Source organism: bacterium SCSIO 12643 (genome assembly GCA_024398135.1).
Taxonomy (GTDB): Bacteria; Bacteroidota; Bacteroidia; order Flavobacteriales_G; family Salibacteraceae; genus CAJXZP01.
Window position 1 is genome coordinate 1326443 of sequence record CP073750.1, and the last position, 115343, is coordinate 1441785.

At 36.0% G+C, this 115343-nt stretch carries 111 protein-coding genes (2 of these 111 running past the window's edge); 56 read left to right on the forward strand and 55 right to left on the reverse strand.

The annotated features are described in order from the left end of the window. The 9 genes from KFE94_05780 to rplM form a co-directional block, all read right to left on the reverse strand. Positions 1–1849, reverse strand: the 5' portion of a protein-coding gene (locus KFE94_05780; protein ID UTW67619.1) for an efflux RND transporter permease subunit. 1823 nt of this gene lie to the left of the window's left edge; the window shows 1849 of its 3672 coding nt (coding positions 1–1849); the start codon lies at positions 1847–1849; the stop codon falls past the left edge of the window. Positions 1850–1878: 29 nt separating this feature from the next. Continuing rightward, on the reverse strand, positions 1879–3009 hold the full coding sequence (locus KFE94_05785) for an efflux RND transporter periplasmic adaptor subunit (GenBank protein UTW67620.1): 1131 nt from the start codon (positions 3007–3009) through the stop codon (positions 1879–1881). Positions 3010–3035: 26 nt separating this feature from the next. Continuing rightward, the gene (locus KFE94_05790) at positions 3036–4379 is read right to left on the reverse strand and encodes a TolC family protein (protein UTW67621.1); all 1344 of its coding nucleotides are present in this window, start codon (positions 4377–4379) and stop codon (positions 3036–3038) included. 5 nt (positions 4380–4384) lie between these two features. Then, positions 4385–4987, reverse strand: coding sequence for a TetR/AcrR family transcriptional regulator (locus tag KFE94_05795; protein UTW67622.1), 603 nt, complete (start codon positions 4985–4987; stop codon positions 4385–4387). Between the two features lie 246 nt (positions 4988–5233). Continuing rightward, entirely contained in the window at positions 5234–5938 is a 705-nt protein-coding gene (locus KFE94_05800; protein ID UTW67623.1) for a UMP kinase, read from the reverse strand. A gap of 91 nt (positions 5939–6029) precedes the next feature. Beyond that, the gene (locus KFE94_05805; protein UTW67624.1) at positions 6030–6851 is read right to left on the reverse strand and encodes an elongation factor Ts; all 822 of its coding nucleotides are present in this window, start codon (positions 6849–6851) and stop codon (positions 6030–6032) included. 18 nt (positions 6852–6869) lie between these two features. After that, the gene (gene rpsB, locus KFE94_05810; protein ID UTW67625.1) at positions 6870–7667 is read right to left on the reverse strand and encodes a 30S ribosomal protein S2; all 798 of its coding nucleotides are present in this window, start codon (positions 7665–7667) and stop codon (positions 6870–6872) included. 101 nt (positions 7668–7768) lie between these two features. Continuing rightward, the gene (rpsI, locus tag KFE94_05815; protein ID UTW67626.1) at positions 7769–8155 is read right to left on the reverse strand and encodes a 30S ribosomal protein S9; all 387 of its coding nucleotides are present in this window, start codon (positions 8153–8155) and stop codon (positions 7769–7771) included. Between the two features lies 1 nt (position 8156). Further along, positions 8157–8600 (reverse strand): 50S ribosomal protein L13, encoded by a 444-nt coding sequence (gene rplM, locus KFE94_05820; GenBank protein UTW67627.1) that lies wholly within the window; start codon positions 8598–8600, stop codon positions 8157–8159. Positions 8601–9007: 407 nt separating this feature from the next. Here rplM and trxA point away from each other — a divergent pair, with 407 nt between their 5' ends. Beyond that, on the forward strand, positions 9008–9799 hold the full coding sequence (gene trxA / locus KFE94_05825) for a thioredoxin (GenBank protein ID UTW67628.1): 792 nt from the start codon (positions 9008–9010) through the stop codon (positions 9797–9799). Positions 9800–9881: 82 nt separating this feature from the next. On the opposite strand, the gene hppD is transcribed toward trxA, so the two are convergent. Continuing rightward, positions 9882–11042 carry a 4-hydroxyphenylpyruvate dioxygenase gene (hppD, locus tag KFE94_05830; protein UTW67629.1) on the reverse strand — a complete coding sequence of 387 codons (1161 nt, stop codon included), beginning with the start codon at positions 11040–11042 and terminating at the stop codon, positions 9882–9884. A gap of 28 nt (positions 11043–11070) precedes the next feature. Beyond that, positions 11071–12231 carry a homogentisate 1,2-dioxygenase gene (locus KFE94_05835; GenBank protein ID UTW67630.1) on the reverse strand — a complete coding sequence of 387 codons (1161 nt, stop codon included), beginning with the start codon at positions 12229–12231 and terminating at the stop codon, positions 11071–11073. A 109-nt stretch (positions 12232–12340) separates the two neighbouring features. On the opposite strand from KFE94_05835, the gene KFE94_05840 reads away from it, so the two are divergent. The 6 genes from KFE94_05840 to KFE94_05865 all read left to right on the forward strand — a co-directional run bounded on the left by KFE94_05840 (position 12341) and on the right by KFE94_05865 (position 17241). Beyond that, positions 12341–12880 carry a hypothetical protein gene (locus KFE94_05840; GenBank protein ID UTW67631.1) on the forward strand — a complete coding sequence of 180 codons (540 nt, stop codon included), beginning with the start codon at positions 12341–12343 and terminating at the stop codon, positions 12878–12880. Further along, a complete protein-coding gene (locus KFE94_05845) occupies positions 12877–13218 on the forward strand; it encodes a hypothetical protein (protein UTW67632.1) in 342 nt (113 codons plus the stop codon). The genes KFE94_05840 and KFE94_05845 overlap by 4 nt, the downstream gene beginning before the upstream one ends. A gap of 72 nt (positions 13219–13290) precedes the next feature. Next, positions 13291–14499, forward strand: a complete 1209-nt coding sequence (locus KFE94_05850; protein UTW67633.1) for an S-adenosylmethionine:tRNA ribosyltransferase-isomerase — start codon at positions 13291–13293, stop codon at positions 14497–14499. 29 nt (positions 14500–14528) lie between these two features. Next, positions 14529–15095, forward strand: coding sequence for a phosphoribosylglycinamide formyltransferase (purN, locus tag KFE94_05855; protein UTW67634.1), 567 nt, complete (start codon positions 14529–14531; stop codon positions 15093–15095). A 58-nt stretch (positions 15096–15153) separates the two neighbouring features. Continuing rightward, the gene (locus KFE94_05860; protein ID UTW67635.1) at positions 15154–15732 is read left to right on the forward strand and encodes a MarC family protein; all 579 of its coding nucleotides are present in this window, start codon (positions 15154–15156) and stop codon (positions 15730–15732) included. Positions 15733–15741: 9 nt separating this feature from the next. After that, positions 15742–17241, forward strand: coding sequence for a GH3 auxin-responsive promoter family protein (locus KFE94_05865; protein ID UTW67636.1), 1500 nt, complete (start codon positions 15742–15744; stop codon positions 17239–17241). On the opposite strand, the gene KFE94_05870 is transcribed toward KFE94_05865, so the two are convergent. Then, the gene (locus KFE94_05870) at positions 17238–21491 is read right to left on the reverse strand and encodes a gliding motility-associated C-terminal domain-containing protein (protein UTW67637.1); all 4254 of its coding nucleotides are present in this window, start codon (positions 21489–21491) and stop codon (positions 17238–17240) included. The two genes, KFE94_05865 and KFE94_05870, sit on opposite strands and share 4 nt — an antisense overlap. 205 nt (positions 21492–21696) lie before the next feature. Here KFE94_05870 and KFE94_05875 point away from each other — a divergent pair, with 205 nt between their 5' ends. Both KFE94_05875 and KFE94_05880 read left to right on the forward strand, forming a co-directional pair. Continuing rightward, positions 21697–22218 (forward strand): helix-turn-helix transcriptional regulator, encoded by a 522-nt coding sequence (locus tag KFE94_05875; protein ID UTW67638.1) that lies wholly within the window; start codon positions 21697–21699, stop codon positions 22216–22218. Positions 22219–22302: 84 nt separating this feature from the next. After that, complete coding sequence (locus KFE94_05880) at positions 22303–23415, forward strand: MBL fold metallo-hydrolase (protein ID UTW68222.1); 1113 nt, start codon at positions 22303–22305, stop codon at positions 23413–23415. Here the strand turns inward: KFE94_05880 and KFE94_05885 are convergent. Beyond that, positions 23412–24185 carry a methyltransferase domain-containing protein gene (locus KFE94_05885; protein ID UTW67639.1) on the reverse strand — a complete coding sequence of 258 codons (774 nt, stop codon included), beginning with the start codon at positions 24183–24185 and terminating at the stop codon, positions 23412–23414. The genes KFE94_05880 and KFE94_05885 overlap by 4 nt on opposite strands. A 173-nt stretch (positions 24186–24358) precedes the next feature. On the opposite strand from KFE94_05885, the gene KFE94_05890 reads away from it, so the two are divergent. From KFE94_05890 to KFE94_05945, 12 genes are all read left to right on the forward strand, one after another. Beyond that, complete coding sequence (locus tag KFE94_05890) at positions 24359–24634, forward strand: DUF2089 family protein (protein ID UTW67640.1); 276 nt, start codon at positions 24359–24361, stop codon at positions 24632–24634. 1 nt (position 24635) lies between these two features. Continuing rightward, a complete protein-coding gene (locus tag KFE94_05895) occupies positions 24636–25229 on the forward strand; it encodes a hypothetical protein (protein ID UTW67641.1) in 594 nt (197 codons plus the stop codon). After that, positions 25226–26458: an alpha/beta hydrolase gene (locus KFE94_05900; GenBank protein ID UTW67642.1), complete on the forward strand. Its 1233-nt coding sequence runs from the start codon at positions 25226–25228 to the stop codon at positions 26456–26458. The genes KFE94_05895 and KFE94_05900 overlap by 4 nt, the downstream gene beginning before the upstream one ends. 101 nt (positions 26459–26559) lie before the next feature. Continuing rightward, the gene (locus tag KFE94_05905; GenBank protein ID UTW67643.1) at positions 26560–27354 is read left to right on the forward strand and encodes an alpha/beta hydrolase; all 795 of its coding nucleotides are present in this window, start codon (positions 26560–26562) and stop codon (positions 27352–27354) included. Between the two features lie 81 nt (positions 27355–27435). Then, the gene (locus KFE94_05910) at positions 27436–28062 is read left to right on the forward strand and encodes a hypothetical protein (protein UTW67644.1); all 627 of its coding nucleotides are present in this window, start codon (positions 27436–27438) and stop codon (positions 28060–28062) included. Positions 28063–28083: 21 nt separating this feature from the next. After that, positions 28084–28386: a transcriptional regulator gene (locus KFE94_05915; GenBank protein ID UTW67645.1), complete on the forward strand. Its 303-nt coding sequence runs from the start codon at positions 28084–28086 to the stop codon at positions 28384–28386. A 57-nt stretch (positions 28387–28443) separates the two neighbouring features. Next, entirely contained in the window at positions 28444–29808 is a 1365-nt protein-coding gene (creD, locus tag KFE94_05920) for a cell envelope integrity protein CreD (GenBank protein ID UTW67646.1), read from the forward strand. 170 nt (positions 29809–29978) lie between these two features. Further along, on the forward strand, positions 29979–30461 hold the full coding sequence (gene rplU, locus KFE94_05925; GenBank protein ID UTW67647.1) for a 50S ribosomal protein L21: 483 nt from the start codon (positions 29979–29981) through the stop codon (positions 30459–30461). A 19-nt stretch (positions 30462–30480) separates the two neighbouring features. Then, entirely contained in the window at positions 30481–30744 is a 264-nt protein-coding gene (gene rpmA, locus KFE94_05930; GenBank protein ID UTW67648.1) for a 50S ribosomal protein L27, read from the forward strand. Between the two features lie 177 nt (positions 30745–30921). Beyond that, positions 30922–32193, forward strand: coding sequence for a serine--tRNA ligase (gene serS, locus KFE94_05935; GenBank protein UTW67649.1), 1272 nt, complete (start codon positions 30922–30924; stop codon positions 32191–32193). A gap of 83 nt (positions 32194–32276) precedes the next feature. Next, positions 32277–32831 (forward strand): hypothetical protein, encoded by a 555-nt coding sequence (locus tag KFE94_05940; protein ID UTW67650.1) that lies wholly within the window; start codon positions 32277–32279, stop codon positions 32829–32831. Between the two features lie 302 nt (positions 32832–33133). Then, positions 33134–34963, forward strand: a complete 1830-nt coding sequence (locus KFE94_05945; GenBank protein ID UTW67651.1) for a hypothetical protein — start codon at positions 33134–33136, stop codon at positions 34961–34963. A gap of 16 nt (positions 34964–34979) precedes the next feature. Here KFE94_05945 and KFE94_05950 read toward each other — a convergent pair whose 3' ends face one another. Next, positions 34980–35969, reverse strand: a complete 990-nt coding sequence (locus KFE94_05950; GenBank protein ID UTW67652.1) for an aspartate-semialdehyde dehydrogenase — start codon at positions 35967–35969, stop codon at positions 34980–34982. Positions 35970–36206: 237 nt separating this feature from the next. Here KFE94_05950 and KFE94_05955 point away from each other — a divergent pair, with 237 nt between their 5' ends. The 3 genes from KFE94_05955 (at position 36207) to KFE94_05965 (ending at position 39116) form a co-directional block, all read left to right on the forward strand. Continuing rightward, on the forward strand, positions 36207–37073 hold the full coding sequence (locus KFE94_05955) for an outer membrane beta-barrel protein (GenBank protein UTW67653.1): 867 nt from the start codon (positions 36207–36209) through the stop codon (positions 37071–37073). Between the two features lie 232 nt (positions 37074–37305). Beyond that, complete coding sequence (locus KFE94_05960; GenBank protein UTW67654.1) at positions 37306–38814, forward strand: F0F1 ATP synthase subunit beta; 1509 nt, start codon at positions 37306–37308, stop codon at positions 38812–38814. Between the two features lie 14 nt (positions 38815–38828). Then, positions 38829–39116, forward strand: coding sequence for a F0F1 ATP synthase subunit epsilon (locus tag KFE94_05965; GenBank protein UTW67655.1), 288 nt, complete (start codon positions 38829–38831; stop codon positions 39114–39116). Between the two features lie 69 nt (positions 39117–39185). On the opposite strand, the gene rsmA is transcribed toward KFE94_05965, so the two are convergent. The 4 genes from rsmA to KFE94_05985 all read right to left on the reverse strand — a co-directional run bounded on the left by rsmA (position 39186) and on the right by KFE94_05985 (position 43242). Continuing rightward, on the reverse strand, positions 39186–39968 hold the full coding sequence (rsmA, locus tag KFE94_05970) for a 16S rRNA (adenine(1518)-N(6)/adenine(1519)-N(6))-dimethyltransferase RsmA (protein UTW67656.1): 783 nt from the start codon (positions 39966–39968) through the stop codon (positions 39186–39188). After that, positions 39969–40268: a DUF4286 family protein gene (locus tag KFE94_05975; protein UTW67657.1), complete on the reverse strand. Its 300-nt coding sequence runs from the start codon at positions 40266–40268 to the stop codon at positions 39969–39971. Between the two features lie 63 nt (positions 40269–40331). Then, positions 40332–41210, reverse strand: a complete 879-nt coding sequence (locus tag KFE94_05980) for a hypothetical protein (protein ID UTW67658.1) — start codon at positions 41208–41210, stop codon at positions 40332–40334. Positions 41211–41220: 10 nt separating this feature from the next. Beyond that, positions 41221–43242 (reverse strand): thioredoxin domain-containing protein, encoded by a 2022-nt coding sequence (locus tag KFE94_05985; protein UTW67659.1) that lies wholly within the window; start codon positions 43240–43242, stop codon positions 41221–41223. 168 nt (positions 43243–43410) lie between these two features. Between KFE94_05985 and KFE94_05990 the strand changes: the two genes are divergently transcribed. The 3 genes from KFE94_05990 to KFE94_06000 all read left to right on the forward strand — a co-directional run bounded on the left by KFE94_05990 (position 43411) and on the right by KFE94_06000 (position 46318). After that, positions 43411–43962, forward strand: coding sequence for a hypothetical protein (locus KFE94_05990; protein ID UTW67660.1), 552 nt, complete (start codon positions 43411–43413; stop codon positions 43960–43962). A gap of 99 nt (positions 43963–44061) precedes the next feature. After that, positions 44062–45390 carry a hydroxymethylglutaryl-CoA reductase, degradative gene (locus tag KFE94_05995; protein UTW67661.1) on the forward strand — a complete coding sequence of 443 codons (1329 nt, stop codon included), beginning with the start codon at positions 44062–44064 and terminating at the stop codon, positions 45388–45390. Between the two features lies 1 nt (position 45391). Beyond that, a complete protein-coding gene (locus KFE94_06000) occupies positions 45392–46318 on the forward strand; it encodes a GHMP kinase (GenBank protein UTW67662.1) in 927 nt (308 codons plus the stop codon). Here KFE94_06000 and KFE94_06005 read toward each other — a convergent pair. Continuing rightward, positions 46308–48686 carry a PAS domain S-box protein gene (locus KFE94_06005; GenBank protein ID UTW67663.1) on the reverse strand — a complete coding sequence of 793 codons (2379 nt, stop codon included), beginning with the start codon at positions 48684–48686 and terminating at the stop codon, positions 46308–46310. The genes KFE94_06000 and KFE94_06005 overlap by 11 nt on opposite strands. A 98-nt stretch (positions 48687–48784) precedes the next feature. Between KFE94_06005 and KFE94_06010 the strand changes: the two genes are divergently transcribed. Then, complete coding sequence (locus KFE94_06010; protein ID UTW67664.1) at positions 48785–49540, forward strand: response regulator; 756 nt, start codon at positions 48785–48787, stop codon at positions 49538–49540. On the opposite strand, the gene KFE94_06015 is transcribed toward KFE94_06010, so the two are convergent. Then, complete coding sequence (locus KFE94_06015) at positions 49537–49707, reverse strand: hypothetical protein (GenBank protein ID UTW67665.1); 171 nt, start codon at positions 49705–49707, stop codon at positions 49537–49539. The two genes, KFE94_06010 and KFE94_06015, sit on opposite strands and share 4 nt — an antisense overlap. A 226-nt stretch (positions 49708–49933) precedes the next feature. Here KFE94_06015 and KFE94_06020 point away from each other — a divergent pair, with 226 nt between their 5' ends. Then, positions 49934–51850: a T9SS type A sorting domain-containing protein gene (locus KFE94_06020; protein UTW67666.1), complete on the forward strand. Its 1917-nt coding sequence runs from the start codon at positions 49934–49936 to the stop codon at positions 51848–51850. 1 nt (position 51851) lies between these two features. Here the strand turns inward: KFE94_06020 and KFE94_06025 are convergent, their stop codons facing one another. The 3 genes from KFE94_06025 to trmB form a co-directional block, all read right to left on the reverse strand. Next, positions 51852–52577, reverse strand: a complete 726-nt coding sequence (locus KFE94_06025; protein ID UTW67667.1) for a polyprenol monophosphomannose synthase — start codon at positions 52575–52577, stop codon at positions 51852–51854. 94 nt (positions 52578–52671) lie between these two features. Then, positions 52672–53028 carry an MGMT family protein gene (locus tag KFE94_06030; GenBank protein ID UTW67668.1) on the reverse strand — a complete coding sequence of 119 codons (357 nt, stop codon included), beginning with the start codon at positions 53026–53028 and terminating at the stop codon, positions 52672–52674. Then, positions 53029–53739, reverse strand: a complete 711-nt coding sequence (gene trmB / locus KFE94_06035; protein UTW67669.1) for a tRNA (guanosine(46)-N7)-methyltransferase TrmB — start codon at positions 53737–53739, stop codon at positions 53029–53031. It abuts the gene before it with no gap. Between the two features lie 81 nt (positions 53740–53820). Between trmB and KFE94_06040 the strand changes: the two genes are divergently transcribed. The 5 genes from KFE94_06040 (at position 53821) to KFE94_06060 (ending at position 59344) form a co-directional block, all read left to right on the forward strand. Next, on the forward strand, positions 53821–54903 hold the full coding sequence (locus KFE94_06040; protein ID UTW67670.1) for a glycosyltransferase: 1083 nt from the start codon (positions 53821–53823) through the stop codon (positions 54901–54903). Positions 54904–55040: 137 nt separating this feature from the next. Continuing rightward, positions 55041–56528 carry a transglycosylase SLT domain-containing protein gene (locus tag KFE94_06045; GenBank protein ID UTW67671.1) on the forward strand — a complete coding sequence of 496 codons (1488 nt, stop codon included), beginning with the start codon at positions 55041–55043 and terminating at the stop codon, positions 56526–56528. A gap of 10 nt (positions 56529–56538) precedes the next feature. Continuing rightward, the gene (locus KFE94_06050) at positions 56539–57576 is read left to right on the forward strand and encodes a DUF4837 family protein (protein ID UTW67672.1); all 1038 of its coding nucleotides are present in this window, start codon (positions 56539–56541) and stop codon (positions 57574–57576) included. Positions 57577–57653: 77 nt separating this feature from the next. Beyond that, positions 57654–58235, forward strand: coding sequence for an AhpC/TSA family protein (locus KFE94_06055; GenBank protein ID UTW67673.1), 582 nt, complete (start codon positions 57654–57656; stop codon positions 58233–58235). 128 nt (positions 58236–58363) lie between these two features. Then, positions 58364–59344: a DUF3365 domain-containing protein gene (locus KFE94_06060; protein ID UTW67674.1), complete on the forward strand. Its 981-nt coding sequence runs from the start codon at positions 58364–58366 to the stop codon at positions 59342–59344. Here the strand turns inward: KFE94_06060 and uvrC are convergent. Further along, positions 59334–61133 (reverse strand): excinuclease ABC subunit UvrC, encoded by a 1800-nt coding sequence (uvrC, locus tag KFE94_06065; GenBank protein UTW67675.1) that lies wholly within the window; start codon positions 61131–61133, stop codon positions 59334–59336. The genes KFE94_06060 and uvrC overlap by 11 nt on opposite strands. A gap of 82 nt (positions 61134–61215) precedes the next feature. Beyond that, complete coding sequence (locus tag KFE94_06070; protein UTW68223.1) at positions 61216–61893, reverse strand: OmpA family protein; 678 nt, start codon at positions 61891–61893, stop codon at positions 61216–61218. 634 nt (positions 61894–62527) lie between these two features. On the opposite strand from KFE94_06070, the gene leuS reads away from it, so the two are divergent. Continuing rightward, positions 62528–65290, forward strand: a complete 2763-nt coding sequence (leuS, locus tag KFE94_06075; protein ID UTW67676.1) for a leucine--tRNA ligase — start codon at positions 62528–62530, stop codon at positions 65288–65290. 95 nt (positions 65291–65385) lie between these two features. Continuing rightward, complete coding sequence (locus KFE94_06080; GenBank protein ID UTW67677.1) at positions 65386–65532, forward strand: hypothetical protein; 147 nt, start codon at positions 65386–65388, stop codon at positions 65530–65532. Between the two features lie 51 nt (positions 65533–65583). Here KFE94_06080 and KFE94_06085 read toward each other — a convergent pair whose 3' ends face one another. Then, complete coding sequence (locus tag KFE94_06085) at positions 65584–66228, reverse strand: hypothetical protein (GenBank protein ID UTW67678.1); 645 nt, start codon at positions 66226–66228, stop codon at positions 65584–65586. Positions 66229–66351: 123 nt separating this feature from the next. Between KFE94_06085 and KFE94_06090 the strand changes: the two genes are divergently transcribed. Further along, entirely contained in the window at positions 66352–66711 is a 360-nt protein-coding gene (locus KFE94_06090) for a hypothetical protein (protein UTW67679.1), read from the forward strand. Between the two features lie 53 nt (positions 66712–66764). Continuing rightward, positions 66765–67202, forward strand: coding sequence for a hypothetical protein (locus tag KFE94_06095; GenBank protein UTW67680.1), 438 nt, complete (start codon positions 66765–66767; stop codon positions 67200–67202). Between the two features lie 53 nt (positions 67203–67255). Here KFE94_06095 and KFE94_06100 read toward each other — a convergent pair whose 3' ends face one another. Continuing rightward, positions 67256–68431, reverse strand: coding sequence for an acyl-CoA dehydrogenase family protein (locus tag KFE94_06100; GenBank protein ID UTW67681.1), 1176 nt, complete (start codon positions 68429–68431; stop codon positions 67256–67258). A 127-nt stretch (positions 68432–68558) separates the two neighbouring features. On the opposite strand from KFE94_06100, the gene KFE94_06105 reads away from it, so the two are divergent. Genes KFE94_06105 through KFE94_06125 form a run of 5 tightly spaced genes read left to right on the forward strand, consistent with a single transcriptional unit; the run spans position 68559 to position 73890 of the window. Next, positions 68559–69416 carry a DUF4271 domain-containing protein gene (locus KFE94_06105; GenBank protein UTW67682.1) on the forward strand — a complete coding sequence of 286 codons (858 nt, stop codon included), beginning with the start codon at positions 68559–68561 and terminating at the stop codon, positions 69414–69416. Between the two features lie 47 nt (positions 69417–69463). Next, the gene (locus KFE94_06110) at positions 69464–70210 is read left to right on the forward strand and encodes a uroporphyrinogen-III synthase (protein UTW67683.1); all 747 of its coding nucleotides are present in this window, start codon (positions 69464–69466) and stop codon (positions 70208–70210) included. A 57-nt stretch (positions 70211–70267) separates the two neighbouring features. Continuing rightward, positions 70268–70660, forward strand: coding sequence for a ribonuclease P protein component (rnpA, locus tag KFE94_06115; protein UTW67684.1), 393 nt, complete (start codon positions 70268–70270; stop codon positions 70658–70660). Next, the gene (locus tag KFE94_06120) at positions 70653–72314 is read left to right on the forward strand and encodes a S41 family peptidase (protein UTW67685.1); all 1662 of its coding nucleotides are present in this window, start codon (positions 70653–70655) and stop codon (positions 72312–72314) included. Before rnpA ends, KFE94_06120 begins: the two co-directional genes overlap by 8 nt. A gap of 4 nt (positions 72315–72318) precedes the next feature. Further along, positions 72319–73890: an O-antigen ligase family protein gene (locus KFE94_06125; protein UTW67686.1), complete on the forward strand. Its 1572-nt coding sequence runs from the start codon at positions 72319–72321 to the stop codon at positions 73888–73890. Between the two features lie 2 nt (positions 73891–73892). On the opposite strand, the gene KFE94_06130 is transcribed toward KFE94_06125, so the two are convergent. Genes KFE94_06130 through KFE94_06140 form a run of 3 tightly spaced genes read right to left on the reverse strand, consistent with a single transcriptional unit; the run spans position 73893 to position 77726 of the window. Beyond that, positions 73893–74648 (reverse strand): glycosyltransferase family 2 protein, encoded by a 756-nt coding sequence (locus KFE94_06130; protein UTW67687.1) that lies wholly within the window; start codon positions 74646–74648, stop codon positions 73893–73895. Further along, positions 74645–77119 (reverse strand): bifunctional UDP-N-acetylmuramoyl-tripeptide:D-alanyl-D-alanine ligase/alanine racemase, encoded by a 2475-nt coding sequence (locus KFE94_06135; GenBank protein ID UTW67688.1) that lies wholly within the window; start codon positions 77117–77119, stop codon positions 74645–74647. The genes KFE94_06130 and KFE94_06135 overlap by 4 nt, the downstream gene beginning before the upstream one ends. Continuing rightward, positions 77100–77726 (reverse strand): thymidine kinase, encoded by a 627-nt coding sequence (locus KFE94_06140; GenBank protein ID UTW67689.1) that lies wholly within the window; start codon positions 77724–77726, stop codon positions 77100–77102. Before KFE94_06140 ends, KFE94_06135 begins: the two co-directional genes overlap by 20 nt. Positions 77727–77955: 229 nt before the next feature. Between KFE94_06140 and KFE94_06145 the strand changes: the two genes are divergently transcribed. The 4 genes from KFE94_06145 (at position 77956) to KFE94_06160 (ending at position 80879) form a co-directional block, all read left to right on the forward strand. Beyond that, positions 77956–78882 (forward strand): hypothetical protein, encoded by a 927-nt coding sequence (locus KFE94_06145; GenBank protein UTW67690.1) that lies wholly within the window; start codon positions 77956–77958, stop codon positions 78880–78882. 14 nt (positions 78883–78896) lie between these two features. Next, positions 78897–79298, forward strand: a complete 402-nt coding sequence (locus KFE94_06150; GenBank protein ID UTW67691.1) for a hypothetical protein — start codon at positions 78897–78899, stop codon at positions 79296–79298. Then, positions 79299–79976: a 16S rRNA (cytidine(1402)-2'-O)-methyltransferase gene (rsmI, locus tag KFE94_06155; protein UTW67692.1), complete on the forward strand. Its 678-nt coding sequence runs from the start codon at positions 79299–79301 to the stop codon at positions 79974–79976. A gap of 102 nt (positions 79977–80078) precedes the next feature. Further along, positions 80079–80879, forward strand: coding sequence for a DUF3108 domain-containing protein (locus KFE94_06160; GenBank protein UTW67693.1), 801 nt, complete (start codon positions 80079–80081; stop codon positions 80877–80879). A gap of 2 nt (positions 80880–80881) precedes the next feature. Here KFE94_06160 and radA read toward each other — a convergent pair whose 3' ends face one another. From radA to panC, 5 genes are all read right to left on the reverse strand, one after another. Continuing rightward, positions 80882–82243, reverse strand: coding sequence for a DNA repair protein RadA (gene radA, locus KFE94_06165; GenBank protein ID UTW67694.1), 1362 nt, complete (start codon positions 82241–82243; stop codon positions 80882–80884). Between the two features lie 22 nt (positions 82244–82265). After that, a complete protein-coding gene (locus tag KFE94_06170; protein ID UTW67695.1) occupies positions 82266–82790 on the reverse strand; it encodes an adenylyltransferase/cytidyltransferase family protein in 525 nt (174 codons plus the stop codon). After that, positions 82768–83781: a flippase-like domain-containing protein gene (locus KFE94_06175; GenBank protein UTW67696.1), complete on the reverse strand. Its 1014-nt coding sequence runs from the start codon at positions 83779–83781 to the stop codon at positions 82768–82770. The genes KFE94_06170 and KFE94_06175 overlap by 23 nt, the downstream gene beginning before the upstream one ends. Before the next feature lie 5 nt (positions 83782–83786). Continuing rightward, positions 83787–84137 (reverse strand): aspartate 1-decarboxylase, encoded by a 351-nt coding sequence (locus KFE94_06180; GenBank protein UTW67697.1) that lies wholly within the window; start codon positions 84135–84137, stop codon positions 83787–83789. Between the two features lie 73 nt (positions 84138–84210). Next, positions 84211–85062 carry a pantoate--beta-alanine ligase gene (panC, locus tag KFE94_06185; protein UTW67698.1) on the reverse strand — a complete coding sequence of 284 codons (852 nt, stop codon included), beginning with the start codon at positions 85060–85062 and terminating at the stop codon, positions 84211–84213. Positions 85063–85185: 123 nt separating this feature from the next. Here panC and KFE94_06190 point away from each other — a divergent pair, with 123 nt between their 5' ends. From KFE94_06190 to glmS, 3 genes are read left to right on the forward strand one after another with little or no spacing between them, the layout of a single operon-like run. Then, the gene (locus KFE94_06190; protein UTW67699.1) at positions 85186–86010 is read left to right on the forward strand and encodes a glycogen/starch synthase; all 825 of its coding nucleotides are present in this window, start codon (positions 85186–85188) and stop codon (positions 86008–86010) included. Positions 86011–86056: 46 nt separating this feature from the next. Further along, entirely contained in the window at positions 86057–87379 is a 1323-nt protein-coding gene (locus KFE94_06195; GenBank protein ID UTW67700.1) for a DUF4270 domain-containing protein, read from the forward strand. Positions 87380–87385: 6 nt separating this feature from the next. Continuing rightward, on the forward strand, positions 87386–89230 hold the full coding sequence (gene glmS, locus KFE94_06200) for a glutamine--fructose-6-phosphate transaminase (isomerizing) (GenBank protein UTW67701.1): 1845 nt from the start codon (positions 87386–87388) through the stop codon (positions 89228–89230). A gap of 6 nt (positions 89231–89236) precedes the next feature. Here glmS and KFE94_06205 read toward each other — a convergent pair whose 3' ends face one another. Next, positions 89237–89659 (reverse strand): TM2 domain-containing protein, encoded by a 423-nt coding sequence (locus KFE94_06205; protein ID UTW67702.1) that lies wholly within the window; start codon positions 89657–89659, stop codon positions 89237–89239. Then, complete coding sequence (locus KFE94_06210) at positions 89656–91290, reverse strand: S41 family peptidase (protein UTW67703.1); 1635 nt, start codon at positions 91288–91290, stop codon at positions 89656–89658. The genes KFE94_06205 and KFE94_06210 overlap by 4 nt, the downstream gene beginning before the upstream one ends. Positions 91291–91705: 415 nt before the next feature. Between KFE94_06210 and KFE94_06215 the strand changes: the two genes are divergently transcribed. Beyond that, complete coding sequence (locus tag KFE94_06215) at positions 91706–95071, forward strand: SusC/RagA family TonB-linked outer membrane protein (GenBank protein UTW67704.1); 3366 nt, start codon at positions 91706–91708, stop codon at positions 95069–95071. 17 nt (positions 95072–95088) lie between these two features. After that, complete coding sequence (locus KFE94_06220; GenBank protein UTW67705.1) at positions 95089–96465, forward strand: SusD/RagB family nutrient-binding outer membrane lipoprotein; 1377 nt, start codon at positions 95089–95091, stop codon at positions 96463–96465. Between the two features lie 390 nt (positions 96466–96855). Here KFE94_06220 and bamE read toward each other — a convergent pair whose 3' ends face one another. The 4 genes from bamE to KFE94_06240 form a co-directional block, all read right to left on the reverse strand. Next, positions 96856–97227 carry an outer membrane protein assembly factor BamE gene (gene bamE, locus KFE94_06225; GenBank protein UTW67706.1) on the reverse strand — a complete coding sequence of 124 codons (372 nt, stop codon included), beginning with the start codon at positions 97225–97227 and terminating at the stop codon, positions 96856–96858. 334 nt (positions 97228–97561) lie between these two features. Continuing rightward, a complete protein-coding gene (locus KFE94_06230; protein ID UTW67707.1) occupies positions 97562–98026 on the reverse strand; it encodes a hypothetical protein in 465 nt (154 codons plus the stop codon). 326 nt (positions 98027–98352) lie between these two features. Further along, positions 98353–101502: an N-6 DNA methylase gene (locus KFE94_06235; GenBank protein ID UTW67708.1), complete on the reverse strand. Its 3150-nt coding sequence runs from the start codon at positions 101500–101502 to the stop codon at positions 98353–98355. Positions 101503–101508: 6 nt separating this feature from the next. Further along, entirely contained in the window at positions 101509–101853 is a 345-nt protein-coding gene (locus tag KFE94_06240) for a helix-turn-helix transcriptional regulator (protein ID UTW67709.1), read from the reverse strand. 430 nt (positions 101854–102283) lie between these two features. On the opposite strand from KFE94_06240, the gene KFE94_06245 reads away from it, so the two are divergent. Further along, a complete protein-coding gene (locus KFE94_06245) occupies positions 102284–103546 on the forward strand; it encodes a transposase (protein ID UTW67710.1) in 1263 nt (420 codons plus the stop codon). Further along, positions 103512–103826, forward strand: a complete 315-nt coding sequence (locus KFE94_06250) for a transposase (protein UTW68224.1) — start codon at positions 103512–103514, stop codon at positions 103824–103826. Before KFE94_06245 ends, KFE94_06250 begins: the two co-directional genes overlap by 35 nt. Positions 103827–103985: 159 nt before the next feature. Here KFE94_06250 and KFE94_06255 read toward each other — a convergent pair whose 3' ends face one another. The 14 genes from KFE94_06255 to KFE94_06320 all read right to left on the reverse strand — a co-directional run bounded on the left by KFE94_06255 (position 103986) and on the right by KFE94_06320 (position 114408). Continuing rightward, positions 103986–105074 carry an RES family NAD+ phosphorylase gene (locus KFE94_06255; protein UTW67711.1) on the reverse strand — a complete coding sequence of 363 codons (1089 nt, stop codon included), beginning with the start codon at positions 105072–105074 and terminating at the stop codon, positions 103986–103988. Positions 105075–105248: 174 nt separating this feature from the next. Further along, positions 105249–105629 (reverse strand): VOC family protein, encoded by a 381-nt coding sequence (locus KFE94_06260; GenBank protein ID UTW68225.1) that lies wholly within the window; start codon positions 105627–105629, stop codon positions 105249–105251. A 156-nt stretch (positions 105630–105785) separates the two neighbouring features. After that, on the reverse strand, positions 105786–106607 hold the full coding sequence (locus KFE94_06265) for an AraC family transcriptional regulator (GenBank protein UTW67712.1): 822 nt from the start codon (positions 106605–106607) through the stop codon (positions 105786–105788). 18 nt (positions 106608–106625) lie between these two features. Then, positions 106626–107588, reverse strand: a complete 963-nt coding sequence (locus KFE94_06270; GenBank protein UTW67713.1) for a hypothetical protein — start codon at positions 107586–107588, stop codon at positions 106626–106628. A 1-nt stretch (position 107589) separates the two neighbouring features. After that, positions 107590–108255, reverse strand: coding sequence for a hypothetical protein (locus KFE94_06275; GenBank protein ID UTW67714.1), 666 nt, complete (start codon positions 108253–108255; stop codon positions 107590–107592). Between the two features lie 8 nt (positions 108256–108263). After that, a complete protein-coding gene (locus KFE94_06280) occupies positions 108264–108593 on the reverse strand; it encodes a hypothetical protein (protein UTW67715.1) in 330 nt (109 codons plus the stop codon). 160 nt (positions 108594–108753) lie between these two features. Further along, entirely contained in the window at positions 108754–109164 is a 411-nt protein-coding gene (locus tag KFE94_06285; protein UTW67716.1) for an SRPBCC family protein, read from the reverse strand. A 2-nt stretch (positions 109165–109166) separates the two neighbouring features. Continuing rightward, the gene (locus KFE94_06290; GenBank protein UTW67717.1) at positions 109167–109655 is read right to left on the reverse strand and encodes an SRPBCC domain-containing protein; all 489 of its coding nucleotides are present in this window, start codon (positions 109653–109655) and stop codon (positions 109167–109169) included. Continuing rightward, positions 109648–109980 carry a helix-turn-helix transcriptional regulator gene (locus KFE94_06295; protein ID UTW67718.1) on the reverse strand — a complete coding sequence of 111 codons (333 nt, stop codon included), beginning with the start codon at positions 109978–109980 and terminating at the stop codon, positions 109648–109650. Before KFE94_06295 ends, KFE94_06290 begins: the two co-directional genes overlap by 8 nt. Before the next feature lie 376 nt (positions 109981–110356). Continuing rightward, a complete protein-coding gene (locus KFE94_06300) occupies positions 110357–111151 on the reverse strand; it encodes a cation transporter (protein ID UTW67719.1) in 795 nt (264 codons plus the stop codon). Between the two features lie 217 nt (positions 111152–111368). Then, positions 111369–111962 (reverse strand): mercuric transport protein MerTP, encoded by a 594-nt coding sequence (gene merTP, locus KFE94_06305; GenBank protein ID UTW67720.1) that lies wholly within the window; start codon positions 111960–111962, stop codon positions 111369–111371. Then, the gene (locus KFE94_06310; protein ID UTW67721.1) at positions 111959–112333 is read right to left on the reverse strand and encodes a winged helix-turn-helix transcriptional regulator; all 375 of its coding nucleotides are present in this window, start codon (positions 112331–112333) and stop codon (positions 111959–111961) included. Before KFE94_06310 ends, merTP begins: the two co-directional genes overlap by 4 nt. A 355-nt stretch (positions 112334–112688) precedes the next feature. Continuing rightward, positions 112689–113192 (reverse strand): hypothetical protein, encoded by a 504-nt coding sequence (locus KFE94_06315; GenBank protein UTW67722.1) that lies wholly within the window; start codon positions 113190–113192, stop codon positions 112689–112691. A gap of 67 nt (positions 113193–113259) precedes the next feature. After that, the gene (locus KFE94_06320; GenBank protein UTW67723.1) at positions 113260–114408 is read right to left on the reverse strand and encodes a tyrosine-type recombinase/integrase; all 1149 of its coding nucleotides are present in this window, start codon (positions 114406–114408) and stop codon (positions 113260–113262) included. 549 nt (positions 114409–114957) lie between these two features. Between KFE94_06320 and KFE94_06325 the strand changes: the two genes are divergently transcribed. After that, on the forward strand, positions 114958–115176 hold the full coding sequence (locus tag KFE94_06325; GenBank protein ID UTW67724.1) for a helix-turn-helix domain-containing protein: 219 nt from the start codon (positions 114958–114960) through the stop codon (positions 115174–115176). Beyond that, positions 115176–115343 carry the 5' end (the start) of an ATP-binding protein gene (locus KFE94_06330; GenBank protein ID UTW67725.1) on the forward strand. The gene runs 2298 nt beyond the window's last position, so the window shows 168 of its 2466 coding nt (coding positions 1–168); the start codon lies at positions 115176–115178; its stop codon lies beyond the right edge, outside the window. Before KFE94_06325 ends, KFE94_06330 begins: the two co-directional genes overlap by 1 nt.

Genomic DNA, 115343 nt, shown 5'->3' on the forward strand with positions numbered 1-115343 from the left:
TTGCGGTAATACCAATAAAGTTCGCACTTACCGTTTGACCTGTAAAATGATATACAAGGGAAATTCCCATGAAAATCAAATTAGGTATTAAAATTCGTTTCTTATCTGTATCCACTGATAAGAACATCATACGACTCATAACAAACAATAAGACTCCTGAAACGATCACATATGATAATCCTCGTAAAAAGGAAATTAAACCAACAATATCACCTACTTGAAATTCTACGTTATTTGCAGTCATCCCAGGAAGTAATCCTAATAAGAATGCTACAGCCAACCCAAGGTATGATATCATTAACGCTTTTCTGGAGAATACCACATCTTCTTCATGAATTTTCATAAATAAAGTCGTTAACACAGGATTAATGACCAATGCCACAAACAATGAAGAACTCAGTACAATCATAAGGGTAATCGGTAAGTAACGCATAAACTCACCCATCATTCCCGGCCACAATGCCAATGGAACGAATGCGGCTAAAGTAGTTGCTGTAGATGCAATAATCGGCCACGCCACTTCACTTGCTCCTTCTAATGCCGCTTTGGCTGGTGGTAATCCTTCATCCATCAAACGATAGATATTTTCAACTACCACAATACCGTTATCCACCAACATACCTAATGCCAACACCAGAGAGAACAATACCATAATGTTTAGGGTCACTCCTAAAGAACTTAGAATTAAGAACGACAATAACATCGATAATGGAATCGCTACCCCAACGAATAGAGCATTACGCAGACCTAAGAAGAATAACAATACAGCAATTACCAGTACCATTCCGAATAAGATTGAATTCTCTAACTCATTCAACTGGTCTTTTGTTTGATCTGTTTGATCATTCGTAATGGTAATATTCAATCCTTCAGGAAGGTAGTTTTTCTGTGCTTCTTTAATCACCTCGTTAATTGCTGCAGATGCTTCAATTAAGTTTTCTCCTCCACGCTTCTTCACATCCAAACTCACCACAGATTTCATATACTCACGTGCATAACTTTCTTTCTCTTTCTCACCGAAAGAAACTGTTCCTATATCACGTAGATAAACAATGTTTCCATTTTCTCTTCCTACGATAATATCCTGAATGTCATGCCAATCACTAAATTCGCCTACCACACGGATCGAACGCTTAAACCCATCGATAAGTACATTACCACCAGAAACAGTCATATTTTCAAAGTTGATCGCATCCTCTACATTTTGGAAATTGATCTTGGTTGCTTCCATTTTTAGCAGATCCAACTCTACTTTAACCTCCTTATCATTGATTCCTCGAATATCTACTTCGTTAATCTGTGGGATGTCTTCAATTTTATCCTCCAGATACTCCGCATATTCGTTTAGCATATCTAATGAGAAATCTCCGGATAGATTGATATTCAAAATCGGCATCAACTCCGAGAAGTTCATATCAAACACATTTGGATCCGCAGGTAAATCAGAAGGGAAATCAGGGTCGGCCATAGCCACATCCACTTTATCCTTCACTTTTCGCAACGCTTGCTCAGGAGTTACACTAAAATCGAACTTAATCTTAATTGAAGAAACACCTTGCAATGAAGAAGATGTAATTTCATCTATTCCGGTAATCCCTTTTACTTCTTTCTCAATCGGACGGGTAATTAGTTTCTCAATATCCAATGGACTATTCCCCGGGTAGATTGTACTAATGTATATCTCCGGCATTACAATTTCCGGAAATGCTTCTTTTGGCATAGAGTTATACGCTCCTAACCCTGCCAAAAAGATAATCAGAGTCAATACCATCACCGTTGTACGGTTCTTGATTGACATCGCGGTAATACCGAACGGTTTTACCTGTTTCTTTTCTTCTTGATTACTCATATACAATAATTTGCAATAACCAAAAAGGGTTATTTAGTCACTCTAATTAATTGATTATCACTTACACTTCTCGATCCTTTATCAATAATCATATCCTGATCATGTAATCCGGAAAGTACTTCAGTCACTCCATTATAAGTCATCCCTACTTCAATAGGCTTCAGGATGGAATAAGTCGCATCTCCTTCTGTTTTCACTGTGAAAATATAACTATCTCCCTGTGCATTTTCCTGAATCAAACGTGCAGGAATTACTAAAGCTGAATCTTGTTGGTAATCTTGAATCTCTAACATCCCCAATAGATTCGGATACAATTTATTGTTTTGATTTTCCAGATTAATTCTCGCGGTAAATGTTCTGTTCGCAGGGTTAATAAATCTACCGGTCTCATTAATATTTGTTTTTACCGACTCATTAATAGACGGGAACGTCACGTTTACCGGAGTTCCTCTTCCAATTGTTTTAATATACCCTTCCGGAACGTCTGCTTTCAAGTAAACTTTATCCAAATTTACAATACGCATGGTTGCCACTCCAGGGCTTACCAATTGACCATTTTTAATCATGATTTCATCAATGGTTCCAGAAAATGGTGCTGTAACATTCGTCTTACTAATTTGTGCTTTTAAAGTTTCTTTTTTCGTGTTCAAAGCATCCAAATTGTTTTTGGCTCTCAAGTAATCCATTTCAGAACCAATGTTTTGTTTCCAAAGTTTCTCTTGTTTGTTGTAAACATCTTTAGCCAATTCGATCTGAACCTTTACTTCGTCCATACTCTTTCTTAAGATTTCCGAATCAATAGCATATAAAGTCTGACCTTTACTTACTGGTTGACCTTCTTCTACAAAAACTCTGGTGATCTCGCCTTGAGCTGATGGGTATACCAAAGTGTTGTTATCCGTTTGAATAGATCCGTAAATCTTGAAAAAGTGACGGAATGTAGTTCTATCTGCTTTTCTTGCAGTTACATTCACCACTTTTCTCGTGGTATCCAGAGCCGTGATTTGCGCTTCAATTTTAGCCAATTCTGCTCCTAAAGTTCTATATTCAGCCTTAATACTATCTCGCTTTGTATTCAATTCCGTTAGATAGTCTTCGGTAGTCTTAGACGCACATGATGCGGCTACAAAAGCTAAGGATATATATATTAATTTTTTCATCTGATTATATTGAAATGTTGTTGTTTTTAGTAATTGCTTAAAATTCTATCCATTGCCGAACGTGCATTAATCATTTGCATGATAGACTGTATGTAGGCTCCCTGGATTTGGAAAAATTGTATTTGTGCGTTAGCTAAATTCAATGAGGAGGACATTCCTTCCTGATACTTTATGGTTTCTTTATTTACCACCTTTTGCACCAAATCCAGATTGTCTTTCGAATTTTTATATTGATCAATAGCAAATTGATACTCCGACTTTTTAGTCAAGAACTCTACCATTAAACCTTCTTCAGCTTGTCTGGTATCAATTTGAGATTTTTGCCAGTCCAAATCAGCTTGCTGCATCGCGTACCAGCGTTGACCACTACTAAAGATTGGAATATTCATTTGTAATCCCCATACAGAAGTTGGGAACCAATATTCACTCTTTAATGAAAGATCATTAAACTGGTAGTTTTGTTGATACTGGAAAAAACCATTCAAAGTTGGCAAAAATGCCACTTTGGTATTCTTCAAATTCAACTGTTGTAAGTCCTGATTGTTTAAAGCGATTTTGTAATCGATATGTGCATTTACATCAAACGCCTGATTCACAATTGAAGAATCATTTCCATAATTCACAATCTTATCCAGACTATCGGTTAATACAATAGTAGTTGTTGATGGAATACCCATTTTAAACTTTAAAAGATTGTCAGAAATCTCACGTAAACGGTCAGCTCTGTTGAATTCAATTTCTGCCGTTTGCACTAAAATTCTTAACTGGTCTACATCCTGCTCTTTTGCAAAACCACTTTGATATAAAGCCTGGGTCTCAGTCAATGTTTTTTCAAGATAGTCCTTATTCCCTTTTAAGGTCTCATAGTTTTCTCTTGAAACAATGGCATTACCATATGCAATGGTCACTTCATCCTTGATTTCACGCTCAGATTTTATCACCATTTTCTCGCTCATATCACGATACACCTTCGCAGCCTGTAATCCAACAATATAAGAACCATTAAATAATAACTGGTTCAATTGTAAAGTACCTCCTACATTGTAATCTGTACCAAATTGGATTGGAACCAATTCCCCGCTACTTGGATTAGTAAAATCCGGAGCTAAAGATGTTGGAATTTCCAGGAAGTTTTTAAAATCAGCCGTAGCAGAAATTTGTGGTAAACCAATAGCGGTTGTTTCCTTTAATTTCTTCTCAGCCATGGCCTGATCTAAAACAGCTTTACGCGTGCTATAACTATGCTCTACCGCGTAAGTTCTAGCTTGTTCTAATGAGAATTCAAGCTGTTCAGCTTGTCCGTACACACTACCTATACTCAAAATGGTAAGTAGTGCGACAAACACACTGATTTGTTTAATTTTATTCATGTATGTTAACTTAAATATTGATTGATTAATTTGATTCCTTTTTCATTTGCAATCCCTCTGATGTGATAGTTGAATATCTGGAAATAATATTCAGACATCGCAATACCACTGGATAAGAATTTTGTGTTTTGAAAAATTCCCTGTACCACCGATACATAAATTTCTGCAATAAGATCTATATTCATATCATCTCTATACAGACCTTCATCTATACCTTGTTGGAGATTGCTTTTTGTAACTTCTAGTATGGTTTTATCTTCAAAATTTCTGATAATCGCCCAGGCTTCCGGGTGATATTTTTGAAGGTCGTAAAAAATGGAAGGATGAATCTGTTTCATTTTTTCCCCTGCGATCTTACTGAAGTTAATCACTTCCTCAACCGCATTACTTGAAACATCACAGGCTTCATTTATTTCGCACTCATTGGTTTCAATGTGAAATAGAATACACTTCTTCACCAAATCATTTTTGTCAGACACATAGTTATATAATGTCTTCTTTGATATTCCCAACTTGCTGGCAATATCATTCATCGTTAAACTTTTTATACCAAAACTTAAAAAGATTTGAGATGCTTTAATAATTAATTCTTTCTCTTTTTCACTCATCGGCCGCAAATGTAAATCGCATTTCCGATATAGGAAACGTTTTTCGGGTAAAATGTTTCCTAAGTAACGTTAAAAAACTCAAAAGCCAATTAAATACTTAAATAACAGTGTTTTAAGCATGATTTTGTTTTATCACATTTTTACACTTTTTTGGATGAATGGCAACTTCAAATACTTGAAGAGTGAAAAAAGAGCACAAAAAAAGCCGCTAAAAAGCGGCTTTTCAATAGTATATCTTGTTGAACCTTACTTTACTAAAGTTCCCACATTTTCTCCATTCGCTAATTTGATCAGATTGCCTCCTGAATCCATATCAAATACCATAATTGGCAGACCATTTTCTTTACACAATGCAAATGCAGTCAAATCCATTACACTTAATCCCTTATCAATACATTCCTGATAAGATACAGTATCATATTTGGTCGCATTTGGATCTTTTTCCGGATCTGCAGAATAGATACCATCTACACGTGTTCCTTTTAACATCACCTCTGCACCAATTTCACTTGCTCTTAACGCTGCAGCAGTATCAGTAGTAAAATATGGATTACCTGTACCTGCACCAAAAATCACCACACGACCTTTTTCCAAATGGCGTGTTGCTCTTCTTTTGATAAAAGGCTCCGCAATTTGCTCCATTTTGATTGCGGATAACAAACGAGTTTTCACCCCACATGCTTCTAATGATGATTGTAAAGCCATACTATTAATCATAGTCGCCAACATTCCCATGTAATCACCCTGCACACGATCAATAGCTCCATCTTCTTCCTGAATACCCCTAAAGATATTTCCGCCTCCAATTACAATAGCTACTTCAACTCCAGCATCTACCAATTCTTTAATTTCTTTGGAATAGCCTGACAATCTGTTATGATCAATTCCGAACTGTTTCTCTCCCAATAAAGATTCACCGCTTAATTTCAGTAAAACTCGTTTAAATTTCATTCTTTGTTTTTATAAATGATACGATTTGCGAAAATTAGGACAAAAAAAAGAGAGATTGAAACAATCTCTCTTTTTTAATTCCTCTATCATATTAAGACAATGATACTCTAGAAAACTCAGTAACTGTAAGTCCTTTGCTTACACCATCTAAGTATTTCTGAACAGATGATTTATTGTCTTTAATAAATGCTTGATCTAATAAAGTAGCTTCTTTGAAGAATTTACCTAAACGACCTTGAGCAATTTTATCTGCCATTGCCTCTGGTTTACCTTCTTGAATAGCTAAATCTCTACCAATTTCTAATTCCTTAGCGATAATATCTTCTGGAATAGAATCTTTGTTTAATGCTACAGGATTCATAGCCGCTACTTGCATAGCTACATCTTTACCTGCATCAGCAACATTATCACCAGCCTGGTTCAAACCTACCAAAGTAGCCACCTGGTTTCCCGGGTGATTGTAAGCTACAACTGTATCAGCAGCAATATGGCTTACAGCAGACAAATCTAACTTTTCACCAATTTTACCAATTTGATCAGTAATAGCAGCTTCAACAGTTAATCCATCGAAATCTTGAGTTTTCAACTCATCGATAGATTTTGCTCCTGAATTTAAAGCGATCTCAGCTAATTTTGTTACCAAAGAATTGAAGTTTGCATTCTTTGCAACGAAATCAGTTTCACAGTTCAAACGAACAACAACACCGTTAGTTCCATTTGACATTGAAACAGCTAAACCTTCCTTAGCTTCATTATCACCTCTTTTTGCAGCAACTTTTTGTCCTTTCTTTCTTAGGATTTCAATCGCTTTTTCTGCATCACCCTCAGCTTCTACAAGGGCTTTTTTACAGTCCATCATTCCTGCACCCGTTTGCTTACGTAGTGCATTTACTTCTGCGGCAGTAATTTTCATTGTAAAATTTTATTAGAATTATTTTTCGGCAACAGCTTCGTCAGCTGGAGCACTTTTTTCTTCTGTAGCTTCTTCTTTCTTCTCAGCTTTTGGCGCAGCAGGAGCATCTTTTGCAGCTGCTTTTGCTGAATTACGCTCTTTTAATCCTTCGATTACAGCATCAGCCAATGCACCTACGATTACATCAATTGAAGATGATGCATCATCATTTGCAGGAATTGGAAAATCGATTGTAGAAGGATCTGTATTGGTATCTACCATAGCGAATGTAGGGATACCTAATTTGATTGCTTCAGATGTTGCAATGTTCTCACGGTTAATATCCACGATGAAAATTGCAGCTGGTAAACGTGTCAAATCTTTAATCGGACCTAAGTTACGATTTAATTTTTCACGTTGACGGCTCATCATTAAACGCTCACGTTTCGCAATGTTAGTAGAATTTGGATCAGCCAATAGCTTATCGATGTTATCCATTTTTCTAATCGCTTTACGAATAGTAGAGAAATTGGTTAACATACCCCCTGGCCAACGCTCAGTTACATACGGCATTCCTGCTCTTTCTGCATGCTTAGAAACGATAGCTTTAGCTTGTTTTTTTGTAGCTACAAACATGATCTTACGACCAGATTTAGCCATTTGTCTCATGGCAGCTGCAGCTTCCTCAAGTTTAGCTTGAGTTTTATTTAAATCAATAATATGGATTCCGTTTTTCTTCATGAAGATATACGGAGCCATTTTGGGATTCCACTTACGAGAAAGGTGTCCGAAGTGTACACCTGCTTCCATAAGTTCTTTATATGATACTTTTGACATTTTTTTACTTTTAATTTTGTTCACTTTCTTTTTACCCAGCGGCAACTCTCAAGTATTGCATCAACAGTCTTGAAAGTTTAGATTCTGAACCCAAAAACGGATTAACGTTTTGAGAATTGGAATTTTTTACGCGCTTTTGGTTGTCCGAATTTCTTACGTTCAACCATTCTAGGATCTCTGGTCATCAAGCTTTCAGCTTTCAATAATGGCTTATACTCAGCATCAATTTTCACTAATGCTCTAGAAATTGCCAATCTGATCGCTTCTACTTGACCTGTAGTACCACCACCTTTTACATTAACTTTAACATCGTATTTTTCAACTGTTTCAGTTAATTCGAATGGTCTGAATAACTTAGCTCTTTGTGTAGCTAATGGAAAGAAGTTTTCTGGTGTACGACCGTTGATAGTTACTGCTCCATTTCCTGAAGACAAGTAAACACGAGCAACAGAACTTTTTCTTCTTCCTAATGCGTTGATCATTTCCATATTATAATTCTACTTTTGTCGGTTTTTGTGCTTCATGTGCATGCTCAGTTCCAGCATATACATGCATATTTTTATAGATCGCTCTTCCTAATTTGTTTTTTGGAAGCATTCCTTTTACAGCACTTTCAAAAACTTTTGTAGGCTTTTTATCCATCACCTCATCCGCAGTCAAAGTTCTTTGACCACCTGGGTATCCAGTGTGACGAATGTAAGTTTTAGTTGTAGCCTTTGTTCCTGTTAATCTGATTTTGTCTGCATTTAATACAACAACATAATCACCAGTGTCTGAATGAGGCGTGTAAGCAGGCTTATGCTTACCTCTTAGCAATTTTGCTACCTCAGATGCAGCACGACCTAATACTAGGTTCTCTACATCTACAACCAACCATTTTTTATCGGCTGATTCTTTGTTGACCGATTTGGTCTTGTAACTTAAAGTATCCAATGTGTTACGCTTTAATTCAATTCATTAATCCAATTCCCCGAAAAAATCGGGCTGCAAAGATAGATTTTTAATCTTTTCAAACAAGCAGTTATTAACAATCAATTTAAAACATTTTTAAACCCGCTTAAATTTCGCGCAAAAATATGGCTTTCAGAGAGTTTAATCCCACTTTTCAATGTGATCATTTTGGGTGTGGTCAAAAAATGAGTTCTTGTTCACTGTTTTTTGATGTTTTTGCACAATGGTGAAAACCTGCATTTTATACTAAAACTATAAATTCCTGTTGTTTTTCACAATTTCAGCTTTTCTTATGTTCATTTCGTTCGAATAGAATTCTTTTTCACGGTAACTTGTGTTACGTTACACCTCATTTATAGCCCGTAATTTTGGCCAAATTTATTTTGACAATGAAATCTACATATATATCTGTTTTACTCGCAATTCCTTTTTTATACGTATCATGTTCTGATACTCCTTCTCAACGTCAAAAAGAACGAACTACCAAAAAATCGGTAAAAGTCGCATCGGTCTCACAAAAAGGTGTTTTCAAAAATCTATCCGCTAAAGAATTTCATGACCAAATTTCATCTGGCGAAGGAATTATACTGGATGTCAGAACGCCACAAGAAACTCAAAGAGGAGCGATTCAAAATGCCAGCTTTATCAGTTTAAATGATCCCAAATTCATCCAAAAGATCAACGTGATGCAAAAGGATCAACCTATTTTTATATACTGCGCATCAGGTAGTAGAAGTTATCGTGCCAGTCAAATTATGATTCAAAACGGATTTAAGGTAGTATACAATTTAAATGGTGGAATCATTGCCTGGAATAGTTCCGGTTTTCCTATTGTACGCCCCTCCTCCTCTTCTTCATCAGAAGCCAAACAACTTTCAATAGATGAGTTCAATCACATTATTAATAAAGACCAACCCGTACTGATTGACTTTAATACGGCCTGGTGTGCTCCATGTAAAAAAATGAGTCCCATCATTGATCAACTAAAAAAGGAATATGGTCAAAAAGCGACCATTTCTAAAATAGATGTAGATCAAAATACGGATGTTGCAAAAAAAATGGGCGTTCGTGGTGTTCCTGTTTTTGTATTGTTTAGAAATGGAAAAGAGGTCTGGAGACATTCCGGGGTAATTACCAAATCAGATCTAAAAAAGGTTATCGACAAAGAAATCCAGAATTAAGATTATGCTCTATTTGGTTTATCAAAATAAAAAAGGTCATCAATATTGATGACCTTTTTTATTTTGAATATTTAAGTCCTTATTACAAGGTACCTCTGTTTGCTTGTTCTCTTTCAATCGCTTCAAATAATGCTTTGAAGTTACCTACTCCGAAAGATTGTGCTCCTTTACGTTGGATAATCTCAAAGAACATTGTTGGACGATCTACAACTGGTTTAGTAAACAATTGTAACAAGTATCCTTCATCATCACGATCAATCAAGATTCCATGTTTTTTCAATACTTCTACATCCTCATCAATATCGCCAACACGCTCTAACAAATCATCATAATAAGTTTCTGGAACATATAGGAACTCCACACCACGGTCACGCATTGCAGATACTGTTGCTACAATATCATTAGTCGCTACAGCGATATGCTGAACACCCGGTCCTTTGTAGAAATCAATATATTCCTCAATTTGAGATTTCTTCTTTCCTTCTGCCGGCTCGTTAATAGGGAATTTGATACGTCCGTTACCGTTACTCATCACCTTACTCATCAAAGCAGTATAATCAGTAGAAATGTCGTCATCCGTAAACGAAACGATTTGCGCAAACCCCATCACTTTCGCGTAGAACTCACACCATTCTTTCATTTCACCCCAATCTACATTTCCTACCATGTGGTCAATATATTTTAACCCTACTGGCTCTGGATTGTAATGAGACTCCCATTTCACATAACCTGGTAAGAATACTCCATTGTAATTCTTACGCTCTACAAAAATGTGAACTGTTTCTCCATATGTATGGATACCTGCTCTTACGACTTCACCATGCGCGTCTTTTTCAACGGTTGGTTCCATGAAAGATTTCGCTCCGCGTTTTGTAGTTTCTTCCCAGGCTGAACGTGCATCTTCTACCCAAAGCGCTACCACTTTTACTCCGTCACCATGTTTATCGATGTGCGCATTAATTGCACCTCCTGGCTCCAATGGAGTAGTTAATACCAAACGAATTTTATCTTGTTTTAATACGTAAGAAACACGATCTTTCACTCCAGTTTCCATTCCACAAAATGCTTCGGACTGGAATCCAAATGCGGTTTTATAAAAGTGTGCAGATTGTTTTGCATTCCCAACATACAACTCTACATAGTCCGTACCTAGTAATGGCAAAAAGTCTTCTGCTTCCTCAAATAACTTTTCTAACCCGTACTCCGTATTCTGGAGGTTTTTTAAATTTTTAATCTCTGCCATATCGATCTTATTTGTCTAAATTGATTGTTTAGTGATTATTCCATGATTTATAATAGTCCGGATCTGATATTTCCACACCTACTTTTGTAATCATTAAAGGTGCAAATGTATCTACCATTACTGCTAATTCTTCTGTTTCTGTTTTACCAATACTTCTTTCAGCAGCACCTGGATGTGGACCGTGAACTAATCCAGCTGGGTGCAAAGATATATGACCTGCTTCAATATCGTTACGACTCATGAAATCTCCATCCACATAATACAACAATTCATCAGAATCAATATTGCTATGGTTATATGGAGCAGGAATTGCTTCCGGATGATAATCGTATAAACGTGGCACAAAAGAACAAATCACAAATGAAGCTGCTTCAAATGTTTGGTGAATTGGAGGTGGCAAGTGAATTCTACCTGTGATTGGTTCAAAATCATGGATAGAAAACTTGTAAGGGAAATTATACCCATCCCATCCTACAACATCAAATGGATGGCTTGCATATACCACTTCATGAATTACATCTTGCTTACGGATTTTCACCATAAACTCGCCAAGTTCATCATGTGTTTCTAATTCTGAAGGGCCATGAATATCTCTTTCACAGAATGGAGAATGTTCCAAAAGTTGTCCGAAGTTATTACGGTATCTTTTTGGTGTAAAAACAGGATCGGTACTTTCTACAATAAACAATCTGTTTTCTTCTGTATCAAATTGAATTTGGTATACCATTCCTCTTGGCACTACCAAGTAATCACCATATTCAAAAGAAATATTTCCCATTAAGGTCTTTAAAGTACCGGTACCTTTATGAATAAATATCACTTCATCAGAATCTGCATTTTTAAAGAAATATTCTGTCATTGACTTTTGCGGTGCTGCTAATGTGATATTAACAGTTGCGTTAGTCAGCACTGTTTTTCTACTCTCCAAATAATCTGCTTCAGGTTTAATTTGAAACCCTTTCATACGGGTCATTTTCAAATTACGTTCCACAGCTATTTCAGGAGCCACAGAATACTCTTTCCCATATCTCGACACAATTGTTGGTGGATGCATATGGTATAAGTTTGATGTCATTCCTGCAAACCCTGCAGTACCAAATACCTGCTCACTGATCAACTCTCCATTCTCTTTTCTATTGACAGTGTGCCTCTTAGCCGGTACTTTTCCTAATTTCTGATAAAATGGCATATTCTATTATTTTTTACGTTCACGGCAAATATGGTGTTAATGTTTTCAAAAAAACATGATTTCTATCAGTCCGTCATTTATATCTAATTGTGATTTATATCTTTACAAAATGTTTCAACTCGAACGCACAAAACAGCTGGTATCACTGACCTTTTTATGGGTTCTATTCTTATGTGCTGCACCTGCTTTTGGTCAATATTCGCTTGGGTTAGACAAAAAAGGGAAAGTTAAACGCATCCATTTTTATGCAGGTGATCATATTAAAATCAAATTGTTAACCAAAGAAAAAGTCGTTGGCCGAATTGATGCTATTTATGATTCTTCTTTTGTGATCGAAGGGCGTAAAATTAACCTCACAGATGTCGATCGGGTATATAGTGTGAGAAAGGGCTTAAGATTTTTAGGAGGCGCCCTGGTGGTATCTGGTTCTTTTTTCTTCACGTTAGATGCCATTAATAATATTTTAAATTATAGTGCACGTGGATATGTGATCAGTAATTCAGTTTGGCTCCCTTCGGCTATAGCAGTAGGCACGGGAGCAATTATTTACTTTTTTAGCACCCGAAGGACCAAGGTAGCCGGAAAAGGAAATTTCAGAGTATTCAACACTTCTCCAATCCCTATCACCGATCAAAACACAGAGCCATGAAATATCTTATCATTTTCGCATTTTTGATTTCCACTTCATGTGCCAATCAAAAGATCATTGAATCTCAACCCGATCCTGTTCCTACGCAAACACAAAAATGTGATGACGGTGTTTCAGCCACACTCAAAAAAATACAATTAGATGGTTGTAATTGGGTGATTGAGTTAGATCAAGAGGAAAAACTAGAACCTCAAAACATTAGAGACTTCCTTTCAGAATCTGACTTTAGCTCATCAAAAGAGTTTAAGGTTAAAATCCAGTATTACGAGACGAAATCTGCCAGCATTTGTATGGTGGGGAAAACTATCGCGATTACTTGTTTGGAAATTGTGCCTTAATTGTGTCATAATCTGATCGAATTCTAATGCTTTTAACTCTTTAACATTTCCGCATGATATACTTTTGCGGTCATGAAAAATCAGGTTCAAAATCTTTCCATTGGTGATTTCACTTATGAATTACCAGCTGATAGAATTGCAAAGAAACCAGCAGAGAATAGATCTGGATCAAAATTATTGATTTACGAGAATCAACATATTTCGGAGTCTACATTTGATCAGCTTCCACAAGTTTTAGATCCAAATTCTCATTTAGTATTTAACAATACAAAAGTTGTTCAGGCGCGGATCATTTTCCAGAACCGAAATGGTCGTGATATTGAAATTTTCTGTCTGGAACCCGCTGGAGAAAATATCGACTTGAGTATTGCCATGTCCACTCAAAAAAGCACACAATGGATTTGCTTAGTGGGAGGAGCTAAAAAATGGAAGGAGCCTTTTTTAGCTATTTCCGATCAAAATGGTTTTGAACTCAAAGCAGAGCTTACTGAAAGATTGGATGGTGAATTTCTCATTACATTTAACTGGACACCTGAACAATTGACTTTTTCTGAGGTTTTGGAAAATGTAGGTAAGATTCCCTTACCGCCATATATCAAAAGGGATGTCACGGATTCTGATAAAGACCGATATCAAACGGTCTTTGCCAAAGAAGAAGGTTCAGTTGCAGCTCCAACTGCGGGGCTACATTTCACAAAGAATATTCTCCACCAACTCCAAAGTCAACAAATTTCATCCTCACAAATTACATTACATGTGGGAGCCGGAACCTTCAAACCGGTATCTTCAGATACCATGAAAGATCATCCCATGCACGCAGAATGGATAGAAGTAGATCTTTCTACTATTCAGGAATTGGCTACTACCGACAAAAGGATCACACCGGTTGGAACGACATCTATGCGTACCTTAGAAAGTTTATATTGGTTTGGTGTAAAAATATTGACTCATCCAGAAACTAATCTCTCCGAACTAGGACAATGGGACGCTTATGAACTTCCTCAAGATTATTCTAAAACAGAAGCTCTAAATGCACTTGCTGGTTATCTTGAAGCAAATAAAGTCACGCATTTTATGGCAAAGTCCAGATTAATCATTGCTCCAGGATATACGCCAAGAATTTGTGGTGCTTTGATCACCAACTTCCACCAACCGGGTAGTACTCTTTTACTATTGGTTTCAGCATTGGTTGGTGAAAATTGGAAAGACATCTACCAATACGCACTTCAAAATGATTTCCGTTTCTTAAGTTACGGGGATTCGAATTATTTAAAGTTTTAAAACGGAATACAATTTAACATAAAACGACTATGAAAAACATTGCCATATTTGCTTCCGGTTCGGGCACCAATGCTCAAAAAATCATGGAACATTTTGAAAATGAGTCAGATGTTCAGATAAGCTTGATTTTGGTAAACAATCCCAACGCTGGAGTGATTCAAAGAGCTAAAAAGTTCAATGTACCGGTAGTTAAATTCAACCGACAACAATTCAGTTATAGTGATGAAATTGTCAACGTTTTATTATCTCATCAAATTGATTTAGTTGTACTCGCTGGTTTTTTATGGTTGGTTCCTCAAAACATGGTAGCCGCTTTTCCAGACCAGATCATTAATATCCATCCTGCATTACTTCCAAAATACGGAGGAAAAGGGATGTATGGTCATCATGTTCATGAAGCTGTTATTGCAGCTAAAGAAAAAGAAAGTGGAATTACAATTCACTATGTGAACGAAAAATATGATGATGGAAATATTATCGCACAATATAAATGTGAAGTCTCTCCTACTGACACACCAGATTCGTTAGCCCATAACATTCACAAGTTGGAACACCAGTATTTTCCTAAAGTCATTGAAAACATATTAAATAGTTAATAAAGAACTAACTTTGGTATGAAATCGATGTACTCCATTTGCATTTAAAACAAACATCATGAATCTTGATTTAAACCAAATTTTACCAGCTACGATGATTTTATTTGCGGTAGTTGATATCATTGGCTCTATTCCAATGATCATTGACTTAAGGCAAAAAGTCGGACATATTCAATCAGAAAAAGCAAGTATTGTTTCGGCCGTTATTATGATCGCTTTTGTCTTCATTGGCGAAAGTATCTTAAAGATCATTGGCATTGATGTTTACTCTTTTGCGGTAGCGGGTGCATTTGTACTTTTAGCTTTAGCACTTGAAATGGTTCTTGGGATTACGATCTTTAAAGATGATGTTCCTGCATCAGCTGCGGTATTTCCATTGGCATTCCCGTTAATTGCAGGAGCTGGTTCTTTAACCACCATTTTAGCACTTAAATCCGAATTTGACACCAGTAATATTATTGTAGCAATTATCCTTAATATTGTTGTGGTTTATGGTGTTCTTAAATCTTCAGCGAAAATTGAACAAATCATTGGTGTCAATGGAATTAAAATCATCCGTAAAGTATTTGGGGTTATTCTTTTGGCTATTTCGGTTAAGCTTTTTGCCAACAACATCCCATTATTACTTAATCAATAATCGAAACTTATGAGTATAAAATCATTTGCCGGAAAGCTTTATGCTCAAATTATGGTCAACAAATTGCGGAAAGTATCCGCAAAACCAATTGACCATCAACAAAAAATATTTCATCAGTTAATTCAGGAAGCTTCTAATACTACTTTTGGAAAGGATCATCAGTTTGAGGACATCAACAATTATGAGGATTTTAAAAAACTGGTTCCGGTTAGAGATTACGAAGCTTTAAAAGAATACATTCAAAAATCGGTAGACGGCCAAGCTGATATTTTGTGGCCAGGACGTCCTGCGTATTTTTGTAAAACTTCTGGAACCACTTCAGGTGCCAAGTACATCCCCATTTCGAAAGACTCTATTGCCCATCATGTAGATGCAGCCAAAATGGCGCTACTGTGTTATGTAAAAGAATCCGGTAAAGCAGATTTCTTAGATGGCAAAATGATTTTCTTACAAGGGAGTCCGGAGCTCAGTGATTTGAACGGAACTCCATTAGGTAGATTATCTGGGATTACTGCGCACTGGGTACCGTCATATCTTCAAAAAAACAGACTTCCCAGTTGGGAAACTAATATGATCGATGATTGGGAAACGAAGGTAGATGCTATTGTTGAAGAGACTATTCCGGAAGATCTTCGATTGATCAGTGGTATTCCTTCCTGGGTTCAAATGTATTTTGAAAAACTCGTTGAAACATCTGGAAAGTCGACAGTAGCAGAAGTGTTTCCAAATTTCTCTTTGTTTGTACATGGTGGGGTGAATTACAAACCTTATCAAGCCATTTTTGAGAAACTGATAGGCAAAAAGATTCCATCTATAGAAACCTATCCCGCTTCCGAGGGATTCATCGCTTTTCAGGACACCCAAAATGAGCAAGGTTTACTATTAAATGTAGATGCAGGGATTTTCTTTGAGTTTATTCCTGTGGATGAATTCTTTGATGAACAGCCAACCAGAGTCAGTCTTCAAGATGTTAAATTGGATGTCAACTACGCCATCATATTAAACACTAACGCAGGTTTATGGGGATACAATATCGGTGATACGGTGAAATTTGTTTCACTTAGACCATATAGAATTGTAGTAACCGGTCGGATCAAACATTTCACTTCAGCCTTTGGTGAGCATGTCATTGCAGAGGAGGTAGAACAATCTATGAACGAGGTTATTCCTCAATTTGATATTCGGGTACGTGAATTTCATTTAGCACCTCAAATTGCACCTACCGATGGACTACCTTATCATGAATGGTTTATTGAATTTGATCAGGAACCTGCCAATATTGATGCACTACGTTTGAAATTAGATCAAACTCTACAAAACAAAAACCCGTATTATAAAGATCTGATTACCGGTAAAGTTTTAACGCCTCTTAAAATCACGAAGATTGAAAAAGACGGATTCTTAAATATGATGAAATCCAGAGGTAAGTTAGGCGGGCAAAATAAAATTCCTAGATTATCGAATGATCGGGTTGTCGCTGATTTATTATCAGAATATAAACTTTCCTAATTCTTACGATTCAGGGTGATATAACCTGTTTTATTGACATTCTCGCCATCATATCTACAGTAGCTTAGAATGTAATAATACACTCCATCAGAAACTTCTTGTCCAGTTTTTTCCATAGTTCCATCCCAACTTTCTTCCTGACTTTCCAGTTCTGCAACTAAGATGCCCCAACGGTTATAAATTTCTACTTTAAAACATGTTGCTCCCAATATTTTTATGGAGAAATAATCATTTATTCCATCACCATTTGGCGTGAATACATTAGTAATTTCAATGTCATCACAATCTTCCGTAGAAATCGTAACCGAAGCATACTCACTATAACATGGTGGTTTCTCTGTACGCACATAGAATGTGGTGGTAGAAGTCAAATTTTGCAATAACGAATCTCCTGAATGAATAGGTGGGGAACCTAAAGGGCTGTACCAAACGATTGAATCTGCTCCTGCTGACGCATACATCGTTACATCTGTTCCTGCACAAATCAGAGTATCATCCGATATTGTTGGAATAGTTAAATGATTCGAATCCATCTGCACATTAAAAGTATCGGAATATGCCTCACACCCAAATGAATCAGTGGTCATCAATGCATAGGTACCACTTTCGTATACGGTTAAAGTTGGTGTTTGCTCATTCCCGGGATACCATGTATACTGGTTCATTCCCGTTACTTGTGCTTTTAGCACTACTGAGTCACCTTCACAAAAATGTTGTGCGCCAATGGCAGTTATCGGTGCAAACGTATCAGGAATAATCACTTTAATTGGGTCCGCAATTCCTGGGCAGCCCACACTATCCGTAACAGTTAAACCGTATGTTCCGGCCTGATAAATTGTGATTTGTTGCGTGGTGTCTTGGTTTGGACTCCATTGATATTGATCCATTCCCGGTGTTCCGGTTAATGTCAGCGAATCTCCTGAACAAAATCCCAGGGCAGATGAAGAAATCCCAGCTGTAACCACCACTTGCGTAACCGTAACGGTATCAGATGCCACACACCCTGTAGAATCTACTACAGATAAAGTATAGGTTCCTCCACTGTTGACCGAAATACTTTGGGTTGTTTGATTTCCTGGCGTCCACGCGTAACTTGCCATTCCCGGCAATCCTGAGAGTATTGTAGTGGAATCCTCACAAATCAAATCCTTTCCACTTATTTGGGCAAGGACCGCACTGGAATGAATGGTAATACTCGCATATGTTGAAATCCCACAAGACGTAATTTTACAAGTATATGTCCCGGCAGAATCAATCACCTGGGTCATACCACTTCCTGCCAAAGGTGCTTGCCACTCTATAATACTATTGCTAGTGGCCTGAACCGATATTAATGTAGAGTCTCCCGGACAAATAAAAGTATCTCCGGTTGGAATCAACATTGGTGTGGTATACTGTTCCAGAATAATCGTGTTCGAAACCAATCCACAACTATCAGAATCATTGACTACCGTATAATATTGTCCAGGGTCGGTAACGAAAATGAATGATCCGCCCGGAATAGGGCCATTGGGACCTTCCCAGAAATTCCCATTGAGCTGATCACAACTCAGGACGACCGAATCATTTGGGCATATAATTGTATTCCCAGCCGTTATCGTGGGCTGGGGCTTTTCCTGGATCGTTATGCTCTCCATGACCGTCATCTGGGCCGTACAACCATAAATATTGGTATCATACACTGAAGACGTCACCATATATACGCCAGACTGCCATACATAAATAGAACTATCGGTCAATCCATTAACTCCAGGGCCAGTCCAGGTATAATTCGGGCCGCCCATTGCCGTAATCATAACAGAATCACCAGGACAATAAAACGGACCTCCTACAATGGTATCTGTGAATGGAGTAATTACCGGGGATGGATTCACCATAACATAAATAGTTTTCGAAACAATAAAGGTATCCTTCATACAAAAGTTTTCTCGAATCAACATCGCTGATATCGTATAAGTTCCTGTAGTCGAAGGGTTGAAAAACGCATATGTTCCACAAGAGGTGGTAAATGGCACTACTGGATTTACGGTCCAATAGGTCAAAATACTATATGCCGGATCACCCAGACATAATGGAGCTCCTGATGGATTTAGCACACTATCATATAACTGTACAGAAAAGGCTTCCGCGTCACAAACCGATACGGTATCATCCGCTTTTATCTCCAAATCAAATGGAGGCAAGGAAGTGTAAATACTCACATTTACCTGATTGTAAATCTCACATCCATTTGGCCCTTGAATATGAAACTGATATACACCTGTTGCTGTTGCAGTAATCACAGAATCATATACCCCGCCAGCCGGTAATCCTGGCCCAGTCCACCAATACAAATTTGAAGGATCAAAACCGCTTCCTGTAATCACAACAGAATCCGGATGGCATAATTCTATTTGTTGCGTAACCAGCGCATTGACATTCACCTGTTCATCATCACTAATTAAAGGTGTATTAGGCGAAGACTCGATAACGACCTCCACAGAATCTATGGTTGAAAAACAACCATCTCCTGAGGTTTGGGTCACAAAATAGGTTCCGGACGTATTCACCAAAACATTGGGTGTTCCGGCTATAGGTGCTCCTCCCGACCAGTTAAAAATAGGAACAGGTCCTGCTGATGCGCAAAAAGATGATATCGGATGTAATACTGCGGTGTTACAGTTCGTAATCGTATCCGGGCACAGCGAATCAATGCACACACTTACCGGATCTCGCTGACATCCACTTCCTGTTCTGATATAGTAATCATACGGTTCTCTGTTTGAATCAAATCCATTTAAAATAAAAACATCACTATTTCCTCCTGACCCCATTTGATAAAACTTCCCATAGTCAGGATCACCACAATAAGGTGAGTTTCCATTACAACTTATATCACTCCATAAAGCAAGATTGGTTGAACTAAAATTGGAAGAAACAGGAATATTTATAGAACCATGAAAACTTCCTGCCGCATGAATCTGTCCAAAAGCATTGGCCGCAACGCCAAAACATTTATCCTCTGCTTGACCTCCGGCATGACGGCTATATTGCCAGGTTCCAGAAGAATTATACTTGGTTACATAAATATCAAATCCTCCAACAGAGTTAAAAATTGCAGATCCATATGCATCTGAATACTCATCCAGTTTACACTTAAAGTGTCCTCCTATATATACATTCCCACCATTATCTACTGCAATATTTTTGGAAGTGAGATCACTATCTGAGCCATCAGATTCCGCCCACTGGAATGTACCTCCACTATTGTATTTTGCTATAAAAACCCTTTCGGAATAGGTATTCGTTAAAATATTATTTGGCGGGCCGAAAAATGTGAGGCCTCCGGTAAAATCTCCTGTTAAATGACTATTCCCATTGCTGGATACCGCAATTCCATTCACTATATTTGAAGCAGCCGCTCCAATAGTTCTAAACCATTGTTCAGCTCCTGTAGAATTGAATTTGATCAGGAAAATCGCATTTAGCATTTGATTATTATGCTGTACATCGAATGTAATGGTATCACTAAAATGTCCGGTTACATAGACATTACCATTATTATCACATCCCAGATCCACTCCTCGATTATTATAGTTTCCCTTCCCGGATTTAGCCCATTGAAAAGCTCCGGTCGAATTCAATTTAGTTACAAAAACATTTGACGTGGTATTTGGACTTGTAAGTGTTGTGGTTCCAAATGTAGCAGAACCTTTATATGACCCGGTAACAAATACTCCTCCGGTATTATTAAATGATATTCCTGATCCCTGATCAGCACCAGTTCCACCAGCTTGTTTTACCCATTGCAACACACCCGCATTATCATACATTGCAATAAATATATCTTGTAAACCTGAAGAAGTAATAGTTGTCGTTCCAAATGTGGCTGAACCATTAAAATAACCGGTCACATATGTATTTCCTAAAAAATCTGCTGCAATGGCTAATCCTCTATCAGATCCTGTTCCTCCTGCTTTCTGCGCCCAAACAAAATTCCCCTGATTATCTGTTTTTACCACGAAAATATCTGTAGATCCTGAAGAGGTTAAAGAAGTCGTCCCAAATGTGGCAGTTCCGGTAAAATAACCTGTGGTATATGTATTTCCTTGTCCATCGACTGCTATATCATAAGCCTCATCAATGGTTATACCTCCTCCTCTTTGCATCCAATAGGGTGTTTGTGCCTGTGTGACGGATCCCAAAAAGATCGACAATACACACATCCACATGAGATTGGCAAAGTCTCGGTAAGTATAATTTTTAATCAAAAAAGGTCTTTTTAAAGATGAATAATTTTATCCTTTGATCTTTGACGACAAAGTATATAAGTAGGTTGTCTCTTTCCCGAGCAATATACGAAGAGCCAATGAGTTATTCAAATCTACTTTTTATCCCTACTTAGATTATTTTAACAATTAATAAAAGTCAGATATGGAGAAAAATTTACTTTTGTAAGTAATTACTCACAACACTGTGACTAAAAAGCAAGAAAAAATATTAGATGTGGCTTTGCAGCTTTTTGCTGCAAAGGGGTATGATGCAACTTCTACCAGCAAAATTGCGAAAGTTGCCGAAGTATCAGAAGGGCTTATCTTCCGGCACTTTGGAAACAAAGAAGGTCTTTTGAATGCCATTATGGATCAGGCCATGGAAAAGGCAGAAAAAATGTATGAAGAAGTGTTGATTCATGATGATCCGAAAAAGGTCATAAAAAGTATCATCTTGTTTCCTTTTCAAATCGAATCTAAAGAGTTTTCCTATTGGAAACTGATGTATGCTTTAAAATGGCAAGCAGAGGTATATGATCATTCCGGCTCAAAACCTGTCAGAAACATTCTCATTCAGGCATTTAAAGATTTAGGTTATCCAAATCCTACAGCAGAGGCTGATCTCATCCTAATATTATTGGATGGTGTAGCCACAAATATTTTACTTAAAAAGAATACAAATCTACTAGATGTACAAACAGCACTTTTAAATAAATACGACCTGTAATTATTTTTTTTATCACTAAAAAAGTAATTACTCACTTATATAAAAAATCAAAAAATGAAATCAATCATAATTAAATCTATAAAAATGATCGGCATTGTACTTTTATCCATTATTGGTCTCATCGTCATTATCGGTGCTCTATTTGTAAACATAAGTCCAGAATTTGGAGGCAAGTATTCTAAAGCAAAACAGAACGCTTATGAACAAACCGGTCACTACGAAAAAGGGAAATTCCTAAATCAAATTGAAACCAATCTTGATTTAAAGGTTGGAGATATGTTGGGAACCATGAAGGATTTTATTCTGGGGACTCCTAACCGCGAACCTGACTTTAATATTCCAGTAGAACACGTAGATTCATTAAGTTTAGAAAAAGACAAAAATGAACCTCGATTGATTTGGTTTGGACACTCGGCTTTCTTACTACAAATCGATAATAAAAACATCTTATTGGATCCAATGTTTGGAGATGTTCCTGCACCACATCCTATGTTGGGAAACAAAAGATATAGCACGTCATTACCTATTGAGATTGAAAAACTTCCACATATAGATGCCATCGTTATTTCACATGATCATTACGACCATCTGGATTATGGGTCTATAGAAAAGCTTAAATCAAAAACTCAAAAGTTCTGTGTTCCTCTTGGGGTAGGTGCTCACTTTCAGGCATGGGGGATTGCACCGGAGAATATCATTGAATTAGACTGGTGGGAAAACGCCCATATAGATTCTCTCGAATTTGTTTTTACTCCTTCGCGTCATTTTTCAGGTAGAGGATTAACAGATCGCAATAGAACTCTATGGGGCTCCTGGATTATTAATGGCTCGAATCATAAAATTTATTTTAGTGGGGATAGTGGTTATGGTCCTCATTTTAAAGAAATCGGAGAGAAATATGGGCCTTTTGATTTGGCTATGGTTGAATGCGGACAATACAACGAAAAATGGAGTCAAATTCACATGATGCCTGAAGAATCTGCACAAGCTGGTAAGGATCTTCAAGCAAAAAAAGTGATGCCAATCCATTGGGGTGCATTTTCACTGGCGCTGCATTCCTGGACCGATCCAGTGGAACGTATTCTGAAAAAGTCTAATGAACTAGGTTTAAATATTATCACACCAAGGATCGGAGAATTTATACAGGTGGACGCGCAGAATTCTGCATATCACACACAGTGGTGGTTAAATCCTTAAGTGGGTTTTAATTTACAAACAGCAAAACATGAAAGTCCGGGAATATGTATCCTCAACTTTCTAAACAACTCTCCTATTTTATAGTCAGTTAATAAAATTGTCTGAATGGTTTTTGTAAGCCATTCGGACTTTTCCCAATTACCCAAATGTTGAAGTTCTTCCTCGGATTTAGGACTCAGCTTTTCCTTGATTACCTGTAACAGCCTTGGAGGGATCAGAGACATAAAAAAGTAACCTCCATAAATGATTTCCAAACCACATTTATCCGTGGTATTTCGCAGCAACTTCATATCGTACCGTCTATAGTGCTTTAACAAAGCATCATGATGGCTAAATAAACTCTGATATGCCGGAACAGTAATCAATACATAAGTCTCTTTTCCAACCAATCCACTGGAAATAATTTCATTTATCAAAGCAGCATCATCTGGTACGTGTTCTATCACATCTAACAAAGTGACAACATCCATCTCTTTCTTAGGAGACACCTGACTTAATGCTTCATATAAACTCAAATCGGGATTATTATATAACGCGCCAATTTTCTGCATCGAATCAGATGTATAACCAATATCCAGACATTTACATTCCGCATTTAATGCTCTGGTAAATCCGTCTGCAACGTACGCATCACCACTTCCCACATCCAGAATTTGTTTCTTCCGATCTGATTTCACAAACCTTTGAATAAGTTCTGTAACAATTGATGAACGTGATAATTCCCAGGGGTGGCGTTGGGTAATGTTAAAATTCGATTCTACTAAATCCATTCAATTACATTTTTAGAATTGATCTACTGGATATCATCAGGTTAACCCGATTCCTCACAAATATAATAATGTAAAACTACTTACCGCTGTTGTTTATAAAAACGAATAAAAAATCAATTTTATTAAACTTAAAATAAATTTTATTTAGTTTTGAGTAAAATTAATTCAACAAAATGAAAAAACTTCCGGTTCAATGCCCGAGTTGTAGTGGCACTTTAGATGTGAGTGAATTGACCTGTGGTCAGTGTGAAACCAAGATCATGGGGAGTTACTCATTACCTATTCTCCTACAGTTAACTCCAGAGGAACTCACATTTGTTACTGAATTCATTCTAAATAGCGGCAGTCTGAAAAAAATGGCAGTAAAAATGGAGAAAAGTTACCCTACGGTAAGAAACAAACTAGATGACATTATAGAAAAGTTAAACCAACTTCAAAACGATCAATAACATGCTTAAGATTCTTATAAATCCATTTGAAAAACTACAGGAAAATCAACTGCTAAGTATTGGAGTATTTGCCATGCTTATTGGTTCTTTTATTGGTGGAACTTTAAATGCACGTTTCGATGGCTTTTTAGATTTACACTTTACCCATCACACCAATTTCGCAGCGGTCATCCTGGATAATCTAATCAACACGACTACATCTATCATTATTCTATTTGGACTCGGGAAGTACATCAATTCGAAAACACGCTTAATTGATATTATTACGACCATCCTGATCGCAAGAATACCTTTTTACCTTTTACCTATCTTTAATATATCTGGTGATATTATTCAGGCTTCAGATCTTGTTATCGCATTATCTCAAAACCAAATTTCCATAGAGGACATCCCGCAATTTAAATTCGTTTTCTTTATCGTATTTGCGATTTTTACATTGATGGCCATAGTATGGGTAATTACATTATTATATAATGGCTTCAAAACCGCATGTAATACTAAAACAACTACGCATATTATCATGTTTGCTGCTGGTGTCTTACTATCCGAGGTCATCTCTAAAACTTTAATCATCCTTTTTAATGTCTCCATATGAAACCTTTTCTTACACTTTTAGCTATTATTGGATGCTTTCAGATTTCCATTTCTCAGGAAACTAATATTACATTCCCAAGTGATAATTTCACCATAGAAGGGACTCTATCTATGCCGTCAGGAACAGGGCCTTTTCCGACCATAATTTTAGTCCATGGTTCCGGAGCTAATGATAGAAATCAAACGCTCACCTTAACCGGAGCAAATGCGGTATGTCTTTACCCGAATTTAGTAAATGCTACAATCGAAAACTTCAAAGATCTGGCTCAAGAACTTTCTGCCAATGGCTATGCTGTACTACGATATGACAAACGAACTTATACCTATGGTGCGCAAATCGATCTCAAAAGCATCACATTAGACGATTTTATTACGGACATTCACTCTGCAGTAGATTTTGTTAAAACACAACCAAAAATTGACACCAATTGTATTTCGTTATTAGGGCATAGCCAAGGTTCAAATCTCATCCCTATTGTAGCTTTAAATCGCACAGATATACAGTCATTAATCAGTTTGGGAGGCTCTTCTTCTAGAATTGATAGTCTGGTAGCCATGCAAATTCGCAACATTTATTATACCTGTAATCATGATACTGCAACGGGTGATCAAAATTATACTCAGATTTTAAACGCGTTTAATCTTATTGCGAACAATTCATGGAATCCCAACACCCCTTTGATGGGAGGATATCCTGATTTTTGGAAAGGCTGGCTTCAAATTTCACAAATGGCAATTTCCAACTATCAAACTGTAACCGTACCCAAACTATTCATTCATGGTATGGACGATTTAAATGTTCCAATCAGTGATGCGCAAAAAATGGAAAATGCTTTGACAGGTACGAATACAGATGTTGTGTATTTACCCGGAATTAATCATTACATGACGAGTTCAACACATCCTAATGTTGATTCTACAGTCATCAACTCGATACTGAATTGGAAAAATCAAAATAGCTGTATCTCCACAGATATTAAATCCGAACCGGTAATTCTCCCCCAAATAAGCTGGTGGCAAAACGACTCTCAAATCACCATTCAACTTGCGAATCCTTTAACATCGTATAGTTTTACACTATATGATATCTCAGGAAAAAAGATATTGCAACGAACTACAAGCGCTCATCATTCTATACAAATAGACAAAACCACTCTTTCATCTGGGGTTTACATCATTTCTGCGGAAACTTCAACCTCTCAAATTCGGGAAAAAATAGTGATCTGGTAAATTCACATATTGTTTACAAATGGTGAATAACAAACACCTTCGGGATATTCTCTAAGAAAAATCACGTTCTAATTTTGAAACCTCAATTTTGAAATTGGAACGTGACAAAGTTTGCTGAGTTTAAAGGAGGTAAAATCAGATATACGGACACTGGAAAAGGTCGTACCGTAGTATTCTTACATGGTTTTCTAGAGTCATCGGATATGTGGAAGTATTATCGAACCCATCTTCCCAAACATATTCGTTCCATTTGTATTGATCTTCCCGGACATGGTAAATCTGATAATTTCGGTTACAATCATTCCATGGAAATGATGGCCGAAAGTATTTATGCGGTTTTAAAAAAAGAAGGTATTCGAAAAATCGTGTTGGTAGGTCATTCTATGGGAGGATATGCTGCTTTGGCTTTTGCAGAATTGTATCCGGATATCATTAAAGGACTCATCATGTATTTTTCTTCTGCCGCTTCTGATTCTGACGAAAAAAAGATCAATCGAAATCGTGCGATTAAATTGGTTGAACGTAACAAAGAATCCTTTGTTCGAAATTCCATCCCTTTATTATTTACTGAGAAAAACAGAGTCAAATATCAAAAGAGTATTTCCACCCTAATCAAAAGAGCAAATACGATGGGGATTCAAAGTATCATCGCTTCTTTAGGCGGAATGAGAGATCGATCAGACAGAGAAATCATTTTACGTTTTGCCCCCTTCCCAGTAAAATTTATTGTGGGCGATCAAGACCCTGTACTTCCTGTAGAACAACTCATACAACAAGCCCAACTTCCTGAAAAATCATATTTAACGGTATTAAAAAATACCGGACATATGGGGTTTATTGAAAATAAAAAAGCCACATTTCTAGCCGTAAAGGATTTTTTGGATCTGGTGTATTAACGTTTTTTTAGATTAATCTCCCCTGCTTTTATAATAATTCGAATATTTCTATGTTACTTTGTAATTCAAAGCACTCTGAAAATGGAAAAAGAAAAATACATCCAAGACCTGGCCGACATCAAAGACATGATGGAAAAATCATCTCGTTTTATTTCTCTAAGTGGATTGTCAGGGGTCCTGGCTGGTACTTTTGCATTAATTGGAGCGTATTTGGCCTGGGGCGTTCTTTATAATTTTGACGCCTATTTTTCAAGAGCGTTTGTCACTTACTTACCTAAAATAGTTCTTTTCAAACTCATCATGATTGGTGCTGGTGTTCTATTCCTAAGTATAGCTGCCGGAATGTTCTTTACTCAAAAAATGGCTAGAAAACATGGACGACAAATTTGGGATGAAACAACTAAGAGATTACTACTCCATTTATTTATTCCGCTCGCAACGGGTGGAATATTTCTAAGTATTTTACTTTTCAAAGGCTTTGTGGCTATTGTGGCTCCCGGCACTTTGGTTTTCTATGGTCTGGCTTTGATCAATGCGAGTAAATACACCCTTCGAGACATTCAATATTTAGGAATATCTGAAATCATTATAGGTCTTATTGCCACTTACTTTATTGGGTATGGGCTTTTCTTTTGGGCTTTCGGTTTTGGAGTATTACATATTATTTATGGGATCGTAATGTATCTCAAATACGAAAAAGGACAATAAATTTGCGCCTCAATTTTTGCCATGAACAATCCGATTCAAAAATTAGACAAAGCATTCAACAACAAGATCCGTTTGGGGATCATGTCGGCACTTGCTGTGAACGATTTTTTGGATTTTAAGGCACTTAAAAATCTATTGGAAGTGACAGATGGTAACTTAGCCAGTCATACCAGCGCGCTTGAAAAACTGGACTACATCCAAATCTCAAAATCATTTATTGGCAAAAAACCAAATACCAAATACGTCATTACTTCTAAGGGGAAAAAGGCATTTAATAGTCACCTGGAAGGTTTAGAAGAAATTATTAAAGCCACCTCAAGCTAAATTTTTTTTACTCATATACTTTGAAAAACAAAGTACTTTAATTTTAAATATAACACTATGGAAAACGAACAAAACGGATTTGTAGACAAAGCGCGCCACTGGGCCAAAACCTCCATCATGCTCAAAATGATCACCATCGGTTTTTTAATCGTCATTCTATTGATTCCAGAATCGATGATTCAATCTCTTATTCGTGAGCGCTCATATGCCAGAGATGGTGCAGTAAACGAAGTCAGCAATAAATGGGGTCAAAGTCAAACCATCACCGGACCCATTCTAACTATTCCATATGAAAGCGAAGTTTTCAAAGATGGAAAGCTTCGAAAAGTGAAACAATTTGCACACTTTCTTCCTTCTAAAGTGCTTATTGACGGAGCAGTGAATCCACATCAAAAACACCGTGGAATTTATGACATCATACTCTATGATACCGATCTAAAAGTTTCCGGTCAATTCGATAAACTTGACCTATCCAGCCTTAATCTGGAAGATGAAGATATGATCTGGGAAGAAGCTAAAATTGCGATTGGTATTAGTGATCTCCGTGGACTAACAGACGTAATTCAACTCAACTGGGATGGAGATAAAATCCCTATGAACCCAGGTGTAGAAAATGCCCAGATGATTAATTCAGGCGTACATACCATTATTAATATTCCTGAAAAAAGAAATCAAAATGAAGATGGCACATTCACGATATCCAGAGCATTCGAAAACATCTCTTTTTCATATAGCCTTCAAGTAAACGGAAGCAGTAATTTACGGTTCACACCTATTGGTAAACAAACCACTGTTGATCTCAACTCAAACTGGCCTTCACCAAAATTTGATGGAGCCTTTTTACCACAAAGTCATGACGTCAATGATTCCGGATTTGTATGTCAATGGAAGGTAATCAACTTAAACAGAAACTACCCACAACAATGGGTGAATAGCAATTACCATATCAATAATTCTGATTTTGGTGTAGATCTGATCTTACCCGTAGACGAATATCAAAAATCATTAAGATCCGCCAAATACGCAAGTTTGATCATACTACTCACTTTTCTGGCATTTTTCTTTATCGAAATTGCTAACAACAAACGTATTCACCCACTTCAATACATATTGGTGGGTGCAGCATTGGTCTTATTCTATTCCCTCTTACTCTCCATTTCTGAACATTTTGGGTTTAACATCGCCTATAGCATTTCAACAGTAATGATTGCCGGATTAATTGGCATGTACTCATCATTCATTTTTAAAAGTGGTAAAATGGCATCATTTCTAACCGCAGGCCTGGGAGGTATTTATTGCTTTATGTTCTTTGTTCTTAATTCTGAAGATTACGCGCTGCTTATGGGAAGTATCGGTTTATTCGTCATTCTTTCTATAGTGATGTATGCCACCCGAAATATTAATTTTTACAAATCAGCTTAACCCTAAATTTACGATTAAAAGCACTTCCCAACTTATTAACCCTTTCGGGAAGGCTTTTAATCATTTTAATATCAAACATTTATTAATCACATTTAAACTATTGCCCAAATCAATTCTTTAATTAATTTTGCATCCCCATATTTGGGAATACTAATTTAAACAACAGAATAATGTACGCAATCGTAGAGATGGCAGGGCAACAATTCAAAGTTGAAAAAGATCAACAAGTATTTGTTCACCGTTTAGATAGTAAAGAAGGATCAAAAGTTACTTTTGATAACGTTTTACTAATCGATAACGGAGGAAAAGTAAATGTTGGCGCCCCAGCTATAAAAGGTGCTACAGTAGTAGCTACCGTTCTTGAGCACGTAAAAGGCGATAAAGTAATCGTTTTCAAGAAAAAAAGAAGAAAAGGGTATAAAGTACGTAACGGTCACCGTCAGTATTTAACCTCAGTAAAAATCGAGGCGATTAACGAGAAAGGCGCTAAAGCTGCTCCTAAAGCTGCTGCTAAAAAAGAAACAGCTCCGAAGAAAGAAGCTGCACCTAAAAAAGCTGCACCAAAGGCCGCTGCTAAGAAAGAAGCCGCTCCTAAAGCTGAGACCAAAAAAGCTGCTGCTAAAAAGCCAGCTGCTAAGAAAGAAGACAAATAATATTTAAAACTATTAAGACATGGCTCATAAGAAAGGTGTAGGTAGTTCTAATAACGGACGTGAATCAGCAAGTAAACGTTTAGGCGTGAAAATTTTTGGTGGACAAGCTGCCATTGCTGGAAATATTATTGTACGTCAAAGAGGTACAAAACATCACCCTGGAGATAACGTAGGTATCGGTAAAGATGATACTTTATACTCTCTAATTGATGGAACTGTAAAGTTTACTAAGAAAGCAAACAATAGATCATACGTTTCGGTTATTCCAACTGAGAAGAACTAGTCGTTGATTTATTTCATAAAATAAGATCCTCGGCTTCGGTCGGGGATTTTTTTTTGCATTAAACAAGAATATTTAATCTCACTTTCCTGTATGACGGGTTAAAACAGATATTTAATTTTACCCTTTTTTTGATGACGCATCAAACTTTGTCATACCGTTTTACAAATTCGATCAAAAATGCTTCAAGTACCATATATCAGAGAAAATAAAGATCTCATCATCCAGAGACTAAAACTAAGAAATCTGGATGCCGCTGAGATTATTGATAAAATCATTGACACGGATAAAAACCGTAGAGAAACCCAAAAAAAATTAGACGAGACATTAGCTTCTTCGAATGCTAAGGCTAAAGAAATAGGTATGCTTTTCAAGCAAGGAAAGGGTGCAGAAGCCAATGCATTAAAAGAAGAAACTTCAAAACTGAAGGAAGAATCTAAACAGCTTCAAGAAACATTCAATAATTATTCAACAGAACTTACGCAATTACTATATCAGGTTCCTAATGTCCCAAATGAAATTGTACCTGAAGGTAATTCTGATGAAGATAATGTAGAAATTTTCACTGCGGGCACCGTTCCAACTCTTCATGATGAAGCACAGCCACATTGGGAATTGACTAAAAAATATAGTCTGATTGATTTTGAATTAGGTGTTAAAATTTCAGGCGCAGGTTTTCCGGTATATACAGGAAAAGGCGCAAGAATTCAGCGTGCATTGGTCAACTTCTTTTTGGATAATTCTACAGAAATGGGCTACCGCGAGGTTCAACCACCTTTATTGATTAATGAAACTAGTGGATACGGAACTGGCCAATTACCAGATAAAGAAGGTCAAATGTATCACGTAGGTGCCGATGATTTATATCTCATCCCTACGGCAGAAGTTCCAGTGACCAATATTTACCGTGATGTTATTCTGGATGCAGATCAATTACCGATTAAAAACACCGCATATTCTCAGTGTTTTAGACGTGAGGCAGGATCTTATGGTTCTGATGTAAGAGGTTTAAACAGATTACATCAATTTGATAAAGTAGAAATTGTGCAACTGGTTCACCCTTCTAAATCTTATGAAGCTTTAGAAGAAATGGTCGAATATGTAAAAACACTACTTGAAAAATTAGAATTACCATATAGAATTGTAAGATTATGTGGAGGTGATTTAGGCTTTACTTCTGCTCTGACTTATGACTTTGAGGTATATTCTGCCGCACAGGATAAATGGTTAGAAGTAAGTTCTGTTTCTAACTTTGAGACTTTCCAGGCGAATCGTTTGAAGTGTCGTTACAGAGATGAAAACGGGAAACCTCAATTGGTACATACGCTAAATGGTTCTGCGTTAGCATTCCCTAGAATCTTAGCTGCGCTACTAGAAAACAATCAAACTCCTGATGGAATCAAAATTCCAAAAGCATTAGCTAAATATACAGGATTTGACATGATATCATAATGAATGTTGGTATGCGTTTAGGCGCATACCAACTTCTTATTTTGATCCATCGTGATCAATAGAAATTGCAATACTTTTGTTTTATGCGACTTATTTCTTCAAAATTCATTTTAGTTCTCTTCTTTTCGAGCGCCATCATTTCATGCGTAAGTGAAAAAACGCAACAAAAAACATTGGCTATTGGGAAGCTACAAACCCAGGTAGACTCCTGTAATAAAGAATTCAAAACACTGGATTTAGAAAAAATCAAGGCCTATAAAACCAACGCTAAAACTCAGCTTGATTTTTTAGAGCAAAATTTCCACGACACCAATTTCCAAAGTGCACGATTTATTGATGTGTATTACAGGAACTATAAACTGATGACCAAAATCATCAAAGGCGCAGATCGTCTAAAATCGGAAATCACCTATTCTCAAAGTCAATTGGAAAAATTGCATAATGATGTGGAAAATGGCTTTTTCACGGATTCCCTTTATCAAGAATATTTTGATGGGGAACAAAAAGCAGTAGAAAAAATTAAAAATACTACTAAAGTATTATCCGACTGGGAGACTAAATCCATCAACAGATATGATGGCATGACCACATCTATCGATTCTGTAATTACTGAATTACAAAATCAAGGCTACCGTTAAGAGGATATGAAAATATCCAGAGTCAGTTTCATAATCACCCTAATATTCCTTTCTCTAGAACTCCTTGTTCTTGGGTATTTCAACCAAAACTGGATTCATTGTGTGCCATGTACCGATTCTTCCGATTGCCCTCCATGCATAAGTACTGAGCAATACTATGCTATTATCACAGGAATCATTCTGCTCCTGATTTATCTGAGTTACATCGTCTACCTAAGCGTTAAAAAGAGATAATGAATCCTGTTCACTAGAAGATGATTCTCATGGAGTTCATTATTTTTGTGACATAGACCAAATAGCACATGCGATATTTACAAATAATCATTTTCTCAGCACTTTTCCTGATTTCTTCATGGACATCAAACCTTGTGGCTCAAACTGGAAATGATTACCAGATCGCAGAGCAATATTTTAAGCAAAATAGTTTTGACAAGGCTGCTGAATATTATTTAAAAGCTTACAAAAAATCAAAATCCATCAGTCATTTCGATAAGTACATTGTTGCTTTAGTTAATGCGAAAGATTATAAATCTGCAGAAAAAGCTTTAAAGAAAGAGATTAAACGCAGACCTAATCGTTTTGCGTTGAGAGTAACTCTTGGAGATGTATACTGGCAAGCTAAAGACGAAACATCCGCCAAAGCCACATGGGAAACGGTCATTCGGGATTTACCCGGGCGACAAAATGAGATCATTCCGGTGGCTTACTTGTTTACACAATTGAATCAACCGGAATATGCCATCAAAGCCTACGAAGTGGGTAAAAAATATATCTCCGGTTTTTATTCATACTACCCGCAAATGGCTGACTTATATGGAATTATTGGGGATTATGAGAATATGATTGATCTGTATTTGGAGCTCATAGAATTTAATCCGGGTTACCTACAAACAGTACAGAATTTATTAAATCGAAATTTTGATTTTACAGAAACGAACAACAATACCACACTACTCAAGCAAAAGCTTTTGCAAAAAACAAATCAACATCCCGACAATACTTTATATGCCGAAATGCTGATTTGGTTGAATTTGCAACAATCCAACTTTTCTGGAGCTTATATTCAGGTTAAAAGTCTGGATAAAAGATTTAAAGAAAATGGAAGCCGTTTGATCAATTTTGCAAGATTAGCCAACAACAATGCGCACTATAATGTCGCGCAAAAGGCTTATCAAACAGTAATTGATAAAGGTGACCATTTACCTTATTATGAAACAGCCAAAGTGGAGATTTTATCTACACAGAAAAACGTACTGGATCAAAACCTAAGTACAGAAAGAGAAACATATGAAACGCTTTCAGAAGAATACCTCGCTACATTAGATGTTTTAGGTATTGCAGATTATACCGCGTCATCTGTTCGGGAACTTGCAGAGATTTATTCACAACAACTACATCAAAACTTACAAGCTATCCAATGGTTAGAAAAAGTAGTGGAAACCCGGGGTATAAGCAAAAGAGAAATTGCGCTTACTAAAATTGATTTGGGAGATTATCTATTGGCTGAAAATCAAATCTGGGATGCCGTTCTTTATTATATGCAGGCAGAAAAAGCTTTTAAATATGATGAACTTGGAGATCTTGCCAAATTAAAAGCTGCTAAAGTATATTATTACAATGGAGATTTTGCCTGGGCAGCAGCCAAGCTTGATGTATTAAAAGGATCGACATCTAAACTGATTAGTAATGACGCATTGTATTTATCCAATCTAATTACAGACAATACAACTATTGATACTAATTTACATCCAATGCAACTATATGCAAAGGCTGATTTATTGATGGTTCAGAAAAATTACGATGAAGCCCTATTAGTTTTAGATACACTCGAATCTTTTTATCCAGGACATATGTTGTCTGACGAAACATTGATGCAGAAGTATCACATCTATTACGCTCAGAAAAACTACAAACAAGCTGCTAAAGAACTAGAGACACTTTATGGCGGTTATGCTTTCGATATTTTAGGAGATGATGCAATATTTCTACTGGGTCAATTATATGAAATGCATCTTGATGATTCGCAAAAAGCAATGGAGTATTATTTACTTCTAATGACCGATTATCCGGATTCTGTATTTATTACTGAAGCGCGAAAACGTTATAGAAAATTAAGAGGAGATTCTGTTTGATCCCCTCTTATGATTTTTAAACTAATTCTTCCGTAATTAAGTGTTCAGCGATTTGAATCGCATTCGTAGCCGCACCTTTACGTAAGTTATCTGCAACGACCCACATATTTAAAGTTTTCGGTTGACTTTCATCTCTTCGTAGACGTCCTACAAAAACTTCATCCTTATGATGCGCATATTTAGGCATCGGATAGGTATTTGTTGCTGGATTGTCTTGCAAAACCAATCCGGGAGTTTCGTGAATCATTTTTCTTACATCAGAAATGTCAAACTCCTGGTGAAACTCTACATTAAGAGATTCCGAATGCCCCCCCTCTAACGGGACTCTTACTGCAGTAGCAGTAATGGCTATTTGATCGTCATCCAAAATTTTACGTGGTTCGTTCACCAACTTCATTTCTTCTTTGGTATAATCGTTATCCATGAATACATCACAATGCGGTAAACAATTCTTATCTATGGTGTATGGATAAACCATCTCTCCATTCACTCCATTACGCTCATTCTCCATTTGCGCAACCGCAGCTTTCCCGGTTCCGGAAATAGATTGATATGTAGATACGATCACTCTTTTTAACCCATATTTCACTTTTAGAGGAGCCAGTGCCATCACCATCTGAATGGTTGAACAATTTGGATTAGCAATGATTTTGTCTTCTGAAGTTAAAATCTCCGCATTGATTTCCGGTACAATTAACTTGTGATCCGGATGCATTCTCCAGGCTGAGGAATTATCAATAACGGTTGTACCTGCTTCCGCAAATTTTGGTGCCCATTCCAAAGAGGTATCCCCACCGGCAGAAAACAATGCGATTTCAGGTTTTGCAGCAACAGCATCTTCCATAGATACAATCTTCACCTGTTTACCCTTAAAGGTAATTTCCTTACCCACAGACTTCTTTGAAGCTACAGGTAATAAGGTATCTACGTTCACATTACGCTCCTCAAGCAATTGGAGCATCACTCTGCCCACCATTCCGGTGGCGCCTACTACTGCAATTTTCATATTATAAATTTTCGTGCAATATTAAATTTTATTTTTACTTCTTAAAACTTTAAAAACACCTTCTAAACATTTGTAAACATTGACATTACGCTGACAAATCATTTTCGCAAAAACGACCGCATTAAAAAAATATTATGCGTAGTGCAACACTAAAAAAATTGCACAAGTCTATTAACTAACAAAGTCAAAATCTAAAACGTACAAAGACAATTGTAATACACTATTAAAACTATAATCATGAAGCATATTTTTACAACGTTTATTTGCTTAGCTCTGCTATATCCTGCTTTTGGGCAAAATGAAACCAATACCGTACCTGAAATTCCAGAACCAGTAACCTATAAAAAAGATACTTCTGAAGTAAGAATGAATGGTAAAAAAATTATCATTATAAAAGACCAGGAAATTGAATCAGGCACAGAAAAACACACCAGTTCTTCTACTACCATTAGTATGTGGTCTTCTCGTAGAAACAGAGTTTGGCAAGGGTTCGAAATTGGTTTTACCGGAGTAAGTTATACTGAAGAATTTAATACTGATATTCCACCTGGACTTGAGTTTTTTGATCCAATAGTATCTAACTCTATTAACTGGGCGATCAACCCATTTGAAGTAGATATGAGAATTGTTGGTGAATACGTGAAATTCTCAACTGGCTTAGGATATATGGCCAAAAACTTTTCACTGGCCAACAACTACCGACTGACGAAAGATAGTGATGGGATAACTACCGGTTTTCAGGATCATAGAGTAACAATGGTCAGAAACAGATTTCGTACAGGATATATTACTGCACCTGCAATGATTCATTTCAATACCAATAAAAACCCATCGCATGCATTTAGAATTGGAGCCGGAGTGGTTGGCGGTGTTAAAATTTTCGAAGCGTATCGTGTTAAACACTACTACGATGGGCATAAAACAAGAGAAAAATATAATGGTGGTTATAATGCCAATCCTTTCCTGCTGGACTTAAGAGCTGTTGTTGGATATGGAGGTGTAAACCTTTATGCAACTTACTCTACGCAAGGGTTATTTAAAGATAATCGTGGGCCGGAGGTCTATCCATTCACAGTTGGCATCTCTTTTGTTAATAGCTACTAGAACATTTTTTTAGCATAGATTATTGAAGCCTGGTTTTTGTGAAAAAGCCAGGCTTTTTTTTACCTCTAAAACCAGCAAAAACAAGCCTTGTTTTTTTTCTATAAAACACTCATTCCTAAGAGAATTGTCATTTTAATAAAAAAAGTGATTTTTGATTATTATCAGCGTAGAAATTTACATACTTTTGCCGCCTTAAATTGAAACTGAGTTTTAAACAAAACGCATACTAGATATGTCTGAATCAATAGGAAAAATTTCCCAAGTAATTGGAGCGGTAATCGATGTTACCTTTGAAGGCGACCAGGAATTACCAAAATTATACGATGCACTTTCTGTAAAAAAAGCAGATGGTACTGAGATTGTTCTTGAAGTACAACAACACATCGGTGAAGACACTGTTAGAACCATTGCAATGGATGCATCAGATGGTTTTAGACGTGGGATGGAAGTAACTCCGAAAGGAAGTGCTATTTCTATGCCAATTGGAGAAGCTGTTAACGGTCGTTTGTTCAACGTAATCGGTGATAGTATTGATGGAATGCCGAACCTTGAAAGAACTAATGAACTTCCAATCCACAGGGATGCACCTAGATTTGAAGATCTTTCAACTTCATCTGAGGTTTTATTCACAGGTATTAAAGTAATTGACTTGATTGAGCCATACGTAAAAGGTGGTAAAATTGGTCTTTTCGGTGGTGCTGGTGTTGGTAAAACTGTATTGATTCAGGAATTGATTAACAATATTGCGAAAGGTCACGATGGTCTTTCTGTATTTGCCGGTGTAGGTGAGCGTACTCGTGAAGGTAATGACCTTCTTAGAGAGATGCTTGAATCTGGCATTATCAATTATGGTGAAGCTTTCATGGAATCTATGGAGAAAGGAAAGTGGGATATCAGCTTAATTGATACTGAAAAATTAAAAACTTCAAAAGCGGCTTTCGTATTCGGTCAGATGAATGAGCCTCCAGGTGCACGTGCACGTGTGGCACTTTCTGGATTGACTTTAGCTGAGTATTACCGTGATGGTGATGCAGACAGCTCTGAAGGTGGTAAAGATATCTTATTCTTTATCGACAACATTTTCCGTTTTACACAAGCAGGTTCTGAGGTATCAGCACTTCTTGGACGTATGCCATCAGCAGTAGGTTACCAACCAACATTGGCAACTGAGATGGGTGCGATGCAGGAAAGAATTACTTCTACTAAAAACGGTTCGATTACATCTGTACAAGCTGTATATGTACCAGCGGATGACTTGACTGACCCGGCTCCGGCAACAACTTTCGCTCACTTGGATGCGAAAACAGTATTGTCTCGTAAGATTGCTGAGTTAGGTATTTATCCAGCGGTGGATCCTCTTGATTCAACTTCTCGTATTTTGACTCCGGAGATTGTTGGTGATGCGCACTATGACACTGCACAAAAAGTTGTTGAGATTTTACAACGTTATAAAGAGTTACAAGATATTATCGCAATTCTTGGTATGGATGAGCTTTCTGAAGAGGATAAAGCAGTTGTTCACCGTGCAAGACGTGTTCAACGTTTCTTATCTCAACCATTCCACGTAGCAGAGCAATTTACTGGTCTTGCTGGTGTATTGGTGCCAATCGAAGATACTATTAAAGGCTTCAACATGATCATGGATGGTCAATTAGACCAATATCCTGAATCAGCATTCAACCTTAAAGGAAATATTGAAGAGGTGATCGCTGACGGAGAGAAATTGTTAGCTAACGCATAATAAAACCAAAGAATATGCAATTAGATATTCTAACACCAGAAAGAAAGCTTTATAGCGGTGAAGTTACTTACGTAGAAATGCCTGGTATTGATGGGTATTTCGGAGTATTAGATGATCACGCTGCTATGATATCGGCTTTAGGTGCGGGTAAAATTACTGTGGATCAGGTAAAGGCAATGACTCCAGATGAGGATGCTATTGATACCTTTTTAGAAGATGCACAAAACAAACGTTTTACTTTAGACGTTAAAGGTGGCGTTGCTGAAGTATTTCGTAATAAAGTAATTGTCTTATTAGACTAATATTTAAAATAATATAAATAAAAAAGGGAACCAATTGGTTCCCTTTTTTATTGCTTGTATATTTCTCAATTACTTGTTCTTTGCCTCAAATAGCAACCCTGTAATTTCTAAAAACTCATCGACAGAAAGTTGCTCCGGACGTAATTTTTCAAACTTTTCCGGCAATGCCACGTTACATTCGTTTAGGACTGATTTTAGCGAATTTCGAAGTGTTTTTCTTCTTTGGCCAAAAGCCGTCTTCACCACACGCTTATAGAATTTTTCCGGGAAATCAAGTTCTTTACGTTCATTACGAACCATACTGATCACTCCCGATTGCACTTTTGGAGGTGGATCAAAATGCTCAGGTCCTACTGAAAACAAATACTCTATATCGTACCAGGTTTGAAGTAAAACACTGGTTAATCCATATTGTTTATTTCCAGGAGGAGAAGCCAAACGTGCAGCCACTTCCTTCTGAAACATTCCTGAACATTCAACTATTTGATCTTTATTTTCCAATACCTTAAACATAATCTGCGTTGATATGTTATAAGGATAATTCCCAATCAAACCAATTTTTGCCTCCGTGATATCAGATAATTTCATTTCTAAAAAATCACCTTCAACGATCCGATCACCTAACTCCGAAAAGTATTTTTTTAAATACACGATAGACTCCGAATCAATATCTACGACAGATAATTTCTCTTTGTAAATTGGAATCAGTTCTTTAGTCAAGACTCCTTTTCCCGGACCAATTTCAATCACCTCATCAAAACCATTACCTTTCAGCGTATGCGCAATGTTATAAGCAATCTGATCATTGGTCAGGAAATGTTGTCCCAAATGCTTTTTTGCCTTAACGTCCATTTACTGAATCTCTAACAAAGTTCTGAATGCGACAAAATGATCTTTATAACGTTCCGTATGCTCTATTTGCAATTTCTCAGCATGTTCATCCTGATACTTTTGAAGAGTTTCCAGATCTTCGCAATAATACTGGATCGAATAATTGGTTCCTTCTTCATCCTCCACAAGGACTTTAGAAAATACATTCTTATCAAACAATCCCGTAGCCATCACATCAGGAATATGCACAGTTTTCATCCAATTCACCCAATCATCGTGCTTTTCATGGGATATCTTCACAGTTACATTGTATATAATCATTGAACCCTATTTGTTGCAAAAATGTACAATATCTAATAAACAACTTGTTAGAAGACGCAACAATTATCGATAAAACGTATATGAATATTTCGTAATTTGAATCTGATGACTCTTAATCTCCTTACGCAACACTACCGAAACCAACCCTTCCTCGTATAGGTATTCAAAACGATGTACCAACGCCCCATCATGATACTCCTTCATGACTTGCAACATTCCCGATTCATCATACTCCAATTCAAATTTCACTTCTCTACGGGTATTCAGCTTACTATTTTTAGCATATGAAATTAACTTACCCGATTCATAGTGGTAATACACTGACTCTTTGCTTGCACCTCTAATATATCTGGTAGTTTCATTAACGATTATACCATCTTCCAAATTTACAATGGTGTATTTGAAAGTCAAACCTTCGTTGTTGAGCCAAAACTTCTTGTATTGTGTATCCGAATAGTATTCATAAGAAAACCTCTCAGGATCAAACTTTTCTTGCTGACTTTCATCAATGCGTTCAATTTCAATCACATTCCCATGAGAATCGTATACATACGACTTCAAAATATTTCGTTTTGACGTACGAATATGTTCAGAAACTAATTTCCCATCCTTAGATAAATAATAGTTTACTCTTTTCTCATTACCAGACCTATTGATACTAATCCACTGCTCCACATCTCCGTTCCCGCTAAAACTGTAACGCATACTCTCCGCAGAAAAACTAATCTTCTGCATCGGGTACTTATACATCACCTCCGTTTTAATGGTTTTAATCCTCTTTTGTCGTATAAAATCAGAATTAAAAAAGGGATATGTTTTTGCTTGTGCAGGTAAAGACCTGGCATACTGCTGGGCATTAAGATTAAAATCTACTCCCCAACTCATTAAGACAACCAGAAAAAAAACAACCCACTCCCGTTGTTTCACTGTATTTATTCTCATCTACTATTTCCTACTTTATTTGCTTTAAAGCTGCTCCTAAATCGGATGTTGGTAATTGACACGCTTTGTTTACACATACATAATACAACGTTTCCTCATCTACGTATTTCCCATCTAGTAACGCCAATTTACTGGGTTTTGTACTTCCTAAAACAATTTTATTTGGAATATAATATTGTTCTATTTGCGCTCGCTTGGTTTGTGCAATTTCTCCTACCACTGCAATTTCATATAACGGATAAATTTCCTTCAACATTAAGATTCCCCAATTGGAATACCCCGAACCATATTCAGTCATTTGAAGTTTCACATTATTCAGCATCACTTTACTTCTATCCAGATAATCCTGATTATCCAATATCGTTCCTAAAAGAAACAAAGCATTTGCCATACTTGAATTTGAAGCCGGGATGACATTATCATTCAACTCCATTTTTCTTGCGACCAGGCTAGGATCTAGGTCAGACGTAAAATAAAACATCCCACTTTCTTCATCATAGAAATGAGCAACAGTATATTGCATCAATTCATTTGCCTCATCTAACCAACTTTCATCAAAAGTGGCTTCATACATTCTGATCAACGCTTCTATAGAAAAACTATAATCCTCTAAGTACCCATTAATATTTGATGTCCCATTTTTATAATTATGATGTAATCCTCCATCCTTTTTACGTTGAGTCTTTACAATGAATAGAGCCGTTTGCTTTGCAATTTCTAAATAACGTTCATCGTTAAAAGCAATATAAGCATCAGCCAAACCTTTCAACATTAGGGCATTCCAGGAGGTCAAACTTTTATCATCTAAACCAGGTGTGATTCGTTGTTCTCTTACCTCTAACAGTTTCTTATTAATGCGATTTATTCTGATGTCAAATTCCTCTTTAGAAATGTCAAATTCATCCAAAATCTCCGCATCTGCTCTATTTCTCAACAGGATGTTATTCCCATGCTCCCAATCCGCCTTTTGACCAATGTTATAATACGCAATTGCTAAACTGGAATCATCACCCAGAGTTTGTTTCAATTCGTCTTCTTTCCACACATAATATTTCCCTTCTTCACCCTCACTGTCCGCATCTAAAGCAGAATAAAAAATCCCATCTCCCTTGTATAATTCTCTTAAACAAAAATCTATACTTTGATCCACCACATCTTTGTATAAATCTTTTCGATACCTGGTATACGCCTCAGAATACAAAGAGATCAATTGCGCATTATCATAAAGCATCTTTTCAAAATGTGGCACTTTCCATAGTTTATCTGTAGAGTAACGGGCAAATCCACCTCCAATCTGATCGTAAATTCCCCCAAATGCCATTTTATCCAATGTAAGTTTCACTTGCTCATCCACATATTCGTGATGACCTAATGCGGCATACCTCATCAAAAAAGCATAATTATTTGGCAATGGAAATTTAGGTGCACGATTCCCACCTCCCTCCAACTTATCAAAGCTATTTTTCCATCGAACTACCATCTCATCCAAAGTCTCTATTTGGAATTCTTTAGGTTCATTATTCTTGATAATCACATCGCTTTGAATCACTCCTTCTGTCAAACGGTTCGCATATTCTTCTACTTTTTCAGGTCTTTCTCTGTACTCAATAGCAAGCTTTTCCAAAATATCCATCCAACGAGTCTTTGGGAAATACGTTCCCCCATAAAACGGACGTCCATCAGGTAGGGCAAAACAATTTAATGGCCACCCCCCACTACCGGTCATAAGTTGCACCGCAGTCATGTAAATTTGATCAATATCCGGACGCTCTTCACGATCTACTTTTATGCATACAAAATGTGTATTCATGAGTTCCGCAACTTCCTTATCTTCAAAGCTCTCATGCTCCATCACATGACACCAATGACAAGCAGAATACCCAACACTTACCAATATTATTTTGTTTTCATCTTTCGCTTTTTGTAAAGCTTCTTCACCCCATGGATACCAGTTTACGGGATTATGTGCATGTTGTAATAAATATGGACTTGTTTGATCTATCAAATGGTTCGTATATTTATGCTGTTCCATCTTTGGTTTATTTTGAGTCTGACTGATACATGATTCAAACAACATGGACGACATGAATAATATGCTAACTAAATAAACGTTGATATTTTTGATCTTGAATCTCTTCATTTGAATCATTAAAATGAAAGGTCGAAATTACGACAACCAAGATTCAAACCTATGGTTTTTATGTCTCAAATTACGATATCTAAAGACAAATCATCTGCTTTTCGTTCTCCACAACAGAAAAAAGATATTCCATCATGGGTGGCTCCTTCGATTGCCGGATTTTGGTTTGTTGGTTTATTTCTCATTTGGAACGCCTATTTTCAAACAGAAATCACATGGGTAGAAACATCCAAATGGTATCTCTTTTTCGCCTTAACCGGCACTTTAATTCCATACAAGTTTATCATCAAATACGTTTGGTTAGAATACACCTATTGGATTACAGCACATATTGTAGGGATCGGCCCGATATTAACCGGTTTCTTTCTTTTGCTTAATCTAACATTTACCGGACAACCATCCAGCGAGACTTATCAAATCACAGAGGTTCATGTCCCGGAATCTCAAGAATACACCATTATCACGGTTGAACTTGAAGATAATGCGCTTGAACATCACCCTAAATTCAGGACCTTTGACTACTACCAAATCCGGTATCATAAATCTATTACATATGTTTTCACCGAAGGTATTTGGGGCTATCGGGTTGTGGAAAAAACCGAAATGAATTAAATCGTATTTATCCTTTTGCGTGTCCGTTAAAATTTGTCAAAACCCTACTTTTGTATACTATTGATTTTCACAAATCGTTTTTCATCGAAAAAAAATTCAATGACAAAAGCAATAAAAGGTTTTTCGAAACTTACCAAAGAAGCTAAAATTGATTGGGTACTTGATCAATATTTTTCTGATAAAGAATCTGCAAAAGAAGTTCTAAAACAATATTGGAATGCGGACTCTAAACTTCAACAAGTTCATGATGAATTTATTGAAAATACACTTACCAATTACTATCTGCCATTTGGCGTAGCACCAAACTTCCTAATCAACGGGGAAACGTACGTTATCCCTATGGCCATTGAAGAAAGTTCGGTTGTTGCTGCGGCTGCAAAAGCTGCAAGTTTTTGGATGAAACGTGGCGGTTTTAAAGCTGAAGTCATTTCAACTAAGAAAATTGGACATGTACACTTCGTGTATTATGGTGACTATGACAAACTTTTAAAGTTTTTCAATTCTATAAAAGATAAGTTTTATCAAGATACAGAAGGTATTACGGCCAATATGAGAAAACGTGGTGGTGGCATTACTGACATCATGTTGATCAACAAAAACTATGAAGAGCCAAATTACTATCAAATCAAAGCAAACTTTGAAACCATTGACTCCATGGGAGCCAATTTCATCAATACTTGTTTGGAACAATTTGCACAGACTTTAAAATCTGAAATCGAAGCTTCTGACCTTTTCACGGAAGAAGAAAAAAAGATTCAGATTATCATGTGTATTTTATCTAATTATACACCTGAATGTTTGGTAAGAGCAGAAGTAAGTTGTCCGGTGGAAGAACTTGCAACTGAAGGTATGTCTGGAGAAGAGTTTGCTTTAAAATTTGAACGAGCTATTCATGTGGCACGAATTGAACCATACAGAGCGACTACACATAATAAAGGAATCATGAATGGTATTGACGCTGTTGTTATCGCTACAGGTAATGATTTCAGAGCTATTGAAGCTGCTGCGCATACTTATGCCTCCAGATCAGGTCAATATCGTTCTTTAACCGATTGTGAAGTCAAAGATGGAATATTTAAATTTTGGTTGGATATCCCAATGGCTTTAGGAACCGTGGGGGGGTTAACTACATTACACCCAATGGTAAAATTTGCTTATCAACTTCTTGGTAACCCAGGTGCAAAAGAATTGATGATGATCATTGCAGCATCCGGATTGGCGCAAAATTTTGGTGCGCTTAAAGCTTTAACAACCACAGGAATTCAAAAAGGGCATATGAAAATGCACCTATTGAATGTTTTAAATAATCTTGGGGCCACAGATGAAGAAAAAGATTTCTTTAAAATTTACTTTAAGGATAAAGTACCAAGACACAACGACATCGTGAACAAATTCAACGAGATTAGAGCTACCAAATCTGCTCAATAAAATGAATACGGAACAACAATATTACGCCCATGGTAAATTGCTTATCACGGGCGAATATTCCGTTTTAGATGGTGCCACTGCATTTGCTATTCCATGTCGGTCTGGGCAGTCACTAACAGTTACAAAAGATCATTCAATTGATGGAATAATCTGGACAAGCTGGGATGTAAATCAAAAAAGTTGGTTAAAAGTCTCTTTCGACAAACAATTAAATATTGGGAATTCGAATGACACCAGGCTTTCTGAAAAGCTACAATCCATTCTAAAATCAGCCACTCAAATTCAGCCTGATTTCCTCGAAAAACTTGAAAATTGCAAAGTGGATACCCATTTGGGATTTGATAGAAATTGGGGTTTAGGTTCCAGTTCCACATTAATTTCTCTCATTTCTCAATGGGCCCAGATCAATCCATATAAATTGTTAGATCAGACATTTGGTGGATCAGGTTACGATATCGCTTGTGCGACAACAAATAGTCCAATTCTATTTCAAATAGATGATCGTAAACATTTAACCACTTCAATTGACTTCAACCCATCATGGATCAAACATGCTCATTTTGTTTACCTGGGTCAAAAACAGGTGAGTAGTAAAGAGGTTAAAAAATATAGTCATCTGGATTTTGACAAGAATAAACTGGCATCTGAAATCTCGGATATCACACAACAACTTGTTATTTGTACTGATTTATTTCAGGCGCAGAAGTTATTGCAGTTACATGAGTCTAAATTATCTGTAGCTCTAGGTTATCCTTCGGTCAAATCATTGCATTTTTCACAGATCAATGGAACGTTTAAATCTCTTGGTGCCTGGGGAGGAGACTTTGTGCTGTTTCTGGGAGATTCTTCTGAAATTGAAAAAATCAAAGCACTAGGGTTCCCAATAATAATTCCCTGGAAAGAAATGATCTTCAACCCTATAGATTAGGAATATGCATTAGAACTTTCGTTCCCACATTTTCCTCACTTTCTATTTTAATTTCTCCATGGTGAATGTCTACGATTCTTTTAGCAATCACCAATCCCAAACCATTCCCGGGGATATTTAAGTTTACAATATTCTTAGCTCTAAAAAATGAAGTGAATAAATGCGACATTTCATCTTCCGGAATACCAATTCCTTCATCCGAAACGATTACAGAAAAACCATCTTCCTCAAACGATAATTCACATTCCACATCCTTATCTTCGGAATATAGCAATGCATTTTTAAGCACATTACAGATCAGATTATCAAATAGGCTTGGATCAAATACCAAAACACGTGGAGTACCTGAAATTTTCAAGTTCACCTTTCTATCTGGGAAAGCTTTTACAATCTGCTCATTGATGATACTTTGCGTAAACTCCACTAGATTTTGATTTACCGGATTAAACGGCATCTCCATCGACTCAATCTTGCCTAATGTATCTATATTTTTCAGGAGATTATTAATTCTACTTACCTGAGTCGTAATCTTACCAAAATGCTTTTCAAATGGCTTGATAAAACGATCTCCCAAATCTTCCGCATACATTTCCAGCAGTTCCACACTTGATTTTATTGAAGACAATGGGGTTCTGAACTCATGAGATGTCATCGTAATGAATCTGGATTTTAACTCATTTAGCTCTTTCTCCTTTTGGAGCGCCATTTTCATCTCCTCTTCCACTTTTCTTCTTGCAGAAATATCACGTGTAGCTGCGATAAACGTTCGCTTACCGGAGGCTGAAATCAACGGTTGTAATACTGACTCTATCCAGATATAACCTCCTTCTGCCATTCGCACACGAAACTGTTCTACCACACGTTTAGCTCCATTCAATAACTGGTCAAACAGATTCGCTTTAATTCTTTTATGATCTTCCGGGTGAATATCTAAAATCGCATTCCTACCAATGAATTCATCCGGGTTCTTTCCGACCATCCCACGAACCGCATTTGAAATAAACAGATAATTTCCATTCTCATCTATTTCAGCAATCAAATCGGAAATATTCTCAGAGATTCGAGCCAGTTTATTTTCACTTGCTTTATTCTCAATCTCAACGCGCTTGCGTTCTTCAATGTTAATCAAGGTTCCTTTGACTCCTTGAAGCTCATGACTTTCATTAAAAATCACAGAAGCATGAACTTCCATCCAAACGGACTTTCCATTTGCTGCAATAAATTTCAACTCTTCGGTTTTGTGGATCACATCTTCACCTTCATACTTGAGTTGAAATATTTGACTTCCAGTAGCTCTATCATCCGGATGAATATATTTTGAGGCTTCAGTCCCAACAGTCTTATCTACTTTAAGCAACAAATGACGCTCCCAGGCATCATTTAGAAAGGTTATTACCCCTTTGTTGTCAATTTCAAAAATAATCTCATGAATCGAGCTAATGAGTCTTTTATAGTTGGCTTCACTTTGTGCTAACTTCCTTTTATATTCAATTCGCGATGTGATATCCGTATTGGTTGCGACAAACTGGAGTGGGATACCATTCTCGGAAAAATTAACATTTGCACGCGTCAACACCCACAAATACTTACCTTCTTTGTTCCTAATCCGGTACTCACATTCATAAGTCCCCACACCAATTTTCATATATGGGTCTAGCACTTGAAGAACTATTTCTTTATCGCTCGGATGCAACAGACTTTCAAAAGTTTCGAACGAATCTTCAATTTCATCTTCATCAAAACCCAGCATTCTTTTCCATTGACGCGAAAAATGCATTTGATTTTGTGTCAAATCAATGTGCCAATAGCCATCGTTAGAACTTTCAATGGCTTTTTGAAGTACATCTTCTTTGGTAAAAAGCTCTCGTTCTAAAGTTGCTGTATGAAAATATTGAGAAAATATGACTGATAGAGAATTCAATTCTTTTTTATCCTCCTTTGTCCATAATCGCTCTGTATCATTTTCCAATAAGGCTAAATAACCAATTGTTTTTTGCTGCGCTCGAAGTGGAAATATTAAAAAGGAAATGACTCTGTTCTTTTCAAAGTCAGCTCTTAACGAAACATTGGTTAACTCATTCGTCAATCCCCAAAAAACATTTTTTTCAGGATCCTCTATTTTTTTAATCGCTGCGATTAGATCATCCTCTAACGGAATCTCTTCTGTTTCGCTCCCATACACACATTTTTGCGATTTAAAATGAGTCTGCATTTTGGGCGGAACATGAGCCACAAATACCATTTGATAAGGATAATAAGTATCCGACAACCACTTTAAAAAGATATTTACTTTATTCTCAAATAAATTTTCACCGATGAATAATTGAAGCGACTTATCAAGCAGTGAGGATTTGTTATTAGATATCAATTGAGCACTATTTGCAGAGAAATCATACATAATCTATTGCCAAAAATAACGCCAATATGTTACATTTGTGACAATATCGAATCAAAACGTTTAAATCCATGTCCAATATACTTGTAATTGAAGACGATGCCACAGTAAGAGAAAACCTTGAAGAACTCTTAAAATTTAAAGGCTATACAGTATTTAGTTCTTCCGATGGGAAGGAAGGTTTAGATATGGCGTTTAAGAAGGAACCGGATTTAATTATCTCGGATATTATGATGCCGGAGATGGATGGATATGAATTATTAAAAAACGTTAGAGAAACTCCAGCATTAACCAATACCCCGGTGATACTGCTTACAGCCAAAACCATGACAGAATCCAAAATCATGGGATTAGAATATGGCGCAGATGATTATATCACCAAACCATTTAATGCAAAAGAGCTTATTGCCAGGATTGCGAATTTGATTGAGATTAGAAGAAAGTTAAAAGCAAAAGCGTATTTAGAAACCAATAAAACTGAAGTGGAATCTACTGAAGACATCTTCATGCGTGAACTTATTGTGCTATTTGCTGACAATTTAGATAAATCACAATTTGCGATCGAAGATGTTGTGGTTGAAATGGGGTTAAGCAAATCTACTGTTCAAAGAAGAGTAAAAGCCATTACGAACAAAACTTTCAATCAATTCCTAAGAGAATTTAGACTAGAGCAAGCAAAACAAATTATTGAACAACGCGGTGGAAACATTTCGGAAGTGGCTTACGCTACTGGGTTCAATAGCGTAAGTTACTTCTCATTTTCTTTTAAGAACTACTTTGGATTCCCTCCAACTGAAATCGTTCCTAAGGATGCCGGTTTTATTTAAAAACTAAGGCTCTCCATTCGTCTTCTTAAAACCGTATTACTTACGGTTAATTTGTACTTGGTACTCAAGTACTCTCTGATTTCTTCGAGACTGGTGTATCCTTTCTCCTTGAATTCCAATAAGGTTTTCTCAAGAAGTCCCAATCTCCCTTTTCTTAAACTTTCCATAAATCCCCAAATTTTATGTTACACCTAAACTAACGATCTAAATATAGTAATTGTTTTACAACAATCTAAACTTTAACATAATTTAAACATTGATAATCATGCACTTCCCTCATCTAGCAAGACTTTAGAAGCGCCAATTTATTATCAACAAATCATTAACATAATTTTCAACCATATCCCGACATTCAATTTAGAGCTCGCACTAAAAATCACTATTTTCGCTTAAATGACGCGGTTTATCATGTTCTTATGTCTGCAATTCCTTTTTGGTATTACCATTCAAGGACAACACAACCATGCTCAAGACTTTGAAGAAATCGTTAAATACGAAAAATCTGGATTTCAAAACAAAAGGGCCTTCACCGAGTCCCAAAACACCCAGAATTATGACGTTTCTTATTATCAACTGCAACTTAATGTAAGTCCAGATTCTCATTTTATTCAAGGTAGTGTTACCATTCACTTTACACCAAAGAATAATATTTCGCAAATCGTTTTTGATTTGAATTCTGTATTACAAGTTGATTCTATATCTAGAAATAATCTAACGCTATCATTTGAACATCTCAACAATCAGATCTTTGTTCAACATGCTTTTCAGCATTCTCAAAAAGATTCGGTTACCATTTATTATCATGGAACGCCTCCAAATTCTGCTTCATTTAGAACCGACTACCACAATAACACACCAATTCTTTGGACACTTTCAGAACCTTATGGTGCATTAGACTGGTGGCCATGTAAACAGAGCTTATTGGATAAAGCCGATTCCGTGGATACTTATATCACTGTACCCAATGGAAATAAAGTAGCTGGGGTTGGGAACTTAATTTCTGAAATACCGCATCCGAATTCCACAACCACAGTTCACTGGAAAAGCACCTATCCAATTGCCACCTATTTAGTGGCGATAGCCGTTACACCTTATGCTGAAATTAACTTTCAATCTACTTTGACCAACGGAAATTTATTGGTACAAAATTATGTTTACAAAGAAGATAGCGCTGATGTCATCGATCAATTGATGGCCACAGATACCTTGCTACGATTTTACGATTCTCTTATCGGTCCCTACCCTTTTATGTCAGAAAAATACGGACATGCGCAATTTGGACGAGGTGGCGGGATGGAACATCAGACCATGAGTTTCATGTATCATTTTGGATTCGGTTTAACTGCACACGAATTGGCCCATCAGTGGTTCGGAAATAAAATCACTTGTGGTAGTTGGAGCGACATCTGGCTGAATGAAGGGTTTGCGACCTACTTTGCCGGAATTCCTTTTGAATTTTTGTATCAGGATTCTTCATGGTATCAATGGAAAAAAACATTTCTTGAACGCGCCACCGAATTATCAGATGGAAGTATCTATGTATATGATACCAGTAGTGTCTCTCGAATCTTTGATCCAAATCTTTCATATGCGAAAGCTGGTTATATGCTTCACATGCTCCGTAAGCAGATTGGAGATGATCATTTTTTTAATGCCATAAGAGCATATGTAACAAATCAACAATTAACATATGGTTTTGCCTATACGGACGACTTTTTTTCGCATATCGAAATGGAAACAGGTCATAATATATCTACATTTAAAAATCAGTGGGTGTATGGTCAGGGTTACCCCAGTTTTAATTTAGAGTGGAAACAAAATGGTTCTGACTTAGAACTCAATCTATCCCAAACCACATCTCATGCCTCAGTTTCGTTTTTCTATCTTAATGTCCCTCTCCTTATAGAAAGCGATAATGGGGATAGCTTATGGTACTATATGTATCATCAAACCAACAAGCAAATTGAGCAAACCTCAGTGCCTTTTGTGGTAAACAAGATCACCATTGACCCCAATCTGGATTTAATATCAAAAGCAAACTTTAGTATCAATACGACTTCGCTGGACGGGTTAAATGTTTACCCCAATCCAGCGCAAAATCATATTATCATATCACCAGGTGGAGAAATGAAATATGTTTCAGAATACCAAATCATTAGTTCGGTTGGGAAACTCATGCGACATGAATCCATGCCTACATTTTCATTTCCAAAAGAGATAGATGTTTCTTATTTAAGTCAGGGGGAATATATTTTGATCTTACGACATAAAGAGAAGTCTACATCACACAAACTTGTGATTTCAAAATAGATTAGATCTTTCCAAAAATGCTTTTAAGCTTCAATGTGATCACACCAAAGAAAGCTTCTTTGAAAATACCACCAGACATCTTAGAAGTTCCTTCTTGACGATCTGTGAAGATGATTGGGGTTTCCATCACTTTAAATCCTTTTCTCCAGGTTCTGAATTTCATTTCAATCTGAAATGCGTAACCTTTAAACTGTATCTCATCAATTCCAATAGATTCCAGTACCTTTCTTCGGTAGCACTTAAACCCAGCTGTAGTGTCACGAATAGGCATTCCTGTAACTATTCTTACGTACATAGATGCATAATAGGACATCAAGATTCTACCCATTGGCCAGTTCACTACATTTACACCCTTGATATATCTGGACCCAATCACCAAATCCGCATTATTATTTTGCGCCTCGTTGTACAAAACAATCAAGTCATCAGGATTATGTGAAAAATCACAATCCATTTCAAATATAAAATCGTAATGTCTATCGATACTCCAATGAAATCCATGTATATAGGCTGTTCCCAATCCCAATTTACCTTGACGTTCTTCAATAAACAACCTATCCGGGAACTCGGATTGCAGTTCTTTTACCACAGCAGCCGTACCATCCGGAGAACCATCATCAATAATCAATACATCGAAAGCTTTCTCTAACGAAAACACTTTTCGAATCATTTTCTCAATGTTCTCAATCTCATTATAAGTTGGTATGATAACGATGCTGTCGTTCACTATAGCAAATTTTGATGGCGAAGATAATATTTGGACGTTATTAGTTTACAAACTGACCGCTGAAGAGCGAAAAAAATTATTAAAATCTGTGAATTTATAATTTCAATTCTTCATTTGGGTCCCAAAAAACCTCTTTAAAATTGACAATTTGATCATTCTCCACTTTTATTCCTTCAGCTTCTAATAATTCCTGCATTCTCGAAGGAGGGACAAAGTTGTTTTTACCTGATAAAACCCCTACTCGATTCACTACACGATGTGCAGGTACTTCCAGACCGGCTTTATCACTTCCATTCATTGCCCATCCCACCATCCGAGCCGATCTTGCTGATCCCAGATATCTACCAATTGAGCCATAGTTTGTAACTCTACCTTTCGGAATCAACCGAACTACTTGATATACCTGGTCAAAAAAATCCTTATTCTTCTCTGAATGCTTTACAACTGTCATTTACGTAATTCTAAATCTCAAATATTTTATCACGTGTCCAATTTCGGAAAACTTTTCCTCATAATAGGTTTTTACCTGCAATATTTCTTTCAGATCTTCATCTTTAACCAGATCTAAATCTGCATAAATATCATGGGACACAAATTCCAGATCATATCCATGCGTCTCTATTTGCTCCAATGTGTAATTAAAGAAAAAGTCATTGTCATGCTTCAAATGGAGTACTGCTCCCGGTTTCAAAAACTTTCTATAACGATCAATAAACAATGGTGCAGTCAGTCTCTTTCTGGCACGATTCTTTTGCGGTTGCGGATCAGGAAAAGTAATCCATATTTCATCCACTTCATCCACGGCAAAAAAGGAAGTTATAAAATCGATTCTTGTGCGTAAAAAACCAGCATTCCCTAATCCCTCGTCCAAAGCAATTTTTGCGCCTTTCCAAAGTCTGGCTCCTTTAATATCCACCCCCAAATAATTCTTACCGGAATTTTGACGCGCCAATGCTACCGTGTATTCTCCACCACCACATGCCAATTCCAAAACCAAAGGATTCTCATTTTTAAAAAACTCCTTTTTCCAATTTCCTTTAATGGGATGTGGTTTGATTTCTCCTCCATTATTTTTGTCAATAACATCCTGAAGAGAAGGTTCTAAAACATTTTCAAAACGCGCTACATCAGCGAAACGATTCAGCTTATTCTTATTCGACATCGATCCAAGTATTTCGGCAAAAATAATATCATTCAAAGCGATACATAGGATGCTTTAGTTTTAATTTGTTATACACTTTTCATGATTCAAACTAAAACTATATTCATTGCTCCATTGAACTGGGGGCTAGGTCATGCCACAAGGTGTATTCCAATCATTCAGCATCTAAAAAAACAAGGGCATAAAGTCATTTTAGGATCTGATGGAAATGCTTTCCAATTATTGCAAAAAGAATTCCCTGAACTTCTTGCCATTGAGCTTCCAGGTTATAACATCACCTATCCTGATAATGATCAATTTGCCATGCATATGATTCTATCTGTTCCTAAAATTTTATCCGCGATTAAACGTGAAAAAAAGGTATTGGAGACTATCATTAAAGATCATCATATTGATACCATCATATCCGATAATCGATATGGAATTTTTCATTCAGATATTAAGTCTATCATTATCACACATCAACCCAATATTTTAGCTCCGGTATTCTCAAATGTAGCATCAGCACTTCACAGAAAATTTCTAAACAAATTTGATGAAGTCTGGATTCCAGATTTTGAAGACGCTAATAATGTATCGGGAGATTTATCACATCCAATCCATAATTTATCACAAGCTAAGTATATTGGAATTTTGAGCCGATTTTCTTCCAAATTAAGAGCACAGTCTCCTGAAATTGAAATCCGAAAGCCTTATATCCTTGCTATCATTTCAGGTCCCGAACCTCAACGATCAAAATTTGAATATATTCTACGGAAACAATCAGAAAAAAATGATCATCATGTAATTGTGGTTGGAGGGAAATATGAATCCGTGGAAAATTCAAAAACAGCACACAACCTTACGTATTTACCATTTGCTTCGAGCGCGCATCTAAAATGGCTTATTGAAAATTCAATGATTTGCATTTCCAGATCTGGGTATTCATCCATTATGGATTATATCTCGCTAGGTAAGACTGCAATTATGGTCCCTACACCTGGTCAAATAGAACAAGAATATTTAGCTGATTATCTCACTGAAAAGGGATTATTCATTACCTCCAAACAACATCAATTTGATCTTCAGAAAGTACTGGAATCTTTTAACACTTTCAATCCTAATTTCAAAAACTTCGATTCTAAGAAAATTGATAGGATTTATGACCTACTTAACAACATTTAACCCAGATCTACGTAAACATTAATCAGTGAAAAACCTTTCTTTGCATCTCGTAAATTGAGGTTACATTCTAAATATCTTTCGGTTTCATTCGTTGTCATCAAAACAAGACACACATAACAACTGGAAAACAAGTTTTTATGAGTTTTAAACAAACACTTTTTTCTTTTCTTTTCGCACTTCTTTATATCTCGAGCATACACGCTCAGGACAGTAGTCAGGTTCAACCGTCAATTGATAGTCTTTTGATTGATACAGGTGACGAAGTTGTATTTGCTTTAGATCATATGGCCAGACTTCCATATTTAGAATCACATCAAGTAGATACCAGTGTTGAAAATCTGAATACATTCCAATTTGCTGCGGATAGTGTACCTTATTATGATAGTGCCTATTATGCTAAGTTTTTAGACTCGCTGGATCAACGCTCTCCTTTCGATTTGGTTTATAACAAAAGAACTGATGCCTTTATCAAACTGTATGTAGTTAGAAGGAGAAAACAAACTGCAAAATTACTTGGGTTACAACATCAATATTTTCCTATGATGGAAGAATTATTGGCTAAACATGAAATGCCATTTGAACTTAAATATTTAGCAGTAATCGAATCCGGGTTAAATCCTAAAGCAAGATCACATGCTGGTGCGGTAGGCTTATGGCAGTTTATGTATGCCACTGGGAAAATGTATGGGTTAAATCAAAATTCATACATGGATGAGCGTATGGACCCGATTAAATCTACAGATGCTGCATTGAGGTATCTAAAGTATCTATATGGAATCTATCATAAATGGGATTTAGCTTTGGCCGCTTATAATTGTGGGCCTGGAAACGTAAATAGAGCAATGCGCAGATCAGGTTCTTCGGATGGAAATTACTGGGATTTATATCCTTATTTACCTAGAGAAACTCGTGGTTATGTTCCAGCATTTATTGCGGTAAATTACGTAATGAATAATCCTTCAGCGCATAACATTTATCCGGTTATGCCTAAAGCCACTTATTTTGAATTGGATACTGTTCAGGTCAAACAGCCTATTAGTTTTGAGCAGTTATCTCAAAATCTGGAGATTCCGGTTGAGGATATTGCATACTTTAATCCAACGTACAAACTGGATTATATCCCGGCATATAGCAATAAAACTTCTATTCTGTATCTACCTCATGAAAAGACAGAACTATTTGTTCAGAATGAACAAACCATCTATGCTTTGGCTAAAAAGGAAAAACCAAATCAAGGAAAAGAGATTAAGCCTTTTTCCGAAGACCGTGTAGTTTATCGGGTAAGGTCCGGAGATTATCTGGGAAAAATTGCCAATCGCTATCATGTAAGTGTGAGTAGTATCAAACGCTGGAACGGACTTAGAAATAATAATCTAAGAGTAGGACAAAAATTGGTCATTTATCCAAAAGGTAATTATGCGCAATCAAAGCCTAAGCCAAAACCCAAAACCAGAGCCACTACCAGTGATCAAAACTATACCTATTACAAAATTCAATCTGGAGACACTTTATGGGATATTGCCAATGCCAATGGGGTATCGATTGAGAAATTAAAAGAATGGAACAAAGATTTAAATGATAAAAACCTAAAAGTTGGCACGAATATTATTGTAGGTGAATCTTAAACAGACCATCATGAACCAGATTCTTAAATTCATATTCTCCATTGCAGTTTTATCAAGCGTTTTATTCTCCTGTTCTAACAATGACGAAGAGAACAAAATGTTGATGTCTATTTCAGGTAATCCCGGAGAGGTCATCTTTGTAACCACCACGAATCAATGGAAGGGAAAAATTGGAGAGACCATTCAGTCTCATTTCCTAAAGCCCGTATACGGAATGCCTCAAGACGAGCCTTTGTTTAATGTTATTCAAACTAACAAAAGTGATTTCGATCGAATTTTTCAAACCTTCAGAAATGTTGTCCTCATTGAAATTGACACGAACAGATACAGTGAAGGAGAAGTTACCTATCATAAAAACGCATGGGCCAATGGACAATTAGTGATTCGAGTCATTGCCAGTAGTCGAGATGAACTGATTGATATTTTCAACCAGAATGCCGCCCAAATGATTCATACTATTCAAGCTAAAGAGTTCAATAGACTTTATGCCAAATATAAACGCAAACCGAACAAGGGTATTCAGGAAAAACTTAAAAAGGAACTTCAAATTGAAGCAGTAATTCCCAAAGAAGCTGTGTTGGCTTCACACGATGATAAACACGCCTGGGTGCGAATTGAGAGAGAAAAACTCAAAGGAGGTTACCAACATCAGATTAGTCAGGGTCTTTTGATTTTTAAATATCCTTACCGCCAAAAGCAACAATTTTTAGATAGCAATCTGTTTGCTTTACGTGATTCTATTCTTCAGGCTTATATTCCGGGACCATCTGATGGCAGCTATATGACCACTGAATATCGTTATTATCCCCCGGTTACTAAAGAAATCAATTATCAGGACCATTTCGCAAAAGAGATTCATGGGTTATGGCGCATGGAAAACAATTTCATGGGAGGTCCAATGGCTACATATTTTGTATTGAATGAAGATGAAGGTATGATCTATTGTTTCTCTGGATACGCTTTTGCACCACAATTTAACAAACGGGAATACTATAGAGAAATCGAATCCATAGCAAGGTCAATCCAATTTGTTTCTGCATCCAAATAACATTCTCTTTATATGTAAATGTAAGCCCCCCGTCATTTCGTAATCGACATTGAGAGTAGGTTTGCCCTCAAAAAATTATGAAATACATTCTTTTGATCAGTATCGCGTTGGCATCTTTTGTAGTTTCAGCCCAGGAAATGAATCCCAATAAATATGGAATGGATACCACATCCACATTGCCTATTGGGTTAAATGTAAACGATCAGGCACCCATTATTAAAACAACCTCCATCACAGGAGAAAAGATCAATACCGGGAAATTGTTGAAACAAGGCCCTGTTGTAGTTATATTTTACCGTGGAGAATGGTGTCCGGTTTGCAATCGTTATCTGAGTAAATTGAATAATTCTTTACCCGAAATAACAGCCAAAGGCGCTACCGTTTTAGTGGTCTCCCCAGAGCAGCAATCAAGTGCTTCCAAAACAGCTGAAAATACAAAATCGGACTTTATTTTCATCTCAGATGCTTCACTTAAAATCTGTAAAGATTTTGATGTTTTGTTTGATGTAACACAAAAATATCAAGAACGAATTTTAAAAAACCTGGATACTGACATTGCTCAAAACAATGGCAAAGAAAATGCACAATTACCTGTGCCTGCTACATTTATTATTGATACAGATGGTAAAATCATCTATAAACAATTTGACTATAATTAGACCAATCGTGCTACGGCTGAAGACATCTTAAAAATGCTCTAGTGGATAAAAACCAATAGAGGTGAGTTTTGTTACTAACCACCTCTATTTAACCCGTTACCTTTGTACACTTCATTAATGGTATTGATATGAGATCATCTTTTCTATTTTTAAGTGCAGTATTGGTTTTGTCATTTTTTGGTTGTTCTGATCAATCAGAAAATCAATCCCAGAAAGAAACCAAAATCACCTCAGAGGAATTCCCTGCTGAAAACATTAAAATGGGATTTCAACATTTAAATTCTGTTTGCTTTTCTTGTCATAGTATAGATCCCGGTAATAATGCCAACAAGGTCGCACATGACATGGGCGAAATTAGTAGAATCTATAAAGATCAATCCAATTCTTTTGAGGATTTCCATCAAAAATTAGCAACATTTATCAATCAACCTGAACCACAAAACAAACTTTTGGCGCCAGAGGATAATTATGGTTCCATGCCCAACTTCAACTTATCAGATAAGGAAATTCTTCAAATTGCGACTTATTTATATCAGTCTTCAATAGAAGAGTCAGATTGGTATGCAAAACATTATCCATCTGAACTGGAGAAACACAAATCTGATCCGGATGATCTTTCATACATTGAAAAGGGAAAAAAACTGGCATTATCAACAAAATCTGTATTGGGTAAAAATCTAAAAGGAGCCATCAAAAAGAATGGTACAAGTGCGGCCATTTCATTTTGCAATACCAGAGCCATTACGCTCACAGATAGTATGTCTCAAGAACTAAACGCGCATATAAAGCGTGTTTCTGATCAACCCAGAAATCCCAATAATGAAGCCAATGAACAAGAGTTAGAATATCTACTTGCCAAAAAACAAGCTTTAAAGGAAGGGAAGTCTATTGCCCCACAACTTCAAAAAATTGATGGTAAAATGGTAGGCTATTATCCTATCACCACGAATAAAATGTGCTTACAATGTCATGGGCTTCCAGATCAAAACATCCAACCCGAAGTACAACAAAAACTAAATTCACTATATCCTAATGATGCCGCAACTGGTTATGGGGAAAACGAACTTAGAGGTATTTGGGTTGTAGAAATGGATTTGGTTACGAATTAAAATAATTCCAAACAATTTTTGCTTTTGCTTCTCCAACTACTACAGAAAGTTCATCCAATGTGGCTTCCTTAATCCTTTTTACTGAACCGATTTTGGTTAATAATTGCTCCGAAATTTTAGGCCCAATACCTTTTATCTGATGCAATTCACTTTTAACAATAGACTTCCCTCTCTGATTCCTGTGATGTGTAATTCCAAATCGGTGGGCTTCATTTCTTAAGAATTGAATGATTCGTAAACTTTCGGATCTTTTATCCAGATATATAGGTATAGAGTCTCCAGGGAAATATATCTCTTCCAATCGTTTTGCGATTCCTACCACAGCAATCTTACCCATCAATCCCAATCGTTCCAGACTATTAACAGCCGAATGCAACTGACCTTTACCGCCATCAATTACCACCAATTGTGGTAAAGACTCACCTTCCCGCAACAAACGACTGTACCTGCGATAAACTATCTCTTCCATAGACGCAAAATCATCCGGTCCTACCACAGTCTTAATATTAAAATGTCTGTAATCCCTCTTGGATGGTTTTCCATTCTTAAAAACCACACAAGCTGCCACCGGGAATTCTCCCTGAATATTGGAGTTATCGAAACATTCAATGTGAACAGGTAATTCTTTTAATCGAAGGTCTTTTTGAACCTGCTGCATGACTCTGTTAGAATGACTTTCCGGATCTACCTTTTCCATGGCTTTGTATCGATCCATCATAAAGTATTTTGCATTCCTTAAAGACATTTCGATCAACTTCTTCTTGTCTCCAATCTTTGGAACGATGATCTTTAAATCATCCATTTCCATATCTACTTTTTGGGATAAATACAGCTCTTTCGAAGTGCTCCCAAACTTTTGTCTGATTTCTGCGATCCCGATTGCCAATAATTCCTGATCAGTTTCTTCCATCTTTTTACGAATCTCAAGCGTATGCAATTGTACTACTGCTCCACTATTGATCTTCATAAAATTCACATATCCCGCATAACTATCTGAAACAATACTAAACACATCTACATTGTGAATTTTATAATTCACTACTGTAGATTTAGCCTGATAATTCTCTAAAAGTTCCACACGTTCTTTCAGCTCCTGTGCTTTTTCAAATCGTAATTCAGAAGCATAACGCATCATCGTTTCTTTTAAATCTTTGGTAAGATCTCCAAGATTACCTTTTAGAATATGTCGAATTTCATCAATGCTTTTGTCGTAATCATACTCCGATTGTTTCCCTTCACAACCTCCCAAACAATTTCCTATATGATATTCCAAACAGACACGATACTTCTTATTAGCGATATTGGTTGGTGATAAATGATATGAACACGTTCTGAGTTTATACAGTTTCGAAATAATATTGAGAACTGTATGCATCATTTTTACTGACGCATATGGACCATAATATTCCGAACCATCTTTGATCAGATTTCTTGTAGAAAACACACGCGGAAAAGGTTCTTTCTTAATACAAATCCAGGGATAGGTTTTATCATCGCGCAATGCCACATTATAATGAGGCTGATGTTTCTTAATGAGCGAGTTTTCTAACAACAATGCCTCATACTCCGATTCGACCACAATGTATTCAATATGATCGATCTTACGCACCAATAACTTGGTCTTTCGATTCTCATATTTAATTTTATTAAAATATGAAGATACACGGTTCTTAAGGTACTTGGCCTTTCCCACGTATAAAATCTTCCGATCCTTATCGTAAAAACGATAAACACCAGGTTTCTTCGGAAGATTCCGTACGATTTCTTTTATATGCTCAGGAGTATCCACAATCGAACTACAATATTAGCATATCCTTGCAGATCACCTCTGCTTCTTACAAATGGAAATTGTAAGATCTATTTCTCAATGACTATTCCTCGGTGGTGGAGTTATCTCCATCTTCCAAAATCTCAAATAACTTATCGAGGTTTGGAGTTAAGATTACCTCAATTCTCCGGTTTTTAGCCTTGCCCTCAGGAGTATCGTTAGAAGCAATCGGACTAAACTCACCTCTACCTGCAGCGGTTAATATTGCAGGATCTAATTCACTATTGCTCAACATAATTCGAACTACCGCCATCGCTCTCTCAGCAGATAATTCCCAGTTGTCCTTAATAGCTCCACGTCCACTCATTTTATCACTATCGGTATGTCCTTCAACTAAAACCGTTAAATCCGTTTGTCCTTCAAGTGCTTTCGCCAATTGAATAACCGCCTGTTTACCTTCACTTCCCACGGCAGTACTTCCACTTCCAAAAAGCAATTGCGCTTCCATAGACACATACACTCGTCCATTTTTTTGCTCAACGGTAATTCCTTTATCTTCAAACCCTACAAGAGCTTCTTTAATCTGATTTTTTAATTGATTTACCGCTGCATCCTTTTGTGCTAAAAGATCTTCTAACTCTTTTACTCTCGCTTCACGCGCTTTTAAATCATCATTTAATTGTGCCAACTCCCCTTTTTGAACTTTTAGATCATATGCCAATAATTTCAAGCTATCTTCTTTGGCCTGTAAATCCTCCTGTACTTTAAGCAATTCACTCATCAATTGTTTATTCTCTCTCTGAGAACCTGAACTTAAAACATCTTGTTTTTCTACTAGTTCAGCATTGGTCTTCAGTAATCTATCGTATTGATATTTCAGTTGACGATATTGCGCTCCTGTTCTGGAAGTGTCTTTTACCAAACTTTTTAGTTTCTCCACTGCCCTTTCTAAATCTGCTTTGTTTTCGGTACTTTCTTTTTCCAAACGTGCATTTTCAGAAGCCAAATAACTTCTGTTTTCTTCACACTTTTCATAATTATCAGTGATTTCATTCACCTTCTTAGCCGGAACACAAGAAACTACTCCACCTAAAATTGTACCTACTAACAATAAATTTAAAATCCCTCTTAATCGCATTCTTTCTCTTGATTTATTCATTACAAATGTCCATTTCATTCCCCACTATTAAAAGTCAACTCGTAATAGTTTTGAACAAATAACGCGTTGATAAATGGTTTGTTTTCTTTTTAATAACAATAATTAACCCTTTTCTCTACAAATTTTGATTCCACTCATTTTGCAACAATTGCGCCTAACATTTTTACGTCCACATTTTATCTGTAGTCGCCATTCGTAATTGCATAAATCCGCATTACATTTGTCGGCTGATTATTAAGCAATAAAAAGCAAAAAAATGGCCTATAAATTTTTTGATGTAGAAAAAAAATGGCAAGCCTATTGGGCTGACAACAAAACATTTAAAAGCAAAATAAATCCGGACAAACCAAAGTACTATGTTCTGGATATGTTTCCTTATCCATCAGGAGCAGGATTACATGTTGGTCATCCTCTAGGTTATATTGCTTCAGATATCTTCTCAAGATATAAAAGATTGCAAGGGTTTGAAGTCTTACATCCAATGGGTTATGATTCATTTGGACTTCCAGCAGAACAATATGCCATTCAAACCGGACAACATCCCGATATTACGACTAAAGAGAATATTGCACGTTACAGACAGCAGCTAGATCGAATTGGATTCTCTTTTGACTGGGATCGAGAAGTACGTACTTCAGAAAAAGATTACTATCGATGGACTCAAGAAATTTTCATTTCACTGTTCAATTCGTGGTACAACAACGAAGCCAATAAAGCGGAGTCCGTTGATACACTTATTGAGAAATTCGAATCATCTGGAACTGAGAATGTAAATGCAGCCTGTTCGGAAGAACTTGAGTTTTCTGCAGATGACTGGAAAAACATGACAGAAGATCAACAGTATGAAAAACTATTGAACTGTAGAATGGCTTACCTAAGTGAAACTGTTGTGAACTGGTGTCCGGAACTTGGGACAGTATTGGCCAATGACGAAGTTAAAAATGGCGTTTCAGAGCGAGGTGGCTATCCTGTCGAACAAAAGAAAATGAAACAATGGTCTTTAAGAATTACAGCATATGCAGATCGTCTCTTAAATGACCTGGACACCATTGATTGGCCCGATTCTATTAAAGAAATTCAACGTAACTGGATTGGAAAATCGCAAGGAGCTACAGTTCACTTTGAGGTAAAGGACAGTGAAGAAAAAATTGAAGTTTTTACTACACGTCCTGATACAATTTTCGGAGTTTCATTTATGGTGGTTGCACCGGAGCACGAAATTGTTTCTAAAATCACCTCTTCAGAGCAACGTGAAGAGGTAGAAGCTTATATCGAACAGACCAGTAAACGATCAGAAAGAGATCGAATGTCAGACGTTAAACATATTTCTGGGGCTTTTACCGGAGCATATGTAAAACACCCATTTACTGGTGAAGATATTCCAATCTGGATTGGAGATTATGTTTTAGCACATTATGGAACTGGAGCAATTATGGCTGTTCCATCTGGCGACCAACGTGACTGGAACTTTGCGAACCACTTTAACTTACCTATTCCGAATATTATAGAAGGAGGTGATTTAAGTAATGGCGCCATAGAAAATAAACAAGCAATTCTAGCTAATTCAGATTTCTTAAATGGACTAAAAGCCAAGAAAGCCATTGGTCAGGCCATTTATGAAATGGAAAAACGTAACATCGGTACACGTAAAATCAACTTTAAATTACGAGATGCCGGGTTTAGTCGACAAAGATACTGGGGAGAACCTATTCCGGCTTATTTCAAAAATGGAATGCCATATATGATGGATTCGTCTGATCTACCATTAGAATTACCAGCGGTGGACAAATATTTACCGACTAAAGATGGCGAGCCACCATTGGCTCGTGCGGAAGACTGGGTTTCAAAAGATGGGTTTCCTCTAGAAACGAACACAATGCCTGGATGGGCCGGATCATCGTGGTATTACTTGAGATATATGGATCCGCAAAATGATTCTGAATTATTTTCAAAAGAAGCTGTGGAATACTGGAACCAGGTGGACCTTTACCTGGGAGGTGCTGAGCACGCAACAGGACACCTACTTTATGTGAGATTTTGGGCGAAGTTCCTAAATGATCTGGGAACAATTCCATTCAACGAACCGGCTAAAAAGTTGATCAATCAGGGAATGATCCAAGGGGTATCGGCTTTTGTTTACCGTAAAGAAGGAACCAAAACTTTTATTTCTAAAGGTCTGATTGAAGGCGAAAATGTAACTCCAATTCATGTAAATATTGATCTGGTAAAAGACAACATTTTAAATGTTGAAGGATTCAAAAAATGGCGTGAAGAATATGCAAACGCTGAATTCATTCTCGAAGACGGAAAATACATCTGCGGAAGCGAGGTGGAAAAAATGTCAAAATCCAAATACAATGTGGTCAACCCCGATGGGTTAATTGAACAATACGGAGCAGACGCTTTACGCCTCCATGAAATGTTCTTAGGTCCAATCGAGATGCATAAGCCATGGAATACGAAAGGTATTGATGGAGTTTCCCGTTTTCTAAGAAAGTTCTGGGCATTATATCATGACGAAAATGATCAATTGAATTTAAATGATGCTGAACCTACCAAAGAAGAATTGAAAATCTTACACAAAACCATCAAATCCATACAAGATGATATGGAGAGGTTTTCTTTCAATACGATCGTAAGTCATTTAATGATTTGTGTAAATGATTTGAGTAGCATTAAATGTAACAACCGATCAATTTTATCTGATTTAGCAGTATTAGCTGCCTGTCATGCTCCGCATATCACTGAAGAATTATGGCAGAGGTTAGGAAATACAGGTTCAATCTCTTTCGCTAAATTTCCAAAGTTTAATCCGGAAGTTCTAGTGGAATCAGATCACAATTATCCGGTTTCTTTTAATGGAAAAATGAGATTTAAGATCAGTCTTCCGTTAGATATTGATTCTAAAGAAGTTGAAAACATCATCTTAAATCATGAAGATTCTCAGAAATGGTTAAACGGTCAAAAACCTAAGAAAATCATATATGTTAAGAAGAAGATTATTAACATAGTGCTGTAAATATTTATTTGCACCGCGTTGGGTATATTAAAAAGTTTTCTAAATTTACGTCACCTAATTAAACAATTTAATAAACAAACGTATAAACCCCGTCTATGAGTGTAAATTTAAACAAGAAGAAGAATCAATTAAAGGTGATTTTGAAATCTAACATTGCCAGAGCCTGGTATCAATTGGATAAGAAATCTTACGAGTCCTGGTTAGAAGGAAGAAGAGTTTCAAAATCAGAATTAAAATTTTAAATAAAAAAGCCGATTCAAATTGAATCGGCTTTTTTAATTTAAACAACCCACCTATCGTCTCTTTCCATGGCCTTTTTTGCCATGTCCTTTTTTTCGGGATGATTCCCATTGTTCATATTGCTCATCGGTTAAAACTTCCTTCAACTGAGCTTTCATATCCTTCTTTAATGTTTTCATCTGCTTCTTTGCCTCTTCTAGTTCTGGATACTTAGATTTTATCTCTTTTCTCTTTGTGGCTGAATCTTCAAACACTGCTTTAAGTTCCGCTTCTTGCTTTGATGTCAGATTCAAATTCTCCTTCATCATGGCTAAGCGTTGATCGTGACTTTTATTCTTCGATTTCTCGCCATGTTCCATTTTTCTCATAGACTTCATTTTTTGAAGTTGCTCCTCTGTCAAAATGGATTTCACACGATTTTTTTCAGATTCTTTCACTGCTTTTAATTCTTCTTTAGCCTGCTCCAATTGTGGATATTCCTTTTTTAATGCTTGTCTTTTTGTAAAAAACTGAGTATAAATCTCTTTTGTTTTATTTGCCTGATCATTAGTCAGACCTAATCTCTCAGTCATTTTCTTAGTTACCATTTCGGCTGCTTCATCCGGGGATTTATTTTCCATCCCTTTATGTCTTTGTTGCGCACTAATTGATATCACTGAAAAAATCATTAGAACTGCAATTACACTTTTTCTTATCATAACTCTATTTTTTTTGGTTTTGTAATATCTCTTTGACCACACATTTCCCGAAAGGTTTAATTCAACACCAAAAAACTTATTTCGCTATTATTTAATATATTGCGGTCGTCTGACGACTTTATGATGAAAAGGATACTGGTAATTTTAGTTTTTGTTGCTATCCAAAAATTGGTTTTTGCTGATGTTTGGGGCAATAACTTTATGACTCCAGGTGAAGTCAACACATTACTAATTTTATTGTTCTTATCCTTCATTTCAGTTTTAGGCTTTGTACTCTCAGCCCTATTCCTATTATTTAAAAGTCAACCTTTAATTAGAAAGACATTTAAACTATTTGGTTGGAGTTCTGTTATCTTACTCTGCATATTTGGATTATTTACTTTATCCAATAACCCGGTTGCTGCACTATATCTTTTTGTAGCAGGAATTCTCATAGGTGTATTCCAATTTATACCTCACGTAAAGCAAGTCCAGCAGCAATAGGACTAGGATTCCATCTGTAATCAATTTTTATTCATCTTATAATTTAACTTCACATGAAGAATTATACCATAGCGGAAATCCGCTATTTAATCGAACGATTTGAAAATCAAAAACTACCTAAATCAGAATGGACACATGAAGCCCATTTGGTCGTGGCCATATGGTACTCGACTCAAAGTGATTTATGCACTGCTTTAGAACAAGTAAGAAATTATATCACAGCGCATAATACATCTGTAGGTACCCCAAACACAGATCATGAAGGATATCATGAAACCATTACAAAATTCTGGCTATGGATAGCTCAGGGATTCATTCGAAACAATACCGCTGCTAATATGGAAAAACTGGTTAACGATTTCATCAACTCACCTGATGGAGTTAGTAACTACCCTCTTTCATTTTACAGTGAGTCTCTTTTATTTTCTGTTCACGCCAGACATTTTTGGGTAGAACCAGATTTAAAGGAACTCCCGGAAATTGACCTATAAAAAAAGGCGTTAAGATCAATCTTAACGCCTTTAAAATTAAAAGTCGAATATGATTAGCTGAATGCCGGAATTCCCGTTACATCCATTCCTGTAATCAATAAGTGAATATCATGTGTCCCTTCATAAGTCACAACAGACTCTAAGTTTGCCATATGACGCATACAAGAGTACTCATTTGTAATACCCATAGCCCCATGAATTTGACGCGCTTCACGACAAATCTTTAAAGCCATATCCACATTATTTCTTTTTGCCATAGAAATTTGAGCAGAAGTAGCTCTACCTTCCTCACGCAACTGTCCTAATCTGAAAGTTAACAATTGTGCTTTTGTAATTTCGGTAATCATTTCAGCAAGTTTCTTCTGAGTCAATTGATATGCCGCAATTGGCTTATCAAATTGAATTCTCTCTTTAGAATATTTTAAAGCTGAATCATAACAATCCATCGCAGCACCAATGGCACCCCACGCAATACCATAACGTGCAGAATCCAAACATGATAGTGGAGCACCTAACCCTGAACGACCAGGAAGAAGATTATCCTTAGGTACTTTTACATTATCAAATAATAATTCCCCGGTAATTGATGCTCTTAATGAATGTTTTCCATGCATTTCAGGTGCAGTAAAACCCTCCATTCCTTTCTCAACTAATAAACCGTGAATTCTACCGTCTTCATTTTTAGCCCATACTACAGCTACATCTGAGATTGGCGCATTTGAAATCCACATTTTCGCTCCGTTTAGCAAATAATGATCGCCCATATCTTTATAGTTGGTAGTCATACCACCAGGGTTTGACCCATGATCAGGCTCAGTTAGTCCAAAACAACCAACAAACTCTCCAGTTGCTAATTTTGGTAAAAACTTCTGCTTTTGTTCTTCTGATCCGTATTTCCAGATTGGATACATCACCAAAGAAGATTGTACCGAAGAAGTTGAACGGACTCCAGAATCTACACGTTCTAATTCTTGCATCAACAATCCGTAAGTAATTTGATCCAAACCAGGACCTCCATACTCAGCAGGTATATAAGGACCAAAGCAACCGTACTCTCCCAATCCTGGAATGATTTGCTCTGGGAATTTTGCACGTTCGTAATAATCTTCAATTATTGGAGATACATCTTTCTTTAGCCATGTACGTAATGAATCTCTAAATAATTTTTGCTCTTCAGTTAGCAACTCATCCATTAAATAATAATCGTGAGCCTCAAATCTATCTGTCATTTTTTCTTGTTTTAGAGCGCCAAAGGTATACTAAATCTTTAAAGTTTTTTGTTCAAAATTCTATGATTATTTGTTTCAATTTAATTCATTTATCTCCGGCTGCACCATTAAATTTGTTCCTTCGAAAATGCCGCAGAATTCCAATAATTATATCAATACATCAAATAGCAATTTTTCTATTGCTTCAGATAGTTTATTGGTCTTAAACAATGTTACTCCGCATACTCAAAAGAAGGAACTCGAGTTATCTCACTTTAAGTTAAATCACTTTCTGATTTCAAAAGATATCAAGAAACCACCCTTACCGTTTACTCCGGTTCAATCCTCTGGTGAATCTTATATGTTTTTTGTCTATTTCGGAATTCTATTGCTTTGGTCCGCATTTTATCAAAAGAATTTTAAAGGTTTGATCAGCATCGGTAAAACTTTTATTAGTAACAATGCGCTTTTCCAGGAACTCAACGACAAAAGCGGATATAATGGATTGGTTTCTTTTGGGATGTTTTTTTCCGGAATTTCGGTCATTTCCATATTCTTTTTCCAACTGGTGCAAAACCTTAATCTACCATTTTCGTGGTTTGATCTATTACAATCGAAAACAACTATCTTTTTTATTGCAATTGGGCTAATTGTAATCCTCTTTGTTAAAACCATCTTAATTTTAGGATCTTCGTTTCTATTCAAAACACCTCAAATCTTTAACACATACCTGTCTTTAAACATTATTTCTATTCAAATGATAGGCGTATTCCTATTTCCCCTAATCATTTTAATCAGTTTTAGTTACGCGCTAAATTCAACTCAATTGGTTGGTGTCGGAATTGGAATTATGCTTATTTCTTTTCTTTATAGATTAATTAGATCTTTTTTTTTAGGAGTTAAACAAACTAATAGTCAGGTCTTTCACATTATTTTGTACATTTGCGCCCTTGAAATTTTACCGTTAATGGCTTTAAGTAGAATTCTATTGGTGAAGTCTATTTAAAATCTTAACAGCAAAACAAAATCTCTTTTTTAAGTCAATCTATGGATTTGAAAGTAAAAACAATACTCGTATCGCAACCAAAACCGGAATCGGATCGTTCCCCTTATTTTGAAGTTAGTAATAAGCATAAAGTAACTATCGATTTCAGACCCTTTATTCATATTGAAGGAGTAAGCGAAATTGATTTCCGTCAGGAAAGAATCAATTTATTGGATCATACTGCAGTTATTTTCACGTCTAGAAATGCGGTAGATCATTATTTTAGAATTGCAAAAGAGTCAAGAGTTACTATTCCAGATACCATGAAATACTTCTGTATTTCTGAGTCAACAGCATATTATTTACAGAAATATGTGGTTTACCGTAAACGTAAAATTTTCCATGGTAAACAAAGATTTGCTGATTTGATTGAGGTGATGAAGAAACATAAAAAAGAGACTTTTCTTCTTCCTTGTTCTGATATCCTTAAAAAGGAAATTCCCGAGTTATTGGATAAAAACAAATTCAAATATTCAAAGGCTGTTTTATATAGAACGGTTTGTTCTGATTTGAGTGATTTGGAAGATGTATTGTACGACATGTTGGTTTTCTTTTCTCCAGCAGGAATCGAGTCTCTTCTTAAGAATTTCCCGGATTTCAAACAAAACAATACGCGTATTGCGGTATTTGGTCCAACAACAGCCAGAGCGGCTAAAGAAGCTGGTTTTAGAATTGATATTCAAGCACCAACTCAAAACGCTCCATCAATGACTATGGCTATTGAAAATTATATCAAAGAACACAATAAGAAATAATCCTATTTCTTATCATAATTATACTAAGGGTTTCGCAAGAAACCCTTTTTTTGTATCGTGAAATTCGAAAACAAACGAAAGAGTCATTTAAAAAGTAAGCTCATTATTGATCAGCTTTTTTCAGAGGGACAGGTTATAACAAAAAAGCCATTTCGTTTGATTTATTTAAAATGCGAAGACCCTAATCTAAATGGGGTTCAACATTTTATCAGCGTTCCGAAAAAACGTTTTAAACTTGCAGTCACAAGAAATCGCATCCGAAGAATAATTTCGGAAGCGTATCGACTTCATGCAAATGAAATAAAACAACAATTTGAACATTCCAATACATATTTAGCTATTGGAATTATTTATATTGGCAAAAAAGAAATTCGCTTTTCAGAAATTGAAAAACAAATGAAAGATTTGTTGGCAGAATTAATATCCAAACAAACGACTTATAATGCATAAAAGATATCAACTTAAAAAATCTTCAAAATGGATGATCGCTATCGTGGCGGTTGTTTCTTTTGGGCTATATAGCTTCCAAGACACTTATTTCGAAATCAGTAAAAACCTGGACATTTTTGTTTCGGTGTATAAAAATGTCAACACTTATTATGTGGATGAAACTGAGCCAGGAGATTTAATGAAGACGGGTATTGATGCCATGCTCAAAAAATTGGATCCTTATACGGTATACTACCCGGAATCTGACATTGAAGATTTCAGATTCATGACCACAGGCCAATATGGAGGAATCGGAGCCTTGATTTCCAGAAAAGATGACTATGTTATTATATCTGAACCCTATGAAAATTCCCCGGCACACAAAGCTGGACTAAAAGCCGGAGATATTATTCTGGAAATTGATGGAAAATCTGCCAAAGGCAAAAGTACTCAGGAAATTAGTAGTTTTCTTAAAGGAGAGCCTAATACGGAAATGGTTTTATCTATCAAAAGATATAACGAGGAATCCACTTTAAGTATAACCGTTACGCGTGAAGAGATTAAAATTAAGGATGTGCCCTATTATGGTTTGGTAGATGAAAAAACCGGGTATATCAAATTAAACAGCTTTACTGAGACCGCTAGTTCAGAAGTTAAAAAGTCTTTGATTGAATTGAAAGAAAAACATCAAATCACCAATCTAATTCTAGACCTAAGAGGTAATGGTGGAGGCCTCCTACGTGAGGCTGTAAATATTGTTGGGCTTTTTGTTCCGACCGGGACGAAGGTCGTGGAGACCAAAGGTAAACTTACAGACTGGAATCAAACATATGTGACTTCTCAACCTCCTGTGGATACTGAAATTAAATTAGCTGTTTTAGTTAACGGAGGATCTGCATCTGCTTCGGAAATTGTCTCGGGAACCATTCAAGATTTAGATCGTGGAATTATTATAGGTACCAACACATTCGGTAAAGGTCTGGTTCAACAAACCAGAGATTTGAAATACAATTCCAAGATGAAGTTGACTGTAGCCAAATACTATATACCGAGTGGTAGATGTATTCAGAAACTGGATTATTCACACAAGGATAAAGATGGACATGCTACTCAAATTCCGGACTCTTTAAGAAAAGAGTTTACGACTAAATCTGGGAGAAAAGTACTGGACGGTGCAGGAATCGAACCTGATTTTAAAGTGGAAGGTATAATTCCAAGCCCTATCTTGATCAGTCTGGCGCAAAAACAATTAATTTTTGATTATGCAACAGTATATCAAAGCCAACATTCATCTATTAATCCAGCGAATGAATTCGTGATCGATGATGCAGAATACAGCAAGTTCAAAGACTACTTAAAAGACAAAGATTATAGCTACTCTACCGAGACAGAAAAGCTACTGGAAAAACTAGAAAAGGCTGCTGAAAAAGAGCAATACGTTACAGATATAGAGAAGGATTTCAAAAATCTGGAGGATGCGATTTTCAAGAATAAAGCCAAAGATCTGGATATCTTTAAAGATCAGATTACACGCTTTTTAGAAAGTGAAATTGTGACCAGATACTATTTCCAATCTGGAAAAATCCAACAAAGCCTGGTAAAAGATGAAGATGTACTTGAAGCTCAAAAAGTACTTTCTGATGCGAACACTTATAAAGCTACTTTAAGCAAATAAGGAATTGCAAAAATACTGGTCAAATAAAGCAATTATTCATCAGAATATCTTTACCGGATTACTCATCCTAATTGTTATTGGGATGCAGTTTTCTCACTTTTTAGTAAGTATCAGTATCATTACATTATCAGCAAATTACTTATTAGAAGGAAACTATATTCAAAAACTAAAACGAATCAAAAAGAATCCGGTCATTATTCTTTTTGTCGGGCTCTTTTTCCTTCATATCCTTGGACTCTTATGGACTGCGGATTTTGATTATGCTTCAAGAGATATTCAAATTAAGCTCCCTCTCCTGGCCGTTCCGGTAATTTTAGGGTCTTCTGATCAAATTTCTAAAAGGCAATTTGAATGGGTCATTTTATTCTTCTTGGCCACATCTTTAGCCAGTAGTATTGTAGGTTCCGTCATCTATTTCATTTTATCTCAACCTGGAGATGATTACAGACTTATGTCTCCGTTTATGTCCCATATTCGACTTAGTCTAATGATGGGAGTCGCTGTATTTTCTGCTTTTTACATGAGCATCAAATCGGTTCATTGGAAAAAGTTTAAAATGATTTTTATTGGATTGGGTATCTGGTTCATCATTTATCTGTTTATGTTGAGAGCCATGTCTGGAATTGTCGCAGTTTCAACAGCAGGCTTCATTCTACTTTGGATCATTTCTTCGCAAAAAGAATTCAAATATCATAAAAAGATTAAGCTTGGAATTATTTTTCTGGCCTTGCTTTTTATGGGAAACATCATTGTACAAATTCAATCTTTTTATAACATCGAAGAGGTGGATTTAAATACAGCTGATACCCATTCTAAAGGTGGAGAGAAGTACTACTTCAATCTGGGACACAAAATGGTAGAGAATGGTCAGTATGTCCATGCATTTATTGCTCCTGAAGAACTTAAAGCAGAATGGAATAAACGAAGTCAACTCGATTTTGACGGCTTAGATGCCCGAGGACAAAATCTATCATCCGTCTTGAGTAGATACCTTACTTCAAAAAACCTCCGAAAAGACAAAGAGGGAGTACAAGCACTTACGGATTTAGATATTTGGGCTATAGAAAACGGTATTGCCAATGTGCGGTTTCTGGATGATAAAAACATCAATACAATGATTTACCGTTACATCTGGGAAATTCATAATTATAGTACTGGACTAAACCCTCAAGGTAACTCTTTGGGGCAGCGTTTTTTATTCTGGAAAGTCGGAACCCGCATATTAAAAGACAATTGGTTATATGGTGTGGGTACCGGAGATGTTCAGGAACATTTTAATGTTCAATATCAGGAACTCCCTTACATTATTAAAAAGAAATACCAACTGCGTGCCCATAATCAGTATCTCACCATGGGAATTACATTTGGAATATTCGGACTAATTTATTTCATAATCACTTTGATTTCCGGATTCTGGGTTAAGCCCAACTCCAGTTCATATCTGTTCATTGGGTCATTTATCATCTTTGCTGTTTCTATGTTAGATGAAGATACTTTAGAAACTCAGTTTGGGGTCACTTACGCTGTCTTTTTCTATTTTTTCTTCTTATTCCAACAACCGGATTCAGAAAAATAGCCCTATTGGCTTTTCCAAAGTTGACGTAACTTTTTATACTTCCAATACACTGACATTGCCGAGATTTGAGCTACGCGGAATCCAGCTAATCCGTCTAAAAAACCTTGTCTAATAATTATGTCTTTAATCACCGAAGCAATTGGGTTTAATATCAGTTTATACCAGGGAGCTTTCTTCCCCCTTGAAAACATAGCTTGAGCTGCAATCGTTGAAAATTTTTCCTGTTGCTGAATATGACCTTCTACAGAATAATAGGAATAATGTAAAATGTCTCCTTTTAAATGTTTTGCTTTACTCTTATCATTGGTCAATAGCTTATCGTGTGGATTATCACCTCCCCAGGATACCTGACTCCTTTTGGCCAATCTTAATTTGGTATCAGGATACCAACTTCCATGCTTAATCCAACTGCCGCAATAATTGGTCATCCGGTTCATTTTATAAGCGGATCCTTCCCAATTTTGCTTTACTTCTAAGATGCTCTTCTCAAGTACCTCATCCAAAGCTTCATCTGCATCTAATGATAGAACATAATCATAATTGGCCTGATCTAACGCCCAATTTTTCTGTTCAATATGCCCGTCAAACTTATGTGGGATGAAACGTACATTATACCGCCCACAAATCTCCTGAGTTTTATCTGTAGAAAAGGAATCTACCACGACTACCTCATCCGCCACATTTTGAACTGAACGTAAACACCTTTCAATATTTACCTCTTCATTAAAAGTTATTATGACCACAGAAAGCTTAATCATGAATCCTCTTTTATATAAACTCTCTTTACGCGTGGAGGAATACTAGATAACACTTCATAACTAATGGTCTCCAGCTTACTTGCAATTTCCTGAACGCGAATATTTTCTCCAAATATTTCAACCCTGTCGTTTACCTGAGCCGAAATATTTGACACATCCACCATGATAAGATCCATACAAATGTTTCCAACAATAGGACATCTTTCGCCATTAATAAAAACATGCCCAACTCCATTCCCCAATTTTCGATTCACACCATCAGCATAACCTATCGGAATAATGGCTATCTTCATATCATCAGAGGCCATAAAGTTGCGACTATAGCCAATGGACTCTCCTTTCTTTACATGTTTAACCTGAACGATAATCGAATTTAGTGCAGAAACAGTTTTTAAATGGCTTTGATTTTTTTCAGAAACAGCCACTCCGTATAGACCTAAACCCAATCGAACCATATCAAACTGTGCATCAAATCGTTCTATTGCTGCTGAATTGGAAATATGTTTAATAAAATCATATCCCAGCTGATCTTCTATTTTCTTTACTGCAAATTCAAATTTCTGTATCTGCTCTTTAGTGAATACATCATGCTCTGGCATATCACTTGCGGCTAAGTGAGAGAATACAGATGCTACTTTGATATACCTTTCTCTCTTTAAAATTCTCAGAAATAAATCTAAATCTTCAGGTCTAAAACCCAATCGATTCATCCCGGTATCCACTTTCAAATGAATTTTATAATTAGAGCTTAAAACACCTTCACTATTGAGTACCCTTACAAACGATTTAAAAGCATCTACAGAATAGATTTCTGGTTCCAAATTGTAATTAATCATTGTTGCAAAAGCTTCAATCGATGGGTTCATTACCATAATTGGAATTCCAATACCTGCTTTTCGAATTGCGACTCCCTCATCAGCATATGCCACACCTAAATAATCCACACCTTCACTAGCCAAAAGCCGGGCAACTTCAGGTCCTCCAGCACCATACCCATAGGCCTTTACCATAACCATGATCTTTACCCCACTGCCTAATCTATTTCTATAAAATCTTAGGTTATGTCTAAGGGCATCCAGATTAATCTCTAACTGTGTTTGATGTGTTTTCTGGATAAGTCTGGATGTGATTTTTTCAAATTCAAACTTACGTGCACCTTTGATCAAAACCCCCTGATGAAAGAAATCAAACGCATGTATCTGATCAATAAAACTCTGTGTATTTAAAAAGAAATGTTTATTTCTGATTTCTATTAAATCCTGGTGTCTGAAAAGCTCTTCTCCTATTCCAATAAACTGATAAATACTATGATTACTTAGGCTGGAATTTATCTTTTTATATAAGCTCTCCGCATTTTCTCCACTTTGCAAAATATCAGATAAAATCACCGTCTTTTTCCGCTTTTGCAATCTCCCCAAATAATCCAATGCTATTTCCAAAGCCTTAGGGTCTGAATTATATGCATCATTTAGAATCACACTCCCATCAACGCCCTCTTTTTGCTCTAAACGCATTTCGATGGGCTCTAAGGCATTAAATCTATTTTGAATTTCTGACTGAGAATAATTCTGATGCAATAAATACATCCAGCAATGCATTGCATTTTCCACGGATGCATCATCTTCAAATGGTATCGTAACTCTAACCTCCTTGGATCTATATATCCCGATCACTGTAGTACATCCTGAATGGTAACTCTGTTCCCGAATTCTTAGATCAGCATTTTCACCTTTTCCCCAAATCAACAAGCTCGATCTATCCATACAAGATTCCACTTCATCCGAAATAGCTTGAGCGTCTCCATTATAAATCAAATAACGTACACCTTTAAACAGATTTAGCTTTTCTCGAATCTTCTGATTTAGGCTTTCAAAATTTTCCTGGTGCGCAGAACCTATATTGGTAAAAACACCCATCTCGGGCTGAATAATTTCCTGAAGTCTCTCCATTTCCCCAGGATGAGAAATACCTGCTTCAAAAATTCCCAAATCATAATTCTTATGAATTTGCCATACGGACAATGCCACTCCTATTTGAGAATTATAACTCTTCGGGTTTCTAACTATTTTTAAATCCTTTTGTAACAATTGAAATAACCATTCTTTCACGATCGTTTTCCCATTGCTCCCCGTAATACCTATCACTGGAATAGGGGCTTTTGCTCTTTGAGCTATCGCCAAATCCTGTAAGGCTTTTAACGTATCCTCTACTTGAAAGAAATTAGCTTCTTTACAGCCACCGATTTGCTTCGATACCAAAAAATTTCTTACACCTTGCTGATATAATTCTTCTATAAACTGATGTCCATCTCGGAAATCACCAACTAAAGCTACAAATAATGTATTTCCCTTATGATGTACCTTTCTACTATCAATTAACAAATGGGATATACATGCCTCCGGATTTTTTATGTGTGTTACATTTCCTAAAATCCTTCCAATATCGATGGCGCTATAGCTCGTCAATTTCATCTTTTGATTTAGAGATTTTCAACATCTCCTTTTCATCATATTTGTTTGAAAAACATTTACGGCATAACGGCTTATAACTCTCCTGTTCTCCTACCAATACCAAATCTTCATTTTCAGAGAACCGATAGGAATGTTGTGCCAAATCACCACATTCAACGCAAATTGCATGTACCTTGGTAATATATTCAGCAGTAGCCAATAGTGCGGGCATTGGCCCAAATGGTTTTCCCATAAAATCCATATCTAATCCTGCCACTATCACACGCACACCTTGTCTCGCCAATTGATTACACACATTTACGATCTCATCATCAAAAAATTGTGCTTCATCAATTCCGATCACATCAATATCATTGGCTAGCAACAATATATTTGAAGATGCCGGAACGGGAGTCGAAGAGATTGAATTTCTATCATGGGATACCACCTCTTCTTCGTGGTATCTATTATCAATTTGCGGCTTGAAAATTTCAACTTTTAACTGCGCGAACTTGGCTCTTTTTAGACGTCTAATCAGTTCTTCTGTTTTCCCTGAAAACATCGATCCACATATTACCTCAATCCAGCCCTTTCTCGTATTTTGATTAACCAGTTTCTCTAAAAACATCTACTTTCCAGCTATTTCGATTCTATTTTCACATGTTTTGTCATCGTTATACCAAAAAAACACTAGCCCAAAAGCATTGGCATTCAGGTAAAAACTAATTCAAAACGTATTATAGAAAATATCTAATTCAGTTGTACACAAATCTAATTAAATTTGCGTTTATCAGGTAAGTGATAGATTATTTTATGAACGGATTTAATCCGTTTCATTTAGTAAACAAAAAATGAAAATGGGAACTAGGGAAAAACTATTTAGACAGAAATTAGCCAATCAAATTGAAACTTTATTAACCCAGGCAGAAAAGGTTTTTACAGCCGAAAAACTGTCTGCTGAATGGTTAAATTCAATGTTGACAGAAACGCAAGAATTAAATAGTGCACTTACAATTTACAAGTTTTTGCATGAGCTACCTGAAGATGCTGATTTACAGGTAAAGTTTTTAGAATTAGAAGAAGAAATTTCTGAACCTGTACAATCTGAAGTTCCTAATTATGGCGAAGAGATTCTAAAAGAAATCGATGAATTTGAATCCCAGGAAGCAGTGGATGTGTATGAAACTCCTGCTGAAGATGCTACAACTGAAAACAGCGTAGAAGAAGATGAATCCATCGACATTTCTAAACCGCAAAATGAACCGGAAATCGTAGTTGAAATTACGCATGAGGAAACCGCATCAACAATAGAAGTGATTGTTGATGATACAGATTCTGCCCAGGGAGAGGAAGAGGAAGAGGAAGAGGAAATTATTTTGGAGGAGACAACTTCGCAAGTAAAAGAAGAATTGCCGGAAGAAAAACCTGAGGAGTTAGAAACAGTTTCTGAAGAAATTGATGCAACATCTGAAGAAGAGATTAAAAAAGAAATCAACGATACAGTTGCTCAAAATCACACTTCTGTTGCTGACAAACTGAGAGCCAATTCTATTCAAAAACTTGCAGAGTCTATTGCTTTAAATGAACGTTTTTTGTTTTCTAATGAATTGTTCAATGGCAATATGGAAGCTTTTAAACGAGCGCTTACCGAATTGGATCATATAGCTAGTTTATCAGATGCACAGAGGTACATCAACATCCAACTCAAAGAAGAAAATCAATGGGATATGGAATCCGAAACCGTTGAAAAATTCATCACATTAATTAAACGTAGATTTATTTAATTAACTTTACGGGAATGGAAGAAGCAACGAAAAATCAACATTTTAAAAACCTACTATCCATTGCTTTTGCGGATGGAATTCTAGATAAATCCGAATTAGAGTTCTTATTTAAGAAATCAGATAAGTACTATATTACCTTAGAGGAAATCGGAGGACTTATTGAAAACTCAGTTCATGTAAAATCTGTCGTCATTGACGACAAGCAAGAACGTTCTGAGAAAATGCTCGACTTGATTGAAATGATGTTAGTCGATGGGGAAACACATGAGCGAGAACAAAGACTTTGTGTAAGTTTTGGTATCAGCTTAGGGTATTCTGCTGATAACGTTCATGAAATGATTCAAAAAGTAGTGGCTATGATTGAAGATGATAGAAGTCATTTTCAAATTTTACAAACCATTCAAACTTATCATTAATTGAAACCACTTACCTTGGTTCCTACACCGATAGGAAATCTAAAAGACATCACTTTTAGAGCTATTGATGTGCTCAAAAATTGCGATCTGATTCTTGCAGAAGATACCCGTCAAACGAAAAAACTTCTGCAACACTATGAAATAGATACTCCTATGTCTTCATTTCATATGCATAACGAGCATAAAGTAACTACCAAATACACTGATCTTCTTAAGCAAGGTCAACATATCGCATTGGTAAGTGATGCTGGTACTCCTGGAATTTCAGATCCTGGTTTCTTATTGGTTAGAGCTTGTGTAGAAGAAGAAATTGAAGTTGAAGTTTTACCCGGTGCAACTGCTTTTGTTCCTTCTCTTGTGGCTTCAGGTTTACCATGTGATAAGTTTATTTTCGAAGGATTCTTACCGCATAAAAAAGGACGTCATAAAATCTTAAATGCGCTTTCAGAGGAAGCTAAAACTATGGTCTTTTATGAATCGCCTCATAGACTAGTGAAAACGCTGGATTTAATCGCAGAATTTTTCGGTTCTGATCGCAAAGTTTGTGTATCCCGGGAACTCACCAAAATGTTTGAAGAACATCAAAGAGGCACATTATCTGAAGTATCTCAATACTACAAAGATCACCCTCCTAAAGGTGAAATTGTAATTACCGTTTCTGGAAAGCCAAAATCCTAAAACCGGGCATATCAATTTCTTAACCTAAAAAAAACGGCACAACATTTGACTTCGGATACTATAAGTTGTAAATTCCAGTTATTAATTTAAACTTTACTCGATATGAAAATCCGAATATTATCTGTGTTGATTTTATCCAGTCTGATTGAATTCGCATTCATATCCTCTGAATCCGGAAATGAATATACAGACTTAAAAATTGTAGATTATCAGGTCTTCGAAAAAGGTGAACGACTTGAATATTTAGCCCATTACGGAATTATCCATGCGGGAAAAGCCACTGTAGAAATCAGTACCGGATCCCATTATGTGAATGGTGAGATGAGCACCAAAGTTATTGGCAAAGGATATAGCACCGGAGCTTTTGATTTCTTTTTTAAAGTGCGTGACTCTTACATCACTTATATGAATACCGAAACCTTAGAACCGTATCGATTTGTAAGACATGTAGACGAGGGTGGTTTTGTATTCGATCAGGAGTATAACTTCGATCATGAAGAACGAAAAGTGGTCACTGAAAAAAACGATACTGTTGATGTTCCACCAGGAATCCAGGATTTGGTAAGTGCTTATTATTATGCCAGAAGCATTGATTTAGACAACTACAAAATTGGAGATGTTTTATCGTTTAAAGCATTTGTTGACGGTCAGGTAGAGCCTATTCGAATCAAATACATTGGTAAGGCCACAATCAATATCAAATCAGGAAAATATCGTTGTTTTAAATTCCAACCTATCGTTCAATCCGGTAGAGTTTTTAGTGACCCGGATGATCTGATTGTTTACATTTCTGACGACAAAAACAAAATACCTGTTCTAATAGAAGCCAAAGTAATCGTTGGGTCTGTAAAATTAGAATTGATCAAAGCGGATAGACTTGTTCATCCTCTGGCTAAATTATAGAACTAACCAAACAGAGTTTCAAAAACATCATCCACTTTTTTCACCATTTTAATCTCAATATCCACAGATAAAGTTGAGCTTAATTTATTGTAAGAGGAAATAAATATTCTTTTGAATCCTAATTTATCTGCCTCGGTAATTCTCTGCTCTATTCGTGCTACCGGTCTAATCTCTCCTGATAAGCCTACCTCTCCGGCAAAACAATCTTTTCCATCAATCGCAATATTCTCACTCGATGATAAAACTGCACTTACCACTGCGAGATCAATCGCAGGATCATCTACTTTTATACCTCCTGCCATATTTAAGAATACATCCTGTGTACCTAATCTAAATCCACATCTTTTTTCTAATACTGCCAACAGCATGTTCATTCTTCTTAAGTCATATCCTGTGGCAGATCTCTGTGGTGTTCCATAGACTGCGGTACTAACCAAAGCCTGAGCTTCAATAAGCATAGGTCTTAATCCCTCCGTAATTGCCCCAATAGCCATTCCATTTAAATGATCATCATGTGTAGATAGCAAAATTTCTGACGGATTATCAACTTCTCTTAATCCTGAACCCTGCATTTCGTAAATGCCTAATTCATTCGTAGAACCAAAACGATTTTTAATCGAGCGTATCAATCGGAATAAATGATTTCGATCTCCTTCAAATTGCAAAACCGTATCCACCATATGTTCCAATACTTTCGGCCCGGCAATATTTCCATCTTTAGTGATATGTCCAATAATAAATACAGGAACACCTGTTTCCTTTGCATATTTGATCAATTGTCCGGTACATTCTCGAATCTGACTCACACTTCCTGCTGAGGAATCGATCAATGGTGAAAAAACTGTTTGAATAGAATCTATAATCACAATATCAGGTGATAAATCTGAAAAGTGATTGAATAAAATATCTAAGGAATTGTCATTAATCACATAACAGGCATCATTATTTATCCCTGTTCTATCCGCTCGCATCTTGATCTGTGAAGCACTTTCTTCTCCAGAAACATAGAGCACTTTTTCGGACATGGATAGTGCCATCTGAAGCAACAAAGTTGACTTACCAATTCCCGGTTCTCCCCCAATTAAAGTCACAGAACCTCTTACCACACCTCCTCCAAGCACACGATTTAATTCCTGATCTGATAACATAATCCGAGGTAAATCTTCATAAGTCACCTCCTGGATCGGAATAGGTTTGGTCGTTTTCTTATCAATTAATTTTTCGGCAAAACTCTTTTTCTCAGGCTGAGATATTATTTCCTCCACATATGTGTTCCACTCTCCACATGAGCTACATTTACCCACCCATTGTGCCGACTGAACACCACAATTTTGGCATACGTACGCCTTCTTAACCTTTGCCATAATTTTTTAGAGTTTAATTAAATTATTGATTTGCCTCAATAATCTTTTTTTCCAATGAAGTTGTCGAATACCCCTCCAAAAACGGAATCACAAACACTTCTCCCGATTCTTCCAACACAACATCTCTTCCTACGATATATTGCTTACTGGTTAAATCTGTTTCTGTCGCATCATAATCCCCACCTTTGATTAAGACATCTGGTCTTACCGATTTTATCAACTCGTAGGGAGTTGAATCATTAAATATGATCACCGCGTCTACAAACTCCATGGCAGCCAAAATCATAGATCGACTAAATTCATCTTTAATGGGGCGCGCAGGTCCTTTGGATAACGTTTTTACAGATTCATCAGCATTTAAACCGATTACCAGTTTGGTTCCAAAAGATGCTGCATCTGCAAGGTATGTAATATGTCCCGGGTGAATCAAATCAAAAACACCGTTGGTAAAAACTATTTTTTCACCTTCACTTTTCCATTTATTGATAAGTGATTTAGCGTTTTCTAAAGAAACTATCTTATTCTTAATTCGATTCAACAACGACACTTTTTCTTTTATTATAGATAGGAATTAATAACATAGATCCTGCACCCAATACAATCACTAAAACCGTCTGAACCACCCATGTGATCCAGCCTAATGCACCACCTGCAGCTTCACTATAACCGTAAATTAATAATGCCGCCTGAATCGCGATCGGGTAAGCGCCAATTCCCCCATTGGTCAGTGCCATGGCCAGACCGCCTAACACAAATGCCGTTAATGCCTGACTAAATGAAATAGATGCGGTTTCCGGTAAGGCAAAAAAGTTAAAATATAACATCAGGAAATACATAATCCATATGAATATCGTATGAAAAATGAACATCCCCTTACTTTTCATTGTTAGTATGGATGTAATTCCAGAAACAATTCCTTTTATTGCATCCTGTACTTTTTTCAAAACTTCCCACTTCCAATCCACTCTATACACCACGTACAACCCTCCAAATCCTGTCGCCATTAAACCAATTAAGACTAATAAAACAGCGGTTCCGGAAATATCTCCAATTTTATCTGCAAGTAAACCATTCACGAAATCACTGATTAAATCATATTGAATTAATACAACTGTCGTGATAACCAGAATCAACATGATTAAATCAGCCAAACGCTCTGCAATTACAGTTCCAATAAGCTTATCTAAAGGAATTTTATCGTATCGATTCATAAAGCCACAACGTGATACTTCTCCTAATCTTGGTACAGCCAAATTGATTAAATAACCAATCATTACCGTAAAAAAACTATTGAACGTGTCAGGCTGATAACCTAGAGGTTCCAAAGTGTACTTCCATCGAATAGCTCTACTGATATGACTCAAAACAGCAGGAATAACTGCGATTCCAACCCACCAATAATTTGCCTGAGCGATTGAGTTTGCGATTTGTTCTTTTTGGTCTTCGGTTAACGTATCAAAAAAATACCATACCAGATACACCCCTAGTCCAAGAGGTACTCCAATTTTTAATACGGAAATTGCAATTTTCTTAATCAAAGCAATTATTTAAGTGTATTTGTTTCTTCGTCCGGAAAAACAATTGTGGGTTGAAATGTTTTTGCTTCCTCGAAATCCATTGTTGCATACGAGATAATGATCACCACGTCTCCTACTGCAACTCTTCTTGCTGCGGGACCGTTCAAACATACTTCACCGCTACCTCTCTTACCCTTAATCGTATACGTTTCCAGTCGCTCTCCATTGTTAATATTAACAATTTGAACTTTCTCTCCTTCAATCATATTCGCTGCATCCAACAAATCCTCATCTATTGTGATACTACCGATATAATTTAAATCCGCCTCTGTAACTTTAACCCGGTGAATTTTTGATTTAAAAACCTCAATCTGCATTTGTCCTACAAAAATTTTTGCAAAATTAGTATTAATCCGTTATTCAGGAAATTCGGTAATTAAAAGAAATAACCTATTGAATTAAAGCTATATTGTCTATTAATCGTACTCCTTCTACGTGAGCCGCTATAAAAGCTCTAATTTTCTTTTTCTTGGTTTTAATAGATCTTAACGTTTTTGACTCCACTATTTCGAAATATTCGAGTTCTACTTGAGAGTGGCCTTTTAACGATTGCTTTACCGATTTTATTATTTCATTTACCGATAATGTATCGATATGTGTTTTGGCCCAGTTTAATTGTTGATATAAAACAGTCGCAACTTTTATTCCTTCGGCACTTAGACGTGTATTTCTCGAACTCAATGCCAGACCTAACTTATTTCGTCTAATCGGACACCCAACAATTTGAATTTGCATTTTCAGTTCTGACACCATTTGCTTGATGACCGCCAACTGTTGGAAATCTTTCTCTCCAAAAAATGCGAAATCCGGATTAATCTGATCAAAAAATCTACTCACTACCTGCACCACGCCATCAAAATGTCCCGGACGGTGTGCACCTTCCATCACGACATCTAATCCTTTTAAGTCAACAGTGCTCTTTCCTTCAGATTTTGCTCCTTCAGGATACACTTCGTTGACTTCCGGAACCAATACCACATCGCAATGAGCTGCTTTCAACTTTTGTAAATCTTCTTCTTCAGTTCTTGGATATTTCTTCAAGTCATCCACATTATTAAACTGAGTAGGGTTCACAAATACAGAACATACGGATACATCACATCTGGAATTACATTCCTCAATTAGTGATAGATGTCCTTCATGCAAAGCTCCCATTGTAGGGACAAAACCAATGGTCTTTCCCTCCTTTACCTGACGGTCTAAAAATTGCCTTAATTCACCAAACGTTCTATAAACCAACATTGTTAAACTACTTTAAATCACGCATTGAATAGCGGGCAAAGCTACTTCAAAACTTGATTAGCACTATAAAAAGTAGTACTTTTGTGCGAATTTTTACGGAGAGAAGGATAATAAAGCAATTTTATGAGTAAAGTAAAAGTCTTGTACGTTTCGCAAGAAATCACACCGTATGTACCGGAAAGCGAAATGTCAACCTTAGGAAGATTCCTCCCTCAGAGAATGATGGAGAAAGGAATGGAAATCAGAACATTCATGCCCCGATTTGGAAAAATCAACACACGAAGACATCAACTGCATGAAGTGATTCGTTTATCTGGTATCAATTTAGTAGTAAACGATATTGATCATCCCTTAATCATCAAAGTTGCTTCAATTCAACCTGCACGTATGCAAGTTTATTTTATCGATAATGAAGAGTATTTTCAAAGAAAGGCTTTTTTAATTGATGAAGTGGGTGAGGCATTCCCAGACAACGATGAACGTTCTATTTTCTTCGTTAAAGGAGTGTTGGAAACTGTAAAAAAATTGGGATGGTCTCCTGATATTATCCATTGTCATGGATGGATGGCTTCTTTGTTGCCGGTTTATCTAAAAACAATGTATAAAGATGACCCATTATTCAATGAAAGCAAGATTGTATATTCTGCTTTTAGTGATATTCCTAATGGAGATTTAGATAAAGATCTTAAATCTAAACTTAAACATGATGATATTGCTGATGATATCTTAAAACATTTGGATACGGTATCATATGATGGTCTTCACAAAACAGCAATTGATTTATCAGATGCTATTGTTATTGGAGATCAAGGATTAAGTGAAGATGTTCAATCATATATTGATTCAAAAGATTGTCCAAGCTTAGTACACGAGGGAGATCCTGATGAATACGCTGAGCCTTTTGAAAAACTATACGATGAAATTTTAGATAAAGTTACCATTGAGTAATATTTATCTTTATTCATAGTTATTCATAACACCAGTTATTCAGAATATGCGTATAGCATTAATCATTTGTTCAGTTTTTCTGACATTACTAAGCACCTCCTGTAGAAAAGGCGAACTCATCGGAAGAGAAGTCCAGGTTGGAGATAATGATGTGCTTCTGTTAACAACAGACAGTTTTCACATTAGTGCACGTACCATTGAAGCGGAACGAGAGCGTACGGACGAGCGTTTCGTTGGAATGCTGGGAGCATATAAAGACCCAACATTTGGAACCAGTGTAATTTCATACATCTCGCAATATAATTTGGAACAAGAAGGCTTTACCTTTCCTTCAGATGCAGTTTTCGATTCTGCCTTTGTTTCTTTTAGATTAACAGGTGGGTATAGAGAAAAAGATTTAGATGCTGAAGTAAAGTCTTTGATGCATTTTCAAGTATTTGAATTGGCCGAAGACATCTTATTGGATAACATTTACTATTCAGATGAAAAGACAAAGGTTAAACCTAATTTAATTGGTGAATACAATGGCTTTGTGGGCCTTTTTGATAGTGTTTACGTAGATGGAGTTGCACAACCTCCGCAAATAAGAATACGACTAGATGATCTATGGGGTGAAAACCTTATGACCACTGACTCTGCTAATTTTGAAACCAACGAGGCTTTTGTTCAGTACATGAAAGGCTTAAAAATCATGCCTATTCAAACCAATCAAACAAATAGTAATGGAGCAGTATTCTATTTTAACCCTCTAAGTGGGTTTACCAATATCACGCTACATTATCATACAAATAGCGACACCACTAAGTTTAGTTTTATCACATCAAGTTTAACGGCTAATTATTCTACTTACGAACATGATTATGCCAATTCTGCTATTGCTAATATTCTAGACGATACTGCCGCTGGAAGCGAGAAATTATACCTTCAGGCTACAATTGGCACGGATATTCAGATTGAATTAAAAGACATTGCTGCTAAATTTGCTCAAGATCCTAAGGTTATTAATCTCGCTGAGCTTTATATTCCGGTGGATACAAATGAACCATATTATCCATTAGAAAAATTATCGGTGAGTAGAAAGCTGGAAAATGGAACTGCTGAATTTCTACCTGATCAGGTAGAAACAGGGGATCGTGTCATTGATGGTTCTTTTGATGCGGAAAATTCAAGGTACAGGTTCAGAATTACGCAATATGTGCAAGAAATAATACAAAATTATACTCCAGGCAGTAATCAATCGGAAATTCTTTTGATTAGTCCGTTTGGGAATAATACTTTAGCAAACAGATCAGTTGTCAACGGGCCCCGACCTAACAGTCCAGATGCTGATCAGTTGAAAATTGTAATAACATATACCCCCCTAAAATAGAACGATATGTGTGGAATTGTAGGTTATTTGGGTCATCGAGAAGCATACCCAATTTTAATAAAAGGATTACAAAGACTCGAATACCGAGGTTATGACAGTGCTGGAGTTGCACTTGGAACACCCCAACACATCGAAGTCATTAAAAAGAAGGGTAAAGTTGCTGATTTGGAAGAAGAAGCCAAGTCAAAAAACACTTCAGGAAAAATTGGAATAGGTCATACAAGATGGGCCACCCATGGCGTTCCCAATGACATCAATTCTCACCCACATTTTTCTGAGTCCGAGAATTTAGTTCTGATTCACAATGGCATTATTGAAAATTATGATGCTTTAAAACAAGAGTTGATATCCAGAGGATACTCTTTTAAAAGTGATACCGATACTGAGGTACTTGTTAATTTCATTGAAGAAATTAAGAAAGTTGAGAATACCGACCTGGAAAATGCTGTTCAAATTGCTTTAACACAAGTTGTTGGTGCATATGCAATTGCAGTAATGGAAAAAGGTGTTTTAGACGGGATGGTTTTAGCTAAAAAAGGAAGCCCGATGGTAGTTGGAATTGGTGAAAACGAATTCTTTGTTGCATCGGATGCATCTCCTTTCTTAGAATACACTAAAGATGCCGTTTACCTGGATGACGAAGAAATGGCTGTTATCAAAATAGGTGAAGGTATTAGCATTAAAACAATTCATGGCAATGAATTTATTGATCCAAATATTCAAAAACTTCAACTCAACCTTGAAGCTATTGAAAAAGGCGGATTTGATCATTTCATGCTAAAAGAAATATATGAGCAACCAAAATCTATCCGTGACACCCTGAGAGGGCGTATGCTGGTAGATGAAGGCATCATTGCGATGGCCGGCTTCCAGGAATATGAAGCTAAATTCATGAATGCCCGTAGAATCATTATCATTGGTTGCGGAACTTCATGGCATGCTGGACTTGTCGCGGAATACCTCTTTGAACAATATGCGAGAATACCAGTTGAAGTTGAATATGCTTCAGAGTTTAGATACCGTGATCCAATTATCAACGAAGATGATGTCGTTATCGCCATTTCGCAATCAGGTGAAACAGCAGATACATTAGCTGCGATTGAACTCGCTAAAGAACGAGGTGCCACAATTTTTGGGATTTGCAACGTGGTAGGATCCACAATCGCTCGTACAGCACACGCTGGAGCATACACACATGCTGGTCCTGAAATCGGTGTGGCTTCCACCAAAGCCTTCTCATCTCAAGTTGCAGTTCTAACATTAATGGCTCTTCATTTAGGTCATAAAAAAGGAACAATAACAAATTCGCAATTCCACGAATTGCTTACAGAATTAGATAATATTCCAAACAAAATTGAGAAGATGTTGGAATCAGATGATCAGGTACTGGAGATCACTGAGAAATATAGCAACATGGCCAACTTCCTTTATTTAGGAAGAGGTGTAAACTTCCCCGTTGCGTTAGAGGGCGCTTTAAAGCTTAAGGAAATATCATATATCCATGCTGAAGGTTATCCTGCTGCGGAAATGAAACACGGTCCTATTGCTTTAATTGACCAAAGCATGCCTGTCGTGGTTATTGCGAATCAAGGGTCACAATACGAAAAAATCGTAAGCAATGTTCAGGAAATCAAAGCTCGTGATGGGAACATTATAGCGATTGTAACCGAAGGTGACACCACGTTGAAAAACTTAGCAAATTTCTGTATTGAAATTCCTCAAACGGAAGAAGCTTTAACACCTCTGATTACAACTATTCCATTACAATTATTATCCTATCACATTGCGGTGTATAGAGGTTGTAACGTTGACCAACCTAGAAATCTTGCAAAATCTGTAACGGTCGAATAATCTTATTTATTCGGCCCACATAAACGCCTGACTGTTTGGAGAAAATTTGTCGAGGTTTTTGGTTGCAATAATTGCGATGATATCGCTTACCACTAAAAAACCAAAACCTCCTCCAAGCGTAAGGGTGTAGATGATAGGTACCTTAGTGGCTGTCCCCAGATATAATCTATGCACACCAAACACTCCGAGGGTTACTGCCAGTGTTATCGCAATAAACTTTTTTCTTTTGATTTCTTTATCAGTACCTGAGATTCCGGTCAATTCGGATACCAGACCTAACTCAATCCCATTCTCTATTTCTTCGTATGAAAACACAGACTCCTCCTCAATTCCAGCATAATCTGGGAGGTTATATTCAATGGTTACAGCTTTAACAAGGTTAACCCCATATACCGAGATCATTAATGTAACAATTAAGGCCCACCTCATTTCACTAACACTAATTTAGTATCAGTTTCTACAGCTTTTAAAACCGTTGGGTCGTCACTATTCCAAATCGGATAAAAACCCTCATCATTCCAGATATTTCTGGCAATGTAAGCCTTTAATCTTTTACGAATTAATTTCTCAGAACGATCAAATCCCGCTGACTCATAAAGTATTCCTTCTTTTTCTGCATAAGCTATCATTTCTTTAATCAGCTTATCGGTCACTTTAAATTGTGATATGTACTTTTCAGGAGTACCATAAGAATTCAATTCTTGCCTGTGTTGATCAGCATAATTAAAAGCAAAATCGTAAATAATACCCGAGTACACTAACTGATTCAAATATCCAGAGCCTTGTGTGGTATCAATTGGAACAAAAATATCGGGGATAATTCCTCCGCTCCCATAGACTTTTCTCCCATTGTCAGTAGTAAAAAATACCGAATCAACAATTTCAATACTATCCTTCGACAACATCTCTCCATTCTGATATCTATGATAGTATTCCTCATTGTATTGTTTTACTCCATCATCATAGGGTTTTTGAATACACCTTCCAGATGGCGTATAATACCTGGCTATAGTTAAGCGCGTTGCAGAACCATTAGGCCACATAGTTTGTTCTTGAACTAAACCTTTTCCAAAAGATCTTCTCCCCACAATAACACCACGATCGTGATCCTGTATTGCTCCAGCAAAAATTTCACTTGCTGAAGCTGAACTCTCATCGATTAAAACCACCAATTCCATATTAGGGTATATCGCATTATCTTTAGCGAAGACATCGGTTTTATTCCGTGCCTTTCCTTCTGTGTATACCAGTAATTCCCCTTTATCAAAGAATGCTTCCAACATATTGGTCGCGGCATGCATATAACCTCCACCATTACCGCGTAAATCCACAATTAACTTTTTCATCCCTTGGCGATTTAACTTTCTTACACCATCAAAAAACTCATCAGTTGTATTTGAACCAAAACGATCTACTTTAATTAAACCCGTAGTGTCGTTTATCATATAATTCGCACTCACACTATGAATAGGAATCTTATCTCTTGTGATCGTAAACTTGGTTTCTTGTCCTCCTTTTCTTAACACCGTAACATCTACCTTAGTACCTTTTTCCCCTTTTAATAATTTCAATACGGTTCGGTTTCTTACCCCAACTCCGGCAATCAACGAGTCATTCACCTTAGTAATACGATCCCCTGCTCGAATTCCCACCTTTTCAGACGGACCACCAACAATTGGATCAATAACTACCAAAGTATCTTTCTGAATATTAAATTGAATTCCAATTCCATCAAAATTCCCATCCAATGGTTCATTCATCTCAGCAAACTCATCCGGGGTGATATAGTAAGAATGGGGATCCAACTCTTGTAACAGGTTCTTCACTGTAGTATTGATCAACTTATCTTTACTCACCTGATCCACATACTCCGCATCGATATAATTGAGTAACTCACTCAACATGTCAAAGTTCTTTGATGAAGAAGAGGTGTTTTTTTCAAAAGACATTTGAGAAGGGGTGTCATTTAAACTACCTATAAAATATCCTATAGCCAAAGAAACTCCAATTGCGATTGGAACATATAGTTTCCAACTATTATTCTGCTGCGTACCGTCCATAATTAAAGCAAATTTAAACCTGTTAAGAAAACAAACACCAACTTTACTGCCCAGTTTATTCGAAATCCTCTATGGAATAACAAGTAAAAAAAGCATTTTTAAGCATTATAAAACACATTTTAACTCACCAGCCAAATATTATTCTTTTACTTTAATTATTTGGTCATATATTTTAAATATTAAATCATTACCGAAAAACGGAATGAAAAACTTTAAGATTTCTTAACACAACTCATTTTTAAGTGTTAAATTTTGCCTCTCAAACTGAAAAAACACCGCTTGTAAGGATGTTAATCAGCTTGAAACTATATGCTAAATGTGATGGAAACTATTCCTTTTAAGTAAGGGCGGCTGTTGAGAAATCAACAAAACAGGGGTTCTACCCCACTATTATTGTAACAATTAAATCTATGCTATGAGGAACAAAAACTATTTTTTGTTATTTGTCGGGTTGCTATTTGCCTCGATATCGTTTGCTCAGGTCACGGTAAAGGGTACCGTAACTGACAAACAGGACAACTCTCCACTTCCTGGGGTTACGGTTGTCATTCAAAACACTACAAAGGGTACCGTTACCGATATTAATGGTAAATATGAAATCCAACTGGATTCACTTGGACAAACACTTGAATTCAAATTCGTTGGTATGGAAACAGTGGCTATGGTCGCAACCAGTAATACGGTTAACGTTGGAATGAGTGCTGGTGTCAACCTAGAAGCTGTAACGGTTACGGCATTAGGTCTGGAAGTAGATAAGGACAAGGTGGGTTCTGCACAATCTACAATTGACGGAGCTGCCCTTCAGGACAATGGCGAAACCAGATTGATCAACAATATGTCTGGTAAAACCGCTGGTGTAAATATTATTCAATCTACCGGTGATCCGGGTGCTGGTTCTAAAATTCAAATTAGAGGTGCCAGTTCTATTACTGGAGACAACCAACCATTAGTTATTATTGATGGTGTTCCTATGGACAATGGTTCGTACAGTGGAGCTGGTTCAAACTACGTTGGTTCCGGTGGTGGTGTAACACAACAATCTCGTTTAAATGATTTAAATCCAAATGACATTGAAAGCATGGAAGTTATTCGTGGTGCTTCTGCTGCAGCATTATGGGGTTCTCGTGCTTTGAATGGTGTGATTGTGATTACCACTAAAAAAGGTAAACAAGGTGCTCAAAAAACATTTGATGTTAGAATCAACTCAGCTGTTGCTTTTGACCAGGTAAACCGTAAAATCGATTTAAATGAATCCTATGGTCAGGGGGTTTCTATGCTTCACTTAGATAATTCAAACACTGGTTTCACCAGAGCTTTATCATGGGGTGATAGAATCGCAGACAGAAAAGGTGGCGCAGATGATTTTATCACAGATCCTAATGCAGCTGGGTATAATGGGTACTTTATTGACAATGTTTCCGGAAACAAATACTACGCTACTGCGGATGGGGATTCTGCAAATCCTCACGGAGGAAAAAACAGCAGAGATATTTATAGTCCATATGATCAACTTTTCAAAACTGGGGTAACCTTTGACAACTCTGTAAGTATTAGCTCAGGTGGTCCAAAAGGAACGGTTTATTTCAGTGTAAGTGATCTAAACCAAAATGGTATTATTATCGCGAATAGTAACTACAGAAAGAACACCGTTAGATTAAGCGGTTCTAGTAGACTAAATGATAAATGGAATGTAAGCGGTAGTGGTCAATACATCAAAACCTCTTCAAACCGTGTTCAAATGGGATCTAACCTTAATGGATTATTCTTAGGTGGGTTACGTAACCCTGCTGATTTTAACATGGAAGACTATGAAGGTACTTACTATGGTGCTGATGGTTCAATTAACAAAAATGTACCACGTGCATTTAGAAATCAATTGGGTAAAAATCCTGGATATGGTTATGACAACCCTCTTTGGATGATGAGAAGATCTCCTTCTTCAGCAAATGTTAATAGAATGATTGGTAAAGGTGAAATCACTTACAGTCCAATGTCATGGTTAAGCGTTACTGCTCGTGGGGGATGGGATTTCTACACTGACCAAAGAGATGATTACTTCCATCCTTACTCTTCCGGAGAAAACAATGGAGGTAGATACGCAAAAGAAAAATACTCTTATTTACAATTAAATGGAGACATCTTCGCTCGTGGAACTTTCAAATTAAATGATGACTCTAAGTTAAATGCGTTAGTTGGATTTAACGTAAATGACAGAAGAGACAATACCATTTCTTCTGATGCGAGAACATTCATCAATCCATTCGCACCACCATTATTAAATAATGCTGATCCAGCAACAGTTGCGAGTGTAAACAATACTACAAGAATTCTTACCAATGGATATTATGGTACTTTCGGTTTTAGTTTCTGGGATGAGTTATTCGTTGACCTGACAGGTAGATACGATATCTCTTCTACTTTACCAGAAGATAACATGGGTGTATTCTACCCTGGATTAAGTGTTGCTTACCAATTAAACAAATACTTACCAAAATCTATGTTTGTTAAGGTAAGAGGTGCTATTGGTCAGGTAGGTCGTACTCCAACCGAGTATACTTTAAGAACAGGTTTATATTCTCCAACAAACAGCTTAACAGCTGTTGAGCAATTTGGTTATTCTGATGGTTGGGGGTCTGCAATCTTCCCTTCTGGATACGGTGGTGGATTTGCGCTTTCTTCAAACGCAGGAAATCCAAACTTAAAACCTGAAATTAAAACTGAATGGGAATTAGGTTTTGATTCTCGTTTCTTAAATGGAAGAGCATATGCTAATTTCACATACTACAACAATGAGACGAAAGATTTATTACTTTCTGTTGATGTAGCACACTCAACTGGTTTTGGATATCAAGAGTCTAATGCAGCTAGAATTACTAACCAGGGTGTTGAAATCGAAGTTGGTGGTATCGCAATGAAGAAAGAAAACTTCCAATGGTCTATTGATGGAAACTTCACACGTAACAAAAACGAAGTTGTTGAAATCAGTGGTGTTGACAATGTATTCTTAGGTGGTTTTACCGATGGTAGTTCAAGAGCTGTTGTTGGTCACCAATTAGGTGTTCTTTACGGATCTAAATGGGAACGAGATGAATCTGGAAACCAGGTGTTAGATGCAAACGGATTCCCTGTAATGGCAGCGGATAACGGAGTAATTGGTGATCCAAACCCTGATTTCCGTTTTGGTATTGGTAACACATTCAAATACAAAAACTGGGAAGCATACATCTTATTTGATGCGGCTGTAGGTATGGATATGTGGAATGGTACTAAAGGTGCATTGGCTTTCTTCGGTAGAGCTGGGTACACTGATGTTACTACTACTGTTTCTGCTTCAGATGCTGCTTCTCTGGTTAACTTCGATGGAGTTACTGTTGAAGATTACTACCCTTATGCTAAAAATGCGGATGGTTCTTACACGATTCGTGGTGAAGTTAAAAACTTCGGTGGCGGTAATGTAATCGTTGACGAGTCCTGGTACTTAAACGGACCTGGTAGTGGATTCACTGGTCCATCTGAGCAATTCGTTGAAGATGGTAGCTGGTACAGAATCCGCGAAGTAAGAATTGCGTATACATTGAGAAAAGAAAAAATGAATGGTTTCTTAGGATTACAACAAATCAAATTCTACGGAACAGTTAACAATGCTTTCTTGTTTACTTCTTACACCGGAAATGACCCAGATCAAACTTTGACTGGTGCTGGAAACAATGGTTTCGGATTAGATTATTTCCAAAACCCATCAACCAGAACTTACAGATTTGGTGTTAATATTTCATTTTAATTAAAAGAGAGAGAATTATGAAAATAAATAATATAAAATTTATTGCTTTAGCATTAACTGCAACAATGGGTGTGAGCTCTTGTAGCAAGTCTTTGTTGAAGGATGTGAATAATAACCCCAACCAAGCTCAGGATGCACCGCTATCTACTTTGGTGACATCAACCTTAGCTGGATCTATTATCCCATTTGAGGGTGAAAATGCAAGGTTTGCTGGAATTTGGGGTCAAACCTTTACAGGATCTGATAGACAATATTCAGCTTATGATAACTATGGTGTTTCTGCGAGTGACTTTCACTGGGAGTTTTTCTATTACGGAAATATCCAACAAGCTAACTTAGCAATTACCAAAGCTGATGAAAACCTATTCTACAAAGGAATATGTCAAATTTCGAAGGGGAATTCTTTTGGAACGATGACCGCTTTATGGGGAGACATTCCTTTTTCTCAGGCGAATAATCTTGTGGAATTTCCAAATCCAAAATTTGATAGCCAATTAGATGTTTATGCTGGTGCTCAAAAACTTTTGGATGATGGTATCGCTAATATCAATGCTGCTTCTATTACAGACGAAGCTGGTGTAGACTTCTTCTACTCTGGTGATGCTGCTAAATGGGTTAAAGCTGCGAATACAATGAAAGCTAGATATTATATGCACACTGGTGATTATGCTTCTGCTCAAACTGCTGCAGCTGCTGGTATTCTCGATGTTGCTGATAATATGATGATTCCTCATGCGGGAACATATAATCAAAACATGAATGTTTATGCTTCGTTTGGTGAGCAAGACCGTCAAGGATATATGGGTGCTCAAAACGCATATTTACCTACCATCTTGGATACAAATGGTGCTAAAAACAATTCAAAAACAAATGAAGGTGAAAGATTTGCGGATCTTTATGTAAATGCGGGTAGCCCGGCTACATATGATTTAAACTATTCCGGAAATCTATTTTCCGCTACATCTTCATTCCCAATGATCACTGCAAGTGAGACCCATTTAATTATGGCTGAAATTGCTTACAGAAATAACGATGATGCCAATGCAATCTTACACTTGAATCATGTGCGTCAGATTTTAGCTGCAAAATATCCAGCTGGACAATATGACGATTATGTTCTTGCAGATTTCGAAGCAGGCGGTATCGTTGATCATGGTAAAGGATCTGCTTTAGCTAATATCTTCCATGAGATCATGAGAGAAAAATATGCTTCTCTTGTGGGGCAAATTGAAGTTTTCAATGATTTACGTAGAACAAACAATGAGCTTGGTTTAACTCCAAAAGGAACCGCTACAAATCTTCCACAAAGATTTTTAATTCCGCAAGACGAATTAAATGGTAATCCTAATGCGAGTACAACAGATCTTTTTGTTGAAACTGAAGTAAACAAATAAGAAAATAATTTCTCTTTATTAAAACAAAAAGGTCGGCTTAATGCCGACCTTTTTGTTTTTAGAATTTACTGCATAAAAAAGAGGAAGTTAAACTTCCTCTTTTTTTGTACCCTCCGTGGGACTAATGTCGAATCAATTTGATAAAGATTTGAAGAAATTATCAGAGCTTTATCACTCAATAAAAGCAGCCTAGACAATATTTTACAATAATTCATTTCTTATTGATTCTTGTTTAAGATCAATCAAAGTAATCAAATCGAGTTTCATATAGAAGTCGAGATACATATAAAACTAATTTTTCTCAGTATCGGATAATAAAAATTGCTAATAATTTGTTTTAGATAATAGATTAGGTGCAAAGAGATAGCTCCCTATGACAGACGTTTTATTTTAATCATTATAATACAGGCTTACTATGTTTCTCACAACGTTGTCCTTGATAAAAACCTTTCTCATTCTATAGTCCTCACTAGTCGGAGAGTCACTATACATAAAGCAATATTCACTATTCACTTCAGAATAATTCCAAACATATACTGGTTTTCCAATGATTTTATATACCTGCTTTTCTGTCATTCCTTCATTAAGTGATAAGAATTTTTTGTCTGTATAGTTTTCCGAATATCGTGTATTCTCACTTCCCTGTGAAGTCCATTCGCAAAGCAACCCGTAATATCCATCTAACTTAAGTTTTGGGTTAAATTGTTTTATTAGGAACAGTATCCCTAACAGCAATATAGTTGGTATGATAATTTTCTTCATTTTCAGTTTAATTTTGACTTACGTTTTTGTGAACTGCTATTTGTCAATGTTTTTATATTCTCATTTTAAGCTCCTTCATTTAAACGTTGGTCAACTGTAATTATTTCTCGGTCGGGAAAAGTGGTAATTGCAGCTAACGTTTAGTATATGGCAAGTAGGGCAGTAGAAAGCGATAAACTTTCGAGTTTGCACTGAGCCAAATCGTTGTATTTTGTTTTTATCTTATTCATTTTAAAAGCCAAATCAACGATTTGGCGGTGTTTGTATATCTCATTGAACTGACTTAAACCATTGAACGCCCTATTTGCTATATATCGTGTTATATGGATTTTCTTTAATGTACACTAAAATAGCATTCGCGTTCACCTGCAAATTCAAATTGTCCATCTAATATAATAAGTCCGCCTTTTTGGTCAATAAGTTCAATAAGCACGTCTGCTGAAAATGTATCAAAGTCAATCTTTTGTTTACTATTAAAATGTACTGTATACTTAACCAATGAATTCCCTTTATTTGTTACTCTGTTACCCCTAGGGAGTAAGTCAAATTTATCAGCATAATAACTTTTCCAATATGGACCACCTTTGTAATTACCTTCTTTTTCATAATAATATGAATACATAACATAGTGGTCTAGCCAAGGGTGAAATTCTTCATTCTCTAATTTAGGTTTAACTGAAATACTCTTAACGGCTAAAGAATCAAATCTGTTTATTTTAATATCAATCCCGAGGTATTCATATTGTCCTTGCCACATTCTTGCTGTCACTGATATATCTTTGTTAATGTCTTCATTCAAGGTTTCGTAATATGTAAAGCATCTACAAGAAGATAGAGAAATGATTGAAATTAATATGTATATAATTCTAATTGTCATTTGCTCATTTCACATAACGGTTGGTGTATGAGGCGTTGGGCATTTCAACGCACTTCACTTTCAAACCACTGATATGTTTATTAATTGTACTCACATTTAATTAAATACTTGCTACCCAATGACTTATACACATTGTTGTGTGGTCGTACTTTCTGTTCAGTCGGGGGTGGGCAAGACATACTCTTTTGCAATTTTTGGTTGAGCGATGGCTGGTGCGAATTGCAAATGTGTATGGCTTTATGTGCTGGCTATAAATAATCTATCTTGACATTAGAAATCTTATCTAATTCAGTTCCAATTTTTTCTTTAATCTTTTGGATAGAAGAATACTTATTGGATATTATTTTTTGTTTATCAAGGTCAATTATTCCATTAGTAAACGGGATAGGTATCTCAATGTCCTGTATTTTCCCTTTTCCTGCTTTATTACTAAATCCGAAATTATGGGAGCTAAACTCCTTTTCTATTTGGTATTTAAGAAAATATATATCCATTGATTTAGTTAAATCCTCTTGTATCATCAATGGGATTACTTTTTCAGATAAAGAAAATCTTCCTTCTCTAAAATGTGCTTTGCCAATAGAACCATCAATATTCCAAGTCAAGCAATCCTCAAAATATTTGACACCTTTAAGATTATCTTTTACATATCCGTAGTCCACCGATTCAGGAAATTTTGAAGCAGAATAAACAGGAATATTTCCTTTGTTTTTATTAATAAAAGACTTAGTAAACTTACTGTTGTTAGTCTTGATAGTGAGGTCAAATATGTCTTTAATCTTCATCAGTTTGAAGTTCTCGTCCAAAGATATTTCAACATTTAAGTCTTCAATCTGTTTTTTGTACTCTTCAATTTTATGTTTTAAATCTTGAATAAAAAGAATTTTATCAACAATCTCATTTTGTGCTTCAATGTCAAAATCGCCATTTTCATTAACAGGCATTTTTATTTCTACATTTTCAATCATTGAAGGATAAACTTTGGTAAATTCATCTTCTCCTTTTTCCCCTTTTCGTCCTTTTGCAAGTCCTCTCAATGTCGGCTCTAAAACGGTTTTTATGTAGGTGATATTGATATTTTCTTTTGTTGGCTTTAAAAGTCCTCTATCTGCATTGATAGAAAATTTACCATCAATAACCATAATATAACCTGCAAAACCATTTGTTGCCCAAGTCAAGTATTCCCCGTCATAGTCAAAAGAATTGATATGTGTAAGAGGCGCATTGTTGGAGGCTGAATAAACAGGAAAATCTCCCTTATTTTGGTTTCCGAATTTTTTAGTGTATTTCGATTTTCCTCTTTCTATGGAGAATAAGTCTTTAAGCTTAAAGTTTGAATAGGTTAGTTCAGACTTTTTTTTTTCTGAAAGCTCTTTTATTTCTTCTTGGAAACCACTTATTGAAACTGCAATATCTTCAACCAAGGAAGAAAATTCTAAAAGACCTACTTTCTCTTTTTTCTCACTTATTCCAATTTCAATTTTTTCTTCTTCTGACCACCACTTGTCAATTATCCAACTTTTATCAATGCTCTCTTCAAAGGTTTTAAAAGGAAATATTTTACAACGCTTATCTGTGTTTATTTTTGAGAAGCTCTGCTTATTGCCTTTGAAAAACGAATAAAGAGTAACAGCTTCGGACAAATCATTGTTTTCTATATCAAATCGGTAAACATCTCTGCTCTCTCCAATTTCACTTACCAAATATGAAAATACAGGCGATTTTTGCTTTTCTTTCTTATCAGCCTTTTTAGTAAGAGCTAATATGTATGTTTTTTTATTAGTGGTAAAAAATGTGTTAAGTGGAAGTGATATAATACCATCAATGAAACACTCGTCCACAATAAATTGCCTTAGATTTTTGTCATTCTGACGATTAAAAATACCGTCAGGAACAACAATAAATGCCTTGCCATTTGGTTTCAAGGCTTTAATAATCCATTCCATAAAAAGCCCCTCAACTCCCATTGCGTTAACTTTGAAATAGTTAACCAAATCGCCATCTTTTTTAACTTCTTCTTTAAGATTACTACTGCCACTTGTTACATAAGGTGGATTTGTTAGGATAAGGTCATATTCATTTTCAACCGCATCTGAAAGCGTTCCTAAAATAGAGTTTGTTTTTAGGACAAAACTTTCATTGAATAAATCTGCAAAATCATTAGTAATATTTGGGTTCTCCTTTAATAAGTCAGAAAAATAAATGAGCATATTAGCTTTTGCTAATATTATGGTTTTTTGTTCGTCTTTATCAAACCCTTTGTCATATCCGTGGATTGTAACTTTAGGTTTCAGTTTTCCATTTTTCACTTCATAAAACTGGTCAAGTTTTGTAAAAATTGGTTCAAGTAAGAATTTCCCAACTCCACAAGCTGGGTCACAAATTTTTGAACCAACTTTTATATCATCTTTTGCCATTTCTGTAATGGCTCTAATTACTTTTAGCGGAGTAAAAAATTGTCCCCAATTCTTTTTGCTAATACTTTCTTTAAGGAAACTTTCAAATAGTTGGCTTTTGAAATCTTTATCAATGTATTCAAGTTTACCGTAAGATTTGAATTTACCTAAAACCTTTTTGAATACTGTGCTATACCCTTTTACAGCTTTTTGGTCTTTGCTTACAAATATTGTCCCATTAATAATAGTTGTTCCGTCCAAACCTGGAGGGAAAAGCTTTTTAATTTGGGGTCTAATTGTTTTGGCGTAATAATCTAAAGCTTCTTCGTCTGGGTTATCAATTTGATAATCGTATCTTTCTTGTAAATGGTCAAAATTTATCCCTTGTCCAAGGATTCCTAAATCGCTTAGATATTTAAATATAAAAAGCTCTACAAAAGTGTAAAGACAATTTTCTGGAGTTGCACCACTAACAGACCATATGTCTTGCCAAATCTGTTTTGCTAAATCAGTTGGGTTGACTAATTTTTTTGGTTTTATCTGGTCATTAATTTCGTTGATTGACGAAATTATTTTCTCAATTAATTCTGGGAGTTTTTCATCTTTTGGGTCGAAATTATGTTTGAACTCTTTCCCGTCTTCTTCTTTTATCCGATTTCCTGTTTTTACATTAACCCAAACAGATTCCTTAGTGTCAGTCGCAATCATAATATTTGAGCCTATCTTTCTTGCAACTTCTATCTCTTGTTTAATTGCTTTGTTCTTTTGAGCTTTAGTTTTAAACTCAGAAGGTTTTTTATACTCAATTACAGCAATTACATTTTTTTGCTGAACTATTAAAGCGTCAACTTTTTTTCTTTCTTCTTTTCCGTAGTTTACATTACGAATAATTCTGTATTCTTTCAGAGCCTTTATAGAAGTTGCTCCGATATTATAAAAGTCCCATTTCCCGATTTTTTCGGGATTTTTTTGAAGGTCTCTTTGTAATAATTCTTCACTCATATCTGATTATATTTTAAGAGTACCTTGTTTCACATTATTATTTAGATAATACTTAGTTTTTGATTCGGCAAGCTCATATATTGTTTGAGATTCTTCAACTTTGTACTTTACCGATTCTCTCGCAAATTGGTCGCTCAAATATTGCCTTTTCATAACTTCAACATCAATATTTAGAGCCTCTGCGAGAAGTATTAGTTTTTCTTCATCCAAGTGTTTTTTGTCATTTTCGACTTTACTCATACTCCCACTGTCAAGTTTGACTTTAGCAGCTAATTCTGTTTGGTTTAGACCCCTTTCAATTCTAAGTCTTCTTATGTAACTGCCGAAACTTTCCATTTTTACCTTGCTCATTTTGACTTGGCGATTTTTGCAAATCTATGAATTTAATTTCGGTTTTACGAATTTTTGGGTGGGAAAAGATTAGGCTCTTTTGGTTTTTTTAGTGTTGGAATTTAGCGTTGGAAAAAACCAAATGTGCCTAATGAGCGTTGGCTTTTTTGTATGCCGCACAACGGCTCGTATAAGAAACGTAAGTGATTTCGAAGCTCCTACTTGTCAATTTGTACTGAGCCAAATTTGCGTTTTGACACAAATTAAAATATTAAACAACCCCGTCAAATCGCAGATTTGGCGGAGCTGATTAAATGTGCCAAAGTTTCGTAAACCACTGAGCCACTCATGTTTTTTATACATTGTGTCTGTTGCGCAACTTACTAATTTAATGTGAATAAAGTTGTTGTAAATATCTAAAAATGAGCTGCTATTCAAATTATCTTTAGATATGCAAGGCGTAAAGACGTATCAAGAAAAGATATTTGCTCAATTTCAGTTGAGTGAACGTGTACCTAAAAATAACTTTTACCGCAGATTAGGTGAAGTATTAGATCTTCATTTTTTGTATGCTAAGACTAAGCCTTATTATGGCAGTTGTGGCCAAAAAAGTGTCGACCCTGTGGTGTTTTTCAAACTCTGTTTGGTAGGCTATTTTGAAAACATTATTGGTGATAGGCCATTGATTACTCACTGTTCGATGCGATTAGATATCCTTTTCTTTGTTGGCTATGATATTGATGAAGACCTTCCATGGCATTCAACGATAAGTAGAACCCGACAATTGTTTCCTGAACTCATTTTTGAGGAGGTATTTAACCAAGTATTTTCGATGTGCGTTGAAAAAGGGATGGTATCAGGTCACACCCAAGCCATTGACTCGGCTCCGATTAAAGCCAATGCGTCCATGGACACTTTAGAGCTCAAAGTGCCAAAAGAAGACTTAGAAACTCACTTGCAAAAAGTGAGGGTAATGAGTAAACCCGATAGAGTTTCTAAACGTAAAGCCAAAGAGAACAAAGCGAATCAAGACCAACAAACCATTCAAGCCAATACCCATGAATTAAAAGGGATACAATCACGAAACAAAAAATGGAAAGAAGACCAAGACCAACGACCAGGAGCATCTAATAAGGGATCTAAATATACCTCAAACAAAACGCATTATTCACCAACCGACCCTGATGCCAGAATAAGTGTTAAACCCGGAAAAGCACGTAAACTCAATTTTATGAGCCAGCTATCGGTAGATACAGGGCACCATGTAATAACAGATATCTGGGCATACCATGCGGATAAGAAAGACAACCAATATCTTCAAGATATCACTCTAAGATTAAAACAAAGACTTTGGCAAAACCGTCTACTCTGGAAAAACTGCTTGGCCGATACAGGCTACAGTAGTGGAGAGAACTATGCCTTTTTAGAAGGGCAAAATTTAGCCAGCTATATACCACCACATGGAACTTACAAAGGCGGTCCCGAAGGTTTTACTTATAGCAAAGAACACAACCATTACATCTGTCCCCAAGGAAAACCCATACCTTTTAAAAAGGTTTTCTATGAAAAGAAAAATAATACCAAAAAGAAAGAATACCGAGGTACACGGCACACCTGTAAAGACTGCCCAATCAAACTAACAATGTATAGGCAAATCTGCCCACGAAAAAAGGATCACCATCACCTATTACACCGAAGAATACGAACGCAATAACGCCCGAATAAAAAGTAAAAAGGGTAAGATGTTTAAAGCAAAACGCTCCAGTACCGTAGAACCTGTTTTTGGTGTACTTACCCAGTTTAGAAGCTTACGAAAAATTAACACCATTGGAATTAAACAGGCAAACAAAGCCATGCATCTATCGGCCATTGCTTATAATCTCAAAAAATACTTGAAATTTACAACCCCAAAAGTGCAAGAAAACAAGAAGGAAGTGCTCGCAATAATAAATTGGATTTTTAGGCCGATTCAACTTCATTTCAAACCCTTTTAAGACACTCAAATTTTACTGCTACTTCGTCTAAAACTAAAAACAAAGTATCCTTAAACGAGCTTTTTTTAGGTCATCATTTTACTTATTGAGGGGTTGCGCAACGATTACCGTTGTTGTAAACAGTTAAATTACCTTATTATCGGGGAATCTATCAATATTTTAAATTAAATCGTACAAATCGTCTTTCCATTCGGATAGGTTTAATTTCATCGCATCGACTTTTAATAGTTTCCCTCTACCAGATTGTTCCTCCATTAAATCTGAATTAAAAAGTGTATAATTTCTATTACCAGTAAAAGAACTTCGAAAGCAGATTCCATCATAGTCTTTCCTAATAATTTCTTCAACAATAAGTTGAGTGTCAAGGTAGATAGAATTGGTACCATTACCTATCGGTTTTGAAAATAATGAATTAATTGCGGAAATTAACTGCAATTCTTTAACTGTAGAATAATTTTGCTTAAAATCCCAAATATTGGGATCAGTAAGGTCAAAAATTCTTAGTTCACTCTTGGAATGAAATTCTCCAATTGACACTAAATCTCCTTTTTGTGCACGGACTTCTAAAACGCTTGTATTGATGTCTTCAGCTAAATATAAGAATCCACAAAATGCTCTGTTAGCCCTTCCTGAATTAATTGCATCTTTAGGCGCAACGCCAATGTCCTTTTTGTCAAATGGAATTTTAACAGCTCTCCCATATTCTCCTGCAACTTCTTTACAACCAATTCGAGACCTATAACCAGATATCTTAGCTGTTTTCTTTTTAATCATTAATTCAGCCTTATTGACTAAATCTGTTGTTGCTTGTAATTTCTTTTTAAAATTATCTTCTGACGTTAAAGAATTTAATAATTTATGATGTTCTTCATTTACTAAAGCCCAAGGACTTGCCCAATGATCATTAAGAACTAATGTTTTAAAATCATTATTTTTAATTGAGTAATACAGTGAATCGTATTTATCATTTTGTTCTATTTGTTTCCAATTAAAGAATAATTCTTCTTCATAGATGGTTACTAAGTAGTCTCTATTTCCATAACGTCCATCCCAATCAGCTTGTGGATAAAAGTAGGCTACATAAGCTTCCAAATAAGGTTTAATATCTTCTATTGTGTCTTGATTTAATCCGAATAAATCTTTATTATCACAAAAGTCGCAATTGTCAATCTTTCTCCCAATTTTTATTATTTCTTCTCGAAGAGCTTCATTGTTTGAACATTTGTAACAGATATTAAATTCTTCCATTATTATTGAGTATGCAGTTTTTTTAGTGAAATTGTTTACAACGGTCTAGTATAAGAGCAGTAGTGGATTTTATGTAACTGCTTTTCGGATTACAATATACTTTAATTAAATGAAAAAACGGTTCAAGTTTGCACAAGAACCGCTATTGCTTTTATACCTTGTTGGGCATAGTTTTTATTCATTCGGTTTAGTATAAGTAACTATATCTATTCCTATTCCATTTGGATCAACAATGGCAAAATGTCTATCTCCCCATGGTTCATTACGAATGTCTATTTCAATTTTAACACCTAATTCGTTCATCTTTTTATATATTTCATCCACGTTATCTACCTCAATAGTAAGATACATTCCTTTTCCTGCAAAAGGCGTTTGAAATATTGGTTTTTGTGTTGGGTGGTTCGGGAGTAAAAAGCTTAATTCTGCTTGTCGATTAGGCGTGTGCATTAAAAGATAGAATTCATTTTCAAAGGTGACGCCAAAACCAAGAATTTTGCTGTAAAAATCTTTTGTTTCGGTTAATTTTTCTGTAATAATTCCTGCGTTTAGTTTCATGTTTTTTGTTTTTTGATTTGTTTGAGAAAACATTGGAGTTGCTGTCAACAATACCAATGACATTTTAATAATAAATTTTTTCATACCTATTTTATTTATGATTACATTACAAATGTATGATGCAACAAAAATTATAGATTGTAAAAAACGGACGTTTTAATAGGTATTGCTAAAAGCTTTACTAGGTGTTACTCCATAAAAGGTTTTAAAATCTTTTATAAAGTGCGATTGGTCATAGTGTCCTGTGTCGTAAAAGAGTTTATTTTGGTTAAGGCTTTGATTAGAAGGTTTTGCTTTTAATATATTTTGAAATTGAACAACTTTACTAAAGGTTTTAGGTGAGTCGCCAATATAAAAGTGAAACAATCTTCTTAATTGTCTAATGCTCAAGCCAACATCTAAATCTTTCTCAAGATTTAGTACGCCATAATTGTTGAGAATAATGTCTATTGCGGTGTACAACCTACTATCATAATCAAAAGTTATTTTCTTTAAAACACTCTCAAAGTAGTGATCAAAACTTGCCTTTATCTCATTGGAGGTCATTTCTTGGTGGAAATGTTTGGCAATGAATTGTGAGGTTTTTGGAGCAAAACCTTCCAAATTTTGGAACTTATTACTTAAATCTTTTGCATTTACTTTAAATATTTGTGGAAATATGGTTGGCAAAAACCGAATACCAACATAATTAAACTCTGGATTAAGTTCGTATTCTGTATATTTTCTGCAAAAGCCAGCAACAAAATTATCCTGTGGCTTATTTATTTCAAATAGTATGTCAATACAACCATCAGAAACCACTTTGTAACTAAAAGGGGTGACTAATTTTTTATTGGTTTTTAATTGCCAATAGCAATATATGTATGGTTGTAGCTTAATAGATGGCAAAAATTCACAATAAGAAACACTTCCACCTGTTGGCATTACAGTCGGTTGAATGGGTTGAAATAGTTCTCGAATATGTTTAGTAATACTCATTTTGCCAAATTTGATAAGTCATTTAATATTAGCAAGCCACCTTAAAACATTCAGAAACAATGCAGCATTATCGCATTCTGGGTCATGAATGGTAACTGGTATTTTTTCGTCATCAATTAGTAAATCCAAGCTTCTAAACATACCTTGGTCTGTAGCAATAACAACTCTACCCATACCGTACTCAAAACCAATCATTCCTGCATAGGCATCAGAGATTTCTTCAATATCTTCACTGTTTTTTGCTGGAGTAAAGTTGGTCGTGTTGTTTGGGAATGCTAATATCACGTCTTCGGGGTTTCTAAAAACCGCTGCTCCACAAAGGAATTTCACATTGTTTGGCATTGGTGTTTTTAGGTTAAGATTGTCCTTAAAAACAGGGTGATCTTTCTTTAAAAGATTGTTTTTATCATTCATCAAGAAATGACTGCATAACCCACCATTATGCCCAAGGTAATTTGGGTGAAAAGCGTAACCATCTCTAAACTTTACCTGAAAAGCTTCTAAAAGCGGTAATGCACCACTACCATTTGGGAAATGACTTAAAAATAAGAGTAAACTTCCACCATTGTATACGTATTTTACAATATCAATTACTTCTTTATTGCTTAACGGAGATTTATACAAGGTTTCTTCCTTTTCACCACTATTTAAGGCAATCTTATCGTTTGGCATACCATGCAATATCAAAATATTGGATTCGGATTTTGCTAAATGTATTGAATCAAGGGGCTGCTTTGTAAACACGAGTTCAAACCCATCAGCCTCCATTATTCTTAACATTTCCCTAGCACTTGCCTTTCCGTATGGTAATGAGTAAATCGTATTATGTGCTTCTGTTACTAATACTTTTTTTGAATGAGTGGTTTTTAACGGTTCAAATTGATACTTAAATATTGTGTCAAATTCAGCTTCAACTGTATTTTGGGCATTTAGTTTTCCTACGAGAATGCAGAGAAATATGAATAAGGCTTTAATCTTCATTTTAGTTACAGTTCAGTATTTTGCGTTCTGTTTCATTATATTCTTTTTGTAACTGTGTACCAAGTTGGGTTGAAAATTTTAAAATTCTAATCAGCTCATCAATGGTTTCTTTTTTAAGAGAGTTGCTCGCTTTACTAACTTCCTCCACTACTTTAGCTTGTAGATTGTAAACATTTTCCAATTGATACATGCACTCAAAACTTAATTCAGAACTGATATTGGTAGATACTGTGGTTTTCCATGCAATATCGGTTAACAGCGGTAATTCCATTTCAACTTTTGTTGTACCTAAGTACCTAAAACTGTACTCATCAATTGAAATAGAATCGTTTATGATAAAGAAATTTGGGTGTTTTGATTGAAGCTCTTTCATCTTAACGGGAGTCGTTATGAGTTCAGTAGTGTTCTGATTATACAAGCCTTTATATTCAGTATATGCCTTTAAAATCGTTTCATAATTGTGAAGAGCTGTATTTAATTCTTTTTTATTACTTCCTATTTCTTCAACTATATTTTTGATTGCAATAGTTTTTTTTTGATTAATTTTTTTTGATTCATTCCAATTATTAAACCAAATGGCCAAATTAATTCCGATAAAAAGCAGAAGGATTTCGCGAAAGATGTATTTCCAATTATTCTTGGCTGATTTTTTTAATGATTTAAACATAGTTGAATTTATTCTTTTTTTTGCGATTTTTTAAAATTTCCTTTTGCCCATTTTTCTTGTAATTCAAGATACTTTTCTTTTGGTTCACATGTTAACCAATCAATATCATTTTCTTTACAAATTTTAGTATGGAATAAAAGTCCAATCAGTGGATGAACAATTATAAATATTAAGCCCCAATGCCCAAACCAACGTACCATCACAAATGAAATTCCTATATAAAAGATAAATTTTCCAGGTATTTTCCATTTAGGGCGCACAAATCGTCCGTTGTGTAAATATCCAACAAACCAAATTATGGCAGCAACAATTATATAAATTAACTCAAAAGTTCTCATTTTTTTTTTTTGACTTTTATTCGTATCAATTACTACACAATGTCAGGTTTTGAAATGGTGTTGGTTTGTTGCACTAAATTATGCCCAACGGTCTGTATATGGTGCGTTGCCGTCCCACAGGGCGGCTATGCACTATATACCTTGTTGGCGGTAGTTCTCTTTAATTTGATTCAACATATTTCTTGAAGTTGTCTAAAATTGCTTGCCATCCTTGTCTTTGCATATCAATCGAGTTTTCATCTTCTACTTCAAAGGTCTCGATAACTTCTGTTTTATCCCCAATTTCTGAAAATGAAATTGTAACTTTTCTACCATCATCTAATTTATACTCCATCAATTCGTTTGGTTCGATTTTTGTAAATGTCGCAGTGTAATCAAAGGCCATACTGCCATCCTTGGCAGCCATGTGATAGTTGAGTTTTCCGTCTACTTTCAAATCATGCTCGGCTTTTGGGCAATGCCATTCGGGCGATGCAAAATTCCAATTTTTGATATGTTCGGGGGTTGTCCATAGTTCCCAAACTTGATTTACTTTCCTGTTAATTGTGTTTTGAACTTTTACCGTTTTCATTTTTAGTCTTTTAAGTTTTTTAATAAGTTATCTAAATTTTCATATGCCATTGACAAGCCTTCTTTCATTCCCATCTGAATTACTTGCTGCAAATGTTCTTCAGAAGCATATTGAGTGATTACAGTTACAGCGGTTTGAGTAGAATTTGATACAAAATTATTCTTGAACTTAGCAACTGGCATTTCTTGATTTATAATACCATGATCGTCACAAAAAGCATCCTCACCTGAAAATTCGAAAGGCTTGTTAACCTTTTTATAGGTAGTTAGTCCCCAATGTTCTTCTCCGTTCGGCCCACACATGGCATAAAGTCTTTGCCCATTTTCTTCGAAGACCATCCGTTTGGTTTTGGACTCCCATGGTTTGGGTGCCCACCACTGGTCAAGTAGTTCTGCTTCTGTCCATGTACGCCAAACAAGGTCAATTGAGGCATTAAATATTCGAGTCACTGTTAGTTGACTTCCGTTTGTTCCAAATTTTGTCTCAGTCATTTCGGTTTTCTTTATTGTCCTGTAGTTTAGTTAACAGAGAGTCTAATTGGTCAAAGCGTGACTCCCAAATTTTACGGAATGGTTCTAGCCAATCAGCAACTTCAGATAGGGTTTGAGCTTCTAGTTTACAATAGCGTTCTCTTCCTTCCTTATTGATTGAGATAACCCCACATTCCTGCAAATATTTAACATGAAGTGATACTGCTTGCCTTGTCATATCGTACTTATCTGCTAGAGCATTTACATTTTGAGCTTCTGTCGTTAAGGACATTAGTATGCTCCTTCGTGTTGGGTCTGCAATGGCATTGAAAACATCTCTTCTCATAATTACTTAATTAGATATGCAAGTTATAGCTTGCAAATATAAGCGCAAGATTTTACTTGCGCAAAATAATTTCCTTAAATTTTTGATAATAGAGGTTGTTTTGTTAGGTGTTTTCTAATTACCGCCAACGGTTAGTATATGAAAAGTAGGCGATTTCGAAGCACGAAACTTTCGGTTAAGCACAAGCTTTATATGAGTAAAAAGCCTTGATTTTACTGCTGTTTTGCCTATTTTTTATATACATTGTTATGCCCTTTTTTTATTTTTCACGTTCTGTTTTTAGCGTTGGCAAAGACATACTCTTTTACAATTTCAGGCTTGCGTGTTGGCTTGTGCGAATTGTAAATGTGTATGGCTTTAAGCGTTGGCTATTCAGTTACTTGCTCAATTTTAAAATCCTAAATGCTCCTTGAATTACCAAACCAAAAACAATTGTTCCAATAATTAAGTCAGGTTTGCTTGAGTTCAACCAATTTACCAAAAGTCCAGCGATTATAACTCCCAAATTTATGATAACATCATTTGAGGTAAAAATCATACTCGCTTTCATATGAGCCTCTTCTTTACTCTTTGACTTTTGCAAAATGTAAAGGCAAATTCCATTTGCGATAAGTGCAAAAATCGAAACAATAATCATAGTTGAAAAGTCGGGAAGTTTCTCGTCTCCGAAAAATCTCCTTAAAACTTCCACAAATCCAATAATCGCAAGTGTTATTTGAAAATACCCAGCAAGTTTTGCAATCCGTTTTTTCTTAATCAACGTTCCTCCAACCGCAAACAAGCTAATTCCGTAGACGAAACTGTCGGCAAGCATATCTAAACTATCTGCAACAAGTCCCATTGATTTTGAGATTATTCCTGTTGTCATTTCGATAATGAAAAAGGCAAAATTGATTGCAAGTACAGACCAAAGTAGCTTTTTTTGGTTTGCATTTTCATTAAATGCCGTTTGGTTGGTCTGTTCGGTCGAAATTTTCTTGCCGCCTAAATTTAGTTCGATAACGGACTTTTCGATTTGGTCGGTTTCTCCGCTGTGAAAAACGGTCAATTTTCGGTTTGGAATATCAAAGTCCAAATTTTCAATACTTGAAATTTCGTCCAGTTTCATTCGGATTAAATTTTCCTCTGAAGGACAATCCATTTTGGTTATTTCAAAGATTGTTTTTTGCATATCTATTAACAGCAACTTTTATTTTCTTGAATTGGTGGACAAGGCACAGTACCATATGAACAATAAACACAACAATCTCCCTCTTTTGGCTTTAAAACCTGCTTACAATTTTCGCATTCGTAGAAAAATTGACAAGCGTTTGTTGGCATATCTTCCACTTTTTTATGTCCGCAGTTTGGACAAGTGATTTCAGACTTTAATATAGTTTCCATTAATTTTATTTTTTGTCGGTTACTTTATAACCCGTTGAATTAATTGCTTTCTCAATTTCCGTTTCACTGGTTTTGGTCCTATCAAATTCAATGATTGCGTTTCCATTTTCGTAAGACGCTTTTGAGTTTACAATTCCATTGAGTTTATTTACTTCGTGATTGACGTGTTCTTCGCAACTCGCACAAGTCATTCCGCTGATTTTAAATTCCGTTGTTTTAATGTCCGATTTGTCAACTACGATTACTTGCTTTTCTGTATTTGGATAAAAAATTCCTGAATAGTATGGGAAAGCCAACATCACAATTGCAAATACAGTTACAATTCCTAAAAATTTCTTTGATTGTATAAATTTTGGTTTCTCGTCCGTTTCACATTCGCAGTCAATTTCTTTTCGAGGTTTTAGTTTTTGATACCAAGCAAAACCAAGAACTAAAATTGTAAGTCCGATTAAATAAGGTCTAAAAGGTTCTATCCAAGAAAATGTTGAAGCAATTCCGCTTGTTCCTGCAATTAAAGCCAAAACTGGTGTAATACAGCATAAAGAAGCTGTAATTGCAGTTAACAAACCTGCACCAATTAATTTGTTTTCACTTTTCATATCGTTTCTAAAATTTTGTTTTTATCAAGTATCTCAAAGAATGGATTTAGCATTTTTTCGTATTCAGCCGTGAGTGAATAAAAAATCGTTTGGGCTTCTCTATCGGTTTCCAATAGATTTCGGTCTTTCATTTTTCTCAAATGTTGAGAAATAGCAGAAATATTCATTCCGAGAATATCGCTCAAATCACAAACGCAAAGTCTTTTTTCTTCAAATAGCAGGTAAAGAATTTTCAGTCGAATGCTATTTCCGACTAATGAAAGTCCGTTTGCTAAATAGTCGAAGGATTCGTTTAATTCCGAAACTGTGTCTTTGCAACGATTTATTTGTTCAATATCGGCTTGTTGTCTTATGCAAGAGTTATTATCCATAAAACAAAGTTACGGTTATTTATTATTTAAGCAAATACTTAAATACATAATTTTCAAGCGTTGGAAGAAAATAGCTCTTTTGGTTTTTTTGCATTGGCTTTCGTGTCGGCAAAAACCAAATGTGCTATTTGTGCGGTTGGCTTTTTTTTAATTGGGCATAACGTTTAGTATATGGCAAGTAGGGCATTAGAATGCGATGAGCTTTCAAGTTTGCACTGAGCCAAAACGTTGTATTTTGTTTTTAATTTATTCATTCTTAAAAGCCAAATCAACGATTTGGCGGTGTTTGTAAATAGCACTGAACTTTCGTAAACCACAAACGCCCTATTTGCTATATACAGTGTTGTATGGCGTTTTAATTCTTAATCATTATTCCGTCCAACTTATCTTTATCAATCCAGAATTCCACAGTTTTCGATTCAAGTTCTTTATCAATCTTTTCATTCCGTATTTTATAATTCTGAATAACAACTCGAACCTTGATTCTGTCTTTTTCTAATTGAACTATTTCGGTATCATAAATCCGTTTACTAATGCTTTTGTCGTAATTCTCTATTTCCAGAAACTGGTCATTAAAGGAACCATGGTCAACATAGATTGCCCTTCTTTCAATTAAAACCGTCTTACCATTATTTATCAATAAGTGAGCTGTGTCTTGAGGCATCACATAATGTCTAACACTTCGCTTTTCCGGCTTTTTAATTTTTAGCCAATCATGTTTAAAGTCCAGTTTTATTTGGGTGTTCAAATAATCTGAATTGAGAGAATCAATTTCAACATATCCAATGTTCCAGCTCCCTTGTGAAAAGCAACTGGTTCCAATGAACCCAATTAAAATTATGCTTAAAATATATCTCATTAGATTTTCTTTAATGCCATACAACGTACGTGTATATGTACAAGTAAATATATACGCACTATATGTTTTATTCCAAATGTATGGAATCTAAAGGATTTTTTATTTTTTTAAATGAACTTATAGCAACATGTGTGTAAATTTCGGTTGTTCTGCTACTATTGTGCCCAAGAAGGGTTTGAATATATCTTAAATCTGTTCCTGCTTCTAATAAATGAGTGGCGAAGGAATGTCTTAAAATATGTGGTGTTACCTGTTTGTTGACCCGTGCATTTTTTGCTGAATTTTTAATAACCTTTGATACGCTTTCGGGAGAATATTTCCCACCGCGTAGCCCTTCGAATAAATATTTTTTTGGTTTCCATTCCTTGAAATAAACTCTCAAGTCTTTCAGAAGTGATTCAGATAATAATGTATATCTGTCTTTGTTCCCTTTAGCTCCCTCTACTCTAATGGTCATTCTTTTACTGTCAATATCAGATATTTTTAGATTTAACAATTCGCTTCTTCTCAGACCTGAAGAATAGAGTATACCTATAATACATCTGTGTTTTAAGTTGATGGTGTTATTTATTATGATACTAATATCTTCTTTACTTAATACTTTAGGTAGTACTTGATTCTTTCGAGGTCTTTCAATTGCGTAGAATCTATTAGGCATTTCTAAGACTACTTCGTAATAAAACTTGATCGCATTTATGGCTTGATTAAGATAGCTATTTGATCTATTTTCTTGAACAAGTTTCTGTAAATAGGATCTCACATCATTTTCATTTAAACTTAACAAATTGACATGTTTATAATGGTTAATGAAAGCTTCAAAAAACTTAACATATGTCTTAACGGTATTGTTTGAATATTTCTTTAGTTCTAATTTCATTAAATATTCTTCTGGACAGACTCTATAATTTTTATCAACTGTACGTTTTCTGAACCAATTGACATCAATGGGGCCATTTTCTATGTCAATAGGTCTATTGATAAAAAAGTGACTGCAATTAACCCAGGCAACACCTCTAAATTTTTCAAATATTTTATCCAAATTAGATTTGTTATTTAATATATAGACCATGCCAAACTCATTACTCCATTTAGGATTTGGAAGTTCCTTTATTAAAGCTTGAATAACTTTATTAGGGTAGAATTTTAATCCAATTTGTTTTTGATTTTCGATCAGTAGGTGTTTAAGAGTAATCGCATATTGGTGGTTATATTTCATAATGACTCAAAAGTAGAGTAACGGTTGAGTAAAAAATGGAAGTAAATGATTATAAACGTTTATAAGTGATTACAAACGACAACAAATGCTTACCAACACTTAGAGAAAATAGAAACGGGTGATTAAAAAACTTTTATCAAACCTCTTAAGTATTATGTAAGTAACTGTATTACAGCTATTATGACTTTTGTTCGTGGCGTTGTGTCTCATTTAGGTATAGAAATGGGAGTCGAACCTATATCTTTTTGGTAATCAACATTATAGGTTGTGGAGGGAATATTTTTGTTATTTGAAATACAAAATCAATTATTTTGTAGAACTCAGTAAAAACAATACTTTCAGAGATAAAAAAAGCTCAATCAAATCAATGATTGAGCTTTAAGTACCCTCCGTGGGACTAATGTCGAATCAATTTGATAAAGATTTGAAGAAATTATCAGAGCTTTATCATCATATAAAAGTGGCCTAGTTATTTAGACAAAATAATCGTCCCGAAAATCTATATAAATATCCTAATTTCATAAATTTGTTTCAAACATTTCTGGATAAATGACTGAAATAGGTAAGTTTTTAAATAAGAAATCAGTAAACAAGGCTGAAATAGCTAGACGTACTGGAATAAGCACTTCTCGCCTAAGCGAGTTGAGTTTAAAAGAATCAACACGTTTTACAGTAGAAGAATTATATCTAATAGCTTTAGCAATAGATATCAAACCCGCAATTGTACTGGAAGAAGTATGTAAAAACTTAAAACTTAATCCTCGATAATGGCTAAAGTACCTTTTAAAGTTTCCGCAAGGACAGCAAAATTAATTGGTTTAGAGAATTTCTCTAATGCAGAAGGTGCTATAATAGAGCTTATAAAAAACACCTATGATGCTGATTCCAAAATTTGCATTACAATATTTGACTTACAATATAAAGAAATTGAAAAC

What these genes read in the sequence shown, in the direction of transcription:
- KFE94_05785 (UTW67620.1), bottom strand. Translation starts at nt 3,009, where the DNA reads ATGAAAAAATTAATATATATATCCTTAGCTTTTGTAGCCGCATCATGT.
- KFE94_05790 (UTW67621.1), bottom strand. Translation starts at nt 4,379, where the DNA reads ATGAATAAAATTAAACAAATCAGTGTGTTTGTCGCACTACTTACCATT.
- KFE94_05795 (UTW67622.1), bottom strand. Translation starts at nt 4,987, where the DNA reads ATGAGTGAAAAAGAGAAAGAATTAATTATTAAAGCATCTCAAATCTTT.
- KFE94_05800 (UTW67623.1), bottom strand. Translation starts at nt 5,938, where the DNA reads ATGAAATTTAAACGAGTTTTACTGAAATTAAGCGGTGAATCTTTATTG.
- KFE94_05805 (UTW67624.1), bottom strand. Translation starts at nt 6,851, where the DNA reads ATGAAAATTACTGCCGCAGAAGTAAATGCACTACGTAAGCAAACGGGT.
- rpsB (UTW67625.1), bottom strand. Translation starts at nt 7,667, where the DNA reads ATGTCAAAAGTATCATATAAAGAACTTATGGAAGCAGGTGTACACTTC.
- rpsI (UTW67626.1), bottom strand. Translation starts at nt 8,155, where the DNA reads ATGGAAATGATCAACGCATTAGGAAGAAGAAAAAGTTCTGTTGCTCGT.
- trxA (UTW67628.1), top strand. Translation starts at nt 9,008, where the DNA reads ATGAAATCTACATATATATCTGTTTTACTCGCAATTCCTTTTTTATAC.
- hppD (UTW67629.1), bottom strand. Translation starts at nt 11,042, where the DNA reads ATGGCAGAGATTAAAAATTTAAAAAACCTCCAGAATACGGAGTACGGG.
- KFE94_05835 (UTW67630.1), bottom strand. Translation starts at nt 12,231, where the DNA reads ATGCCATTTTATCAGAAATTAGGAAAAGTACCGGCTAAGAGGCACACT.
- KFE94_05840 (UTW67631.1), top strand. Translation starts at nt 12,341, where the DNA reads ATGTTTCAACTCGAACGCACAAAACAGCTGGTATCACTGACCTTTTTA.
- KFE94_05845 (UTW67632.1), top strand. Translation starts at nt 12,877, where the DNA reads ATGAAATATCTTATCATTTTCGCATTTTTGATTTCCACTTCATGTGCC.
- KFE94_05850 (UTW67633.1), top strand. Translation starts at nt 13,291, where the DNA reads ATGAAAAATCAGGTTCAAAATCTTTCCATTGGTGATTTCACTTATGAA.
- purN (UTW67634.1), top strand. Translation starts at nt 14,529, where the DNA reads ATGAAAAACATTGCCATATTTGCTTCCGGTTCGGGCACCAATGCTCAA.
- KFE94_05860 (UTW67635.1), top strand. Translation starts at nt 15,154, where the DNA reads ATGAATCTTGATTTAAACCAAATTTTACCAGCTACGATGATTTTATTT.
- KFE94_05865 (UTW67636.1), top strand. Translation starts at nt 15,742, where the DNA reads ATGAGTATAAAATCATTTGCCGGAAAGCTTTATGCTCAAATTATGGTC.
- KFE94_05880 (UTW68222.1), top strand. Translation starts at nt 22,303, where the DNA reads ATGATCGGCATTGTACTTTTATCCATTATTGGTCTCATCGTCATTATC.
- KFE94_05885 (UTW67639.1), bottom strand. Translation starts at nt 24,185, where the DNA reads ATGGATTTAGTAGAATCGAATTTTAACATTACCCAACGCCACCCCTGG.
- KFE94_05890 (UTW67640.1), top strand. Translation starts at nt 24,359, where the DNA reads ATGAAAAAACTTCCGGTTCAATGCCCGAGTTGTAGTGGCACTTTAGAT.
- KFE94_05895 (UTW67641.1), top strand. Translation starts at nt 24,636, where the DNA reads ATGCTTAAGATTCTTATAAATCCATTTGAAAAACTACAGGAAAATCAA.
- KFE94_05900 (UTW67642.1), top strand. Translation starts at nt 25,226, where the DNA reads ATGAAACCTTTTCTTACACTTTTAGCTATTATTGGATGCTTTCAGATT.
- KFE94_05910 (UTW67644.1), top strand. Translation starts at nt 27,436, where the DNA reads ATGGAAAAAGAAAAATACATCCAAGACCTGGCCGACATCAAAGACATG.
- KFE94_05915 (UTW67645.1), top strand. Translation starts at nt 28,084, where the DNA reads ATGAACAATCCGATTCAAAAATTAGACAAAGCATTCAACAACAAGATC.
- creD (UTW67646.1), top strand. Translation starts at nt 28,444, where the DNA reads ATGGAAAACGAACAAAACGGATTTGTAGACAAAGCGCGCCACTGGGCC.
- rplU (UTW67647.1), top strand. Translation starts at nt 29,979, where the DNA reads ATGTACGCAATCGTAGAGATGGCAGGGCAACAATTCAAAGTTGAAAAA.
- rpmA (UTW67648.1), top strand. Translation starts at nt 30,481, where the DNA reads ATGGCTCATAAGAAAGGTGTAGGTAGTTCTAATAACGGACGTGAATCA.
- serS (UTW67649.1), top strand. Translation starts at nt 30,922, where the DNA reads ATGCTTCAAGTACCATATATCAGAGAAAATAAAGATCTCATCATCCAG.
- KFE94_05940 (UTW67650.1), top strand. Translation starts at nt 32,277, where the DNA reads ATGCGACTTATTTCTTCAAAATTCATTTTAGTTCTCTTCTTTTCGAGC.
- KFE94_05945 (UTW67651.1), top strand. Translation starts at nt 33,134, where the DNA reads ATGCGATATTTACAAATAATCATTTTCTCAGCACTTTTCCTGATTTCT.
- KFE94_05950 (UTW67652.1), bottom strand. Translation starts at nt 35,969, where the DNA reads ATGAAAATTGCAGTAGTAGGCGCCACCGGAATGGTGGGCAGAGTGATG.
- KFE94_05955 (UTW67653.1), top strand. Translation starts at nt 36,207, where the DNA reads ATGAAGCATATTTTTACAACGTTTATTTGCTTAGCTCTGCTATATCCT.
- KFE94_05960 (UTW67654.1), top strand. Translation starts at nt 37,306, where the DNA reads ATGTCTGAATCAATAGGAAAAATTTCCCAAGTAATTGGAGCGGTAATC.
- KFE94_05965 (UTW67655.1), top strand. Translation starts at nt 38,829, where the DNA reads ATGCAATTAGATATTCTAACACCAGAAAGAAAGCTTTATAGCGGTGAA.
- rsmA (UTW67656.1), bottom strand. Translation starts at nt 39,968, where the DNA reads ATGGACGTTAAGGCAAAAAAGCATTTGGGACAACATTTCCTGACCAAT.
- KFE94_05975 (UTW67657.1), bottom strand. Translation starts at nt 40,268, where the DNA reads ATGATTATATACAATGTAACTGTGAAGATATCCCATGAAAAGCACGAT.
- KFE94_05980 (UTW67658.1), bottom strand. Translation starts at nt 41,210, where the DNA reads ATGAGAATAAATACAGTGAAACAACGGGAGTGGGTTGTTTTTTTTCTG.
- KFE94_05985 (UTW67659.1), bottom strand. Translation starts at nt 43,242, where the DNA reads ATGGAACAGCATAAATATACGAACCATTTGATAGATCAAACAAGTCCA.
- KFE94_05990 (UTW67660.1), top strand. Translation starts at nt 43,411, where the DNA reads ATGTCTCAAATTACGATATCTAAAGACAAATCATCTGCTTTTCGTTCT.
- KFE94_05995 (UTW67661.1), top strand. Translation starts at nt 44,062, where the DNA reads ATGACAAAAGCAATAAAAGGTTTTTCGAAACTTACCAAAGAAGCTAAA.
- KFE94_06000 (UTW67662.1), top strand. Translation starts at nt 45,392, where the DNA reads ATGAATACGGAACAACAATATTACGCCCATGGTAAATTGCTTATCACG.
- KFE94_06010 (UTW67664.1), top strand. Translation starts at nt 48,785, where the DNA reads ATGTCCAATATACTTGTAATTGAAGACGATGCCACAGTAAGAGAAAAC.
- KFE94_06015 (UTW67665.1), bottom strand. Translation starts at nt 49,707, where the DNA reads ATGGAAAGTTTAAGAAAAGGGAGATTGGGACTTCTTGAGAAAACCTTA.
- KFE94_06020 (UTW67666.1), top strand. Translation starts at nt 49,934, where the DNA reads ATGACGCGGTTTATCATGTTCTTATGTCTGCAATTCCTTTTTGGTATT.
- KFE94_06030 (UTW67668.1), bottom strand. Translation starts at nt 53,028, where the DNA reads ATGACAGTTGTAAAGCATTCAGAGAAGAATAAGGATTTTTTTGACCAG.
- trmB (UTW67669.1), bottom strand. Translation starts at nt 53,739, where the DNA reads ATGTCGAATAAGAATAAGCTGAATCGTTTCGCTGATGTAGCGCGTTTT.
- KFE94_06040 (UTW67670.1), top strand. Translation starts at nt 53,821, where the DNA reads ATGATTCAAACTAAAACTATATTCATTGCTCCATTGAACTGGGGGCTA.
- KFE94_06045 (UTW67671.1), top strand. Translation starts at nt 55,041, where the DNA reads ATGAGTTTTAAACAAACACTTTTTTCTTTTCTTTTCGCACTTCTTTAT.
- KFE94_06050 (UTW67672.1), top strand. Translation starts at nt 56,539, where the DNA reads ATGAACCAGATTCTTAAATTCATATTCTCCATTGCAGTTTTATCAAGC.
- KFE94_06055 (UTW67673.1), top strand. Translation starts at nt 57,654, where the DNA reads ATGAAATACATTCTTTTGATCAGTATCGCGTTGGCATCTTTTGTAGTT.
- KFE94_06060 (UTW67674.1), top strand. Translation starts at nt 58,364, where the DNA reads ATGAGATCATCTTTTCTATTTTTAAGTGCAGTATTGGTTTTGTCATTT.
- KFE94_06070 (UTW68223.1), bottom strand. Translation starts at nt 61,893, where the DNA reads ATGAGTGAATTGCTTAAAGTACAGGAGGATTTACAGGCCAAAGAAGAT.
- leuS (UTW67676.1), top strand. Translation starts at nt 62,528, where the DNA reads ATGGCCTATAAATTTTTTGATGTAGAAAAAAAATGGCAAGCCTATTGG.
- KFE94_06080 (UTW67677.1), top strand. Translation starts at nt 65,386, where the DNA reads ATGAGTGTAAATTTAAACAAGAAGAAGAATCAATTAAAGGTGATTTTG.
- KFE94_06085 (UTW67678.1), bottom strand. Translation starts at nt 66,228, where the DNA reads ATGATAAGAAAAAGTGTAATTGCAGTTCTAATGATTTTTTCAGTGATA.
- KFE94_06090 (UTW67679.1), top strand. Translation starts at nt 66,352, where the DNA reads ATGAAAAGGATACTGGTAATTTTAGTTTTTGTTGCTATCCAAAAATTG.
- KFE94_06095 (UTW67680.1), top strand. Translation starts at nt 66,765, where the DNA reads ATGAAGAATTATACCATAGCGGAAATCCGCTATTTAATCGAACGATTT.
- KFE94_06100 (UTW67681.1), bottom strand. Translation starts at nt 68,431, where the DNA reads ATGACAGATAGATTTGAGGCTCACGATTATTATTTAATGGATGAGTTG.
- KFE94_06105 (UTW67682.1), top strand. Translation starts at nt 68,559, where the DNA reads ATGCCGCAGAATTCCAATAATTATATCAATACATCAAATAGCAATTTT.
- KFE94_06120 (UTW67685.1), top strand. Translation starts at nt 70,653, where the DNA reads ATGCATAAAAGATATCAACTTAAAAAATCTTCAAAATGGATGATCGCT.
- KFE94_06130 (UTW67687.1), bottom strand. Translation starts at nt 74,648, where the DNA reads ATGATTAAGCTTTCTGTGGTCATAATAACTTTTAATGAAGAGGTAAAT.
- KFE94_06135 (UTW67688.1), bottom strand. Translation starts at nt 77,119, where the DNA reads ATGAAATTGACGAGCTATAGCGCCATCGATATTGGAAGGATTTTAGGA.
- KFE94_06140 (UTW67689.1), bottom strand. Translation starts at nt 77,726, where the DNA reads ATGTTTTTAGAGAAACTGGTTAATCAAAATACGAGAAAGGGCTGGATT.
- KFE94_06145 (UTW67690.1), top strand. Translation starts at nt 77,956, where the DNA reads ATGGGAACTAGGGAAAAACTATTTAGACAGAAATTAGCCAATCAAATT.
- KFE94_06150 (UTW67691.1), top strand. Translation starts at nt 78,897, where the DNA reads ATGGAAGAAGCAACGAAAAATCAACATTTTAAAAACCTACTATCCATT.
- KFE94_06160 (UTW67693.1), top strand. Translation starts at nt 80,079, where the DNA reads ATGAAAATCCGAATATTATCTGTGTTGATTTTATCCAGTCTGATTGAA.
- radA (UTW67694.1), bottom strand. Translation starts at nt 82,243, where the DNA reads ATGGCAAAGGTTAAGAAGGCGTACGTATGCCAAAATTGTGGTGTTCAG.
- KFE94_06180 (UTW67697.1), bottom strand. Translation starts at nt 84,137, where the DNA reads ATGCAGATTGAGGTTTTTAAATCAAAAATTCACCGGGTTAAAGTTACA.
- panC (UTW67698.1), bottom strand. Translation starts at nt 85,062, where the DNA reads ATGTTGGTTTATAGAACGTTTGGTGAATTAAGGCAATTTTTAGACCGT.
- KFE94_06190 (UTW67699.1), top strand. Translation starts at nt 85,186, where the DNA reads ATGAGTAAAGTAAAAGTCTTGTACGTTTCGCAAGAAATCACACCGTAT.
- KFE94_06195 (UTW67700.1), top strand. Translation starts at nt 86,057, where the DNA reads ATGCGTATAGCATTAATCATTTGTTCAGTTTTTCTGACATTACTAAGC.
- glmS (UTW67701.1), top strand. Translation starts at nt 87,386, where the DNA reads ATGTGTGGAATTGTAGGTTATTTGGGTCATCGAGAAGCATACCCAATT.
- KFE94_06205 (UTW67702.1), bottom strand. Translation starts at nt 89,659, where the DNA reads ATGAGGTGGGCCTTAATTGTTACATTAATGATCTCGGTATATGGGGTT.
- KFE94_06210 (UTW67703.1), bottom strand. Translation starts at nt 91,290, where the DNA reads ATGGACGGTACGCAGCAGAATAATAGTTGGAAACTATATGTTCCAATC.
- KFE94_06215 (UTW67704.1), top strand. Translation starts at nt 91,706, where the DNA reads ATGAGGAACAAAAACTATTTTTTGTTATTTGTCGGGTTGCTATTTGCC.
- KFE94_06220 (UTW67705.1), top strand. Translation starts at nt 95,089, where the DNA reads ATGAAAATAAATAATATAAAATTTATTGCTTTAGCATTAACTGCAACA.
- bamE (UTW67706.1), bottom strand. Translation starts at nt 97,227, where the DNA reads ATGAAGAAAATTATCATACCAACTATATTGCTGTTAGGGATACTGTTC.
- KFE94_06235 (UTW67708.1), bottom strand. Translation starts at nt 101,502, where the DNA reads ATGAGTGAAGAATTATTACAAAGAGACCTTCAAAAAAATCCCGAAAAA.
- KFE94_06240 (UTW67709.1), bottom strand. Translation starts at nt 101,853, where the DNA reads ATGAGCAAGGTAAAAATGGAAAGTTTCGGCAGTTACATAAGAAGACTT.
- KFE94_06245 (UTW67710.1), top strand. Translation starts at nt 102,284, where the DNA reads ATGCAAGGCGTAAAGACGTATCAAGAAAAGATATTTGCTCAATTTCAG.
- KFE94_06255 (UTW67711.1), bottom strand. Translation starts at nt 105,074, where the DNA reads ATGGAAGAATTTAATATCTGTTACAAATGTTCAAACAATGAAGCTCTT.
- KFE94_06260 (UTW68225.1), bottom strand. Translation starts at nt 105,629, where the DNA reads ATGAAACTAAACGCAGGAATTATTACAGAAAAATTAACCGAAACAAAA.
- KFE94_06265 (UTW67712.1), bottom strand. Translation starts at nt 106,607, where the DNA reads ATGAGTATTACTAAACATATTCGAGAACTATTTCAACCCATTCAACCG.
- KFE94_06270 (UTW67713.1), bottom strand. Translation starts at nt 107,588, where the DNA reads ATGAAGATTAAAGCCTTATTCATATTTCTCTGCATTCTCGTAGGAAAA.
- KFE94_06275 (UTW67714.1), bottom strand. Translation starts at nt 108,255, where the DNA reads ATGTTTAAATCATTAAAAAAATCAGCCAAGAATAATTGGAAATACATC.
- KFE94_06280 (UTW67715.1), bottom strand. Translation starts at nt 108,593, where the DNA reads ATGAGAACTTTTGAGTTAATTTATATAATTGTTGCTGCCATAATTTGG.
- KFE94_06285 (UTW67716.1), bottom strand. Translation starts at nt 109,164, where the DNA reads ATGAAAACGGTAAAAGTTCAAAACACAATTAACAGGAAAGTAAATCAA.
- KFE94_06290 (UTW67717.1), bottom strand. Translation starts at nt 109,655, where the DNA reads ATGACTGAGACAAAATTTGGAACAAACGGAAGTCAACTAACAGTGACT.
- KFE94_06295 (UTW67718.1), bottom strand. Translation starts at nt 109,980, where the DNA reads ATGAGAAGAGATGTTTTCAATGCCATTGCAGACCCAACACGAAGGAGC.
- KFE94_06300 (UTW67719.1), bottom strand. Translation starts at nt 111,151, where the DNA reads ATGCAAAAAACAATCTTTGAAATAACCAAAATGGATTGTCCTTCAGAG.
- merTP (UTW67720.1), bottom strand. Translation starts at nt 111,962, where the DNA reads ATGAAAAGTGAAAACAAATTAATTGGTGCAGGTTTGTTAACTGCAATT.
- KFE94_06310 (UTW67721.1), bottom strand. Translation starts at nt 112,333, where the DNA reads ATGGATAATAACTCTTGCATAAGACAACAAGCCGATATTGAACAAATA.
- KFE94_06315 (UTW67722.1), bottom strand. Translation starts at nt 113,192, where the DNA reads ATGAGATATATTTTAAGCATAATTTTAATTGGGTTCATTGGAACCAGT.
- KFE94_06320 (UTW67723.1), bottom strand. Translation starts at nt 114,408, where the DNA reads ATGAAATATAACCACCAATATGCGATTACTCTTAAACACCTACTGATC.
- KFE94_06325 (UTW67724.1), top strand. Translation starts at nt 114,958, where the DNA reads ATGACTGAAATAGGTAAGTTTTTAAATAAGAAATCAGTAAACAAGGCT.